This is a genomic window from Candidatus Dedyshia acidiphila, from assembly GCF_051025295.1.
Classification (GTDB): Bacteria; Acidobacteriota; Terriglobia; order Terriglobales; family Acidobacteriaceae; genus KBS-83.
Genome location: NZ_JBMGJV010000009.1, coordinates 1 through 110,385 on the forward strand (window position 1 = coordinate 1; position 110,385 = coordinate 110,385).

89 protein-coding genes, 1 tRNA gene, 1 other RNA gene and 1 pseudogene are annotated in these 110,385 nt (G+C 64.8%); 69 read left to right on the plus strand and 23 right to left on the minus strand.

Going from position 1 to position 110,385, the window contains the following annotated elements:
• Both AC5IJH_RS05595 and AC5IJH_RS05600 read right to left on the minus strand, forming a co-directional pair.
• Positions 1-581: WecB/TagA/CpsF family glycosyltransferase (locus tag AC5IJH_RS05595; protein ID WP_491901822.1), on the minus strand; the 581-nt coding region annotated here is incomplete at its 3' end.
• Between the two features lie 617 nt (positions 582-1,198).
• The gene (locus tag AC5IJH_RS05600; RefSeq protein WP_491901823.1) at positions 1,199-1,399 is read right to left on the minus strand and encodes a hypothetical protein; all 201 of its coding nucleotides are present in this window, start codon (positions 1,397-1,399) and stop codon (positions 1,199-1,201) included.
• A 320-nt stretch (positions 1,400-1,719) separates the two neighbouring features.
• Here AC5IJH_RS05600 and AC5IJH_RS05605 point away from each other — a divergent pair, with 320 nt between their 5' ends.
• The 7 genes from AC5IJH_RS05605 to ligD all read left to right on the plus strand — a co-directional run bounded on the left by AC5IJH_RS05605 (position 1,720) and on the right by ligD (position 11,259).
• A complete protein-coding gene (locus AC5IJH_RS05605) occupies positions 1,720-2,868 on the plus strand; it encodes a glycosyltransferase family 4 protein (RefSeq protein WP_491901824.1) in 1,149 nt (382 codons plus the stop codon).
• A complete protein-coding gene (locus AC5IJH_RS05610; protein ID WP_491901825.1) occupies positions 2,865-4,115 on the plus strand; it encodes a glycosyltransferase in 1,251 nt (416 codons plus the stop codon). The genes AC5IJH_RS05605 and AC5IJH_RS05610 overlap by 4 nt, the downstream gene beginning before the upstream one ends.
• An 81-nt stretch (positions 4,116-4,196) precedes the next feature.
• Complete coding sequence (locus tag AC5IJH_RS05615; RefSeq protein ID WP_491901826.1) at positions 4,197-5,093, plus strand: glycosyltransferase family 2 protein; 897 nt, start codon at positions 4,197-4,199, stop codon at positions 5,091-5,093.
• 39 nt (positions 5,094-5,132) lie between these two features.
• Positions 5,133-6,233 carry a glycosyltransferase gene (locus AC5IJH_RS05620; protein WP_491901827.1) on the plus strand — a complete coding sequence of 367 codons (1,101 nt, stop codon included), beginning with the start codon at positions 5,133-5,135 and terminating at the stop codon, positions 6,231-6,233.
• Positions 6,234-6,256: 23 nt separating this feature from the next.
• Positions 6,257-7,600: a flippase gene (locus AC5IJH_RS05625; protein ID WP_491901828.1), complete on the plus strand. Its 1,344-nt coding sequence runs from the start codon at positions 6,257-6,259 to the stop codon at positions 7,598-7,600.
• Between the two features lie 57 nt (positions 7,601-7,657).
• Positions 7,658-8,512: a non-homologous end joining protein Ku gene (gene ku / locus AC5IJH_RS05630; RefSeq protein WP_491901829.1), complete on the plus strand. Its 855-nt coding sequence runs from the start codon at positions 7,658-7,660 to the stop codon at positions 8,510-8,512.
• A 2-nt stretch (positions 8,513-8,514) separates the two neighbouring features.
• On the plus strand, positions 8,515-11,259 hold the full coding sequence (ligD, locus tag AC5IJH_RS05635; protein WP_491901830.1) for a DNA ligase D: 2,745 nt from the start codon (positions 8,515-8,517) through the stop codon (positions 11,257-11,259).
• Between the two features lie 5 nt (positions 11,260-11,264).
• Here the strand turns inward: ligD and AC5IJH_RS05640 are convergent, their stop codons facing one another.
• The 3 genes from AC5IJH_RS05640 to AC5IJH_RS05650 are packed head-to-tail and all read right to left on the minus strand — an operon-like array spanning position 11,265 to position 13,404.
• Positions 11,265-12,611 carry a nucleotide sugar dehydrogenase gene (locus tag AC5IJH_RS05640; RefSeq protein ID WP_491901831.1) on the minus strand — a complete coding sequence of 449 codons (1,347 nt, stop codon included), beginning with the start codon at positions 12,609-12,611 and terminating at the stop codon, positions 11,265-11,267.
• 14 nt (positions 12,612-12,625) lie between these two features.
• The gene (locus AC5IJH_RS05645; RefSeq protein WP_491901832.1) at positions 12,626-13,144 is read right to left on the minus strand and encodes a dUTP diphosphatase; all 519 of its coding nucleotides are present in this window, start codon (positions 13,142-13,144) and stop codon (positions 12,626-12,628) included.
• Positions 13,145-13,170: 26 nt separating this feature from the next.
• Complete coding sequence (locus AC5IJH_RS05650; RefSeq protein ID WP_491901833.1) at positions 13,171-13,404, minus strand: hypothetical protein; 234 nt, start codon at positions 13,402-13,404, stop codon at positions 13,171-13,173.
• Positions 13,405-13,530: 126 nt separating this feature from the next.
• Between AC5IJH_RS05650 and otsB the strand changes: the two genes are divergently transcribed.
• Both otsB and AC5IJH_RS05660 read left to right on the plus strand, forming a co-directional pair.
• On the plus strand, positions 13,531-14,358 hold the full coding sequence (otsB, locus tag AC5IJH_RS05655; RefSeq protein ID WP_491901834.1) for a trehalose-phosphatase: 828 nt from the start codon (positions 13,531-13,533) through the stop codon (positions 14,356-14,358).
• The gene (locus tag AC5IJH_RS05660) at positions 14,355-15,842 is read left to right on the plus strand and encodes an alpha,alpha-trehalose-phosphate synthase (UDP-forming) (protein WP_491901835.1); all 1,488 of its coding nucleotides are present in this window, start codon (positions 14,355-14,357) and stop codon (positions 15,840-15,842) included. Before otsB ends, AC5IJH_RS05660 begins: the two co-directional genes overlap by 4 nt.
• Before the next feature lie 19 nt (positions 15,843-15,861).
• Here AC5IJH_RS05660 and AC5IJH_RS05665 read toward each other — a convergent pair whose 3' ends face one another.
• Together AC5IJH_RS05665 and treZ are read right to left on the minus strand one after the other, a co-directional pair.
• Positions 15,862-17,823, minus strand: a complete 1,962-nt coding sequence (locus AC5IJH_RS05665; protein WP_491901836.1) for a PAS domain-containing protein — start codon at positions 17,821-17,823, stop codon at positions 15,862-15,864.
• 236 nt (positions 17,824-18,059) lie between these two features.
• Positions 18,060-19,781: a malto-oligosyltrehalose trehalohydrolase gene (gene treZ, locus AC5IJH_RS05670; RefSeq protein WP_491901837.1), complete on the minus strand. Its 1,722-nt coding sequence runs from the start codon at positions 19,779-19,781 to the stop codon at positions 18,060-18,062.
• 114 nt (positions 19,782-19,895) lie between these two features.
• On the opposite strand from treZ, the gene AC5IJH_RS05675 reads away from it, so the two are divergent.
• The 3 genes from AC5IJH_RS05675 (at position 19,896) to AC5IJH_RS05685 (ending at position 23,535) form a co-directional block, all read left to right on the plus strand.
• Positions 19,896-20,888, plus strand: a complete 993-nt coding sequence (locus AC5IJH_RS05675) for a DUF72 domain-containing protein (RefSeq protein WP_491901838.1) — start codon at positions 19,896-19,898, stop codon at positions 20,886-20,888.
• Positions 20,889-21,142: 254 nt separating this feature from the next.
• Positions 21,143-22,303 (plus strand): heme-binding protein, encoded by a 1,161-nt coding sequence (locus AC5IJH_RS05680; RefSeq protein ID WP_491901839.1) that lies wholly within the window; start codon positions 21,143-21,145, stop codon positions 22,301-22,303.
• Positions 22,304-22,452: 149 nt separating this feature from the next.
• Positions 22,453-23,535 (plus strand): permease, encoded by a 1,083-nt coding sequence (locus AC5IJH_RS05685; RefSeq protein WP_491901840.1) that lies wholly within the window; start codon positions 22,453-22,455, stop codon positions 23,533-23,535.
• Positions 23,536-23,549: 14 nt separating this feature from the next.
• On the opposite strand, the gene AC5IJH_RS05690 is transcribed toward AC5IJH_RS05685, so the two are convergent.
• Positions 23,550-23,927, minus strand: a complete 378-nt coding sequence (locus tag AC5IJH_RS05690) for a YciI family protein (protein ID WP_491901841.1) — start codon at positions 23,925-23,927, stop codon at positions 23,550-23,552.
• A gap of 92 nt (positions 23,928-24,019) precedes the next feature.
• On the opposite strand from AC5IJH_RS05690, the gene AC5IJH_RS05695 reads away from it, so the two are divergent.
• The 5 genes from AC5IJH_RS05695 (at position 24,020) to AC5IJH_RS05715 (ending at position 28,448) form a co-directional block, all read left to right on the plus strand.
• Positions 24,020-25,261 (plus strand): cytochrome c3 family protein, encoded by a 1,242-nt coding sequence (locus AC5IJH_RS05695; RefSeq protein ID WP_491901842.1) that lies wholly within the window; start codon positions 24,020-24,022, stop codon positions 25,259-25,261.
• 256 nt (positions 25,262-25,517) lie between these two features.
• Entirely contained in the window at positions 25,518-26,258 is a 741-nt protein-coding gene (locus tag AC5IJH_RS05700) for an alpha/beta fold hydrolase (RefSeq protein ID WP_491901843.1), read from the plus strand.
• Complete coding sequence (locus AC5IJH_RS05705; protein ID WP_491901844.1) at positions 26,259-26,855, plus strand: TetR-like C-terminal domain-containing protein; 597 nt, start codon at positions 26,259-26,261, stop codon at positions 26,853-26,855.
• Positions 26,856-26,949: 94 nt separating this feature from the next.
• Positions 26,950-28,305, plus strand: a complete 1,356-nt coding sequence (locus AC5IJH_RS05710; protein WP_491901845.1) for an alanyl-tRNA editing protein — start codon at positions 26,950-26,952, stop codon at positions 28,303-28,305.
• A gap of 67 nt (positions 28,306-28,372) precedes the next feature.
• Positions 28,373-28,448, plus strand: a tRNA-Ala gene (locus AC5IJH_RS05715).
• Between the two features lie 285 nt (positions 28,449-28,733).
• Here AC5IJH_RS05715 and AC5IJH_RS05720 read toward each other — a convergent pair.
• From AC5IJH_RS05720 to dprA, 5 genes are all read right to left on the minus strand, one after another.
• Positions 28,734-29,018, minus strand: a complete 285-nt coding sequence (locus AC5IJH_RS05720; RefSeq protein ID WP_491901846.1) for a DUF427 domain-containing protein — start codon at positions 29,016-29,018, stop codon at positions 28,734-28,736.
• Positions 29,019-29,191: 173 nt separating this feature from the next.
• Positions 29,192-29,551: a hypothetical protein gene (locus AC5IJH_RS05725; RefSeq protein WP_491901847.1), complete on the minus strand. Its 360-nt coding sequence runs from the start codon at positions 29,549-29,551 to the stop codon at positions 29,192-29,194.
• A gap of 115 nt (positions 29,552-29,666) precedes the next feature.
• A complete protein-coding gene (locus AC5IJH_RS05730; protein WP_491901848.1) occupies positions 29,667-30,110 on the minus strand; it encodes a DUF4760 domain-containing protein in 444 nt (147 codons plus the stop codon).
• A 213-nt stretch (positions 30,111-30,323) separates the two neighbouring features.
• Complete coding sequence (gene topA, locus AC5IJH_RS05735; protein WP_491901849.1) at positions 30,324-32,948, minus strand: type I DNA topoisomerase; 2,625 nt, start codon at positions 32,946-32,948, stop codon at positions 30,324-30,326.
• 405 nt (positions 32,949-33,353) lie between these two features.
• On the minus strand, positions 33,354-34,598 hold the full coding sequence (gene dprA, locus AC5IJH_RS05740) for a DNA-processing protein DprA (RefSeq protein ID WP_491901850.1): 1,245 nt from the start codon (positions 34,596-34,598) through the stop codon (positions 33,354-33,356).
• A gap of 66 nt (positions 34,599-34,664) precedes the next feature.
• Here dprA and AC5IJH_RS05745 point away from each other — a divergent pair, with 66 nt between their 5' ends.
• Together AC5IJH_RS05745 and AC5IJH_RS05750 are read left to right on the plus strand one after the other, a co-directional pair.
• On the plus strand, positions 34,665-35,525 hold the full coding sequence (locus AC5IJH_RS05745) for a menaquinone biosynthetic enzyme MqnA/MqnD family protein (protein WP_491901851.1): 861 nt from the start codon (positions 34,665-34,667) through the stop codon (positions 35,523-35,525).
• A 31-nt stretch (positions 35,526-35,556) separates the two neighbouring features.
• A complete protein-coding gene (locus AC5IJH_RS05750; RefSeq protein ID WP_491901852.1) occupies positions 35,557-36,354 on the plus strand; it encodes a VTT domain-containing protein in 798 nt (265 codons plus the stop codon).
• A 9-nt stretch (positions 36,355-36,363) separates the two neighbouring features.
• Here the strand turns inward: AC5IJH_RS05750 and AC5IJH_RS05755 are convergent, their stop codons facing one another.
• A complete protein-coding gene (locus AC5IJH_RS05755) occupies positions 36,364-38,019 on the minus strand; it encodes a beta-ketoacyl synthase N-terminal-like domain-containing protein (RefSeq protein ID WP_491901853.1) in 1,656 nt (551 codons plus the stop codon).
• Positions 38,020-38,125: 106 nt separating this feature from the next.
• An RNA gene (gene ffs, locus AC5IJH_RS05760) (signal recognition particle sRNA small type) lies at positions 38,126-38,223 on the minus strand.
• A gap of 97 nt (positions 38,224-38,320) precedes the next feature.
• Between ffs and rimO the strand changes: the two genes are divergently transcribed.
• From rimO to AC5IJH_RS05910, 30 genes are all read left to right on the plus strand, one after another.
• Positions 38,321-39,838, plus strand: coding sequence for a 30S ribosomal protein S12 methylthiotransferase RimO (gene rimO, locus AC5IJH_RS05765; RefSeq protein WP_491901908.1), 1,518 nt, complete (start codon positions 38,321-38,323; stop codon positions 39,836-39,838).
• Between the two features lie 62 nt (positions 39,839-39,900).
• Entirely contained in the window at positions 39,901-40,125 is a 225-nt protein-coding gene (locus AC5IJH_RS05770; RefSeq protein ID WP_491901854.1) for a DNA gyrase inhibitor YacG, read from the plus strand.
• Positions 40,115-40,663, plus strand: a complete 549-nt coding sequence (locus AC5IJH_RS05775; RefSeq protein WP_491901855.1) for a phosphatidylglycerophosphatase A family protein — start codon at positions 40,115-40,117, stop codon at positions 40,661-40,663. The genes AC5IJH_RS05770 and AC5IJH_RS05775 overlap by 11 nt, the downstream gene beginning before the upstream one ends.
• Before the next feature lie 86 nt (positions 40,664-40,749).
• Complete coding sequence (locus AC5IJH_RS05780) at positions 40,750-42,561, plus strand: CHASE3 domain-containing protein (RefSeq protein WP_491901856.1); 1,812 nt, start codon at positions 40,750-40,752, stop codon at positions 42,559-42,561.
• Positions 42,562-42,637: 76 nt separating this feature from the next.
• A complete protein-coding gene (locus AC5IJH_RS05785; RefSeq protein ID WP_491901909.1) occupies positions 42,638-43,696 on the plus strand; it encodes a Vgb family protein in 1,059 nt (352 codons plus the stop codon).
• An 81-nt stretch (positions 43,697-43,777) separates the two neighbouring features.
• On the plus strand, positions 43,778-45,049 hold the full coding sequence (locus AC5IJH_RS05790) for a competence/damage-inducible protein A (RefSeq protein WP_491901857.1): 1,272 nt from the start codon (positions 43,778-43,780) through the stop codon (positions 45,047-45,049).
• 74 nt (positions 45,050-45,123) lie between these two features.
• Positions 45,124-45,759: a glycerol-3-phosphate 1-O-acyltransferase PlsY gene (plsY, locus tag AC5IJH_RS05795; RefSeq protein ID WP_491901858.1), complete on the plus strand. Its 636-nt coding sequence runs from the start codon at positions 45,124-45,126 to the stop codon at positions 45,757-45,759.
• Positions 45,756-46,769 (plus strand): NAD(P)H-dependent glycerol-3-phosphate dehydrogenase, encoded by a 1,014-nt coding sequence (locus AC5IJH_RS05800; protein WP_491901859.1) that lies wholly within the window; start codon positions 45,756-45,758, stop codon positions 46,767-46,769. Before plsY ends, AC5IJH_RS05800 begins: the two co-directional genes overlap by 4 nt.
• A gap of 50 nt (positions 46,770-46,819) precedes the next feature.
• Positions 46,820-47,785, plus strand: coding sequence for a signal recognition particle-docking protein FtsY (ftsY, locus tag AC5IJH_RS05805; protein ID WP_491901860.1), 966 nt, complete (start codon positions 46,820-46,822; stop codon positions 47,783-47,785).
• A 5-nt stretch (positions 47,786-47,790) separates the two neighbouring features.
• On the plus strand, positions 47,791-48,939 hold the full coding sequence (gene ribD, locus AC5IJH_RS05810) for a bifunctional diaminohydroxyphosphoribosylaminopyrimidine deaminase/5-amino-6-(5-phosphoribosylamino)uracil reductase RibD (protein ID WP_491901861.1): 1,149 nt from the start codon (positions 47,791-47,793) through the stop codon (positions 48,937-48,939).
• A 33-nt stretch (positions 48,940-48,972) separates the two neighbouring features.
• A complete protein-coding gene (locus AC5IJH_RS05815; protein ID WP_491901862.1) occupies positions 48,973-49,638 on the plus strand; it encodes a riboflavin synthase in 666 nt (221 codons plus the stop codon).
• Positions 49,639-49,662: 24 nt separating this feature from the next.
• Positions 49,663-49,914, plus strand: coding sequence for a hypothetical protein (locus AC5IJH_RS05820; protein ID WP_491901863.1), 252 nt, complete (start codon positions 49,663-49,665; stop codon positions 49,912-49,914).
• A 134-nt stretch (positions 49,915-50,048) separates the two neighbouring features.
• Positions 50,049-52,553, plus strand: a complete 2,505-nt coding sequence (locus tag AC5IJH_RS05825) for an ABC transporter permease (protein WP_491901864.1) — start codon at positions 50,049-50,051, stop codon at positions 52,551-52,553.
• 201 nt (positions 52,554-52,754) lie between these two features.
• Positions 52,755-54,683: an AI-2E family transporter gene (locus AC5IJH_RS05830; RefSeq protein WP_491901865.1), complete on the plus strand. Its 1,929-nt coding sequence runs from the start codon at positions 52,755-52,757 to the stop codon at positions 54,681-54,683.
• A 186-nt stretch (positions 54,684-54,869) separates the two neighbouring features.
• A complete protein-coding gene (locus tag AC5IJH_RS05835) occupies positions 54,870-55,808 on the plus strand; it encodes an HAD-IIB family hydrolase (RefSeq protein WP_491901866.1) in 939 nt (312 codons plus the stop codon).
• A gap of 39 nt (positions 55,809-55,847) precedes the next feature.
• Positions 55,848-56,588 carry a lytic transglycosylase domain-containing protein gene (locus AC5IJH_RS05840; RefSeq protein ID WP_491901867.1) on the plus strand — a complete coding sequence of 247 codons (741 nt, stop codon included), beginning with the start codon at positions 55,848-55,850 and terminating at the stop codon, positions 56,586-56,588.
• Positions 56,589-56,664: 76 nt separating this feature from the next.
• Complete coding sequence (locus AC5IJH_RS05845) at positions 56,665-57,708, plus strand: lysylphosphatidylglycerol synthase transmembrane domain-containing protein (protein ID WP_491901868.1); 1,044 nt, start codon at positions 56,665-56,667, stop codon at positions 57,706-57,708.
• A gap of 32 nt (positions 57,709-57,740) precedes the next feature.
• Positions 57,741-58,259, plus strand: a complete 519-nt coding sequence (nrdR, locus tag AC5IJH_RS05850) for a transcriptional regulator NrdR (RefSeq protein WP_491901869.1) — start codon at positions 57,741-57,743, stop codon at positions 58,257-58,259.
• Between the two features lie 42 nt (positions 58,260-58,301).
• Complete coding sequence (locus AC5IJH_RS05855) at positions 58,302-59,318, plus strand: isocitrate/isopropylmalate dehydrogenase family protein (RefSeq protein WP_491901870.1); 1,017 nt, start codon at positions 58,302-58,304, stop codon at positions 59,316-59,318.
• Between the two features lie 44 nt (positions 59,319-59,362).
• Entirely contained in the window at positions 59,363-60,157 is a 795-nt protein-coding gene (locus AC5IJH_RS05860; protein ID WP_491901871.1) for a carboxypeptidase regulatory-like domain-containing protein, read from the plus strand.
• Positions 60,158-60,244: 87 nt separating this feature from the next.
• Entirely contained in the window at positions 60,245-61,348 is a 1,104-nt protein-coding gene (asd, locus tag AC5IJH_RS05865; RefSeq protein WP_491901872.1) for an aspartate-semialdehyde dehydrogenase, read from the plus strand.
• 11 nt (positions 61,349-61,359) lie between these two features.
• The gene (gene lysC / locus AC5IJH_RS05870; RefSeq protein ID WP_491901910.1) at positions 61,360-62,784 is read left to right on the plus strand and encodes a lysine-sensitive aspartokinase 3; all 1,425 of its coding nucleotides are present in this window, start codon (positions 61,360-61,362) and stop codon (positions 62,782-62,784) included.
• On the plus strand, positions 62,781-63,461 hold the full coding sequence (locus tag AC5IJH_RS05875) for a 4-hydroxy-tetrahydrodipicolinate reductase (protein WP_491901873.1): 681 nt from the start codon (positions 62,781-62,783) through the stop codon (positions 63,459-63,461). The genes lysC and AC5IJH_RS05875 overlap by 4 nt, the downstream gene beginning before the upstream one ends.
• A gap of 57 nt (positions 63,462-63,518) precedes the next feature.
• Positions 63,519-64,421: a 4-hydroxy-tetrahydrodipicolinate synthase gene (dapA, locus tag AC5IJH_RS05880; protein WP_491901874.1), complete on the plus strand. Its 903-nt coding sequence runs from the start codon at positions 63,519-63,521 to the stop codon at positions 64,419-64,421.
• A 19-nt stretch (positions 64,422-64,440) separates the two neighbouring features.
• On the plus strand, positions 64,441-65,292 hold the full coding sequence (locus AC5IJH_RS05885) for a 2,3,4,5-tetrahydropyridine-2,6-dicarboxylate N-succinyltransferase (RefSeq protein ID WP_491901875.1): 852 nt from the start codon (positions 64,441-64,443) through the stop codon (positions 65,290-65,292).
• A gap of 83 nt (positions 65,293-65,375) precedes the next feature.
• A complete protein-coding gene (locus AC5IJH_RS05890) occupies positions 65,376-67,037 on the plus strand; it encodes a ribonuclease J (RefSeq protein WP_491901876.1) in 1,662 nt (553 codons plus the stop codon).
• 15 nt (positions 67,038-67,052) lie between these two features.
• Entirely contained in the window at positions 67,053-68,054 is a 1,002-nt protein-coding gene (locus AC5IJH_RS05895; RefSeq protein WP_491901877.1) for a threonine ammonia-lyase, read from the plus strand.
• Between the two features lie 86 nt (positions 68,055-68,140).
• Positions 68,141-69,526: an MFS transporter gene (locus AC5IJH_RS05900; RefSeq protein WP_491901878.1), complete on the plus strand. Its 1,386-nt coding sequence runs from the start codon at positions 68,141-68,143 to the stop codon at positions 69,524-69,526.
• 38 nt (positions 69,527-69,564) lie between these two features.
• On the plus strand, positions 69,565-70,554 hold the full coding sequence (locus tag AC5IJH_RS05905; protein ID WP_491901879.1) for a tetratricopeptide repeat protein: 990 nt from the start codon (positions 69,565-69,567) through the stop codon (positions 70,552-70,554).
• Positions 70,555-70,624: 70 nt separating this feature from the next.
• Positions 70,625-71,503 (plus strand): undecaprenyl-diphosphate phosphatase, encoded by an 879-nt coding sequence (locus AC5IJH_RS05910; RefSeq protein WP_491901880.1) that lies wholly within the window; start codon positions 70,625-70,627, stop codon positions 71,501-71,503.
• Between the two features lie 34 nt (positions 71,504-71,537).
• On the opposite strand, the gene AC5IJH_RS05915 is transcribed toward AC5IJH_RS05910, so the two are convergent.
• Together AC5IJH_RS05915 and AC5IJH_RS05920 are read right to left on the minus strand one after the other, a co-directional pair.
• Positions 71,538-73,094, minus strand: a complete 1,557-nt coding sequence (locus AC5IJH_RS05915; RefSeq protein ID WP_491901881.1) for a B12-binding domain-containing radical SAM protein — start codon at positions 73,092-73,094, stop codon at positions 71,538-71,540.
• Between the two features lie 309 nt (positions 73,095-73,403).
• Positions 73,404-73,904, minus strand: coding sequence for a nuclear transport factor 2 family protein (locus AC5IJH_RS05920; protein WP_491901882.1), 501 nt, complete (start codon positions 73,902-73,904; stop codon positions 73,404-73,406).
• A gap of 148 nt (positions 73,905-74,052) precedes the next feature.
• Between AC5IJH_RS05920 and AC5IJH_RS05925 the strand changes: the two genes are divergently transcribed.
• Positions 74,053-76,641, plus strand: a complete 2,589-nt coding sequence (locus AC5IJH_RS05925; protein ID WP_491901883.1) for a DNA translocase FtsK — start codon at positions 74,053-74,055, stop codon at positions 76,639-76,641.
• A gap of 90 nt (positions 76,642-76,731) precedes the next feature.
• On the plus strand, positions 76,732-76,908 hold the full coding sequence (locus AC5IJH_RS05930; RefSeq protein ID WP_491901884.1) for a hypothetical protein: 177 nt from the start codon (positions 76,732-76,734) through the stop codon (positions 76,906-76,908).
• On the opposite strand, the pseudogene galE reads toward AC5IJH_RS05930, so the two are convergent.
• Positions 76,905-77,887, minus strand: a pseudogene (gene galE, locus AC5IJH_RS05935) (UDP-glucose 4-epimerase GalE). The gene AC5IJH_RS05930 and the pseudogene galE overlap by 4 nt on opposite strands.
• Before the next feature lie 501 nt (positions 77,888-78,388).
• Here galE and AC5IJH_RS05940 point away from each other — a divergent pair.
• The 3 genes from AC5IJH_RS05940 (at position 78,389) to AC5IJH_RS05950 (ending at position 81,994) form a co-directional block, all read left to right on the plus strand.
• Entirely contained in the window at positions 78,389-79,471 is a 1,083-nt protein-coding gene (locus AC5IJH_RS05940; RefSeq protein ID WP_491901885.1) for an energy transducer TonB, read from the plus strand.
• Positions 79,472-79,556: 85 nt separating this feature from the next.
• On the plus strand, positions 79,557-81,299 hold the full coding sequence (locus AC5IJH_RS05945; RefSeq protein ID WP_491901886.1) for a hypothetical protein: 1,743 nt from the start codon (positions 79,557-79,559) through the stop codon (positions 81,297-81,299).
• Positions 81,300-81,430: 131 nt separating this feature from the next.
• Positions 81,431-81,994 carry an outer membrane beta-barrel protein gene (locus AC5IJH_RS05950; protein ID WP_491901887.1) on the plus strand — a complete coding sequence of 188 codons (564 nt, stop codon included), beginning with the start codon at positions 81,431-81,433 and terminating at the stop codon, positions 81,992-81,994.
• A gap of 176 nt (positions 81,995-82,170) precedes the next feature.
• Here AC5IJH_RS05950 and AC5IJH_RS05955 read toward each other — a convergent pair whose 3' ends face one another.
• Positions 82,171-82,824 carry an outer membrane protein gene (locus tag AC5IJH_RS05955; RefSeq protein ID WP_491901888.1) on the minus strand — a complete coding sequence of 218 codons (654 nt, stop codon included), beginning with the start codon at positions 82,822-82,824 and terminating at the stop codon, positions 82,171-82,173.
• Positions 82,825-82,965: 141 nt separating this feature from the next.
• On the minus strand, positions 82,966-83,886 hold the full coding sequence (locus AC5IJH_RS05960; RefSeq protein WP_491901889.1) for a LysR family transcriptional regulator: 921 nt from the start codon (positions 83,884-83,886) through the stop codon (positions 82,966-82,968).
• 122 nt (positions 83,887-84,008) lie between these two features.
• Between AC5IJH_RS05960 and AC5IJH_RS05965 the strand changes: the two genes are divergently transcribed.
• The 11 genes from AC5IJH_RS05965 (at position 84,009) to AC5IJH_RS06015 (ending at position 97,310) form a co-directional block, all read left to right on the plus strand.
• Entirely contained in the window at positions 84,009-85,238 is a 1,230-nt protein-coding gene (locus tag AC5IJH_RS05965) for a 2-isopropylmalate synthase (RefSeq protein WP_491901890.1), read from the plus strand.
• Complete coding sequence (leuB, locus tag AC5IJH_RS05970; protein ID WP_491901891.1) at positions 85,235-86,344, plus strand: 3-isopropylmalate dehydrogenase; 1,110 nt, start codon at positions 85,235-85,237, stop codon at positions 86,342-86,344. The genes AC5IJH_RS05965 and leuB overlap by 4 nt, the downstream gene beginning before the upstream one ends.
• 33 nt (positions 86,345-86,377) lie before the next feature.
• Entirely contained in the window at positions 86,378-87,844 is a 1,467-nt protein-coding gene (gene leuC / locus AC5IJH_RS05975) for a 3-isopropylmalate dehydratase large subunit (RefSeq protein ID WP_491901892.1), read from the plus strand.
• Between the two features lies 1 nt (position 87,845).
• Positions 87,846-88,481, plus strand: a complete 636-nt coding sequence (gene leuD, locus AC5IJH_RS05980) for a 3-isopropylmalate dehydratase small subunit (protein ID WP_491901893.1) — start codon at positions 87,846-87,848, stop codon at positions 88,479-88,481.
• Positions 88,478-90,181: a dihydroxy-acid dehydratase gene (ilvD, locus tag AC5IJH_RS05985; RefSeq protein WP_491901894.1), complete on the plus strand. Its 1,704-nt coding sequence runs from the start codon at positions 88,478-88,480 to the stop codon at positions 90,179-90,181. Before leuD ends, ilvD begins: the two co-directional genes overlap by 4 nt.
• 22 nt (positions 90,182-90,203) lie before the next feature.
• Positions 90,204-91,985, plus strand: coding sequence for a biosynthetic-type acetolactate synthase large subunit (ilvB, locus tag AC5IJH_RS05990; RefSeq protein WP_491901895.1), 1,782 nt, complete (start codon positions 90,204-90,206; stop codon positions 91,983-91,985).
• Positions 91,986-92,621, plus strand: coding sequence for an acetolactate synthase small subunit (gene ilvN / locus AC5IJH_RS05995; protein WP_491901896.1), 636 nt, complete (start codon positions 91,986-91,988; stop codon positions 92,619-92,621).
• Between the two features lie 114 nt (positions 92,622-92,735).
• Complete coding sequence (ilvC, locus tag AC5IJH_RS06000; protein ID WP_491901897.1) at positions 92,736-93,782, plus strand: ketol-acid reductoisomerase; 1,047 nt, start codon at positions 92,736-92,738, stop codon at positions 93,780-93,782.
• A 99-nt stretch (positions 93,783-93,881) separates the two neighbouring features.
• Entirely contained in the window at positions 93,882-94,358 is a 477-nt protein-coding gene (locus AC5IJH_RS06005; protein WP_491901898.1) for a DUF4174 domain-containing protein, read from the plus strand.
• 90 nt (positions 94,359-94,448) lie between these two features.
• Entirely contained in the window at positions 94,449-95,894 is a 1,446-nt protein-coding gene (locus AC5IJH_RS06010; RefSeq protein WP_491901899.1) for a sensor histidine kinase, read from the plus strand.
• Between the two features lie 249 nt (positions 95,895-96,143).
• Entirely contained in the window at positions 96,144-97,310 is a 1,167-nt protein-coding gene (locus AC5IJH_RS06015; RefSeq protein WP_491901900.1) for a cystathionine beta-lyase, read from the plus strand.
• Here the strand turns inward: AC5IJH_RS06015 and AC5IJH_RS06020 are convergent.
• Positions 97,307-97,960 carry a TetR family transcriptional regulator gene (locus AC5IJH_RS06020; protein WP_491901901.1) on the minus strand — a complete coding sequence of 218 codons (654 nt, stop codon included), beginning with the start codon at positions 97,958-97,960 and terminating at the stop codon, positions 97,307-97,309. The two genes, AC5IJH_RS06015 and AC5IJH_RS06020, sit on opposite strands and share 4 nt — an antisense overlap.
• 160 nt (positions 97,961-98,120) lie before the next feature.
• On the opposite strand from AC5IJH_RS06020, the gene AC5IJH_RS06025 reads away from it, so the two are divergent.
• The 4 genes from AC5IJH_RS06025 (at position 98,121) to AC5IJH_RS06040 (ending at position 108,418) form a co-directional block, all read left to right on the plus strand.
• Positions 98,121-99,374, plus strand: a complete 1,254-nt coding sequence (locus tag AC5IJH_RS06025) for an efflux RND transporter periplasmic adaptor subunit (RefSeq protein ID WP_491901902.1) — start codon at positions 98,121-98,123, stop codon at positions 99,372-99,374.
• Between the two features lie 3 nt (positions 99,375-99,377).
• A complete protein-coding gene (locus AC5IJH_RS06030) occupies positions 99,378-102,557 on the plus strand; it encodes an efflux RND transporter permease subunit (RefSeq protein WP_491901903.1) in 3,180 nt (1,059 codons plus the stop codon).
• Entirely contained in the window at positions 102,554-104,029 is a 1,476-nt protein-coding gene (locus AC5IJH_RS06035; RefSeq protein ID WP_491901904.1) for an efflux transporter outer membrane subunit, read from the plus strand. Before AC5IJH_RS06030 ends, AC5IJH_RS06035 begins: the two co-directional genes overlap by 4 nt.
• 294 nt (positions 104,030-104,323) lie before the next feature.
• Complete coding sequence (locus tag AC5IJH_RS06040) at positions 104,324-108,418, plus strand: protease pro-enzyme activation domain-containing protein (protein WP_491901905.1); 4,095 nt, start codon at positions 104,324-104,326, stop codon at positions 108,416-108,418.
• Positions 108,419-108,513: 95 nt separating this feature from the next.
• Here the strand turns inward: AC5IJH_RS06040 and AC5IJH_RS06045 are convergent, their stop codons facing one another.
• Together AC5IJH_RS06045 and AC5IJH_RS06050 are read right to left on the minus strand one after the other, a co-directional pair.
• Positions 108,514-109,110, minus strand: a complete 597-nt coding sequence (locus AC5IJH_RS06045; RefSeq protein WP_491901906.1) for a hypothetical protein — start codon at positions 109,108-109,110, stop codon at positions 108,514-108,516.
• 21 nt (positions 109,111-109,131) lie between these two features.
• On the minus strand, positions 109,132-110,385 hold a 1,254-nt coding region (locus AC5IJH_RS06050; protein WP_491901907.1), incomplete at its 5' end, for a tetratricopeptide repeat protein.

Genomic DNA, 110,385 nt, shown 5'->3' on the forward strand with positions numbered 1-110,385 from the left:
GGCGCGCCCAGTGCCACAAACAGAATCGCCGGGTGGCTCCTCTCGACCGATGCGAGCACCTCGCGGCGCTCCTCCACATCGTCGAGAAATCCACGCGGTGGGCAACTCGTGCCCGCGACGTTCAACCCCGGGAACAGGGCCATAAGCCGTGCCGCGGCGCGCTCGGCCGAGCCCGGGTTCCCTCCCAGGAAAAACACCCGCAATCCGAGACTGGCTGCACTCTCGCATAGGTCGTAGATCAGATCCACGCCGGGAATGCGCGTCACCTTCGCCCGGCCCAGCCACTTGCACGCCATCACGATCGACACACCGTCGGCGCACACGTAATCGGCTGTATTGATACAACCACGGAAGGCGGCGTTCTCTTCCGCGAGCACGTAAAACTGTGCGTTGGCGGTCACTACGTGCTGGGTTACCGACCCAAAAGTGTGCCCGATCAACCGCTGCGTCAGCTGCGGCGCGGAGAGCAGCGAGATGCGCATCGGGCCGATCGGCACCCGGCCCACTCCCGTGCCCGCACCCTGGGCATTGCCGAGGGCGACTGTCTCACTCTCAAGCTCAACAACAGCTTTGGCTTTCATCTTGGCCCCAACGAACGACCGTGCATCACATGAAACAGAGCAAAAGCAGCGAGGACCTCTGCTGCTCAGGATCCGGCATGGCCGGAAGAGGTGCGATGCTCCGGGGCGCATCGCAGGCGATTCGATGCCTCGTGGCATCTGTCATGTCCAGCGTGTCTAGTGAAGTGGAGAGCGGACGGGCGTCAGTGCCGCACCCTTCCACTCTGGCCTTGAACCCTGCCCACCTCGATTGCAGTGTGGCGCCGTGTCTCCAGTCACCTGGGGAGACACCTGATCGGCTACCCGGAGTAGCAAACTAGACAACTTCTTGTCATTCCGATCGCCGCTAATACAAGCCACGCGGCAGGTTTGTCGAAACGCCCTCCAGCCTCGCCGGATACGTCAGCAACACTTGGGCTGACAATCCGCATCCAGCTCTGGCTTACCTTCTGAAGGCAATCGATTTCTCACCTGCAAAGTCGATCGGAATCCCGCTGTGGGGATGTGCAAAGCTTGCCAGAGGAGGGACGCAAGGTCAAGGATTCACGCGAGCTTTTGGCGCGGATGTGACAAAGCGTGGTTACTTGTTAACTAGTTTGCAAGTACCGTGCTCGCCGCCGGGAGGCAGCGAAACCAATCTAGCTGCCAGAAATCTCTGCCAGCTTCGCCTGCTCTTCAAATCGCAGCTGCCGCCGCTTCCATACGAGCGCCGCCGCATGATCCTGCTCGCCCAGAGAGTAGCGCGACACCCGCCGCGCAGCACGCGCCGCTGCTTCGAACATACGAACACGCCAGGTGCGGGTGAACAGCTGATGCCAGGAGATCTCTGCGGTATGCACTGTTGCCCCTCCACTGCGGAGTGAATCTTTCTACGTGAGACTGACCCGGGGAAACCCTGCCTCCCGGTAACCCGGGGGATGATCCCTCTCTCGAGAATTCACCTTACGTTCACTACGTAGGATGCGAGAATCACACCTTCAGGCCACAGCGCCCAATCGCTACTGCGCCTGTTCCAAACCCGGAATATCAATCCCGATCTGGCACGTTGCGATTGCGTGGTCCGTTTCGAAGACCCCTCTGCACCGCGCTTATCATTTAACACACGTCACGGGAGGACGTCGCCCCCATCGCGCACACCCAACCATCCGGTCCGGCCAAGGTGCTGCTCCCAGCCAGGGTCCTGCTGATTGATCTAGGCGCCCACTTCGGCGGCGTGGAGAACTACCTGGTCCATCTCGCCGCGCTGCTCCGGGATGAGGTCGAGCTCTCCGCCCTCTGTGTGCTGCCTGAACTGGCAGACCGGTTGCGCGCGGAAGGAGTGCGCGTCACCACCCTGCCGCTCTGCCCCGGGCCGCTGAAGCCGTTCCGCTTCCTGCTTGCCGCCTTCGCCATGGCGGCCCTGCTGCTCCGCCGCCGCGCCGACACGGCGCAGGTGAACACTGTGCAACTGAATGGCCTGCTCGAGGGCGCTCTCATCCTGCCTGCGCGGCTGCTCGGCGCACGCACCGTCTACACCCGCCATGGTCCGTTCGAGCTTGAGTACTACAGCACGCTGCGCCAGCCACACAAAGTGCTGCCCCGCAAGATCGCTCAGCTCAGCGCCCGGCTCGCCAGCCACATCGTCTGTGTCTCCCAGGCCGTCGCAGAGAGCGTGCGCACGCTCCTGCCGCCCGAGCGCATCACCGTCATTCCCAACTGGGTCGCCCTGCCGGATCCGCCAGCCACGCTCAGGGACGAGCTCACGCCACCCATCCGCATTCTCTGTGTGGCGCGTCTCGAACACTACAAGGGCATCCACCTGCTGCTTGCGGCCACCCGCGCCCTCCCCGGTATTGAGCTCACCATCGTTGGCGACGGCAGTTATCGCGCTGCTCTCGAACAACTCGCCGCCGGCCGCGGCGACGTCCGCTTCACCGGCTTCTCCCGCGAGATGGCCCGCCACTACCGTGAGGCGGACCTCTTCGTCATGCCCTCGAACGGCCCCGAAGGCCTGCCCATGACCAGCCTCGAAGCCATGAGCTACGGCCTGCCCTGCCTCTTCAGCGATCTGCCAGTCCATCGCGAGATCACCGACGAAGGCGATGCCGCACTGCTGTTCCCTGCCGGCAATGTTGCGGAGCTGACGCACGCTCTCCAGGGACTGCTCAGCGACAGCACGCTCCGTCGCAGCCTCGGCGAACGCGCGGCCGCCATGGTCGTGGCGCGCTACTCGGCCGCCAGCGCGCGCGAACCCTATCTCCGCGTCTTCGCCCGTCCCTCGCCGGACGAGATGCCACGCAGCGCCCGCGAGGGAGAGCAGCCCGCATGAAGAAGGTGCTGGTCTTCGCCGAGCGCATGCTGCCGTCCACGCAGACTTTTCTGCCGCTGCAGGTCAACGAACTGCGCGAGTACCAGGCGCAGTACATCGGCCTCATCCCGGCCGAGCGCAATCACGGGCTGCCACACCTGCCCATTCTGCTGACGCATGACCGCAGCCCGCTCTCGCGCGTGCGCCGCGAGCTCTACCGCTGGACCGGCATCGCCCCACGCGTCCATGCCCAAGCGCGTGCCGCTCAGCCCACCCTGCTGCATGCCCACTTCGCCGAAGGCGCATCCGCGGCCATCGCGCTCAGCCGCCAGCTTCGCCTTCCGCTCATCCTCCACCTGCGCGGCGGGGCCGAGCTGTTCTCCGACCGCGACCTGCGCCGGCAACTCTTTGAGTGGCCTTACCTCGCCTCGCGCCGCAAGCTCTGGGCCCGCGCCTCACTCTTTCTCTGCGTGTCCGACTACATTCGCCGGAAGGCGCTCGCTGCCGGCTTCCCTGCAGAAAAGCTGCGCGTGCACTACACCGGCATGGACCTGGCGAAGTTCTCGCTCAGCGATCCAGCCCCACAGCGTGACCGGCACCTCATCCTCTTCGTCGGTCGGCTGATCCCCTACAAGGGCTGCGCGTATCTGCTGGAAGCCATGCAGCAGGTGCAGCAGATCGTCCCCGCGGCGCACCTCGTGATCATCGGCGATGGCAGCTCGCGCGCCACTCTCGAACAGCAGGCGCGCCAGCTTGGCATCCGCGCGCAGTTCTTGGGCGAACAGCCGCAGGCACACATCCGCCACTGGCTCGAGCGAGCGCGGCTCTTCTGCGGTCCCAGTGTCACCCTGGCCGACGGCATGAGCGAAGCCTTTGGCAATGTCTTCTCGGAGGCGCAGGGCATGGGCGTCCCGGTCGTCAGCTTCCGCCACGGCGGCATCCCGGAGACCATGCAGGAGGGCGTCACCGGACTGCTCGCACCAGAGCGCGACACCGCCACCCTCGCCCGCCACCTTGTGCGATTCCTCACCGACGAGGCATTCTGGGTACACGCCAGTGAACAGAGTGTTGCATTCGTCCGGCAACACTTCGACGTCCGCCGACAGACAGCCCGGCTCGAACGGCTCTATGACGCAGCCGTTGAGAGCTTCCGCCCCGGTCAGTTCACCCAGACTGTGCCCGCTCTCCTCGACGCAGCGCCCGCCTCCGTGCCGGACGCAACTCCACCGCTCGACGAACACACGACCCTGTCCTCCGCCTCTATGTGAGGCGCCGTTCCCCGCAAATCGTCCAGGCATGCAAGCCCGGACGGAGTCTGTCACGCGCCTGCAAAAGAGAGGACATCCCCCATGGCACCGCTCGTCAGCATCATTCTGAACAACTACAACTACGGCCACTTTCTCGCCGCTTCAATCGACAGCGCGCTGGCGCAGACTTATGCCCCGATCGAGGTGATCGTGGTCGACGACGGCTCCACCGACAACTCACGCCATATCCTCGCCGGCTACGGGGATCGCATCCGCCTCGTGCTCAAGGCCAACGGCGGCCAGTCCTCGGCATTCAATGCCGGCTTCGCCGTCAGTAACGGCGACTACATCGCCTTTCTCGATTCGGATGATCTGTTTACGCCCAACAAGGTGGCCCGCATGATGGAGATCGCGTCCGCAAACGACGTGGGCTGGCTGTTCCATCACCTGCAGTGGACAGATGCCGAGCTGAACCCGCTCGAAACACCCGGCAACGGGTACTCCACCGGCGTCTATGACTTCCGCCAAGCCTTTGTGGGCGGACGCTGCAACTTCGCCGGACCGGCTACCTCCGGGCTGATCTTCACGCGCAGCCTGATGGAGCGCATGCTGCCGGCGCCCGAGGCTCTGCAGATCAGCACTGACAATTACCTGAAGTACTCCGCCCTCGCCCTCGCGCCCGGCTACTACACGACGGAGCAGCTTGCGCTGCAGCGCATTCATAGTTCAAATGCGTACACCGGCGTGCGCAATGCGACGCTCCGTGCTGATGTCCAACTCGCGACGGCATACGGACTGCGCGCGAAGCAGCCGCAGCTCCGCCCCGTCTGCAACCGCATGTATGCCGACGGGATCGCACGAAAGCTCGTTGCCGGGCACTCGCCTGCAAAGCTCATCCGCGAATCGGGGCACTACTTCGGCGGACTGCCCGCATCGGAAAAAGCCGTCCTAGCCGCGCGCATCATGGTGAAGACGGTGCGCATGAGGACGGCGCGGTGACAGTCGATCCACGTCGCCCGACAGAGGAGCATCCACTCCATGCCTGACGTCCTCGTCTTCAAGGAAACTCTCCTTCCGCCGTCGGAGACCTTCATCCTCGCGCAGATGGGCGCACTGCGCCGCTACACCGGCACTCTGGTCGGGCTTGAGCGCTTCGTGCCCAGCCTGCCCCTGCCGCCGAACCCGATCCTGCTGAGCGATGCGAGCGGCACGCTCGCCCGCTACCGTGCCAAGCTCTATCGCCGTCTCCCGATCGCACCGCGCTTCCATGCCCGTGCCCGCCGGAGACGCCCCGCGCTCGTCCACGCACACTTCGGCAGCGGCGGCGTCTCGGCAATCCCACTGGCCCGCGCCCTGCGCGTGCCGCTTGTCGTCACGCTGCACGGCGCTGACGTCACCGTCCGCGACAGTCGCGCCGATCGCTACGCGCGGCTCGCCCGCGAAGCCACCCTGTTCCTCTGCGTCTCCAGCTTCATCCGCGACCAGGCACTCGCCTGCGGGCTGCCTGCAGAGAAGCTCCGCGTCCACCCCATCGGCCTCGACCGCACACAATTCCCTCTCGTCGCGACGCCCACTACCGACGAGCGCATCGTCTTCGTCGGCCGCCTGGTCGAGAAGAAGGGCTGTGCCGACCTGCTGCGCGCCATGCACTCCGTCCAGCGCGCGCGTCCCGCCGCGGAGCTCGTCGTGCTCGGCGATGGCCCACTGCGCGCGAGCCTTGAAGCACTCGCCCGCGAGCTGGAGCTCAACTGCCGCTTTCTCGGCACCCGCCCCTCCGCCGTCGTCCGGGAGACCCTCGAGCAGGCGCGCATCTTCTGCGGCCCCAGCGTGCAGGCGCCGGACGGCGACAGCGAGGGCCTGGGCATCGTCTTCGCCGAGGCCGCGGCCATGGGCATCCCCGTCGTGAGCACCCGGCATGGGGGCATCCCCGAGATCGTTGCCGACGGCCGCACTGGTCTGCTCGTGCCCGAGCACGATCCAGCCGCTCTGGCCGACGCTCTGACTCGCCTGCTGAGTGACACAGCGCTCTGGGAGCGCTGCCATCAGGCCGGTCCCGCCCACATCGCCACGCACTTCGATCTCGCGAAGCAGACAGAGGAACTCGAAGAGATCTATGCCAGCCTCCCGCCGATCAGGTAGCGTGACACCTTAGCCCCGAACTGATGCCGATGCAGGAAGCCCAGCCCCAGCCCGCCGACCCTACACCCTCTGCTCCTTCAACGCCGGCCACCCGCATCGCCAGCTTCGTGGCACGCGCCTCGCGTAGCACGCTGGTGCGCAACTCCGGCTGGCTGTTCGCCGGCCAGGGGCTCTCCTTTGTCATCCAGGGTGTGTACTTTGTCGTGCTTGCGCGGCTGCTCGGCACGCGGCAATATGGCCTGCTCGCGGGCGCCATCGCGCTGGTCGCCGTCGTCAGCCAATACAGCACCCTCGGCTCCGGCCTGCTGTTCATGCGCTATGTCACGCCGGACCACTCGCGCTTCCGCCTCTACTGGGGCAACGTCATCCTCTCCATCTCGGTCATGGGGACTGTGCTGGTCGTCGGGCTGCGCCTCCTCGGCACCTCCCTCATCGGGCGCGAGAGCGTCGCCATCCTCACCCCGCTCGCCATCAGCGACTGCCTCTTCCAGCAGTTCAACAGCTGCACCAGCCAGGTCTTCGGCGCGTTCGAGCGCATGCGCGTCAGCGCGTCGCTCAACCTGCTCAGCAATCTGCTGCGGCTGATCCTCGCCCTGGTGCTCATGGCGGTGCTCGGCCACGCCAGCGCCTGGCAGTGGGCCCTGGGCTCTCTCTCGGTCTCGTTCATCGCCGCAGCCATCGCCTTTGCCACCGTCACGCGCGCCTTCGGCTGGCCCTCATTCTCGTTCCCGCTGCTCCTTCGCCGGGCCAGCGAGGGCTTCGTCTTCGCCATCTCCGGATCCACTACCGCCGTCTACAACGACATCGACAAGGTCATGCTCTCGCGCGCCGGCATGATCCAGGCCAACGGCGTCTACTCCATGGCCTACCGCGTCGTGAACATCGGCGCGATGCCGGTCTGGTCGGTCGTCAGCGCCGCCTTTCCGCGCTTCTTCCGCGAGGGCGCCAAGGGCATCGCGGCCACTGTCCCCATGGCTCGGGAGTTGCTGCGCAACATCGTCGGCCTGGGCGTGCTCATCTCGATCGGCCTCTTCGTCACCGCGCCCATCATTCCGCACCTGGTGGGGCACTCCTACGATCAGTCCGTCAGCGCCCTGCGCTGGCTCTGCCTGATTCCGCTCTTCCGCTGCTTCCACCTCAGTGCCGGCGACGCCATCGCGGGTGCCGGACATCAACGCTTCCGGCTGCTCTCGCAATCCATCGCCGCCCTCGGCAACTTCGGACTCAACCTCTATCTCATCCCGCACTTCGGCTGGCTCGGCGCCGCCTGGGCCTCGCTCGCGACGGACGGCGGACTCGGCGTTATGAACTGGGTCGCGCTGCTCTACCTCGCCCGTCGAGGACCCGCCGTGCCGTTAGCCGCCTGAACTCCCCGCTCTGTACAAGGGGGCAGCCAAACCACGCTGCCCCGAATCCCACCGCGCATGGCAGCACGACCGGTGTGGCAAGGACAGGTACAGATCTCTCTCGTCTCTTTCAGCGTTAGCATTGTGCCCGCGAGCAGCTCCTCGCGGCCCATCGCCTTCCACGAAGTCGACCGCAACACGGGCGAGCGCCTGCACCACCGCAAGGTGGCCGCGGGTGACGCACCGGTCGAGACCGTCGACGTCGCGAAAGGGTATGAGTACGAGAAAGGCAAGTACCTGGTGATCGAACCCGACGACCTCAAGAAGCTGCGGCTCCCCGGGCAAAAAACACTCAGCCTCGAGCACTTCGTGCCCCGCGATTCGATCGACCCCGCGTACTTCGAAAAGCCCTACTTCGTCATCCCCAAGGACGCGACGCAGGCGCGCACGCTGGCCACCATCAGCGCCGCGCTGCGCGAGAGCGGCCGCGTCGGACTGACGGAAATCTCCTTCAGTGGCCGTGAGCACTTCGTCGCCCTCGCGCCACCGGTCGATGACTCGCCCTGGCTCAACCTCTACCTGCTCCGCTACCAGCAGGAGCTGCGCCCCGCCGCCGACTACTACGGCGACCTCGAAACACCCAGCGTGGACAAGCGCCAGCTCGGCCTCGCCCAGCAACTGATCGAGTCCTACAGCGAAGACTTCCAGCCGACAGAGTTCAAGGATGATTACGAAAACGCGCTGCGCGAGTTCGTCGAAGCCAAGCTCCACAATCGCCCCCTGCCCAAGGCGCCCGCCGAGCCCCGCCCCGGCAAGGTCATCGACCTCATGGACGCGCTGAAGAAGAGCCTCGAACAGAAGAAGAACGCGCCCCCGGCAGCGCATGATGACCATCCGTCGCACCCGCGCACCCGCCGCCACAAGGCCGCCTGACCATGGCGAAGCGCGCAGCAAAGACGCTTACGCCAGCCGCCGCGGTCGGCGAGCAACTGGCGCGCTATCGCGAGATGCGCGACTTCTCCGTCACCGCCGAGCCGCGCGGCGCGAGCAAGCCGAACAGCGCCACCGAGCTCCCCTTCGTCATTCAGAAGCACGCAGCCACACGCCTGCACTACGACTTCCGCCTTGGCTGGCACGGCGTTCTGAAGAGCTGGGCCGTCGCCAAGGGACCAAGCTACGTCGTCGCCGACAAGCGCCTTGCCGTCCAGGTCGAAGACCACCCGATGGAATACGGCGGCTTCGAGGGCACCATTCCGAAAGGCCAGTACGGCGGCGGCACCGTCATGCTGTGGGACACCGGCACGTGGGAGCCGGTCGGCGATGCAGAGGAAGGCCTGCGCACCGGCCGCCTCAAGTTCATCCTGCACGGCCACAAGCTGCAAGGCCATTGGACACTGATTCGCATGGGCGGCAAGGCTGCGCAGGAGTCCAAACCCAACTGGCTGCTCATCAAGGAGCACGACGAATACGAGCGCTCCGCCGACGCGCCCTGCATCACCGACGAGGCCCCACACAGCGTCGTGACGGGCCGCGACCTTCCCGCCATCGCCGAAGCCTCCGACCACGTCTGGGACTCGCGCACCGGCCTCGCCGCAGATGAGCGCGCCAAAGAAGCCGCGAAGACACAGCCCGCGAAGACGTCCGCAAAGAAAGCCACCAAGGCTGCGACAAAGCAAAGCACACCCGCAAAGCCTGCACCAGCAGCCGACCTGAAGCTGCCACGCGAGGCAAAGTCCGAGCCGCTGCCCGAGTTCATTCAGCCGGAGCTCGCGACCCTCGCGGACACGCCGCCCTCCGGCGCAGGCTGGCTGCATGAACTGAAGCTCGACGGCTACCGCATGCAGGCGCGTCTCGATCGCGGCAAGGTGCAACTGCTCACGCGCAGCGGACTGGACTGGACACATCGCATGCGCCCGCTCGCCGATGCGCTCTCTTCCCTGCCAGCGAAAACCGCGCTGCTCGATGGCGAAGTGATCGTGCTCGACGAGCGCGGTATCAGCGACTTCGCCGCGCTACAGGCCTCGTTCCAGCAGGGCGCGCGCCACCCGCTCCACTACTACGTCTTCGACCTGCTCCACCTGAACGGGCACTCACTGCGCAGCCTGCCGCTCACCGAGCGCAAGCGTCTGCTCGCTTTGCTGCTCGCGGCTGCCGACCCATCCGTCAAGTGCAGCGACCACATCAGCAGCGACGGAGCGTCGGTCTATCAGGAGGCCTGCCGTCACGGCGCGGAGGGCATCGTCTCAAAGCGTGCCGACAGCCCCTATATCTCCGGCCGCAACGCGAGCTGGCTCAAGCTGAAGTGCGGCCAGCGCCAGGAGTTCGTTATCGGTGGGTTCACCCTGCCCACCAAGGGCGGCGACGGTCTCGGTTCCCTGCTGCTCGGCTACCACGAAGGCGGCAAGCTTATCTACGCTGGCCGTGCCGGCACCGGCTTCACGCAAAAGTCACAGGGAGAGATACGAAAACGCCTCGAAGCGATCCGCGCCCCGAAGAGTTCCTTCGCCGCCGTCGGACCGGCCGAGCGCCGCGAAGGCCAGTGGGTGCGCCCTGAACTGGTTGCCGAAGTCGCCTTCAGCACTTGGACCGCTGACAACCTCGTGCGTCAGGCCTCCTTCAAAGGCCTGCGTGAGGACAAGTCGCCCGACGACGTCGTTCGCGAGCAGCCGCGTGAAGGACAACTCGCGCAGACCGCGCATCGCGCCCCAGCGCGAAAGAAGGCTCCTGCGAAAACCACCGTCGCGAACGACGCTCCTCCCTCGCATGCGAGCGAACACCTGCCCGCGCTCCCCCGACTCACGCATCCCGATAAGGTCCTCGACGCCGCCAGTGGTCTCACGAAGTTGCAGCTCGCGACCTACTACACCGAGATCGCCGAACACATCCTGCCATACATCGCCGAGCGGCCACTCACCATCGTGCGCTGCCCTGAGGGCACAGCCGCGCGCGGCATCTATCAGAAGCATGTCAAGGTCGGGCTGCCCAAGGGCATCACCGCCGTCGACATCGTCGATCGAGGCAGCGGCAAGGCCGAGCCCTACATCGTGCTGCACGATGCGCAGACCTTCGTCGACTTCGCGCAGCTGAACGTGCTTGAATTCCACCCCTGGGGCGCGCTCGCCTCCGACTACGAGCACCCCGACCGACTCGTCTTCGATCTCGACCCGGACGAAAAGCTCGACTGGCCCACACTCGCCGGCGCAGCCGACGAGGTCCGCAAACGGCTGAAGAAGCTCGGCCTCGAAAGCTTCCTCAAGAGCACCGGCGGCAAGGGCCTGCACGTCGTCGCGCCCATCGAGCCCGAACGCGACTGGCCCGCCATCAAGGAGTTCGCGCATCGCTTCGTGCTTGCGATGGAAGCGTCGAATCCGCAGCTCTATCTCACCAAGATGACCAAGGCCGCGCGCACCGGCCGAATCTATCTCGACTATCTACGTAATGACCGCGGCTCGACCGCCGTCGCGGCCTACTCACCACGCAACCGCCCCGGCGTGAACGTCTCGATGCCATTGGCCTGGAGCGAACTGAAGGCCGAAGCTCTGCCCCGCTGCGGTGTCGCTGGGTTCGACGCGTGGAAGAGCCGCCTCAAGCACGACCCCTGGGCCAAGCTCCCCACCACAAAGCAGCGGCTCACCGACCAAGCCGTCGCGGCAATCACCGACGCCAAAGCGCGCCGCTAGGCTCGTCAGCAGCGAACAATATTCTCGCCGGTCAAGCCCCGCGTCGCATTGCGCGTATCTACAACAAGCTGCGCCTCGCGCACGATCGCTCCGTAGTCGTAGCTCGAGTGATCCGTCACGATTAGGACGCAGTCATAGTCACCAATGCGATCGAGCGGCACACTCGTCATGTGCAGGTCGTAGTGACGGCCTCGGCCCACCGTAGGAAAGAACGGATCGTTGTAGTCGACCAGCGCGCCGCGCTGCTGCAGCAGCTCGATGATGGTCAGCGATGGCGACTCGCGCAGATCGTCGATGTCCCGCTTGTACGCCATGCCCAGCACCAGCACGCGTGAGCCGTTCAGCGGCTTGCGCCGTTGATTCAGGGCAGCCGCTGTCTCATCCACCACGTAGTAGGGCATGCGCCCGTTGATCTCGCCCGCCAGCTCGATAAAGCGCGTGCGAAAGTCGAACTGCTTCGCCTTCCACGACAGATAGAACGGATCAATGGGAATGCAGTGCCCGCCAAGCCCGGGTCCGGGATAGAACGGCTGAAACCCGAATGGCTTCGTCTTTGCCGCCTCGATCACTTCGAAGATGTCGATGTCCATGCGCGCGCACAGCTGCTTCAGCTCGTTCACCAGCGCAATGTTGACGGCGCGGTAGATATTTTCGAGCAGCTTCGTCATCTCCGCTGCTGCCGGCTTGCTGACGCGCACCGTGCGATTGAAGATGCTGCCGTAGAGTGCCGCCGCCAGCTCCGTCGCACCCGCATCCACGCCGCCCACCACCTTCGGAATATCGCGCCGCGCTACGGTATCGTTGCCCGGATCCTCGCGCTCCGGCGAGAACGCCACGTACACACCGCCGGTCTCGCCGTCCCGCACCACGCGCAGCCCGTCGCTGTTCCCGGCTTCGAGCAGCGGCACCATCACCTCTTCGGTGGTGCCCGGATAGGTCGTGCTCTCAAGCACGATCAACTGCCCCGCTTGCAGCCGCGGCGCCAGCGCGCGCACGGTGTCCGTGATGTAGCTCAGGTCAGGCTCGTGATACTCATTCAGCGGCGTCGGCACGCAGATCAGCACCACATCCATCTCGCGCAGGTGGTCGTAGTCGCTCGTGGCGGAGAAGCCCGCCGCACGCGCACGCGCAATTTCAGTCGGCGGAATGCGCACGATGTACGACCCGCTCCTGTTCAGCGTCTCCACCTTCGCCATGTCAATGTCGAAGCCGGTCACCGGAAATCGCTCTTCACAAAAGAGCAGCGCCAGTGGAAGTCCCACGTAGCCCAGCCCCACGATGCCGACACGCGCCGTGCGCTGCTCGATGCGCTGCCGCAGAACTGCTACGGCATCCGTTCCTGCCACTTCCATCTTGTTGGTTCCTCTCAGCGGCCGCTCGATCCGAAGCCGCGCTCGCCACGCCCGCTCTCCGCCAGATCGTCAACCACATCGACCCGCCAGTGCGTCGCCGTCCGCAGCGGCGTCATCTGCACGATCTTATCCCCCTTGCGCAGATGCACTGCAGCCTCGCCGCGCTCGAGCGCAACCGCGCGCAACACGCCAGCGGCGTCGCGCTCTTCGCGCAGCGTGTAGACCGGCTGGTTTACGTTGATGAGGCAGACCAGGATCTCGCCGCGATAGCCCGCATCGATGCGGCCACCCGCATAGGTCACCCCACGCGCCGCCATCGACGAGCGGTCACCCAGCACGAACCCATAGCCCTCTGGCGCCTCGACCGCAATGCCCGTGCGCACCCGTGACACCACGCCCGGCTCGAGCACCGTGTCTTCAAGCGCGTACAGGTCGTATCCCAGGTCGCTGCCCGGGTGCGCAACCGTGGGCGCCTTCGCATCCGGGTGCAGCAGCTTTACGTGTAGAACTGCATCTTGCTCGTTCGCTCGCACAGACTCCGATTCTACGGAGTCTGCCGCTACCTGGCCTTCGCGCCCTGCTCTTTCTTCTGCTTGGCCCAACGGCGGCGCTGTGCTTCTACAATCCGGCGGCGACCCTCAGGGCTGATCCGGCGCTTGCTGCCAGCCGTCGCGCCACGTCTTGGCAGGTCCAGGGCTGCCGTTACATCACGAGACTGGCGCAACAGGCTCCGGGCCGTTTCAAGTCGCTGGATCTCCTGATCGAGCGCAGCGATCATCTCAGTTCTGGTCATTGCCCCTCGTTGAATCGGTATTCGTAACAGCGGAGAGCCGCAAGCTCTCCCTCTCGGCAGTATCTTAGCAATAAAATGTGCAACAAATGTTGCGCATACTATTTCTCAAAATGAAAGTGACTTGACATGCCGGAGTGTCCGCAGCACTGGATAACAAACGATACACCTCAACTGGACCGAGTCGCCTCCGGCCCCTCGCTGCTGCTTTTGGATTACGACGGAACACTCGCTCCGTTCCACGATGACCGTATGCAGGCCGTTCCCTCGCACGCAATCGTCGAACGGCTGGAGCAATTGCTCGCACTCCCGTCCGTTCATCTCGCGCTCGTCACCGGACGCTCCGCGCGCGAACTGCGCTCACTGTTGCCGCACCACCTCGCTATCGAGATATGGGGCTCCCACGGACGCGAACATCTCGACGCAAATGGCGCGTATCGCACAACCGAACTCTCGCTGCCCCAACAGGCATCGCTCGATGAACTGGAGCTCGCACTCAGAAACGCCGGACTCGCGGCATCGATCGAGCGCAAGCCGGCATCGCTGGCCGCGCACTCGCGGCTGCTGCCCCCCGCAGCGCGCGCCACCCTCGAGCAGATCGCCCGCCGTATCTTTTCCGAACACGGCCAACCCGCAGGCCTCGAGCTCCTCGTCTTCGATGGCGGCATCGAATTACGCTCCGGTGACATCCATAAGGGACACGCCGTTCTTCACATGCTCACGCAATATCCCAACGCGATAGCCGCCTATCTCGGCGACGATGTCACTGACGAAGACGCCTTCGCTGCGCTCGATGCACGCGGGCTCACGGTCCTGGTCAGAGACGAGCCGCGCCCCACGCGCGCCGCGTTCTGGCTGCGCCCGCCGGATGAGCTGCTCGCCTTTCTCGATGCCTGGATCTCGGCTGCACGTCGCGCCTCTGCGCCCCATCTCACGTCTCCCGCGGCGGGTGCATGAAGCATTCCCACAGCCGTAAACATGAATCCGGGGAGCAGCATCGCCTGCTCGTGCTGTCGAACCGCCTGCCCGTCTCGGTCCGCGACGAAGGCGGCAAGCTCTCCGCGGTCCCCTCCAGCGGTGGCCTGGTCAGCGCACTTGTGCCCATCCTGGTTGCCTATGGCGGCACCTGGATCGGCAGCACCGGCCTGCCCACCACCGGCGAAGAGCACGAGGCCAAGGTGAAGAAGGTGCTCGCCGACAGCGCGCGCGCCACCTCTGTTCACTACCTGCCCGTCTTCCTCTCCGCAGAGGAGCAGACCAATTTCTATGAAGGCTTCTCGAACGAGATCCTCTGGCCGCTGTTCCATGACCTGCAATCGCGCTGCAACTTCGCGCCTCGCTACTGGGACTATTACCAGCGCGTCAATCGCCGCTTTGCCGCTGCCACGCTGCAGGCCTCACACCCTGGCGACGTACTGTGGATCCACGACTACCAGCTCATGCATGTCGCTGGTTACATCCGCGAGAAGCGTCAGGACGGCAAGCTTGCCTTTTTCATGCACATCCCGTTTCCTGCGCCTGACATCTTCGAGAAGCTGCCCTGGCGCGTCCCCATCCTCGAGGCCCTGCTCGCGCACAACCTGATCGGCCTGCAAACCCTCCGCGACCAGCGCAACCTGATCGCCTGCATCCGCACTTTTCTCCCGGATGCCATCCTCGAGCGCGACCAGGAGCACCGCCGGGTCAGCTATCGCGGTCGCAGCACCCGCATCCAGAGCTTCCCCATCAGCATCGATTTCGAGCGGTTTGCGCACGACGCAGCCGACGCCGAGGTGACCCGGCGCGCCGACCAGATTCGCAACCAGCTCCAGCCCGTGCAGATCGCCATCGGCGTCGATCGGCTCGACTACACCAAGGGCATTCCGGAGCGGCTGCGCGCCTTCGCCCGCATGCTTCGCGAATACCCGGACACGCGCTGCCGCGTCTCGCTCTACCAGGTTGTCGTGCCCAGCCGCGAGAACATCCCCGGGTACCGCCGCCTCATGCACGAGGTCGAGCAGCTCATCACACACATCAACGGCGAGTACACGCAGACCGGCTGGGTGCCCATTCACTACGTGCATCGCTCGCTGCCACGCGCCGAGTTGCTGGCACTCTACCGAGCCGCTAATGTCGCGCTCATCACGCCGCTCAAGGACGGCATGAACCTCGTCGCCAAGGAATTCTGCGCCGCGCGCGTGGAGAACGATGGCGTCCTCGTGCTAAGCGAGTTCGCCGGCAGTGCGCCGGAGCTGCACCGTGGTGCGCTGCTGGTCAATCCGTATGACGAGGTCGGCGTGGCCGCCGCAATTCATCGCGCGCTTAGCATGCCGGCCGCCGAGCAGCGCCGCCGCATGGTGCGCATGCGGGCGTGGATCCGCCGGCACGACATCCTCCACTGGCGGGATCACTTCTTTACCGCCCTCGAAGAGACGCCTACCCTGCGCACGACAGCAGGCTGAGTGCGATCGGCTTCCGCCGCTACGCCGACTTGCGCAGTTCGGTTCGCCGAGGCAGGGTCAGGAAGAACGCCGTGCCGTGATCCTCTTCGCCCTGCCTGCTCGAGACTTCAAGCCGGCCTTTGTGCTTCTCCACGATGCCCTTCGAGACCCACAGCCCAAGCCCGGTACCCGCATCCTTCTTCGTCGTGAAGAACGGCTCGAAGATACGCTCAAGCAGCGGCGGCTCGATCCCGTGCCCCGTATCTGACAGCGTGATCACCGCGTGCTGCGGATCGCCGCGCACCTCGATGCCCAGCAGGCCCTTCGCTTCCATCGCGTCCAGCGCATTCGACAGAAGATTCGCCAGCACCTGCCGCAGCTCGCCCGCAATCCCTTCGATCACCACGTTCTCTTCAATCTTGCGATTCACTTGGATCTGTCTGCCGTCAAGCTTGCGCTGATAGAGCGCCAGCACATCGCACACCAGCGTGCCCAGGTTGATCGGCTGCGGCTGGCTGGACTCACGATAGAAGCCCAGCGTCTGGCTCACGATGTGGCCCACCCGCCGCAGCTCCTCGCTCGCCATCTGCAGGTAGCGCGCCGCCGACGGCGGCAGCCCCTGGTCATGCATCGCCAGATACATCAGGTTCCCGACCGCTTCGAGCGGGTTATTGATCTCGTGCGCCACCGTCGCCGCCAGGCGGCCGGCCGCGGCCAGCTTCTCCGTGCGTCGCAGCAGGTCCTCGGCCACGTGCCGCTCATGCACATCTGTCGACGTGCCAAACCAGTGGGAGACCCCGCCCTTCGGATCCATCAACGCCTTGGCACGCGCCAGCACCCAGCGATAGCTGCCGTCCACGCACTCCATGCGGTGTTCGATCTCAAACGGCTGACGAGTCCGCATCGATAGCGCGAACAGCTCCGCCGTGTGCTGCTGGTCTTCCGGATGCACCAGCGCCAGCCAGTCGGCCACGTTGTTCCCCTTGCCCTTGCCGGTGAACTTCAGCCACTGCCCATTCACGTACTCCGGCTCACCGTTTGGCCCGGTGATCCACACCATCTGCGGGATCGCCTCCATCAGCTGCAACTGTTCGTCGCGCAGCTCCTGGAGCGCCAGTTCTTTGCCTTCCAGTGCACCGGTCAGGTGCTGCGCCTCTTCGAGCGCCCGCCGCTCGCGGCTCAGCAGCGCGTCGCGTTCGCTCACGTCGCGCAGCGTCACCACAGTCCCGCGCAGTTCGCCGTCCACCACCACCGTGTCCGCGCTATGCTCTACGTGGATTTGCGATCCATCGTGCCGCCACAGCGTCTCGACGCAGTTCCGCAGCGGATGCGTCTGGCTCTCGGGATCTCGCCAGAAGCGCACGATCGGGCACTCCTCGGCCGGGTACGGCTGCCCATCCTCCCGCTTCCCGTGCAGCAACTGGTGCAGATTGCGCCCAACCAGCTCCGCGGGGTCATAGCCCAGCATCTCCGCCGCGGCGCGATTCACAAACGTGCAGCGACCATCGCGATCAATGCCGTAGATGCCCTCCGCCGCCGAGTCGAGTAGCGCCGCACGCTCGCCATACAGCTCCCGGCGGGTCACGTCGAGCACGTGTTGACACGTAATGTCTTCAGTGACGCCGATCAGCGCCTGCGCCTCGCCCGTCGGACGCCGCAGCAATGACAAACTGATCGACACCCAGACCAGGGCGCCGCCGCGACTCGGCATGCGAGCCTCTTGCCGCGCGATCTCCTTCTCGCCGGCGGCCAGCCGCTCCAGATCCTGTCGCAGCGCATCGCGGTCTTCGCTATCAGTCAGCTCGACCAGCGTTCGATTCGTCAGCTCGGCCGACGCGTGCCCCAGCATCTCGCCGAAGGCGGCATTGGCATAGCGCACCCTTCCCGCGAGGTCGAGCAGCACGACTCCCGCCGTCACTGTCTCGATCGTCTCGTGAACCAAGGTCTCCGGCGATACCTGGGAGACAACGTCACTCAGGGCATCCGTAGGCGAGTCGTGCAAACAGGCACCCTCATTTTCAAGAAATCCGCGCAGTATCCATGGACCAGGTTCACCTGGCGCGCGCGCTGCCACGCCCACCTACCGACCTGGGGTTGCCCGGCGTGTCGCGCTCTTTTTCACTTCATGAAGGAGACAGCGGCGCAAAGCCCGGCAGTCGATAGGAGTGCACATTCGGGCCATGAGATGGCTGTCCGGCTTCACTTCGCCTGTAATAGTCGCGAGAGGGCTCTCCGGAGTCACTCAGGCCGGGAGCGGAGCACGGCGACGCTCCCTGGAGGTAGTTCGATACTACCACTGTTACATGCAACGCCCGCTTCACTGCCGGCGATCAGGCTCTGGCACCCGGCCAGCGGAAGCCGCACCGCCTTGTCACCAGCATTGAACGCGACCTCGATCGACCCGCGATCCATCCGCAGCCACTTATCCGCCTCGTTGTACTGCACCTTGACGTCGTCCAGCCGCGGACAGGTCAGTGCCGCCTCCGCATGGCGCAGCGCGATCAGTTGGCGATACCACGCAAGCATCTCGGCATGCTCGCCCTCGCCGGCCTCCTCCCACCGCAGCTTTGAGCGACGGAAGGTCGCCTCATCCTGCGGGTCCGGCACCTCCTCCGGCGACCAGCCAAAGGCCACAAACTCCCGCCGCCGCCCCTCGGACACCAGCCGGCCCAGCTCCTGGTCCTGGAAGTCCGTGAAGTACTGAAACGGAGCAGACGCAGCGAACTCCTCGCCCGCGAACAGCATCGGCACGAACGGACCCAGCAGCACCAGCGCCGCTCCGATCTTCGCGCGCCCCAATCCACTCAGGTGGTGCAGCCGATCCCCCTGCGCCCGGTTGCCGATCTGGTCGTGGTTTTGGATGTAGCCCAGGAACCGATCCGCCGGCATCCCCCGCGCCGGATGCCCATGCCGCCGCCGCCGATACGTCGAGTACTGCCCCTGGTACACGAACACCTCACGCAGCGAGGACGCCAGCGCCTCCATGCTGCCGAAGTCCGCGTAGTAGCCGTCGCGCTCCCCTGTCAGCACCGACCACAGCGCATGGTGGAAGTCATCGCTCCACTGCGCGTCCAGTCCGTATCCGCCCGCCTCGCGCGCGCGCACCAGTCGCGGATCGTTCAGGTCGCTTTCCGCGATCACCAGCGAATGCCGCCCCGTGTGGTTCGACAGCTCGCGAACCGAGTCCTCCAGCTCCTCAAGGAAGTGCTTCGCCGAGCGGTCCACAAACGCATGCACCGCATCCACCCGCAGCCCGTCGAAGTGGTAATCGCGCAGCCACATTATCGCGTTCTCGATGAAGAACGCGCGCACCTCGGCCGAGCCGGCATCCTCGAAGTTCACCGCGCCACCCCACGGCGTCTCATGCTTCTCCGTAATGTATGGACCGAACTTGCCGGTGTAGTTCCCGCTCGGGCCGAAGTGGTTGTAAACCACGTCGATCAGCACCGCGAGCCCCGTCGCATGCGCCCGGTCCACAAACCGCTTCACCGCCTCCGGTCCGCCATACGCCGGCAGCGGCGCCGACAGCGCTACGCCGTCGTACCCCCACCCGCGCGATCCCTCCGCCGCAGCCAGTGGCATCAGCTCCACATACGTCACACCCAGATCGCGCAGGTACTCCAGCTTCTCCGCCGCCGCGTCGAGCGTGCCCTCCGGAGTAAACGTGCCCACGTGCAGTTCATAAATCACCGCCGAGCCCAGCACCGGTGGCCGCCACGACCCATCGGTCCACGCGAAGGCCTGATGATCCACCACCTCCGAAAGCCCGTGCACCCCATCCGGCTGCGACGCCGAGCGAGGATCCGGCACCGGCTGCTCCTCCCCGTTCAACAGGAAGCCGTAGCGCGACCCCGGTCCCGCACTCTCCACCTGAACCGACCACCAGCCGCGCTCGCCACGCTGCATCTCGTGACGTTCGCCGTTCACCAGCACGGCCATCTGTTCTGCGCGGGGCCCCACACACGAAACCTGTACATAAGCTGTTCTCTCGCTCCACTTTCAGTCACGAATGCTTTTGTCCGTAAGATGCGCCAGCTACTCGCAACTGTTCAGGACTGCGGGTGTCCCCCAGCTATGGCATCCAAACAGACGGTGCGCACGCGACTGATTTCTCGTTCCTCCGCACTGCCCGCGCCCGAACCTCGCGGCTCGGCCGACAGCCTCGCCGTGCCCAGCCCTCAGCGTGTCGGAACCGTCCGCATCGGTATCTCCGGCTGGAACTACACACCGTGGCGTGGCGTCTTCTATCCGCCCGGACTTAAGCAGCGCGAAGAGCTCACCTTCGCCGCCAGCCGATTCTCCACCATCGAGATCAACGGCACGTTCTATTCCCTGCAGCGCCCCTCCAGCTTCGCACGCTGGGCTGCGGAGACACCGCCCGGCTTCGTCTTCAGCATCAAGGGCCCGCGCTTCATCACGCACATGAAAAAGCTCCGCGACGTGGAGCAGCCGCTCGCGAACTTCTTTGCCTCCGGCCTGCTTGCGCTCGGATCGAAGCTCGGCCCCATCCTCTGGCAGTTCCCGCCGCAGTTCCCCTTTCACCCCGAACGGCTGGAGGCTTTCTTCCAGCTCCTGCCAACTACAACGGAAGACGCCGCCGTGCTCAGCCGCCGCCATGGTGAGCGACTGATCGGCCGCGCGCTGACCGAAACCGACCAGACCCGCCCGCTCCGTTACGCCATCGAGATACGTCACAACACCTGTGTCGTTCCCGAGTTCGTCGCTCTGCTGCGCCGCTACGGCATCGCTCTGGTCTGCGCCGACACCGTCGAGTGGCCCCGGCTGGTCGATGCCACCACCGACTTCGTCTATCTGCGCCTGCATGGCTCCCGCGAGCTCTACGCCAGCGGCTACGGACGAACCGCCATTGCCACCTGGGCCGATCGCATCCGCGCCTGGACAACAGGCGAGCCACCCTCCGGTCCACGCGTTGCCCCGTTCGCGCCAAGCGAGGCCATTCCCCACGACGTCTACTGCTACTTCGACAACGACATCAAGGTCCGCGCCCCGTTCGACGCCGAAGCCCTCGAACGCCGCGTGCGCCGCCTCGCTCTCGCCTCCCGCTGAACCCGTAGGCTCGAGCATTCTCGCGCCATTCACAGGCAGGAATCGACCTCCGCACACATAGTCGCTTTCCCCGCCGCTCGCGCGAAACGTGCGCCCCACCCGCGGCACCATCCGGCTAAGAAGAACCGATCTGTGCCCTCCAGCGGCACAAATTCACACCCGGCCGGCGCAGCGCGGGCACACGCCCGACCTCTCGTGCCGTCCCGTTCACCCGGGCACGCCCACGTGCGTCTGCCCACACACGGAGGACCTCTATGTCATCACCCGATCGCCCAAACATCAGCCTGCCCAGTGGCTTCCATTTCAATCAGGTGCCGCCACGGCTTCACATCGGCGCGCTTGAAGGCCTCATCCTGCCGCCATCGCTCGGTCCGCTCGCCGACTTCACCGGCAACTGGGCGGGCCACGGCTTCAACACCATCTTCCGCCCCGATAACAGCGTCACTCCCACCCAGCTCCCCAACCCCTCCACGCAGGGCGACAACGTGCTCGAGATCAACCTCACCTCCGAGGATCTCGCCTTCTCACCCAGCCTCGGCTCTGTCCCCAACCGCGGCACCACACCGCAGGGCGATCTCTTCCTCAACGGCGTGCCCTACCTCCAGACCATCCAGGACGTCACCAATCCAGCCATGCCCGTCGGCATTCACGTCGAGCCCGGCCTCTGGATGAACGTGCCCGGCAGCAACAGTCCGTCCGAGCCCGCGAACGTCGTCCGCATGGCCTCCATCCCGCACGGCACCACCATCCAGGCGCAGGGCACCGGCATCTTCCGCGCCGGTCCGCCGACCATCCCGCCCGTCGACATCACGCCCTTCCCCATCGGGCAGCCCGGGAACAAGATCCGCTTCCCCAGCCAGACCGCCAGCAATGCCGGTACGCGGCGCATTCCGCAGGACCTCTCGTCCTTCATCGCGGCGGGCACCATCACGCAGGCCATGCTGGACGACCCGAACTCGTTCCTCCGCAATCACATCGCGCACCAGACGATCATCAACAACACCGTGATCCAGGTCTCGACCCTGGCCCCGCCGTCTTCGATCGCCACCGGCGGCGGCACAGACAACATCGCCTTCCTCCAGGGGCCGCCACAGAACGCCAACGCCTTCCGCATGGATGCCACCTTCTGGATCGAAACCGTCGAGGTCTTCATCCCCATCCCGGTCCACAAACCAGGGCAGCCGCCCATCGTCATCCCCGGGCAGGCGAGCGGCGTTCGCGCTCCCATTCCCAGCTTCATCGTCCAGCCGCCCACCGAGATCCTCGTCCCGCGCACGCTGCACTTCACCTTCCTGCAGATCCAGTACAGCCAGACCGTCTTCCTCAACTTCGCAGGCCTCACGTGGCCACACGTCTCCGTCGCCACCCTGCTCCCCGTCAACAACATCCCCATCCCACCCAGCGCCTGGGCATAGACAACACACGCAGGCCGCCCCAGCCAGTCAGCGGCGCTGGGGCGGCCTGAGTCTTCTCTTCATGTCAGTTCACAGCAGGCTGACCTCCATCTCCACCGAATGGCCGATGTCGCCCGCAGTCGCTGGCCACGTATGATCCGGCCACTCGCATGAACGCCACTGCCACTGCACCCGCGCCGAACCCCGTCCGCCGACGCACGCTCGAGATCACCCTCAGCATCGTCGCCGCGCTCGCCATCGTGCTCATCTTCTGGAGCCAGCAGCGCTACCCCTCGCTGCTCAAAAAACTCCACACCGGCCAGTCGGTACAGATCAAGGGCGGCCTCTCCTTCGACGCGCTGCTCCCCGTGCAGCCGCAGATGCCCGCCGGCACCCGCATCCTGCGCACGAGCGTGAACTGGCTCTGGACCAACCGCTTCGGCATGTACTTCGCGATCCCCTTCGGCGCGGCCGCCATGACGCTGCTCAGCCAGACAGACCGCAGCCGCCGCTTCGCCTCGCCGGCCGGCAACGTCCTCTGCGGTGCCGTCGCCGGCATGCCGCTCGGTGTCTGCGCCAACTGCGCCACGCCCATCGGTCAGGGCCTGCTCGACACCGGCGCCAGCACCCGCATGGCCGTCGCCACCATGGTCAGCTCGCCCATGTTCAACCCCGTCGTCATCGCGATGTCCTTCGTGCTCTTCCCCGCATCGCTCGCCGGCGCGCGCCTCGCGGTCGCCGCCGCCGTCATGGCACTGCTGCCCTGGATCGTCCCCGAGCAGGCGCCCCGCATCCGCACCCTCTCGCTCGGCCCCGTGCCGGAGGCGCTCTCCGCACGCGTCCTCGCCTTCGCGCGCACCTACCTGCGCAATCTGTTCCGCCTGCTGTTACAAACGCTGCCCTGGATGCTGCTTGCCGCCGTGCTCGGCGCGCTCCTGGTCGAAGCCGTGCCCGCCTACGGCACCCACCTGCACGTCTCGGTCTTCGGCGTCATCGCCGTCGCCATCCTCGGCACCGTGCTGCCCGTCCCCATGGCGTTCGATGTCGCACTCGCCTTCGTGCTCTCGCGCTCCGGCGTCCCCACGCCCTACGTCGCCGCGCTGCTCTGCACTCTCGGCCCCGTCTCCATCTACTCGCTCAGCGCACTCGGTCAGCAGCTAGGCCGCCGCGTCCCCCTGCGCCTCGCCGGCACGGTCGCCGCGCTCGGCTGCGTCGTCGGCTGGCTCACCCTCTGGGTCCACCCCGGCCGCTAAGTCCCAGCTCAGAACTAAGCTCCCGCATACACCGGCGCCACTCCATCGAGCGCCGGCAAGAGCACCGGCAGCACCTCCACCCGCAGCCGCCCCGCCTGCACCGCGGGATCGCCCTGCACCAGTGCCTGCGCGTTCGCCACCGACGAAGCGCGGATCAGCAGCACCCCCGCAAACTCGCTCTCTTCGAGCAGCACCGGGCCCGCCCCCAGGTAGCGCCCCGCCTCCGCCTGCTCGCGCAGATACGCCAGGTGCCGCGGCAGCAGCTCTGCCGCCTCCGGCCCCTCGATCTCGTTCCATCGCGGACCGCGCCGCAGCAGCCCCACGAAGTAAGGCTTCAGGTTCTTCGGCACGTCACGCATGCCCGTCTCGTTCGGCTGTCGCTCTTCCGTCATCGTGCCTTCATCATGGCATCTCGGACACGGTCCTGTGTGCATGCGGAGGACGCCGTCGCGCTGCTATCCTTCCCGCACTTCTCAGGAGTGCCATGCGCCGCGCCCTGCTTGCTCTGCTGCTCGTGCTGTCCTGCTGCGCCGCTCTTGCGCAGACGCACGAGGCCGCGCACTACACCGGCTCCGCCGCCTGCCGCGGGTGCCACCAGGCCGACTACGACGGCTGGCGGCAAACCCGCATGGCCAACGTCGTGCGCAACCCGCACGAGCACCCCGACGCCGTGCTCGGCGACTTCACCCATCCCGACCCGGCCCGCACCTTCTCGCTCGACGAGGTCGCCTTCGTCTACGGCAGCCGCTACAAGCAGCGTTACTTCGCGAAGCAGGGAAACACCTTCTACCCCTTGCCCGCGCAGTGGGACATCGTGCACAAGCGCTGGCTGCCCTACCACGTCGCCGATGGCACCGACTGGTGGACACCCCACTACGGCAAGACCAACGCCGAGCGACCGACCGGCCCCACCTGCGATGGTTGTCACTCCGTCGGTTACAATCTGGCCACCCGGCAGCTTGTCGAGTGGAACGTCGGCTGCGAAGCTTGCCACGGCCCCGGCAGCGAACACGTCGCCCACCCCACGAAGAAGAACATCGTCAACCCGGAGACGCTCGACTCGGTCCGCGGCAATGACGTCTGCCTGCAGTGCCATTCCCAGGGCCGCCCCGCCGTGCTGCCCGTCTCCGTCCGCCAGCCCGACGGCACCACTCACCCCGAGTACCCCGACTATCCCGTCGGCTACCATCCCGGCGACCGGCTCGCCGATGTCTGGCGCCTCGAGATCGCCACCCCCGGCACCGAGGACTTCTACTACTACCGCGACGGCTCCGCCCACAAGAACCGCATGCAGGGCAATGACTGGGTGCAGAGCAACATGTATCACCGCGAGTTACGTTGCTTCGACTGTCACCAGGTTCACTCCAACCAGAACCCGTCCAACCTCATCGCCACCGGCAACGCGCTCTGCCTGCGCTGCCACACGGCAGAGAACCCCGCCGGCCTCAAGGGCACAGTCCCTGAGCACACGCACCACGCCGCCAACAGCGCCGGTTCACAGTGCATCGCCTGCCACATGCCGCACATCGCGCAGACGCTCAATAACAAGCAGGACGGCAGCCTTTTCGTCGCCAGCCACACCTTCCGCTTTCTCAGCCCCACCCTCACCGACACCTCCGGCGTCCCCAACCCCTGCACCACCTGCCACAAAGACAAATCCACCGCCTGGGCCACCGAGCAGTTGCGCTCCTGGAAGACCACCAGCCCCTGGCGCGTCGCAAACTAACAGGAACCACCCGAGCCGGACTGCTGCTGCGATAGAAGCCCACCATCGTTGACGCCAGCCCCTCAGTCGCCGTAAACTAAAATCATTAGCTTATTCACTACTTGCAATAGCTAAGAGGTGAGACGACTTGACACAACCATCCACTGCTTCGAAACCCCACAGCCGCGACCTCCCGGCCGTCTCTGACAACCCAGCCCAGAGGCTGCCCATTGGCCAGCGCTTCCTCGCCTTCGATGACACGGGAGGACCGGGCCCTTTGGTCATCGCACTCCCTGGTATGGGCGATCTTCGCGGGGAATATCGCTACCTCACGCCCTATCTCACCGGCGCCGGGTACCGCGTCGTCACCGTCGATGTACGCGGACACGGCGGCAGCAGCCCACAGTGGGACGACTATTCCGCTCGCGCCATCGGGCAGGATGTCCTCGCTCTCATGGCACACCTCGGCCACGGCAAGGCCATCCTGATCGGCAATTCGTTCTCCGCCGGATCGGCCTTGTGGGCTGCTCATGAGGCGCCACACAAGGTAACTGCAACAGTGCTCATCGGGCCCGTGCTGCGCGATGCAAAGCACATCCCCTGGTATCTGCAGGCACTGCTCGCCGTCGGTCTGGGCGGACCGTGGCGCGTCTCTTTCTGGATCACCTACTGGACAAGCCTCTTCCCCATGCGCAAGCCCTCGGACTTCAAACGCTATCGCGACACCTTGCGCAACAGCTTGAGGGAACCTGGACGCATGAACGCCCTGAAGCGCATGATCGCTCTCTCGAAGTCGGACACTGAAGCCATGCTCACGAACACAGGTATGCCCGGGCTGGTCATCATGGGGACGAAGGATCCCGACTTCCCCGACGCCACTGCCGAGGCCGAGTGGGCTGCGGGTCGGCTCGGCGCCAAGCTTCTCCTCATCCAGGGCGCCGGGCACTATCCGCAAGCAGAAGTGCCGGAAGAAGTGGGGCCTGCAATCGTTCGCTTTCTCGCGGGTGATCGTTCCTGAATGGCGCGCGCCGGCCTCGACGTCACCATCGTGCTCAACGCGGCCATCGCGATCGCCGACTCTTCCGGGTTGGCATCGCTCACGATCGCAGAACTGGCAGCTTCGCTCGGTGTCAAGCCGCCCTCGCTCTACAACCACATCGAGAGTCTCGACAAGCTCAAGGACAATCTCACCACTCACGGTCTGCTGCTCCTCCTCGACCGTTCGCGCGATGCGATGGCTGGTGTGGCAGGACGAGACGCCCTCCATGCGCTGGGACATTCGCAGCGGCAGTTTGCCAGGGAACATCCCGGCCTCTGGGCAGCCACGCAGTTGCCGATCGCCGGATGGAGTGACGCGTCGCAGAAAGCAGCGGACGCTTACCTGGCACTCGTCCTGGCCGTTCTGCGCGGATACGGCACAACCGGTGACGCGGCCATCCACGCCACCCGCGTCATCCGCGCCTCCTTGCGAGGCTTCATCGACCTCGAACTAGGCGGCGGCTTCGGCTTGCCCCAAAAGTTGGACGTGAGCTTCCAAACATTGCTGACCATGATGGACGCCGCCCTGCAAAACAACACCGCCCATCGTCCCCAGCCCAGGAAGAAGCGACCCTAGCCTCTCCGCCACACAAGACATCCGCCCCTGCTTCCTCTCAGGCATCTGCTTCTTGATCCCTGTTCCCTCTTCCCTATCCTTTTACAATTCCTCCATGCCCGCCGAGCGTCTCTACTACGCCGACTCCACGCTCACCCGCTTCACCGCCAACGTCACCGACATCCGCGAGCGCTCCCGCACCGCCGGCGCATCGCTCTGGCAGATCGCGCTCAACCGCACTGCCTTTTACCCCACCAGCGGCGGCCAGCCCTTTGACGCCGGCACCCTGCGTGCCACCGCGCCCAGCGGCGCAGCGCTCGATGTCCCCATCGTCGATGTCGAGGAGGATGACTCCGGCGAAGTCTGGCACCTCACCTCGAAGCCATTGCTCGCCGGCACCGCCGTCGAGGGCGCCATCGACACCGCGCGCCGTCGCGATCACATGCAGCAACACTCCGGTCAGCACCTGCTCTCCGCGCTCTTTCACCAGGAGCTCGGCGCCGCCACCGTCTCCTTCCACCTCGGCGATACCGTTTCAACCATCGATCTCGAGAAAACGAACCCCGACAACCCCGATCTAAGCACCGCCAACCTCGCACGTATCGAGCAGCTCGCCAACAGCGTCGTCGCCGAAGCCCGGCCCATGACCGTCCGCACCGTCGCTGCCGAAGAGGCAGAGCGCCTCCTCGCCGCCGGCCGCATGCGCAAGCTGCCGCCACGCCAGGGCGACCTCCGCCTCGTCGTCATCCCCGGCGTGGACGCCGAAAGCACAGAGCTCGACCTCAATGCCTGCGGCGGCACGCACGTCGCCAGCACCAGCCAGATCGGTACGGTCCTGCTGCGCGGCACCGAGCGCGTGCGCAAAACGCTGCGCGTCAGCTTCGTCTGCGGCGACCGCGCCCTCCGCGCCGCCCGTGAAGACGATGCCCTGCTCACCCAGCTCAGCCGCGAGCTCTCCGCCGGCCGCACCGACCTCCCCGCCACCCTGCAGCGCCTCCGCGCCGAGCAGAAGTCCGCCGCAAAGGAACGCCAGGCGCTCCGGGAAGAACTCGCCAACTACCACGCTGCCCGCCTGCTGGTCGAAGACCCGCCCGTGCACGACCTGCGCGTCATCCGCCGCAACTTCCCGGATCGCGACCTCGACTACGTCAAGCTGCTCGCATCCCGCGTCACCAGCGCCGCCGCGCACACCGTCGCGCTCCTCGCCACCCCAGCGCCTGCCCAGGAGAGCGAGCCCATGGTCACGCTCGTTGTCGCCTGCAGCCCCGACCTGAACAGCCCGTCGGCCAACGCGAAGCGCGCCGGGAGCGATCCCGACGCCGCACCATCGCTCGGCATCGACGCCGGCCAGCTGCTCAAGTCCGCCACTAACGGTCGCGGCGGCGGCTCCTCCACCCTCGCTCAAGGCGTGCTGCCCGCAGCCCGCCTTGACGCCGCGCTCAGCGCCCTCGCCGCGACGCTGCGCGGCTGATGCCATCCGCAGCGGGACACACCCGGCCGACCCTGCTATATTCAGGCAAGGCCACTCCCGCCGATGTGGGGCTATAGCTCAGCTGGGAGAGCGCACCGTTCGCAACGGTGAGGTCGTCGGTTCGATCCCGACTAGCTCCACCAATCCTGTAGACGACAATTCCGCGTCGAGCCGGTCCGGCTCAACAAAAACGCGTGCCCCGGGGCACGCGTTTTCTGCTTTCGATGCGGTCCGCCATTCGCTCGTCCCTTCACAAGACCCGCGAAGCGTCCCCTTACGCACACACGTATGCGCGCGCCGTCACAGCCAGCAGGCATATCGATCGACTCAGTTGTGTCAGAGGAGACCCGCGCAGCCCAACCAGCGGGCGACACCGGAGCCCGCCCCCCACAGCACGCACGCGAGTGCGCCCGCCCGGACGGCCAGTCCTATTTTTCGATCTCGACACCGCGCCAGAAGGCGACGTGATTCTTCACCTGCTTGGCCGCAGGCTTCGGGTCGGGGTAGTACCAGGCAGCATCCTGATTCTCCTGCCCGTCCACGATGATCGTGTAGTAGCGGGCCTGCCCCTTCCAGGGACAGGTCGAGGTCGTCGAGCTTGGCCGCAGGAACTCGCGGTTCACCGAGCTGTCCGGGAAGTACAGGTTCCCCTCCACCGTCTCCACAGTCTCGCTCTCCGCAATTACTTTGCCGTTCCAGGTCGCCTTCGCCATAGGTCTCGGTCGCCTCTCTTCAAAGTCCACGCAGTACAGTAACAGATTCCGCCTGCCGCCGCTTTGCCCTGCGGCCACGCAGAAAAGGACGCAGCCAGGCGGCCTCTTCGAGGTCCTTCGCCTGACCACGTCCCTCTACTGAACGGGAGGCCTCCCAGGGGGAGGCCAGCGCTCTAGTGATCCATCATGCCGCTGGAGCCCTTCATTTCCTTCGCGGATGTGACCTTGTCGATATGAATGCTCTTGGCCGACTCATCGGCCTTCGCCATCACGGTCACGGACTTGCCGTAGTCGTCGGTCACCGCATCCGGATTGTCGATCGTCCACACGTTCTTCTTCGCGTCCACGAACACCGGCTTCTCGCCGCCGCTGATGCACTTCTTCACGCAGCTCGCATCGGGCGCGCTCGCGTTGTGCGTGGCTCCGCACTTCGAATCGCTGATGTAGCCCATCAGCTTGGTCGACTTGCCCATATCGGCGGCCATCGCCACACTGCTACAGGCCAACAGCGCCAGAATCATTTTCTTGTTCATACAGTCCTCCGGGGGCAGGGGTGCTCCCACGCCCACCCTTGTAGTCCTTCGAGGCCTCCGGGTGCAAGTTGCAACATTCACCGCACGCACGAAAGTCAGGCGAACAGCTCTCGCATTACCCCCGGGAGAGCGCTGCCGCCCGTCGCTTCTCCACGCCGGCCACCATCAACTCCAGCCGCTGCCGCGCCAACTGGCTTCGATCCGTCAGCCGCTGCATCTGGATCAGGAATTGCGGTGCGGTGGTGCGGATCTCGTCCAGCATCGGCCAGAACTTGGCCGCCACCAGGAACGGCTCGGCATTCGTGTCCAGAAACAACTCCGGGTTCAGCACACCGTGGTTCACCAGCGCCGTCGCCATCTCCCAGTACGTGGTCACCTGCCGGAACCAGCAGTTCTTCTCCCCGCCGAAGTCCGCAAGAATCGTCCGCACCTCATCGGCCGACGTCGGCCAGAACTCTGCCGTCATCCACGTCCGCGCCCGCCGCAGCACCGGCTCCTGCCGCAGCTCATACAGCTTCAGAATCGTGACCGCATCCTCGCGCCCCGCCAATGTCTCCACGTGCTCTCCTTGCCGTCGGGACTAGTCTACGGTGCTACCCCGGAAGTTGGCAGCAAGGCCCGCCAAGGCCATTGATCCTGCTTGCATCGCATAGCCAACTCACGTCACAGTCCATTGTTGCTACGCGGCAGCAGATGCCCAAGCGATGCACAAAACGAAAGCGGCCAGCACCCTCGCTGACCGCTCCTAAGCCGACCGCCTTACTCGCCGACCTCAAGCCACCGGCTGCACCTCAGCCGGCGCCTTCCGCCGCGGCGCTGCCGGGGCTTCTTCTTCCTTCGGCGCATCGCGCAGCTTCTTCGAATAGCTGCACGTCACCGTCGCTGCTTCCTCGTCGTCGCCCTTCTTCTTCCGCTTGGACACCTTCTCGTCCGCGGCCGCGGGCTTTTTGTTGTTCGGGCAGGTGAGATACACACCCGACTTCAGCGTCTTCTCAATCAGGTACGGTGAGCCGCACTCCGGGCACTTCTTCGGCACCGGCTTGCCATTTGCCGTGAAGTCGCACTTCGGGTACCGCGTGCAGCCATAGAACGTCGTCCCGAAGCGCGTCTTCCGCTCGGCAATGTCGCCCTGTTCGCACGTCGGGCACTTCATGCCCTCCACCAGGTTCTGCTTGATGTACTTGCACTCCGGGTAGCCCGAGCACGACACGAACTCACCGAAACGGCCCGTCCGCCGCACCAGGTCCTTGCCGCAGCTTGGGCAGGGCTCGCCGATCGGCACTGGCGGCTTCTGTTGCTCGCGGCTCGTCAACCGGCGCACCGTCTTGCACGGCGGGTCTTCGTTGTACCCCGGGCATGCCATGAACGGCCCAAACGGCCCGTTGCGCAGCAACATCACGCGCCCGCACGCCTCGCAGTACTCGTCTTCCTTCTCGTCCGCATTCTCCAGCTGCGGCTTCGTCGCGAAGTTCTCCTTCGTGAACGAGCAGGAATCCTTCTTCTTCTTGTCGTACGTGCTGCACGCGTAAAACGTGCCGAACTTGCCCCACTTCATCACCAGCGGCGAGCCGCACCGATCGCACGTCTCATCGGTGGCCTTCTCCATCCGCTTCACGTTTTCCATGTGCTCGCCCGCGTGCTCGAGCTCCTTGCGGAAGTGGCTGTAGAAGCCCTTCAGCAGGTCGGTCCAGCGCTCCTTGCCGTCCTCAATGTCGTCCAGCTCCTCTTCGAGCTTTGCAGTGTACTCCACATTGAAGATGTACGGGAAGTTCGCCACCAGCAGGTCCGTCACCACCAGGCCGATCTCGGTCGGCAGGAACTTCGCGCCGCGCCCCTGGCCCACCTTCTGCACGTACTCGCGCTCCTGGATCGTCGATAGAATCGTCGCGTACGTCGATGGGCGGCCAATGCCCCGCTCCTCGAGCGTCTTCACCAGCGACGCCTCGTTGTAGCGCGGCGGCGGCTCCGTGAACTTCTGCTCGTGCTTCAGCTCTTCGAGCGACAGCGCCTGCCCCGCGTTCAGATCGGGCAGCTTGTTCTTGAGCGCGTCGTCGTCCTCATCCTTCGCGTCCTTGGCTTCCTCATACACCTTCAGATAGCCATCGAACTTCAGGATCGAACCGGTGACGCGGAAATCGTAACGGCGCTGGTTTCCAGTTGCGCGTGCTTCGATCTCGACGATCGTCTGATCGAACACCGCCGGCACCATCTGCGAAGCCACATAGCGTCGCCAGATCAGCTGGTACATCCGGAACTGCTCGTCGCTCAGGTAGCGCTTCAGCGAGTCCGGCGTGCGCGACACATCCGTCGGCCGGATCGCCTCGTGCGCGTCCTGCGCATCCTTCTTGCTCTTGAAGCTGTTCGGCGTCTCCGGCAGGTACTTCGGGCCAACCTCGCCCGCAATGTACTTCCGCACATCCGCGACCGCATCGGGCGACACGCGCGTCGAATCGGTACGCATGTACGTGATCAGGCCGACTGCGCCCTCGCTGCCGATCTCGATGCCCTCATACAGCCGCTGCGCCACACCCATCGTGCGCTTGACCGAGAAGCCCAGCTGCCGCGACGCATCCTGCTGCAAACGGCTCGTCGTGAACGGAGCCGCGGGATTCTTCCGCCGCTCCTTACGCTCCACCTCGCGCACCGACCAGCGCGCGCCTTCGAGCGCCGCCAGCGTCTCCTTCGTGATCGCCTCGTTCGGCAGCGCGTTGCCGCTCACCGTCTCGACCTTCGCCGGCTGGCCATCGATCCCGACAAACCGCGCCGTGAACGCTGCATCGTCCTTCGCGCTGGCCTTCAGGTCGGCATCGATTGTCCAGTACTCGACTGGATTGAATGCCTTGATCTCCCGCTCACGCTCGACGATCAGCCGCAGCGCCACCGTCTGCACGCGGCCCGCGGATAGTCCGCGGCGCACCTTGTCCCACAAGAGCGGCGAAATCTGGTAGCCCACAATGCGATCGAGCACGCGCCGCGTCGTCTGCGCATCGACCAGGTTGCGATCCACCTCGCGCGGGTGCTCAAACGCCGCCCGCACTGCCTTCGGCGTGATCTCGTTGAATGTGACGCGCTGGATCGTGCGCGTTCCGGAGATCGTGCGCAGCTCATCTTCCAGGTGCGCGGCAATCGCCTCACCCTCGCGGTCCGGGTCAGGCGCCAGGTACACAGACGGCACCTTCATGGCCAGCTTCTTCAGCCGGTCCATCACCTTCACCTTGTCCGGCATCACGATCAGGTCCGGCTCGAAGCTCTCGTTCTCGAGCTCCACCCCGATCTTGTTTTTCGGCAGGTCCTTCACGTGGCCAATCGAGGCCTCGACGACGAAATCCTTGCCCAGGTACTTCCCAATAGATTTCGCCTTCGCAGGCGACTCGACAATCACTAATGCTTTACTCACTGCTTCCCCTTCACTTCCGCCTGCTCTCCGTTCCGGCCGCGGATCTGCCGGTCCACCCCGTGCTGGCGATGGTCAGGTTGTGCGGAGACGCCGACCTTCCGGCTCCTCCGGTTGAATTCCCGGTACGCTACCACGCCTCTGCCACCGGGGCCAAACCCCGGCTGTTCTCAGGACGCTCTCCGACTTCCATCCCAGACGCTTTCGAAGACACCGTCCAGACGTGCCCAATCGAACCCGGAGGCGCTGTTTTGTGACAGTAAAGGCCCGTTTGCGACACGTGCTGCTTCAGACGCGTGTCCGGCCATTCCGTCGCATCCCGGTGCCGCTATCCTTTGGGACTCCCAATCTTTTTGGGACTACAGACATCTGTAACAACCCCATCCTGTGCCGGATGAACCTCCCGGACTAGAGCCGCCGAACGTAGTTCTTGCCCGGCAACTGGCGGATATAGTTGTTCAGCTCAAGCTCGAAGAGAGCGGTAAAGATCTCAGCCGACGTGACTTGCCCGTCCAGCCGTTCCAGCAGCTCTTCGATGTGCAGGGCTTCATCCAGCCTGAGGTGACCATACACCGCCGCCTCGGGAGGCGTCAGTGGTGGGCCCGGCGGGAGAGCCGTATTCGCAGCCTGGAGTACTGATGCAGTCACCCCCCTCTGCGATGCGGAACCGTCTTCCGCCCCGGCAAACAGGGCCGTCTGCACACCCGATTCCGAGCGGTCTTCGAGTTCCAACCGCACCTGGCTGGGCAGGTCTTCCCAGATGTCTTCCCACGTCGCTGTGAGCTTGGCGCCCTGCTTTATCAATGTGTTAGGGCCCCAGGCATTGCGTGTCGTCACATTGCCGGGCACAGCGTACACATCGCGATTCTGCTCGAGCGCACAACGCGCCGTGACACGCGTGCCGCTCTGCTCCCCCGCCTCGACCACCAGCACGCCAACGCTTAAACCACTGATAACACGGTTCCTTAGGGGAAAGTTCTGCGGCGCAGGAAAGGTCCCGAGCGGCTGCTCTGACACGATCACGCCGCCAGCCTGCACAATATCTTCTGCAAGTCGCTTGTTTTCTTTGGGATAGATCACGTCTACGCCCGTGCCCCAGACCGCGATCGTCCCCCCGCCCACGAGCAGTGCGCCCTTGTGCGCCGCCGTGTCCACACCCCGCGCCATCCCGCTGATAATGAGCAGCTTACGAGCAGCCAGGTCGCGCGACAAGAGCTCCGCCATGCCCAATCCATACGGCGTCGGCTGCCGCGTTCCGACCACTGCAATTCCCGGTCGCGCCAGCACCGACGCCGGCCCACGCACCCACAAAACCGGCGGCGGATCATAGATCTCGCGCAGTCGATCCGGATAATCTAAGTCGCTGAAGGTAAGCAGCTTGCAGCCGCTCGACTCGGCCTTCCGCCACTCCTCTTCCGCGACGCGGCATGCTTTTCCTTCTGCAACAAAACGAGCCGAAGCCGCCGGCATTTGCAGCGCTTCCAGCCCCGTCAGTGGCAAACGAAACAGATCTGCCGGATTCGCAAGCTGCCGCATCGCTCGCTGAATGCGCCGCGGACCCAGCCCCGGCGTGAGCGCGAGCGACAGCCAGGCCAGCGTGTTTTCTTCGGTAACGATGCGAGCGGAAGAGGAGAGCGTCGAGGGGCCGGACATGCGTACGGTCGAGCCTAGGGTCACGCCCGGCGGGCTCGCAATCCGACCAACGGGGTACTCTATCGAGTGAGCCGCCTGCGCGTCGCTGCCATCCGCTTCCTGAACCCCGCGCCACTGATGTGGGACTTCGACCACCCACCCCAGTCCACCCTGCTGGCGGAGCGCTATCACATTGAATCCATGATGCCGGCGCAGTGTGCTGCCCAACTCGCCTCCGGTGCCGCCGACCTCGGCCTGGTCCCGATCGCCGCCTTCCCGGAGACGCCCTCGCTGCGCATGGTCCCCGGCTGCGCCATCGCGTCGAAAGGCCCGATCCGCTCACTCCTGCTGGTCTATCGCGAGGCGGCCGGGCTGGACGCGATCCGCACCATCGCCACCGACACCTCCTCGCGCGCCACGCTCGCCTATGTGCAGGTTCTCGCCCGGCGGTATTGGCGTTTGGCTGCCACGTTTCTGCCGCATTCACCTCAACTGGACGCCATGCTGGCTACGGCCGACGCCGCGGTGCTGATTGGCGATCCCGCCCTGCTGGCCCTTGAAGATCAGAAGGCCCGTAGAGCGCGCACAGGGGAGCGGCTGGTCTACCTCGACCTGGGCGCGGAGTGGCGACGGCTCACCGGATTGCCGTGGATCTCGGCCGTATGGGGAGTGCGAACAGACGCCGTTTTATCCGGGGCTGCTGGCCGTGCGCTCGTGGAGGATTTGGTCGCCTCGCGCGATGCGGGACTGGCGCACCTCGACGAACTTGCGGACGAGTGGGCGCAGCGGATCGCCGTCCCCCGGGCCACCATTCACGCCTATCTCAGCAGCAACATCTTCTATACGCTCGACGCCGAATGCCTCGACGGGATGCGGCAGTTCTTCGCACTCGCAGCAGAATGCGGTGTGCTTCCGCCGTGTCCGGAGCTCCCCCTGCTGCTGCTGTAACAGATGGGGTACGTTGGGCGCACCAGAGTGAATGCGCAGCGATCGCGAGTACGGCCGCGTCTCCGGGCCCAATCCCGGCGTCCAAACAGTGGTGAGCTTCTCTGCCGGCAGCCCTGGTCTTTCTGGTCAACCCGCGTCATTGCGCGCCGCGCTCAGTTTTCTGGCCGCCGGACACCCGCCATCGAAGCACGCGACCCTGGGCTGGCTGATCAGCCTCGGCTGGCTCGGCCTCTGCGTGGTGGCGCTACTGGATGCATCGCCCATCCCGCTGCCTATTCCAGGCACCGCGGACCTGATTCTGCTGGTGCTGATTGCGCACCGCGCCAGCCCCTGGGTGCTGGTTCCGCTGGCCGTGACATCGTCTGTGATCGGTGCCTACCTGACGTGGAAGACCGGCAAGAAGGGCGGCGAGGTTGCCCTGCAGAGGTACGTGCCGGCGCGCTACTACGACCGCATCACCGGCTGGACAAAGAGCCATGGCGCCATGGCGGTTGCACTGGCCGCGGTGCTGCCACCGCCGGTGCCGCTGCTGCCCTTTGTGCTGGCGGCCGGCGCACTGGAGGTGCCCAGGCGGCGCTTCCTGGTGTCCTTCACGGCAGCGCGGACCGTACGCTACGGCCTGGTGGCCTGGCTGGCCGTGATCTATGGCCACCAGATGGTGCACTGGTGGAACCAATATCTGGCGCGCTATTCGACCGCGATCAGCTGGACCATCTTTGGCCTGTTTGCCGGGGCGATTGCCTGGGGCGTGTGGAAGTGGAAGAAGGGCAGCCGCGAATTAGACAAACCGGCAGCCGGGACAGCCCGCAAGTCCCCAAGCGCTGCCTGACAGATCTGCTTATTCGCGATCGAGTGGGCGAGAGATCACGCAGGCATTGATGCCGCCGATGCCACTCGACAGTTTGCCCGCGAGCCCCTCGGCGTCGACCGAGCTTCCCGCGAAGACGAACCGTCCGTGCAGATCCGCAATCGCCGGGTTCAGCGACTTCTCGGTCAGCAGCGTCGGAAACAGGTGTCCCGCCGCATAGCCCAGGTACTGCGCGGTGAGCTCCCAGCCACCGCCTGCGCTCATACCGTGACCGAACGTGCCTTTCCGTGCCGTGACGAGTACGGATTCCGGCAGCACCGTCCGCAGCGTGGTCATCTCGGCGTAGTCGCCCGGTGTCGCGGTGGCGTGCAAATCCCAGGTACGGATCTGGTCCGGCGTGGTGTGAGCCTCAGCCAGCGCCTGCCGGATGGCCGACTGCGGACCGGCCTGCGACGGCGTAATGATGTGGTGCGCGTCCGAGCTGACGCCGGCCGCAACCGGCTCCATGCCGAGCGGCTGCATGCCGCGGGCCTTCAGGTACTCCATGTCGCCAACGATCCAGACCACGGACCCGCCCGCAATGTGTGTGCCCTGCAGTTGCGTGAGCGGCGCAGAGACCTGGCGGCTGGCGGAGAGGACGCGCGCACCGTAGAACGAGCCGACGATCAGCGCATGGGGCGGCGGATCGGTCGCGCCGACGACAACCACCTTCGCCTCGCCACGATCGATCGCCTGCATGGCCAGCCGCAGCGCTACCCCAAAGGTGGAACAGGCCGCCACGGGCGCAAACGCCAGGCCCGTGATGTGACCGAGGATCGACACCTGTGACGCGGGTGTGTTGTGAATGTTCCAGATGAGGTTCGCGCTCACCTTCCACGGCGGATCGGGCGCGGCCCACTTCTCCTGCAAGCGGACATGACGCTTGCCGCGCTCGCGGAGCACGTGCAGCTTGCCCTGCTCCACATCGCCTTCCACGTTCAGCGAGTCGATGGCGGCGGCTTCGTCGAGGTACTCGCGCAGTTCGGGCGAGCGTTGCATCCAGTAGCTCTCCCACTCGAGCGAGCGCTCCAGCAGATCGCCATCTGCATCGGACGGGTTGAGCGGCACATCGTCCAGCCCCTTCAACTCGCCCGCCAGATAAGCGCTCAGCGCGCTATTGTTCTCGCGACTGCCCCAGAAACGATTCCAGCGCTGCTGCGCCTGGTACAGGCCGACGCTGGATTGGTAGATCGAGTCGATGGAGCCGAGCCCAGTGCCAATGTAGACATGCGCCTGGTCGCCGAGTTCGCGGAGCAGCGGCTCCAGCCCGGGGTTCTGGCCGAGTGCCTGGATGAACGCGCCGATCGCATAGAGCGAGGGCGTGTCCATCTTCTCTTTCAGGTTTTGAAAGTGGCGCGGGGCGAAGCGGCTGTCGATCCACTGCTTGTAGTCGGCGAAATCGAACTCGGGCTGGCCGACCAAAAAGTTGCTGGGCCCGAAGCCCTCAAACGGCGTCAGCCAGCTATCGGAGCGTTCGAGATTGCGCGCGAATGCCTCGACATTGGGCGATTGCGGCGCGACGATGCCCCAACCGAAGACGCCGACACGGGCGCGGCGTGTGTCTGCGGTAGAGACGAAAGCTCCTTGCCCATCTGTGGCAGGTTCGGCGACAGAAGCACGGCTGGAAGACGGCGGAGGAGCACTCATGATGGCTTTTTGATTCTCGCTGAGCCGATTGGTCGCTGTCCACGCACAGAAGTCCGGCGCAGAGTGACGCAGCAGTTCGGCTGGGCTGAGATGAAGAGGAGATTCAGTGCACCGGGTGGCCTACTGCGCCCGGAGGGACCCGTTACCGTTGCTTCCTTCCGGACCTGGCGGGGTTGGCGGGATTCCGTCGCGTAGGACCCGGCACAACGACAGAATACCACCGCAGAACGCCTCGTCCACTCCTGTGCGGCGTACGCTCCGGTAAAATACACAGGTGACGCCCCCCTCCATCTCTGACGACATCTCTGTGGCCTCGACGCCTGCGAGCGCGGCCCCAGCGACGCGCCCGCGTGTGGGCTTTGTCTCGCTCGGCTGCCCGAAGAATCTTGTGGACAGCGAGGTCATGATGGGGCTGCTCGATCGCGCCGGGGCCGAGCTGACCGCCGATCCCGAGGCGGCCGAGATCCTCGTCGTCAATACCTGCTCGTTCATCGACTCCGCCAAGCAGGAGTCGGTCGACACCATCCTCGAGATGGCCGCGCACAAGACGGGCGGACGCGCAAAGCGGCTGATCGTCGCTGGCTGCCTGGTCGAACGCTACCGCGACGAGATTCGCAAGAACATTCCCGAAGTCGACGCCGTGGTCGGGACCGGCGAACTCGAAGCGATCCTTGAAGCCGCAGGACTTGCCGCCCCGGCGGCTGCCCCGGCATCGCTCATCCAGATCCAGTCCGCGCCGGCGATTCTGCGCGCAGCGCCGGCGGATGCCGCAGCCTCGCGTGCGGAAGGCGATCTCCGCGAGCAGCAGGGCCGCTTCGCGCGCGACACCTGGGATGGAGCGTCGCCTGCGCTGCCTACCTATCTCTACGACGAGCTGACGCCGCGCCTGCTGGCGACCGGCAAGACCTCTGCCTATCTGAAAATTGCCGAGGGCTGCGATCATCCGTGCTCGTTCTGCGTCATCCCGAATCTGCGCGGCAAGTTTCGCTCGCGCCGCTTCGAATCGGTGGTCGCCGAGGCGGAGCAGCTCGTGGCTCGCGGCGTGCGCGAGATCACGCTGATCGGGCAGGACACCACCTGCTACGGCGAAGACTTCGGCATGAAGGACGGTTTGGCGGCGCTGCTCGACCGGCTCGCCGTGATTGACGGCCTGACCTGGCTGCGCTTCCTGTATGCGTATCCGAACAAGGTGACGGGACGGTTGCTTGAGACCATCGCGAAGCATGACCGCATCGTGAAGTATCTGGACGTACCGCTGCAGCACGCCTCCGGCGCGGTCTTGAAGCGCATGCGCCGTGGCGCGAACGCAGACATCTTCCTGAAGACCCTTGAGAAGGTGCGCGCGGCGGTGCCGGGCATCGCGCTGCGTACCAGCTTTATCGTCGGCTTCCCCGGCGAGACGGCGGAAGATCACGCAGAGCTGATGGACTTCGTGCGCGCGGCGAAGTTCGATTGGATGGGCGCGTTCTCCTACTCGGATGAAGAGGGCGCGCATGCCTACGGCTTCGACAAGTCACTGAAGGTGCCGAAGCGCACCATTGAGGCACGCCGACGCGCGCTGATGAAGCTGCAGCAGTCAATCAGCCGCGAGCGCAAGGAGCAATGGGTGGGCCGCACGCTGCCGGTGCTGGTCGAAGGCGAAAGCGCGGAGACGCCACTGCTGTGGGAGGGCCGCTCCGCCTTCCACGCGCCAGAGATTGATGGCAAGGTCTACATCAACGACTTCGGTCCGCACGAGACGCTGGTGCCCGGCACCTTCTACCGTGCCGAGATCACCGAGGCGCACGACTACGATGTGGTCGCGCGCGTCATCGAATAACTGAATAACTGCGGAACAACACCGCGGATCAACACTGCGAAAGAATGCTGTGGAGTCTGGCCATGGCCACCAATCAGAAGACACTGCCCTGCCCTATCTGCAAGAAGCAAGTTGCGTTCGATACTCCTGACGTTCCCTTCTGCAGCGATCGCTGCCGGCTGATCGATCTTGGCAAGTGGGCGAGCGGCGAGTACCGCATCTCCTCACCCGTCATGGATCCGGAGCTGCTGGAAGAGCTCGACAACGCGGAGATGCGCCGCGCTCAGAAGCGCGACGATGACTTCTAGCGCTGCGCCCGAGCAGAACGCTGCGCCTGCGCAGCACAAGACGCTGTGGGCATGGGCTGTCGGAACGTTCTTCGGCGCCGGCCTGCTGAAGCCCGGACCGGGCACGTGGGGCTCGGTCGCGGCGCTGCTGCTGTGGCTGGCCGCCGGCTACGAGCTGCGCTCCCATCACGCTGTGCCCCTTCTTGAGTTCGAGGGCTTCGGCCTGTTCTATGGCGTGCTGACGCTGGCGGCGGCTTTGCTCGCAACCGCCATCGGCATTCCCGCAGCGACGATCGTCGCGAGAGAGAGCGGCCGCGAGGACCCCGGCCACGTCGTCATCGATGAGGTCGCCGGTCAGTGGCTGACGCTCGCCGTGTCGAAGCCCGACTGGCCGCATGCGCTGCTCGCCTTCGCGCTGTTTCGCCTCTTTGACATCACGAAGCCGTGGCCGATCCGCAAACTCGAAGCGCTCCCCGAAGGCTGGGGCATCATGCTGGACGACCTCGCCGCAGGCCTGCTCGGCGCGGTCGTAATGTTGGTCGTGGAGCGCTGGTGGTGAGGTTTCGTCCGGCGAACGGTCGCGGTGACTGATTTTGGCTCTTCGGGTTATAACGGTGCTACTCGGAATTGCACTGACATGACCTTATGAATGAGCGGCTGTTCACCTCCCTGCTGAAACGGGCCTTTGCGGTTCCGATCCTCACGCTTCTGGTGCTGGCGCTCACGATGTTCATCGGGCTGCGCCAACTCGAGCGCTCCGCGCAATGGGTGGACCACACCGATCAAGTCATTTCGCATGCCAATCGCCTGACGCGGCTCATGATCGACCAGGAGACCGGGCTGCGTGGCTTTCTTGCGTTTGGCAGCCGTGACTTTCTGGAGCCTTACGAGCGCGCGCAACCGCAGATCGAGAGAGAGTTCTCGACCATCTTCAACCTGATTCATGACAACCCTGAACAGGCTGAGCAACTCACCCAGATTCGTTCGCAATACGACCGCTGGCTCCTCGCCGTCCAGCCGGAACTGACAGCGCCGCGCCCGGACACGGCAACTTCGCTTCAACGCAAGCGAATGATGGATCAGGCACGCGCCGAACTCGATAAGTTTATTGCTCGTGAAGAACAACTGCGTGTGAGCCGCGCCACCCTGTCCCAACGACTGGACCTGCTTCTTGGCGCGGGCTCGTTTGTCATCGCGGCCGTCGTGGGTCTGCTGATTGCGCTGTACGTCGCTCGTATCCTGCGTGACCTGGTCACCGCGTACACGGCGCAGCTGAGCAGCGTCGAGGAGCAGCGTGCAGTAGCGATTGCAAGCGAAGGCTGGCTGCGCACCACTCTGCACAGCATCGGGGACGCCGTTATCGCCAGCGACCGCGAAGGCCATGTGGTGTTGATGAATCGCGTGGCGGAGGTGCTCACCGGCTGGACGAATGCGGAAGCCCAAGGCCGCCCACTCTACGAGGTGTTCCGCATCATCAATGAAACGTCACGCGCGCCTGTCGAATCGCCAGTGGACAAGGTCCGCCGGCTTGGCGTGGTGGTCGGGCTGGCCAATCACACGCTGCTGATCCGCCGGGACGGAGTCGAGACGCACATTGACGACAGCGGCGCGCCCATCCTCGATCAGCAGGGAGCAATCACCGGTATCGTGCTGATCTTCCGTGACATCAACGACCGCCGAAAGGCCGAGCGGGCGCTGGTGAAGGCGGAGAAGCTTGCCTCCGCCGGCCGGCTCAGTGCTGCGATCGCTCACGAGGTGAATAACCCGCTCGAGGCGCTGACTAACTTGCTTTACCTCGCGAGCCGGGAGGCCGCGCAGCCTGAAGTGCGTCAGAAGATCGAGCAGGCGGAGATCGAGGTTTCCAGGATCGCGCACATCACGCGCCAGTCGCTCGGCTTCTACAAGGAAGATGCTGCCGCGTCGATCTTCAGCGTTGCCAACCTCGTCAATCAGGCTGTCTCGTTCTACTCGTCACGCGCCACGGTGAAAGGGGTGCTGCTGCGCACCGCCATTGTCAGCGATGTCGAGATATTCGGCTCCACTGGCGAGCTGCGCCAGATTCTCTCCAACCTGATCTCAAACGCGCTCGATGCGTTGGATGCGGGTGGCACGATGGTTCTTCTAGTCCGCCGGGATCGCGACGAGCAAACGGGCAAACCGGGGGCCCGCATTGTGGTTGCAGACTCCGGCTGCGGTATTGAGCGCAGCAAGCTCGCTGCCATCTTCGAGCCGTTCTACACGACCAAGGGCAGCACCGGCACCGGGCTTGGCTTGTGGGTGACACGCCAGCTGCTCGAGAAGCATCACGGCAGGGTGCGCGTCCGCTCAGCGACCGCGGGCAGCCGCCGCGGGACCACGTTCCGTTTGTTCCTGCCAGCCGTTCCTGGCGAGCTTGAGGCTGCATCCCGCACTCTTGCGGAGGGCCTGATGGCCGAGCTGGGCGATCCGGTGCACTAACGGGCCGCGCCCTGCCACGCCGCCATCCCCGCGTTGGCATCTACACTAGGCGAAGTCATACACTGGCTTCTTGAGCATGATTCGCATCGCCAAATCCGAATACCCCGGAGCCGGTGGACCGCGCATCGAGACCGTCTCCCCTGAAGCCGCGCTTCCCGGTGCAGAGATCGAGGTGCTGGGTACCTCGCTCGGCCCGGTCGCCGATCGCCGGCCACTCGCCGTGTTGGACGGCTCCCTCGCGCCGGTGCTGCTCTGCCGCCCGGACCGCCTCAGTATTCGCATCCCCGACTCTGCCGAAGCAGGGCGCCTCGAAATTCGCCAGAACGGTAGCACCAGCAATCCAGTCACGATCAAGATCGGTCGCCTGCTGGCGGAGAACGTGAACCCGGTCGCCAGCCCCGTGGTGGACGCCGAGGGCAACGTCTACACGACGCTCTCCGGACCGCGCGGCGAACGCATGCCCGTGTCGATCTATCGCATCTCGCCTGAAGGCGATATGGATGCCTTCGCGACAGACATTCTGAACCCGACCGGGCTGGCGCTCGATACGGACGGCATGCTCTACGTCACCTCACGTCATGAGGGCACGATCCACCGCATCACGCCCGAGGGGGCGAGCTCCATCTTTGTCGAAAGCATGGGCGTTGCCACCGGGCTGGCATTCGACCCCGAAGGCAATCTCTACTGCGGCGACCGCAGCGGCACGATCTTCAAGATCGCGCGCGACCGGCAGATCTTCGTCTTCGCGACGCTCGAGCCGAGCGTCGCGGCCTACCATCTCGCCTTCGGACTCGACGGCACGCTGTTCGTCTCCGGCCCGACGACGTCAAGCAATGACGTGGTCCATGCCATCGATACCGCCGGCAACGCGCGTGTGTACTACCGCGGGCTGGGCCGGCCGCAGGGCATGGCGGTAGACGTCGCCGGCTCGCTCTATGTCGCGGCCTCGCATCGCGGACGCCGCGGTGTGCTGCGTCTGCCAGTCGATCGCGCACCTGAGGAGCATCCGGAGCTGGTCATCAGCGGACACGGCGTGGTCGGAGTCGCATTCAGTCCGTCAGGCAGCGCCATCGTCGCCACCCACACCGCCATTTATGATGTCGGGTTGGGAGTCGAGGGGCTGCGCTACCTCTAGCGCTCGACACGCCGGGTTCGTCTCACCACATTTCATGCCGCAGCCGCCGGCAGCACTCCATCGGAAGGTACCTACACCCGCATGCTCGCAGAGACCATTGCCGTCGGCTCGGAGATGCTGACGCCCTATCGTCAGGACACCAACTCGCTGTACGTGACCGAGCGGCTCAACGAGCTCGGGGTCAACGTCGCTTTCAAGACCACGGTGGGCGACCGCATGGAGCACCTGGTCGCGGCAATCCGCACGGCTGCGCAGCGCGTGGACATCGTCGTCATCATGGGCGGGCTCGGCCCCACGCAGGATGACCTGACCCGCCAGGCCGTCGCCGAAGCCATGGGCATCCACATCCGTCGCAATGCCGATATCGTGGCCGAGCTCTACAAGCGCTTCGCCGCGCGACGTATGAGCATGACCGAAAACAACGCACAGCAGGCCGATGTGCTCGAAGGCGCACACGTCGTCCCGAACGCGAATGGCACCGCACCAGCGCAGTGGCTGGATACGGTCTATGGCGGTCACCGCAAGATCCTGATGCTGCTGCCCGGGCCGCCCAAGGAGCTCAAGCCGATCTTCGACACCGAATGCGTGCCGCGCCTGCGTGAGGTGCTGCCCGCCCATTACATCGCGAAGCGCACGATGAAGGCCGCGATGATCGGCGAGTCCGCATGCGACGCGCGCATCGCGCCCATCTACAAGCACTACCCCGATGTCGAGACGACCATCCTTGCGCACGGCGGTGACATTCAGCTGAACCTGATCTGCGAGAAACCCACGCTCGAATTCGCGCAGGCGCGCGTCGACGAACTGGCCGGCAAGATCGAAGAAGAGCTGGATGAGCTGATCTACTCGACGCAGGGTGAATCGCTAGAGGAGATCGTGCTGCTCTACCTGGGCATGAAGCAGGCCACACTGGCTGTGGCTGAGAGCTGCACGGGGGGCTTAGTCGCGCAGCGGCTGACCAGCATTCCTGGCGCCTCGCGCACGTTTTTCGGCGGAGCGATCGTCTATTCGAACGAACTGAAGACGAAGTTCGCTGGTGTGGATCCGAAGCTGATCGAGCAGCATGGCGCCGTCAGCCCCGAGGTTGCCAAGGCGATGGCGGACGGCATCCGCAAGCAGACCGGCGCAACGACTGGACTTGGCGTGACCGGCATCGCCGGGCCGGGCGGCGGCACGGAAGAAAAGCCCGTGGGGCTTGTCTACATCGCCGTGGCGCACGGCAAGGAGATCGAGGTCGTCGAGCGTAACTTTGGCGGGCTGACGGCGGATGGCATACGCGAGCGCGTCCGGACATGGAGCGCACAGGCAGCACTCGACCTGGTGCGCCGGCAGTTGATGGGCAGCAACTCCTAGCCGGGAGGAACCTGAGGAGTCGCTCTCAACGGCGCTCGATGGAGCCTGGCTCGCGCTACACTCGATCCGACCTCATGCTCCTCCTTCTCACCTGCGTGCTGGCTTACCTGCTAGGCTCGATTCCATTCGGCCTCGTGCTGGTGCGCGTCTTCCGCAATGAAGACATACGCGAGAAGGGCAGCGGCAACATCGGTGCCACGAACGTGATCCGGTCCGGCAACAAGGGGCTGGGCGCGTTGACCTTCCTGCTCGATGCGGCGAAGGGATTCGTAGCAGTGATTGCAGGCTGGCAGATTGCGCTGCACGCCCATCTATCGCAGCCGCAGGCACAGACGTTCGCGGCAGCCGCGGCAATTTGCGCGGTGCTCGGCCACATCTACACCGTGTGGCTGCGCTTCAAGGGCGGCAAGGGCGTGGCGACCGGCTTCGGTGTCTTCCTCGGCATCGCACCACTCGCGGCGGGCATCGCACTGCTCACGTTCATCGTGGTCTTCGCGCTCAGCAGGTATGTCTCACTCGCGTCCATCCTCGCAGCACTCGTCTTCCCGATTGCAATGCTGTTGCTGACCCGGCATGCGCTCGCCCCTGCGATGATCGCGGCCATGGTCGCGCTGCCTCTGCTCGTCATTGGGAAGCACCACGCGAACATCCGCCGGCTGCTCGCAGGGACGGAGTATCGCTTCGGTCGATCCAAGGCCGCCGCCGCTTGAGCCGGATCGCGATCATCGGCAGCGGCGCCTGGGGCACTGCGCTGGCCATCTCACTTGCCCGGCGTGGTGATCACGCGATCACGTTGTGGTCGCACACGTCGTCCGTTGCTGAGAGCATCGGCAGCCATCGCGAGAACCGGCAGTATCTGCCCGGCCATCCTGTCCCGCATGCCGTGCGCGCGACGGCCAACCTCGGCGATGCCCTGGCCGGTGCCGAGATCGTGCTTGGCGTGATGCCGTCCACGCATGTGGCTGCGCTTTATCGGGCGATGCAGCCGCACTTTGCGGAGAACGCAGTCCTCGTGAGCGCGACCAAGGGCGTCGTCAGCGCGGGCGATCAACATCTACGCATCAGCCAGGTAATCGCGCAGGCGCTCGGGCCTGCTGCGCCATCGTGCGGTGTGCTCAGCGGTCCATCATTCGCGCAGGAGGTGGCTGCCGGCCAACCCACGGCGATGACGATCGCCTGCGCTGACAACGCGACCGCAACACGGCTCCAGGACGCGCTCTCCGGCCCCGCGCTGCGGCTTTACACGAGTGACGATGTCATCGGCGTCGAGCTCGGCGGTGCGCTCAAGAACGTGATCGCCATCGCCACGGGTATGGTCGAGGGGCTTGGCCTGGGGCACAACAGCGCAGCCGCGCTGATCACGCGTGGTGTGGCGGAGATCACCCGCCTCGCCGTAGCCTGCGGCGGCCGCCGCGAGACCATGGCCGGACTCGCAGGGCTGGGCGACCTGGTTCTGACCGCAACCGGAGGTCTCTCCCGGAACCGGCAGGTCGGGGTGGAGCTAGGTAAAGGTCGCAGTCTCAGCGACATATTGGCCAGCATGGGCGGCAAGGTCGCCGAAGGCGTCGAGACGACGCGTGCCGCGCTCGGCCTGGCCGCTGAGCATGGAATTGAAATGCCCATCACCGAGCAGGTCGATGCCATCCTGCACCAGGGCCGCAGCCCGCGCGAAGCCGTTCCCGAGCTGATGCGCCGTCCGGGGCGCGAAGAGAGCGCCTGATTCAGGTGCATCTCAGCCGCTGATCTACACTGGGAACTGAGATACGCCTCATGATCCAGACCCTGTTCGGCAGCCTGAAAGAAGCAGAAGAGCCCAAAAAGCGCGGCTTTTTCGACCGCATGCGCGAGGCAGTCACACGCACGCGCGAGAATCTGTCGCAGCAGCTGGAAGAGATCGTCTCGCTCACGGTCGAGATTGACGACAAGGCGCTCGACGATCTCGAGATGAGCCTGATCGCGGCCGACCTCGGCGTGACCACGGCGCAGGAGATCCTGACCGCGCTCCGCGAACGCGCGCTGAAGCACCAGATCCGCGATGGCGCCGAACTGAAGCAACTGCTCCGCGCAGAGATCAAGGCCATCCTCGACGCATACACACAGCCGCCACGCGTAGTCGAAACGCCTCCGGAGGTGATCCTTCTCGTCGGCGTCAACGGCACCGGCAAGACGACGACCAGCGGAAAGTTAGCAGCGTGGTATCGCCGCATGGGCAAGACCGTCCTGCTGTGCGCGGCGGACACGTTCCGCGCTGCGGCCATCGAGCAGCTTGAGATCTGGGGACAGCGTACCGGCGTCGAGATCATCAAGACGAAGCAGGGCGGCGATCCGTCGGCGGTCCTCTTCGATGCGCTGAATGCAGCGAAGTCGCGCAAGACGGATGTGCTGCTGGTCGATACGGCCGGCCGTCTGCATACCAAGAACGACTTGATGAAAGAACTCGACAAGATGCGGCGCACCACGCAGCGCTTCATTCCCGACGCGCCGCACGAGGTGCTGCTGGTGATGGACGCGACCACCGGGCAGAACGGGATGCAGCAGGCAAAGCTGTTTATCGAGGCCGCAGGCGTGACCGGGATCGTGCTCACCAAACTAGACGGCACCGCGAAGGGCGGCGTCGCGGTCGCGATCGCACGTGAGCTGCAGTTGCCCGTCCGCTTTGTCGGTGTCGGCGAGAAGCTTGAAGACCTGCTGCCGTTTGACAGCGCCGCGTTCACCGATTCCCTGCTTGGCGCCTGAACGGCATGACTGAGCCCGACGCAGGTTCTGCCCCGAAGAACCTCGCTCCACAGAGCATGGAAGACCAGCAATGGATGGAGCGCGCGCTCGAGTTGGCGCGCCTTGGGGTGGGTCTCACGTCACCGAACCCGACCGTCGGTTGCGTGCTGGTACGCGACGGCGCTGCTGTAGGCGAGGGCTATCACCAGTACGCGACGCGCGATCATGCGGAGATCGTCGCGCTGAAACAGGCCGGCGAAGCCGCGCGCGGCTCTACGGCGTATGTCACGCTCGAGCCCTGCAGTCACTACGGCCGCACCGGCCCATGCGCACGAGCATTGCTCGAAGCCGGTGTAACGCGCGTAGTGGCGGCGACCCGCGATCCCAACCCAGCGGTTTCGGGCCGCGGCTTCGCGATGCTTGAGGCCGGCGGCGTGAGCACGGAAGCGGGCGTGCTCGCAGCGCACGCCCGCACGCTGAACGATGCCTTCGCTCACTTCATTCGCACGCACCAGCCGTTCGTGTCACTGAAGATCGCAGCCACTCTGGACGGCCGCATCGCTCCAGCAGAGCAGCCGGAGCGTACCTCGGTCGCGATCACCGGCGAAGCCGCGCATGCGCGCGTGCAGGAGCTCCGTCATGCGCACGATGCGCTGCTCACGGGCATCGGCACGGTGCTGGCCGACGATCCACGGCTGACCGATCGCAGCGAACGCCCGAGGCGGCGACCACTGCTGCGCATCGTGCTCGATTCGCAGTTGCGCCTCCCGCCCGACGCGAAGCTGCTCCAGAACGCCGACGACGACCTGCTCGTGGTCACACGCAGCGAAGATGCAGAGCGGCGAGCGGCCCTCGAAGCGCGGGGCGCGCGAGTGCTGCTCCTCGAAGCACAGCAGGAGGGCGGCATCTCGCTCCGCGCGCTGCTCGACCAGCTGGGCCAGCGGGATATCACGAGCCTGTTGATCGAAGGCGGAGCGCGGCTGAACCGTGCCGCGCTGGACTCGGGCCTCGTCAGCAAGCTGTATTTGTTTGAGGCGCCTCGCTATCTCGGCTCGCGTGCGGTGCCGATGTTGGAAGGCGAACCGCCCAGCCTGCCGGCCCTGCAACGCCGGACGACCGAGCAGCTCGGTGACGATCTGCTGCTCACCGGCTACTATCGCGATCCTTGGATTTAGCAATGCATCTGCAGGCGAGATAGGCTAGGAGCTATGTTCACCGGCCTGATCCAGGAGACCGGCTCCATCCTCAGCCTGGAGCCGCGCAACGGCACCACCCGTATCGCCATCGCTGCCCCGGAACTCGCGGCGCGGCTGCACACGGGCGACAGCATTGCCGTGAGCGGCGTGTGCCTGACCGCGCTTGCCATCGACGCCGGAGCCAACGGCGCACTCGGCCGTTTCGAAGCCGATCTTGCGGAAGAGACTGTGCGCCGCACCTCACTCAGCCAGCTTGCGCCGGGCACCGCCGTCAATCTCGAGCTGCCCACGCCCGCTGGTACGCCGCTGGGCGGCCACGTCGTCCAAGGGCACGTCGATGGAGTCGGGCGGCTGGTGGAGTTGCGCGCCATCACGCCGGGCAGTGAGACGACCGACTGGTGGCTCGAGATCGAAGTGCCGCCCGCAGTCGCGCCCTATGTGGTCGAGAAGGGTTCGATCGCGATCGAGGGCATCAGCCTCACTGTCGCGCGCTGGGACGGGGCGCGGCTCGGCGTCGCGATCATCCCGCACACTTACCAGTCCACGAACTTGCGTAATCACACGGTGGGTGACCTGCTGAACCTCGAGGCAGATGTGCTGCTGCGTCACGCAGCGCAGCACCACAAGCGTTCCACAGACTCGCTGACACTTGGCTGGCTCATCGCCAACGGTTATTGACAAATCAACATCACAGCTTCAGCGATGGATACTGTCAGCTACAACGGAAGGCGCGACGGGATCGACAAACGCAAGGTGACTTGCTTCCTCGGCCTCGTGCTGGTCGGGTTTGTCTGCATCCTGCTGATGATCTACATGCTGTTCTATGCGCGGCCGCACGCGAACAGTGAGATCCGCCAGGGACGCCAGAGCGAGCTGCGCCTGCTGCTCCCCGAAGTGGGTCCCGACATGTCTCCGGCTCTGACTCCACACGCCCACCTCGTTGTCCGGTCCTGAACACTCGACCCTGATTCCGGACACGAGTGCGCGGCTGCCCTTGGCCGCAAGCTGCTGATTCACCTCACACTAATCGACCATGCCGGGCTGGCCCTGTGCATGCTTTTAAATGGAGCAGGAGATCTGACCTGCTCATGTTCCGACTCTTTGCCGATCTTCGCTTCGCGCTTCGCCAGTTCCGCAAGACGCCTGTGTTCACCGTGACGGTGCTCGCCGTTCTGGCGCTCGGCGTCGGCGCCACCACCTCGATCTTCACGCTCTTCGATCAGGTGCTACTGCGGTCTCTGCCGGTCTCCCATCCGGAGGAGTTGGTGCGCGTGCGTGAGCAGGGTGGCAGCTTTCGAGGCCGGATCAGCGCCCACGGCAGCGACATCGATGACTACCTCAGCTACCCGGCGTACACGTATCTGCGCGACAACACCAGCCGCATCTTTACCGGGCTGATCGCCTCCTGGCCCGAGAACACGGTCGGCGTGGTCTGGCACGACCGCAGTGACTTGGCCACGGCGGAGCTGGTCAGCGGCAACTACTTCCAGGTGCTCGGCGTGCCCGCGGTCGCGGGACGCACGCTCGCGCCCTCGGACGATCGCAGCAAACTCGGTTCGCCGGTCGCGATGCTGAGCTATGGCTATTGGCAACGCCAGTTCGGCGGCAATGCAGACGTGATCGGCCGCGGCATTCAGATCAACGGTCATCCGTTCACCATTGTGGGCGTGGCGCCCCAGCGCTTTCACAGCGTGAGTGCCGGCGAAACCACGGATCTGTTCGTTCCCATGATGATGAAGCCGGCGATCACGCCGGACTGGGATGATCTCGACAACTACAACTCGCGCTGGGTAAACATCGTGGCGCGTCTGGCACCAGGCGTGACGATGCAGCAGGCATCCGCTGCGCTCCAGCCGACATGGCATGCCGAGCGCGTTCGCGACTTCACATATCAGCAGGACCAGTCTGCGAGCAGCCGCGCAGGGTTCATCGACCGCGCGCATATGGAGCTGCAAGCTGGCGCCACGGGCTTCTCGCCACTGCGCGAGCAGCTCAGTACACCGATCAAGGTACTGATGGGCATGGCGGTGCTCGTACTCCTGATGGCCTGCGCAAACGTCGGCAGCCTGCTGCTGGTGCGGGCGGCAGCGCGTACGCGCGAGATGTCTGTTCGTTATGCGCTCGGCGCGAAGCGTGAGGGCATCCTGCAGCAATTGCTCGTCGAGGGGCTGCTCCTCGGCCTGATCGGCGGGGGCCTCGGGCTGCTGCTGGCGCATCCGGTAACCGCGCTACTCATCCGCCGCATCCAGGGCATCTCGCCCGGCGATGCACCGTACTCCGCTGCAGTCGACACGCGCATCCTGCTGATCACCATCGCGATCACGCTGGCCACCAGCTTGCTCTTCAGCCTCGCTCCGGCTCTGCAGTTCTGGCGGCCAAACCTGCTGCCCGCGCTCAAGCAGCAGAACACGACCGTGTCCGGCAAGGCGCTGCTGGTGCGTCGCGCGTCGGTCGGCCTGCAGATCGCGATCAGCGTGCTCCTGCTGGCCGGGGCTGGTCTCTTCCTGCGCACGGTGACCAACATGCGGGCGGAGGATCTGGGTTTCCGCGCTGACCATCTCGTGTCCTTCTCCGTGGACCCGCGGCTCGCCGGCTACCAGACCGATCAGGTCTACAGTCTCGACCAACGCATCGCGCAGACGCTCGCGGCGCTTTCCGGGGTCCAGTCAGTCAGCGCGACGGATGACCCGGAGTTGGCGAACAACAACGAACGCGCTGGCATCAAGGTTGACGGTTACAAGCCCGCCGCCAAGACCGACAACCAGGTCGAATATTCGACCGCTATGGGTGGCTACTTAAACACCATTGGCGCTCGGCTACTCGCCGGACGGGACCTGAACGACTCGGATCGCCAGAAGACCACACCCGTCGGGCTGATGAGCCGAAGCGCCGCCGTTCGCTATTACGGCAGCGTGCAGAACGCAATTGGACGCAGTTTTACGATCGACGACGAACCCCGTACGGTCGTGGGCGTGTTCGACGACATCCGCCACGTCGACCTGCGTCGGTCGATCGACGGACGCGTCATAGTTCCCTACCTGCAGCAGAGTCCGCGCGGCCTGACCTTCATTCTGCGTACCTCTGCCAACCCTGACGCGATGATGAACACGGTGCGGCAGACCATGCAGCAGCTCGACTCTCGGCTGGCTCTTGCGTCACTGCAAACCATGGACGTGCAGATCGATACGGTGCTCGTCGAGGAGCGCACGCTGGCCCTGCTGGCGACCAGCTTCGGCCTGCTTGCCGCGCTTATGTCGGCAGTGGGTCTCTACGGTGTGCTCGCCTATGACACGGTGCAGCGCACGCGGGAGATTGGCGTGCGGATGGCCCTGGGCGCCAGCCGCCCGGCGGTAGCGCGGCTCCTGATGCTGGAGACACTGAAGCTCGTCGGCATCAGTATTGTCCTGGCGCTGCCAATCGCCTGGGCGCTCGCCCGACTTGCAGGAACAGTGCTGTTCGGAGTGCAGGCGGCTGACCCGCTCACCTACGGAGCCGTCACCCTGCTGGTCGCGACGGTGGCGCTGGTCGCCTCCGCAGTCCCCACGTGGCGGGCGGCCTCGGTCGAGCCGATGCGTGCGCTGCGCTACGAATGATGCCGCCCCTGACCACTCCGTAACTCACGCATCGCGAAATGCCCGCCCGTACCGCCGTCGTGCTGCATATGATGAAGAGCGGTGCGGCGGCGCATCGGCTGGCGACTCCGCACAGCCGAATCCCGGGCTCCGTCATCTCATCCGCAGTTTCGGCGGTCCACGGTTCCCGGCGCAGCAGCATGACGCGCCCCAGGGGTAGGCATGCAGCTTCGATCCGCAGTTCCCAATCGGCAGCGCGGTGGCTTTCTGGCCAGCGAGCCGTTGCTGCTGGTCGGGCTGGTCATCCTCACGCTCTACTTTGCGCGTGAGCTGCTGGTCCCACTCGCCTTCGCGCTGGTGCTCAACTTCCTGCTCTCGCCCGCCGTCACCCGCCTGGAGAAGCTGCGGCTGGGCCGTGCGCCGGCCGTCGTGCTCGTCATCCTCATCTTTTTCAGCGGACTCGCCGTGACCGGCTGGGTGGTGACGCGGCAGGTGCTGCACGTCGCGGAGATGCTGCCCGACTACCGCGAGAACATCCAGTCCAAACTGAACCGCCTGCACTCACCCATTGGCGGGGCGGCCGGACGCACGCTGCGCTCGCTCGAAACCATGGCGCAGCAGCTCTCAAATCGCGAGACGGTCCTGAACCCGGCGCCGGCTGAGCCAACGCTGCCCGGCGTGCGGCACCGTCGCATGCGCACGACCACCGGCTCCGTCGCCGCGCCCCCTACCACACCGCAGCAGCCCACGCAGGTGGAGATCATCGAGCCGCCGCCGCCGGTCACGCGCGAGCTGCAGGACTTCTTCTCGCCTATCCTCGGACCACTCGCCGTTGGCGGGATCGTGCTGATCTTCACGATCTACATGCTGATGAACCGCGAAGACCTGCGCAATCGCATGCTGCTGCTGGCCGGCATGGGGCGCCTCAGCCTGATGACGCAGGCGCTGCGTGATGCCGCCGATCGCATCAGCACCTACCTGGTCTGGCAGTTCCTAGTCAACGTCAGCTTCGGCCTGTTGTTCGGACTGGGCCTGCGCTTCATCGGTGTGCCCGATGCGACCCTGTGGGGAACGCTCGCCGCCATCATGCGGTACATCCCCTATGTGGGAACCGCCGTCGGCGGCCTGCTGCCAGTGCTGTTTGCCATCGCCATCTTTCCGGACTGGCGGCCGGCATTTGAAATTCTCGCGCTCTATGCGCCACTCGAAATCCTTACCGCCAACTTCGTCGAGCCGATCCTCTACGGCTCGCGCATTGGCGTGTCTGCGCTGGCGCTGCTGGCGTCCGCGATCTTCTGGAGCCTGTTATGGGGGCTGCCCGGCCTGGTGCTGGCCACCCCGCTCACGGTCTGCCTGATTGTGATGGGCCGACACGTGCCGCAACTCCGGTTTCTGCATGTGCTGCTTGGGGATGAGGCGCAGCTCTCACCCGAGGCGAAATTTTACGAACGCCTGCTGGCGATGGATCTGAACGAGGCGCGTGCCATTGCCGATCGTTTCCTTGAGCAGCAGTCGCTGACAGAGTTCTACGACGTCGTGCTGTTGCCAGCGCTGGCTTTAATCGAGCAGGATCGCCATCGCGGCTCGCTCGACGAGGCGCGCAGCAACTATCTGCTGTTGAGCGCTACCGAACTTGTCGCCGAGCTGAGCGACTACAAGCCTGCCCCCAAGCCAGGCACAGCCGTCGTGAAACATGGCGAGGAGCTGCAGGCCAAAGGCTGCGCAGTGATCTGCGTCCCGGTGGGCGACCAGGCCGACGAACTCACCGCGGTCGCACTCGCCCAGTTGCTCGAGCGCGATCAGTACCACACCCTGCTGCTGTCCAACGATTCGCTCACGCCAGAGGTTATGGAGCGGCTGGCGCAGGATCCAGCCACGATTCTTTGCGTATCGGCGCTGCCGCCGTTTGTCTTCGCGCAGACCCGCGCGCTGTGTCAGCGCATCCGCGAGCACCTGCCGCACAACCGCATCCTGATCGGCCTCTGGCAGTCAAACCAGAACGGACAGCTGATGCAGGAGCGCTTCGGCAGCGCGCATCCGGACCGCGTGGTCACGAACCTGGAGAGCGCGATGCTGCAGATCGCCGAGTGGGAGAGCTGCAGCACCGACGAGGAAGAAGCGCTCGCACTGCAGCGCGTCACTGCGGAGTGATGATGCCGCCCACGCGCTGACGCAGAGGCAGCGGAATGCCCCGGCGATCACGCTCTGGCTCAGGCGCCGGATGAACTTCAGGGGCAGAGGGCAAAGCCTCCCCGTCCGCCTGCACTGCTTGCTGTCTGTCCGTTTCACTTTTCATGGCATGACCTGTTCGCCGAAGCCGCGGGCTACACTTAAGGTATGCCCTCGCGCGTTCGGCTGGTGGCCATCGACATCGATGGAACACTCCTCCCCTCCTCAGGCACCAAGATCAGCGAACGTAACCGGCACGCACTGCAGAGGGCGCAGGCCGCCGGACTGCACATCGTGATCGCCACCGGCCGTCGCCACCAGTACGCCGAGCCGGTGCTCGAGCAGATCGGGCTTTCGCCCTGCTCCGTCATGATCTCCTCCAACGGCTCCGTGGTGCGCTCCTTCAATGGCGACCTGATTCGCCGCACCCTGCTCCCAGTCGAAAGCGCACGCGCGCTGTGCATTGCGCTGCGGCCGTTCGGCCAGACCATGGTCTTCACCTTCGATCGCGTCCAGCGGGCCTCGCTTGTGGTCGAAAACGTCCGTTCGCTGCACCAGCGCATCACCGCCTGGGTGCAGGCCAACCAGGACGACATCGAAGAGATCGCCCCACTGGAGCGCGCCTTCGACGACGGTGAGGAGCCGATCCAGGGCATGCTCTGCGGCGATCTGCCGAGTGTCCACGCCGCGCAGCAGATGCTCGCCGGTGATCCAGTCTCCCGGCACATCACCATGCATCGCACCGAATACGAGGAGCGCGATCTCGCGATCCTGGACCTGCTGCCGCCCGGCTGCTCCAAGGCCCATGCGCTCGCGGACTACGCTGGTTCGCTCGGCATCGCAGCGCACGAGATCATGGCCATTGGCGACAACTTCAACGACCAGAGCATGCTCGAGTACGCCGGACATGCCGTGCTGATGGGCAACGCTGGCAATGCCATGCAGAACATCGCGCGGCAGAATGGCTGGACCGTGACGCATACCAATGACCAGGATGGCGTTGCTTCGATCATCGAGCCGCTGATTGAAGCCCTGATCGAGCCGCTGACCGGGGACGCGATCAAAGACTTGCCTCAGCCAGAAAAGGCCGTCGCAACCCGTAGTTAGCCCGGGCGGCGGTCCGGGCCTGCATGGTAGCCTAACGGGGTGCCGGGATACCTCCAGGTCGCGCGCCGTATTGTGCTTGGGGCCAGTGTTTTGGGGGCTGCGGCAGTGCCATTGCTGGGCGCCGAGCATATCCTTCTGCGCGACGGCTTCGACCTGATCTGCGATCACCGCGAGGTCGTTGGCGATCGCGTCCGGCTCTACCTGACGGCCGCCGACGTGAGCTTTGTCGAGGTCAGCCCGCAGGACATCGTTAGCAGCGAGCCGATGGAACTGCCTGCTCCCCAACCAGCAGCTCAGCCCGTCTCGCTGACGCCGGTCGCCGACCCCACTCCCGCAGAAATCCGTGAGATGACGGCCAAGGCAGGCCGTGCGCATGATTTGGATGTGGACCTGCTCGCGAGCGTGATCCGCGCCGAGAGCAACGGCAACGTGCATGCGGTAAGCCGCGCCGGTGCGCGTGGGCTGATGCAGTTGATGCCCTCCACCGCCGGCGACCTGGGCGTGCAGGACAGCTTCCGCGCCGAAGATAACATCAACGGCGGCACGCAGTATCTCAACGATCTGCTCGTTCGCTACCACGACAACCTCGCGCTCGCGCTGGCCGCGTACAACGCCGGGCCGGCAGCGGTCGACAAGTACCACGGCATTCCGCCGTTCCGCGAGACGCGGGCCTATGTCGCGCGCATCATCCGCGACTTCAACCAGCGTAAGGCGACGCAGGGTCGCAGCAACGCAGGGTTGATCGCCGCAGCCGCGACTGTCACTGCCGCAGGCAAGTGATCTGCCGGACTCGCGGCTTCTCCATTTCCGCAACCCGCAACCGCATCGCCTTCGAGCCACATTGGGAGCCCGCGTCGTGAAGTCCAGGCAGATTCTTCTGACGGCGGCCGCCGTCCTCGTCACACTCGCCCTGCTGGTGTACGCCAGCCATCGCACGCACTTCCGCTGGGGCGTACTGGCAGAACAGGTGCATCACGTCCGCTGGACGAATATCGTGCTCGGCGTCGCGCTGATCTATCTGGCGTATGTCGTGCGCGCCGTGCGTTGGACCGTGTTTCTGCGCCCCACGCGGCGCTTTCCTCCCCTCTATCTGCTGGGCACGCAGGTGATCGGCTTTACCGCGGTCGCGCTGCTCGGCCGCGTGGCGGACCTGACAAGGCCCTACCTGGTCGCGCGGCGCACACAGTTGCCGATTGCGCTGCAGGTGGCCATCTACACGGTCGAGCGTATGTTCGACGCGAGCTCGATGGCGATCATCTTTTCGCTCGCGCTGCTGCTCGCCCCGGATCGCGCGACGCTGCCGCATAAGCAGATCGCCATCAACGTCGCACGCGGCGCGCTGCTCGCATCACTCGTGCTGATCGTGTTTGCGGTCGCTATCCGGCTCTCCGGCGAAAGCATGGCCCGTTTTGCCGAGACACGCTTCCCGCACAAGCTCGGCGCTGCGTTCGCGAACAAGGTACGGGGCTTCAAGGAAGGCTTGAACGCGGTCTCGTCTCCCGCAGCACTGCTGCAGGGCGCCGGTCTGTCCCTGCTGATGTGGGTGATGATCTCGGGCGCATACCTCGCTACCGTGCGCGCCTTCATCGGCTCGCCCGTGCTGAGCTCCATGACGCTGGCCCGCTCTGTAGTCCTGATGGCGGCGAGCATGGCCGGATCCGTCGTCCCGATTCCGATCGTGAGCTGGTTTGCGCAGATCCTGGTGCTGCAGCAGGCGATGCAGCAGATCTTTGGCGTGCATGCAGAGCCGGCGCTGGCGTGCGGGACCGGGCTCACCTTCGTGACCTTTCTGTGCATCATTCCGGTCGGCCTGATCTGGTCGCGCTTCGAACACGTCTCGCTGCGCCAGGTCTCGGAGGAATCGGAGCAGGAAGCAGAGGAGCTCGGCGCAGAGGCATAGCCGCAGCCACGGCTGGTATCGTGGAACTAGCTATGAAGTGCCCCTACTGCGGCTTCGCGCAGGACCGAGTTGTCGATTCGCGCGAGAGCAAGGACGCAGATGCCATCCGAAGACGCCGCGAGTGTGAGCGCTGTGAGAAGCGCTTCACCACCTACGAGCGCATCGACGAAATCCCGTACATGGTGGTCAAGAAGGATGGACGGCGCGAGCGGTTCGAGCGCCACAAGGTGCTGAGCGGACTGCTGCTCGCCTGCCGCAAGCGTCCCTTCACGCCCGACCAGCTCGAGAAGATCGTCGATGAGGCGGAGACATTTCTCGTCGACTCGCCGGAGCGCGAGCGCAAGACGCACGAGATCGGCGAGCTGATCATGAACCGGCTGAAGGCCATCGACACCGTTGCGTACATTCGGTTCGCCAGCGTGTATCGCGACTTCACCGACGTGCGCGAATTCAAGGAAGAGCTCGAGCAGTTGCTGAACGCAAAGGACCAGAACGCGAAACGGCGTACGCCGGAGCCGGCTCCGCGCAGACCGCAGCGCCCGCTCGCCTGATCCGCACAACGCAAACAGAGAGACCGATTCACAAGGAAGAACATGCCCAAACAGCACACCATCACGCTCATTCCGGGGGACGGCATCGGTCCCGAGGTTACGAACGCAGTCGTTCGCATTCTTGAAGCGGCTGGCAAAGCCACCGGCGCGTCGTTTCAGTGGGAGAGCTTCGCGGTTGGCGCAGAGGCATTCGAGCGCACCAAGGAGTACATCCCGCAGGAGCTCTATGCGTCGATCGAGCGGAATCGCGTCGCGTTGAAGGGGCCGGTGACGACGCCCATCGGCGGGGGCTTCTCGTCCATCAATGTCACGCTGCGCCAGAAGTTCGAGCTCTACGCCAACTTTCGGCCCATCCGCAATCTGCCTGGTCTCGAGAGCCGCTACCCTGGTGTGGACCTGGTGATCGTGCGCGAGAACACAGAGGATCTCTACGTCGGCCTCGAGCACGAAGTCGTGCCGGGTGTTGTCGAATCGCTGAAGATCGTGACCGAGAAGGCGTCCACACGCATCGCGAAGTTCACCTTCGAATATGCGCGCAAGCACGGCCGCAAGAAGGTGCACGCCATCCACAAGGCCAACATCATGAAGATGTCCGACGGCCTGTTTCTGCGCTGCGCGCGCAACATCGCGAAGGATTTTCCAGAGGTCACGTACGCCGAGCACATCGTCGACAACACGTGCATGCAGCTGGTGATGAATCCGTACCAGTACGACATGCTGCTGCTGCCGAATCTGTACGGTGACATCGTGAGCGATCTGTGCGCCGCATTCGTCGGCGGCCTGGGGCTGGTGCCGAGCGCTAACCTAGGCGAGAGCTGCGCCCTGTTCGAGGCAGTGCATGGTTCAGCGCCGGACATCGCCGGACAGGACAAGGCAAACCCGACCGCGCTGCTGCAATCCGCGATCCTGATGCTGCACCACATTGACGAAACCGCGGCTGCGGAACGCGTGCAGGCTGCGCTTGACAAGGTGTACTCGGAGAAGACGTCGCTCACCCGAGACGTGGGCGGCACCGCAGGGACACAGGAATTCGCCAACGCTGTGCTCGCTGCGCTCTGAACCCGAACCAGACCACATCCGCATTGAACTGCCGAGGAATGACCGTGACCCACTCCTACTCCAACATTTCGCGCGCCTTCTCGCTCGCGCTCTGCTGCACACTGCTCGCCAGCGCCGGTTGCAAGAAACAGGTCTCCGGCGGAGCTGCGCCGTCTTCCGACACGCACGCCGTGAATGCGCATATCGACCCGGCGAACGCGGGCACCATCAACGGGACCGTCCACGTGACCGGTAAAGTGCCGGAGCGGATCGAAATCGACATGGCGCAGGACCCCGCATGCGCGATGAGCCCCGAAGGAAAGAACCTGACCGAGCAGATCGTCGCGGACAAGGGCAAGCTCGCCAACGTATACGTGTATGTCGAGGACGGTCTGGGCAACAGGATCTACCCTGCGCCGACCGAGCCGGCCGTGCTCGATCAGAAAGGCTGCCGCTACGTGCCGCATGTACTGGCCGCCATGGTGGGCCAGCCGATCGAGTTCCGCAACTCCGACCCGACAATGCACAACGTGCACATGCAGCCGACCATCGGCGGCAATCAGGCCTTCGATGTGTCGCAGCCGCCGAACGCGGGCACGATCCAGCATGCGTTCAGCAAGCCGGAGATGCTAATTCCGGTGCGCTGCAACAATCACCCGTGGATGGAGGCGTTTCTCAACATCGCACCCAATCCATTCTTCGCGGTCAGCGGTCCGGATGGCCACTTCACGATCCAGGGTCTACCGCCCGGCAAGTACACGCTGGTCGCGGTGCAGGAGAAGCTCGGGACGCAGCACGCGACCGTCACCGTCGGCCCGCACGCGGCTGCGACCACTGACTTCACCTTCGCCGTGAAGTAGCCAGCAGTATCGTTCGCGGCTCTCTTCTGCTGACTGCGGCGCAGTGTTCGCTAGAATATCCGGACACGCAGCACAGCGAAGAGGCCCATGGCAGAACGACTGAAGGTAGGCATCCTCGGCGCAACCGGCACCGTCGGGCAGCGATTCATTCAGCTGCTGGACGGGCACCCCTTCTTCGAGGTCACGTGGCTTGCGGCGAGCGATCGCTCCACCGGCCGCCGCTATGAAGACGCTGTCCGCTGGAAGCTGGACACGTCCATTCCGGAAGCAGTGCGCGATCTGCCGCTCTTGCCGGCAACGCCGGACGGCGCGCCTGCGGTGATCTTCGCCGCACTCGATACGGACATCGCACGCGAACTCGAGCCGCTGTTCGCGCAGGCGAGTTGCGCTGTGATTTCGAACTCGAGCGCATTCCGCATGCATCCCGATGTGCCGCTCGTCATCCCCGAGGTCAACCCCGGCCACCTCGCATTGATCGAGCAGCAGAGCTGGCGTCGCGAGTCCGGCGGCTACATCGTCACCAATCCGAACTGCTCTGCTATCGGGCTGGTGCTCGCGCTGAAGCCGATCGCCGATCGCTTCGGCATCGAGAGCATCTTCGTCACCACCATGCAGGCGGTCAGCGGCGCGGGCTATCCGGGCGTGCCGTCGCTCGACATCCTCGGCAACGTGGTTCCCTTCATCCGCAGCGAAGAAGAAAAGATGGCCGAGGAGACGATGAAGCTGCTCGGCTCACTGCGCGGGTCCGCCCCGATCCACCACGTCGAGCACTATCCGGCCAAGTTGAGCGCGCACTGCAACCGCGTCGCCGTCGAGGATGGCCACACCGAGAGCGTCTCGCTCAAGCTGCGGAGCCCGGCCACACGCGAGGCGCTGATTGCGGCCTGGCAGGAGTTTCAGCCGCTGCGCCCTCATGCGCTGCCGTCAGCACCCGCACAGCCGGTCGAGTTCCTCACCGCGGACGATCGCCCGCAACCACGGCTCGATCGCATGCGCGGCCGCGGCATGGCCTCAAGCGTGGGCCGGCTGCGTCCCTGCGCACTCTTCGACTGGAAGTTCACCGTGCTCTCGCATAACACGATTCGCGGCGCTGCCGGAGCTGCCCTGCTCAATGCAGAGCTGCTGCGATCGCTCGGCAAGCTGCGCGCCAGCCGCGAGCAGAGCGCGAACACGACGGCTGTGCCGGCATGAGGCTCGTCGTGATGAAGTTTGGTGGCACCTCCGTAGAGGATGCCGTCGCGATCCGCCGCACGGGAGAGATCGTGCGTGGGCGCCTCTCCCGTGGCCTGCAGCCCGTGGTGGTCGTGAGTGCGATGGCAAAGGTGACCGACCAACTGCTGCAGGCAGCCAGCGCCGCAGGCCGCGGAGACAAGGCCGCCGCACTGGCCACCAGCGCCGCCCTGCGCGTGCGCCATCATCAGACGGCAGCAGAGTTGATCCCCACGGGAGCGCTTCCGCCGATTACCGCACTGATCGACGATCACTTCGACTCGCTTGAGGAACTGCTGCGCGGGCTGGCTGCCGTCGGCGAGGTCACACTGCGCTCGACCGATCTCGTTGCCTCCTACGGCGAGCGGCTGTCCAGCCAGATCGTCGCGGCGGCGTTTGCGGCGGGCGGACTGGCCGCGACGCACGTTGACGCACGCACCTCGATCATCACCGATGCGCAGCACACCAAGGCCGTGCCCCAGCCCGCGCTGATCGCGCAGCGGCTGCAGCAACATGTCGCGCCGCATGCGCAGGCAGGCCGGGTGGTGGTGCTCGGCGGTTTTATCGGCGCCACGCCAGAAGGCGTCACGACGACGCTTGGTCGCGGCGGCTCGGACTACAGCGCCGCGCTGATCGGCAGCGGGCTGCACGTCGAAGCGATCGAGATCTGGACCGATGTGAACGGCATCATGACGACCGACCCGCGCATCTGCCCCGATGCATTGCGCGTGCGCACCATCAGCTTCGAGGAGGCGGCAGAGCTCGCCTATTTCGGCGCAAAGGTGCTGCATCCGGCCACCATCCTGCCGGCGGTCGAAAAAAATATTCCGGTGCTGGTGCTCAACTCACGCGATCCCGAGAACGAGGGCACGCGCATCACCGCACTGGCGCCGCACTGCCGCAGTCCCTTCAAATCCATCGCAGCCAAGCGCCGCCTCACCATCATCGACGTCGTCGCCAACCGGATGCTGATGGCGCACGGCTATCTGAAAGCAGTGTTCGATGTCTTCGACCGGCACAAGTGCCCGGTCGATATGGTGTCCACGTCCGAGGTCAGCGTCTCGCTCACGGTCGATTCGAACGAGCGGTTACCCGAAATCGCCGCCGACCTGCGCCAATTTGCCGACGTGAAGTACGAAGGCCGAAAGGCCCTGATCTGCATGGTCGGCGAAGATATTCGCGGGCACAACGGCATTGCAGCGCAGGTGTTTGGTGCACTGCGGCACATCAACCTGCGGATGATCTCGCAGGGTGCGTCGGAGATCAACATGAGCTTCATGATCGAAGAGGACGATGTCGAGGAAGCGATTCGCTCGCTGCATTCGGTCTTCTTCGCAGACCCGGACCCGGTGATCTTCGACCTCGAAGCACGGGCTGCAGCAGTGGCGCAGACCACAGCCAACGGAGGCGCGGCATGATCTTTCTGATACTCGGCAGGGGTAAGACCGGATCGATCGTCGCCGACGTGGCGCACGAGCGCGGCCATGGTGTGCGCGTCATCGGCGAAGAAGAGAATCGCAATGCGTCCGCGATCACACCGCCGCTGCTCGCTCATGTCGATGCGGTCATCGACTTCACCACCGCCGAAGCCGTGATCCCGAATATGCGGGCGTGCCTGTCGAACGGCGCGAAGATCGTGGTCGGCACCACCGGCTGGTACGACCACCTGCAGGACATGCGCAAGCTCTGCGACCGGCGCAATGGCGGCCTGCTGTACGGAACCAACTTCTCCGTCGGTGTGCAGGTCATGCTGCGGCTGGTGCATGAGCTCGCCGTTGGCACCCGCGGCTATGAGCTCTCGATTCATGAGACGCATCACGTCGGCAAGAAGGACGCGCCCTCGGGCACCGCGCTCTCGTTGCGGCAGGCGATCCGCGAAGCCGGCCCGGAGCTCGATGCGCCGATCACCTCCGATCGCGAGGGCGATGTCCCCGGCATCCACGAGCTGCAGGCGCGCTCGGCCAACGACCTCATCACCATCAGGCACGAGGCGTTCTCACGTCGCGGCTTCGCCGAAGGGGCGATTCGCGCGGCGGAATGGATCAGTACGCGCAACGGCTGTTACGAGTTCAGCGAGATCTTCGCCCAGCTATAAGGCACTGACCCGCGTCGGCAGACGCCGCTCGCATCCGAATGGTATGCTCGCTCGGTTATGGAGCTACGCGGCTGCGGCACTGCCCTGGTCACCCCTTTCCAGCCGGATCTGACGATCGACACGGACGCGCTCGCTGAGCTTGTCGAGTGGCAGATCGCAAGCGGCATCGACTTCCTCGTGGCCTGCGGCTCCACGGCCGAAACCGCCACACTGAATGACCGCGAAGCGCTCGACGTGATCCGGCTGGTCGCGAGCGTCGCCAATGGCCGCGTGCCGGTCGTCGCCGGCTGCACACACAACGCAACACGCGAGGCCGTGGAGCGCGCCCAGGCTGCCGCAGCCATCCCCGGCGTCCATGCCCTGCTCGCCGCAAGCCCGTATTACAACAAGCCGACGCAGGAGGGGCAGTTCCAGCACTTCCGTGCAATCGCCGAAGCGGTCGAGCTGCCGCTTGTTGTCTACAACGTACCCGGCCGCACAGCCGTGAACCTCGAGCCCGCGACCATCGCCTGCCTGGTTAGCACCTGCCCGAATATCGCCGCTATCAAGGAATCGAGCGGCGACCTGCAGCAGATCACAGAGCTGATTCACACGGTCGACGGCACAGCCACGCGCGTCTTTGCCGGGGATGACTACCTTGCCGTGGCAGCGGTCGCCATCGGCGCTGCCGGCCTGATCTCGGTCGCGTCGAACGAGATCCCGTCCGAGATGCACGCCATGGTCGGCGCGGCGCTCGACAACGACTTCAAGACGGCGCGCCAGCTCCAGCAGCACTGGTACCCACTCATGCTCGCCAACTTCTGGGAGACCAACCCCGCGCCCGTCAAGCATGTACTCGCGCGCATGGGGCGGCTGGCGCCAGTGTGGCGGCTGCCGATGGTGCCGCCCTCGGCCACCGTCGCGGCCCGGCTGGATGCGCTCATCGCGACATTCGATCTCAAGGTCGCCGTCGCGCACTGACCCCGTACACTCAGAGAGCATGCACGCACCGCACCCGCTCCAGGCAGAGATCGAGCGCCACTTCGCCGCCAGCGCTGACGCCATCAGCGACATGGCCGCGCACCAATCCTTCCACGAACTGCGTGATGCCCTGAACAACGGAACTATCCGCGCTGCGGAGCCCGACGCCGGCTCGGCCCTGGGCTGGACCGTGAACGCCTGGGTGAAGCGCGGCATCCTGCTCGGCTTTCGCCTTGGCCAGCTCGCCAGCTTCGGCAATCACGACCTCTCGTTCGTGGACAAGGGCACCTTCCCCGCGCGCACCTTTACGCCGGAGCAGGGCATCCGCGTCGTCGTTGGGGGCTCATCCGTGCGGGAAGGCGCCTATCTGGCCCGCGGCGTCATCTGCATGCCACCCATGTACGTCAACGTGGGAGCCTACGTGGACGAGGGCACGCTGGTCGATTCGCACGCCTTGGTGGGCAGTTGCGCCCAGATCGGCAAGCGCGTGCACCTGAGCGCGGCAGCACAGATCGGCGGCGTGCTCGAGCCAGTCAACGCTAACCCGGTCATCATCGAAGACGATGTCCTCGTGGGGGGCAACTGCGGGGTGTACGAGGGCACGGTCGTGAAACGGCGGGCCGTGCTGGCGCCCGGGACCATCCTGACCAGGGGCACGCCGGTGTATGACATCGTGAACGGCACCATGCACAAGGCAGAACAGGGCGCCCCGCTGGTGATCCCTGAGGCTGCCGTGGTCGTGCCCGGCTCGCGTGCGATCACGCGCGGACGGGCCCAGGAATGGGGTCTCAGCCTCTATGCGCCGGTCATCGTGAAGTACCGCGATGAGAAGACCGACCTGAGCGCGACCCTCGAAGACCTGCTGCGCTGATCTGCATCCAACGAAGGCGACTCGCGGCCTTCCGCACCAAGTTCCTTTGTCTGCGGTGCCGTACCTGCTAGCATTTTCTATTCATGTCTAAAGGCAAGCTGCAAATTATCCCTATCGGCGGACTCGGCGAGTTCGGTATGAACTGCATGGCCATCCGCTACGACGAAGACATCTTCGTCATCGATGCCGGCCTAATGTTTCCGGAGAGCGATCTGCTCGGCGTCGACATCGTGGTGCCCGATATCACCTACCTGGTCGAGAACCGCGCCCGCGTCCGCGGCATCGTGCTGACGCATGGGCACGAGGATCACATCGGCGGACTGCCCTGGCTGCTGCGCGAACTGCGCGTCCCGGTCTACGCCACCGAGTTCACGCTCGCTTACGTCGAGGGCAAGCTCGAAGAGCACAAGCTGCTCGACGATGCGGAGTTGATCGAGATCGAGCCGCGGCGCAAGTTCCAGCTCGGGCCCTTCACGATCGAGCCGCTGCGCGTCACTCACAGCCTTGTCGATTGCGTGGCTCTTGCGATCGAGACGCCGGTTGGCGTCATCGTCCACACCGGCGACTTCAAAGTGGATCTCTCGCCGCCGGATGGTGAAGCGTTCGACCTGGCCAGCTTTGCCGAGTACGGCAAGCGCGGCGTGCTGGCGTTGCTGCAGGACTCGACCAACGTCGATCGTGCCGGCTACACGCCCAGCGAGTGGGCCGTCCGGCCCCGGCTCGAAGAGATCTTCTCGCGCACGCAGCGGCGGTTGTTCTTCTCCTGCTTCTCGTCGTCCATCTACCGCATGCGCATCGCGCTTGAGCTGGCGCAGAAGCATGGGCGCAAGGTCGCGATCGTGGGCCGCTCGATGCTCGAGTCGTCCGAGATCGCGCAGGACCTCGGCTATATCGACATTCCGCAGAGCCTGATCATCCACCCGGGCCAGATCAAGGACCTCGCGCCTGAAGAGGTTTGCGTCCTGATCAGCGGTACGCAGGGCGAGCCGATGTCGGCGCTCTCACGCGCAGCCGTGGACAGTCACAAGCACGCCAAGATCGAGCGCGGAGACACGGTCCTGCTCAGCTCGCGCGTCATTCCCGGCAACGAGAAGAGCATCTACCGCGTCATCGATCACCTCTGCCGCCGCGAGGCCAACGTGATCTATGACGATGGCCAGTCCGGCCTGATCCACGTCAGCGGCCACGGCAGTCAGGAAGAGCTGCGGCTGATGATCAATCTCATCCGGCCCAAGTTCTTTATCCCGGTGCACGGCGACTTCCGACACTTGCAGCGGCATGCGCGGCTCGCGATGGATCTCGGTATCTCCGACAACGCCTACCTGCTCGAAGACGGTGACGTGCTCGAACTGGACCGCAACACCGCCGTGAAGAACGGGAAGGTGCACGCGGGCCGCGTGCTGCTAGACTCCGGCGCCTCCGGCAATGTGGTCGAGGACATCGTCATCCGCGATCGCCGGCACCTTAGCGAGGACGGCCTGGTGATCGCGATCATCACGATCAACAAGCTGACTGGCCGTGTCGAGGGTGTCCCCGAGTTCGTGACGCGCGGCTTCGTCGCCGGGCGCGTGGAACTGGGCGAGCAGGCCAAGGCCATAGTCGGCAAGACACTCGAGGAATCGAGCGCCGAAGAGCGTGCCGATCAGGTGCTGATCAAGGAGAAGATCCGGGTCGACCTGAAGCGATACATCCAGAAGCAGAGCTCGGGCCGGCCGTTCATCATGCCGGTCGTTCTCGAGATCTGATCGGAAAAGCACGGTATGCCGGACACGAGCGCCCTCGCTGCTGAGTTCGTCAGCCCGGCAGAGTTTCGCCAGGCGCGCGAGCGCCTGGGCGGGGCCGTGCTGCACACCCCGCTGGTCCGTCTCGCAAGTGTCACCGATACTGTGGCCTATCTGAAGGCCGAAAGCCTGCAGCCGATCGGCAGCTTCAAGCTGCGCGGCGCGATGAACGCCGTCGCATCCCTCTCGGAAGCAGATCGAAGCCGCGGTGTCATCACCTACTCGAGCGGCAACCACGCCCAGGGCGTCGCCTATGCGGCGCGCGCATTCGGTATCCCAGCCGTCATCGTGATGCCGTCGAATGCGCCGGAGATCAAGCGTCGGGCCACTGCTGCTCTGGGCGCGGAGATCGTCACGGTCGGCCCGGCCAGCAGCGAACGCCGGCTGCGCGCAGAGGCGCTGGCCGCCCAGCATGGCTACACCATCATCCCGCCCTATGACGACCCGGCCATCATCGCCGGCCAGGGCACGTGCGGGCTTGAGATCCTCGAAGATTGCCCAGACGTTGACCTGGTGCTCGCGCCCGTTGGCGGCGGCGGCCTGCTGAGCGGCGTAGCCGCAGCCATTCGTCAGCAACGGCCGGAGTGCCGCGTCATCGGCGTCGAGCCCGAACTGGCTAGCGATGCGGCCGAGAGCCTGCAGCGTGGCCAGATCGTGCAGTTCACCGCCGAGCAGACCAGCCGCACACTCGCGGACGGACTGCGCACGCAGAGCGTCGGCGAACGCAACTATCGTCACCTCCGCGAGTACGTGGACGCGATCGTTACGGTCACGGAGCGGGAAATCGAAGCTGCGATGCGCCGCATCGCCTTCGATGCGCGCCTGATTGCCGAGCCAAGCGGCGCTGTCGCACCAGCCGCGCTCTTCTATCGTCGAGACCGCCTGCCCGCACATCGGACCGCGGTCGCCATCGTCAGCGGTGGCAATGCAGAACCGGCGACGCTCCTGCGCGTGCTCTGCGCAAGTCGTGCCAACGACTGACCCCGAGCGGCGCTCTATTCACCGTCTTCTTACGATGTGCCGCTGCGGGCTAGGCATCTCCCTAACTGAAGCAGGAGGGGATTCGCATGGGGATGGCTACACACGACTTCACCGAGCTGGACAACGCTAAGGTCTCGAAGCAGCACTGGAAGATCATGTTCATCTCCGGCATGGGCTTCTTCACCGACGCCTATGACCTGTTCATCATCGGCGTCGTCATGTCGCTGCTGAAGCCGATGTGGCATGTCGGCAAACTCGAGGAGAGTCTGGTCGAGTCCACCGCGCTGCTGGCCTCGGCGATCGGTGCACTGCTGTTCGGCCGTGTCGCGGACATGCTCGGCCGCAAACGCATCTACGGCGTCGAGGTGCTGGTGCTCGCCGCCGGAGCGATTGGCTGCGCCTTCTCGCCGAACATATGGTGGCTGATCGGCCTTCGCTTCATTCTCGGCATCGGGATCGGTGGCGACTACCCTGTATCCGCCACCATCATGAGCGAGTACGCGGGCAAGTCCTCGCGCGGCATGCTGGTCACCCTCGTCTTCGCGATGCAGGCGGCGGGCCTCATCCTGGGACCGCTCTTCGCATCGGCCCTGCTGCTGACGCCGCTCTCGCATGACCTGATCTGGCGCATCCTGGTCGCCTTCGGCGCGGTCCCCGCGCTGGCCGTCTACTGGCAGCGACGGCACCTGAAGGAGACGCCCCGCTTCCTCGCTGCGGCAGCGATGGAAGAGGACGAGCAGGGCCGGCTCTCGAACGCGAAGCATTACGACAGCGCGCAGCACTCGGTCTCCTTCTGGGATGGATTCCACCGCCTTGCGGAAGACGATCGCCTCGTGCGCCGCCTGATTGGCGCAAGCGCGGCCTGGTTTCTGATGGACGCCGCGTACTACGGCAACACCGTCTCGAGCCCGCTCGTGCTGTCGGCGCTCAACAGCGATCACACACTGTTGCAGAAGACACTCACACAACTCGTCATCTTCACGGTATTCGCAGCGCCCGGGTATGCCCTGTCCGCCTTGTTCATGGACCGGCTGGGGCGCAAGAAGATCCAGGTGCTCGGATTCGTCATGATGGCCGTGGCGTTCGCCGTGCTCGCACTGGTGCCCAACCTGGAGAAGATGGCGACTCCGTTCCTGATCATCTACGGCTTCAGCTATTTCTTCACCGAGTTCGGTCCCAACGCGACTACCTTCGTTTATCCATCGGAGATCTTTCCCGTGCGCGTGCGGACCACCGGCCACGGCATCGCAGCGGCCATGGGCAAGCTGGGCGGCTTCCTCGGGGTGTTCGTGTTCCCCTACCTGCTGCACTGGAAGGGGCTGCTGGGGGCAGAGTCGGCTGCGGCCATCGCCAGCATCCTCGGCGCCCTGGTCACCATCGCGTTGCTGCCGGAGACGAAGGGCAAGAGCCTGGAGGCGATTGAGGCGGAGCCGCGTGAGGTGCGCAAGCGGGAGCATCGGCGCGCTGCCTGACCCGGCACACTACCCGGCACCGGCGGTATCCTGAAGGCGTGAAGCCGCACACTGCTCTCTGCCTGCTCCTGCTCGCTCCCGGCGCGCTCCCGCTCCGCGCTGCGGATCAGAAGCCCACCGGCCCCGTCGCAACCGTTCTGCGCAGTACGCCGGTGTTTGTCGAGGCCGACACCAAATCGCAGCGTCTCGACTACCTGATGCCCGGGCGCGAGATGGTGATCGTCGGCCGCAGCGGCCCCTGGCTGCGCGTCTTCGCCAATACGGACGTGATGCAAAACCGGAATGAAGACGCGCCCGTGTTTGGCGATCAGGCAGCGACCCCGCCCCTCTCCGGCTGGATCGAGGGCAAGGGCGTGGTCTCGACCGATACGCCGAATGCCGAAGCAGTCCTGTTCGGCGCAGCGGCGGCTGAGGAAGCCAAGGCGACCGATGCGCGCAACAGCCGGGACGCTGCGCAGGCAGCGCGTCTGCTTTACGCGCGGGATGCGCAACTGTTCCCGCAGGGTCCGCATGCGGGCGAAGCCGCGTGGCGTGCAGCCGACATCCGCTGGCAGCTCGAAAAGGCCGACGTCTACTCCCGCCCGTCGGCGCACGAGAAGGAAGCCTACCTGCGGCAGCAGATCGACGACGGCGAGATGAAGAAGCTGATCAAGCGCTTCCCCGGCTCGAAGTGGGCGGACCTTGCCGCGTACGAGATGCTGGACAACAAGGTATGTGGCGATTGGCAGGGCTCGACCAGGTGTCCTGAGAAAGAAGCAGAGCTCTACCAGAAGTACGCCGACGAGCACGCGAACTCGCCCAAGGCGCCGCTCGCGCTCTATGAGACCGTGTACCGCCTCGCGGCGGCCGGCGATATCTACGCAGCCGACGGCAACGACAAAAAGGCCAGCGAATCACGCGATCACGCGAAGTCAGTCGCCGCACACATGGCACAGAAGTACCCGGAAAGCGACTACACAGCCCGTACAGCTACTCTGGTATACCTGATGGAGCAGTCCATTTCCATCTATGGTGCGGAACGCACATAAGCCACATGCGCTGTGACAGATAGCGCTCGGTGACACCCGCGGACCCGCACTCAGACCGCAAGGAAACCTGGTGAACGACTACATCGTTTCGGTCCTGCTCGGGATCGTCGAGGGGCTGACAGAGTTTCTGCCGGTCAGCTCAACCGCCCACCTGCGCATCGCCGAGGCTCTGCTGCACATCAACCTCGCCGATCCGTACTGGAAGATGTACACCATCGTGATCCAGCTGGGCGCCATTCTCGCGCTGATCTTCCTCTTCATCGGCCGCATCCTGGAATTTCTGCGGACCTTCCCGCGCGGGCAGTCGGGCGATCGAACGGCGCTGAATCATCCGCTCACGCTGACTGCCGTTGCCTTCCTCTGCACGGCCATCCCGGCCTTCCTGCTCACCAAGCTAATCGGCAAGCACCTCGAGAGCCTGCACCTGATGGCGACCTCTCTGCTGGTCGGCGGCATCATCATGTGGGTGGTGGACGCGTGGAGCGTACGGCGGCAGCCGACCACGACAGAGGTCGAGCACATGACCCTCGGCCAGTCGATCTGGATCGGTCTCTGCCAGGTGACATCCGCCGTGTTCCCCGGCACATCGCGTTCGATGTCGACGATCGCCTCGGGCCAGCTCGCCGGCATGACTCGCTCGGCAGCCCTCGAGTTCAGCTTCCTGATCTCGATCCCGACCATGGTTGCCGCCACGGCCTACGACCTCTTGCGCACACTCCACCCCAAGCACACAGACGTGAGCGAGGCCATCGCTCCGCTGGTGATGACCGGCCACGGCTGGATCGTGCTCGCCATCGGCTTCGTGGTCTCGTTCGTGATCGCACTGCTAGTTGTGGAGTGGTTCCTCACCTGGGTGCGCCGCCACGGCTTCGTGCTCTTCGCCGTCTACCGCATCGTGCTCGCGCTCTTACTGTTCACCCTCGGCAAACGAGTGATGGCCGGGGCCTAGAGGCATACATCTGCCGGGCCCCAGCCGTCCTCGCCTAGCGCAGAATCTGCAACGGACCGCTGGGTAGAGCGTCTCCGCGCGGCGCCCACCGTGGCGACGAGAGCTCAGGCATCGGCTTCGCGTGGAACAGCTTGCGCATGTGCCGCGCCGTGAACCGTGCCCACGTCTTTGCCCGCTTGCGGCGCGCACTGTCCGTCGAGATGCCCGTGCCCGCATACATCTGCCGGTACAGCCGCGACAGCAGCATGAAGGCTACCCGCGCCTTGAGGGTCGGTGTGCAGGCAGAGCGTTGCCACACCGCCGGCCACGCATAGAACCGATCCCACACCTTCTGCGTGCGCACGCTGATCTCTTCCGCGCTCATCGTGGGGTGCGGCGTGAACATCTTTGGTCGCACAGCAGACGGGATCAGCCAGTAGCGTGTGAGCGGAACGCCATCCACATGCGCCGGATTGTCCACCTGCGTCTTTTCCCAGCGGCCGAAGTCGACCGTTCCCGGGAAGGGTGTCATCATCACGAACTGCGCAAAGGTAATGCCTGCCTTGAGCGCCATCTCGGCAGTGGCGTCGAACGTGTCCGGCCGGTCGGTGGGCAGCCCGAAGATGAACGAGCCGAGCACATGCACGCCGTGCTCGCGGAAGGTGCGCAACTGCGCAGCCAGCCCCTCGCCGGAGTAGTTCCAATCCTTGAAGACGGCCTTCAGCCCCTCGGGCGTAACCGCCTCGACACCCACCAGCGCGCCCTTGATGTTGGCCTTGCGCATGGCGTCCAGGTACTCGCCATCCTCGCCCGCCTCCATCGTGATCTGGGTGAAGAAGACCAGGTCCTTGGGCAGCTTTGCGAGCTCTTCCATGAGCTGGAAGCGCTCTTCGCGAATGCGCGTCAGTTCTTCGACCTTCGCCAGATTGTTCTGCTCCCGCGCCAGCCGCAGGTCGGTCAGGGTCACCGGGTAGAAATTGTCATCGGCAAGCGCGATAAAGCGGAAGCCGCGCCGGCGCAGGTCCACGATCTCGTCGATCACGCTTTCAAAGCGTCGCTGCCGTGGCTTCTGGCCATCCGTCCGCCATACGCTGCAAAACGAGCAGTGTTTTGGGCAACCGCGGATCGTCTGGACCGAGGCCCACATGTATTTATCGCGATCGATCAGGTCCCAGCGCGCCGCCAGGAAGTCCTCACCACCGATGCGGCCTCCCTCGTACAGCCGCTCCGGCGCACCAGCCATGCAGTCGACGACTGCCCGGCCCCAGGCAATGTCGCCATCGCCGGTGACTACGCTGTGTGCCTCGCCCTTCTCGAACACCTCTTCGGGAAAGAGCGTGGCGTGAATTCCGCCGTACACCACCCATGCCCCGCGTTCGCGGGCGATGCGACCGACCGCGTAGCCGCGCAGCGCGTTGCCAGTGTGCACGCTGATGCCGACAATGTCCCCCGGCGCGATCGTCTCCGGGTCGAGTGGTTCAAGCGATTCGTCCACCAGCACCGGATCGCCGGCAACAGCCGGGGTCGCTGCTGCCAGGACGAAGAGCCAACGCGGCGTAATCACTGCTGTACCGAAAGAGTTGTCGCTGGGGTTTACGAGGTGAACGCGCATGTCTGCGGGATTGTCTCCATGCCGTCCTGATGCCGGAGAGACCACAAGTCGTTGCTCCGGGCCCACATATGGGAGGAGCATACGGCCACATGAGGTCTCACTCGTGCGCAGCGGAACCGGGGGCGCGAACGCGTTCGCGCCCCCCGGTTCCTACCAGGTTGATGGCGACCCAGCATCTCACGGCAGCTCTCTCAGTGCCTGAGGTACTCCCGATTCTGGCCGCGGAGGCGAACCCCCGTGTGCACCTCGCCAAAAGTCTTCGCTGTTTGTTGAAGCGACATCGGCAGTCCAGCCGCCACTCCATCCGGCTTAGTGCGTGCCGCCGAGGAGTGCCGCTGCGCTCTGTCCCTGCGTCACCACGGCATTCTGGCTCTGGCGCAGCAACCAGGTCTTGCCACGGCGCTCCCACAGCATCGCGATGCGCAGGGGCATCGCTGGCCGGTCGCCCAGCCAGAATGGTGCGTTGAAGTAGATGGACCCGAGGCGGCCCTCCTGCACAACGGAGACGTCCGTCATCTCGCCCAGGCTTGCGCCGCCACGCCAAAGCTGTTCATCCTCCTGCATCATCGTGGTTACCCCAGATTTGCCGCGGAAGATCTCGGCCGCATCGCTGCCGTAGAGCACCGTGCGGTCATCCACCGCCTGCAATACCGTCGCCCGATCGCCGCGCATGTAGGCGTCCAGAAAGTGCCGCGTCGTGGCCCGCACATCGGCCTGCTGCGCCTGCGCTGCGGCGGTCTCAGCGTGACTGCCGCGCAGTACTATGCCGCCCTGGCCCCGGTGCTCCCGGCACCCGGCCACTGACCTCACCGCTGACTCCGGGCTTAATGGCGACCCGGATTCCCACACCTTCGTGCGCTCGTGCCCGCCCGCCCCGGTTTGCGAGAATGAAGAGGCTCTGGCGTGTCGGCTGCTGGTTCATCCCCCGGATGGACGACAGCCGCTTTGCGTCCCTACCATGAAGCCCATCAGGATCGCGCTCACGCCCACTGGCAACCGACGGCTCAACGAGCTGGTCGGAGTCGCGCTGCTTGCGCTCGCCGGCCTCCTGCTCCTCTCCCTTCTCTCCTATCGCCCGGCCGATCCCTCGTGGAACACGGTGACACACGATGCGGCACAGAACTGGGCCGGCATCTTCGGCGCGACTGTTAGCGATCTGCTGCTGCAGTTCGAGGGCTTCGCTGCGTTCAGCCTGCCGATCATCCTTGCCCTGCTCGGACTGAGCTGGATCCGCTCGCGCGCCGTCGGGGCGCCGCTGTCGAAGGTCGGTGGCAGCGTGCTGCTGCTGTTCACGCTGCCCGCGATCCTGGGCCTGCTGCCCGGACACATGCACTGGCTGGGCGCGATTCCGGTTGAAGGCGTCGTGGGCCGGCTATTCGTGGATACCGCCGTCGCCGTGCTGAACTACCCCGGAACATGCGTGCTGGTCGCGACCTTGCTGATGATCTCGATCCTGCTGACGACCGCGTTCTCCTTCAGCAACCTGCGGCAGTGGATCGCGGTCCGCTTCGCCTTCTTGTACGCCTGGCGCGACCGCTGGCAGAACTGGAAGGTGCGCCGCGCGAAGCAGAAGGCCGCACGCGCCGCCGAGAAGGCCATGGCACGCCGCCAGCCACGGACAGCGACGGCTCGCAGCGCACAACCTGCTCCGGCAGCAGCCCCGGCTGAACCGAAGCTGAGCTGGTTGCGGATCCTGCATCGCCCCAGCGAGGTCGAGGAGGATGAGCGCCCCTCAGCACGCCGCGCCTCGTTCGCGGAGACGGCCGCTCCCTCCAGCCCGGAAGAGGCGGCCTACCTCGAAGACCCCGAGCCACCCTCGTCACTGTGGACCCAGATTCCGCGCGCCACAGTGCGCGATCCGGAGCCCGAACCCGAACCAGAGCCCCTGCCCGAGCCGATCCGCATGCCCGCGCCTGCCTCGCCGCGCGGCAGTGCGATCGAGCGGCACCGCTGGGAGGAGACGGCCAGCGCAGAGGCACCGTCAGAAGACGGGGCCGCCGAGTCCTTCGACTCGATCTCGATCGGCGAGCGCGCCGATGCCGATGCGCAACCCGTCACCTTGACGCCCCGCGCAGTCTCCGGCTACCGGCTGCCCCCATCGACGCTGCTCCATCGCTCGGAAGACCAGCAGATCATCCGGGAAGACGAGCTGCGTGAAGAGGCGAAGGTGCTGGTCGAAAAGTGCGCCGAGTTTGATGTACACGGCTCCGTGACGCAGATCAATCCCGGCCCGGTGGTGACGACGTTCGAGTTCCGCCCCGAGGCGGGCGTGAAGTACTCGCGCGTGACTGGACTTGCGGACGACCTCTGCCTCGCCATGGCAGCGGAAAGCATCCTGATCGAGCGCATGGCCGGCAAGAGCACGGTCGGCATCCAGGTGCCGAACTCCACACGCGAGACCATCTGGCTGCGCGACGTGGTCGAGGACCCCACCTTCTCGCAGACCAAGATGAAGCTGCCGCTTGCCATGGGCAAGGACATCAACGGCCGCATCGTGACGGCCGACCTGGCCACCATGCCGCACGTGCTGATCGCCGGCTCGACCGGCAGCGGCAAGTCGGTCGCGATCAACGCAATGATCATGTCGGTGCTCTTCAAGACGACACCAGAACAGGTGCGCATGATCCTGGTCGATCCGAAGCGGGTCGAACTCGGCATGTACGAGGGCATCCCGCACCTGTTCACGCCGATCATTACCGAGCCCAAACTCGCCGCCAATGCGCTGCGCAACGCCGTGCGCGAGATGGAGCGCCGGCTCAAGCTGCTGGCCTCGCGCTCGGTCCGCAATATTGACCAGTACAACAAGCTGTTCGAGAACGGCACGCCCAGCATGTTCGAGGATGCGCAGGAGCAGCAGCCGCTGCCCTACATCATCATCATCATCGACGAGCTCGCCGATCTCATGATGCTCGACCGGGCCAACGTCGAAGAGGCGATCACCCGCCTGGCGCAGATGGCGCGCGCCGTCGGCATTCACCTCGTGCTGGCGACGCAGCGTCCGTCTGTCGACGTCATCACCGGCCTGATCAAGGCCAACGTGCCGACGCGCATCTCCTTCCGGCTCGCCACGAAGGTCGATTCGCGCACAATTCTCGACAACAACGGTGCCGAATCACTGCTTGGCCGCGGCGACATGCTCTTCCTGCCGCCAGGCACATCGCGGCTGCAGCGCGTCCATGCGCCCTTCGTGACCGAAGCAGAGATCTCCGCCGTGACCGATTTCTGGAAGGCCCAGGGCGGCGCCAACTATGTCGAAGAGTTCCTCGAATCGCCGAAGGACGAGAAGGGCCGCGACCTGCATGCCGAAGACGGCAACGAGGACGACAACGACCCGTTGTTCAACGATGCAGTCCGGCTGGTCTTCGAGTTCGGCAAGGCATCGACCTCGCTCATCCAGCGCCGGCTGCGCGTCGGCTATGGTCGCGCCGCGCACCTGATCGACATGATGGAGCGCGATGGCCTCGTGGGACCGGCCGATGGGTCGAAGCCGCGCGAGATCCTGAAGAGCCCGGACTGGCTGAGCGAGATCGAATCGACCATGCGCTAGGGTGGCCATGCGCCTGCCGGGTGAAGGCGCATTCGCCCGTATCGGCAACCCGCCCCCTGCCCGGAAGCCTCGTACGGTGCAGGGGGACCTATGGGAGCCATTCTTGGTATCGTTCTGCTGGTTGTTGCGGCCGTGGTGGGGCTTGCGTTCTACGGAGCCAACCGCTGGACGAGCCGCAGCCATGACCGCGCAGCGAGCACAGATCGCCGCATCAATCGGGAGCGCACAACCCCCAACGCGGACAGCCGCGGAACCGGCATCAATTAAGCGCTAGCTGTCGGGGCGAAGCGCTTCTGGTGCCACGCCCAGGCCGAGCGCACGATGTCGTCCAGCGAGGCATGCTTCGGCGCCCAGCCCAGTTCGTCCATGATCCGGCGTGAACTGGCCACCAGCACGGCCGGATCCCCCGCGCGCCGCGGCTCCTCAACCACCGGAATGGCATGGCCCGTGACGCGGCGCACGGACTCGACGACCTCGCGCACGCTGAAACCCTGCCCATTGCCGATGTTGTAGATCAGCCGGTCCCGCGTCTCGAGGGCCCCGAGCGCCAGGATGTGCGCCTCCGCCAGGTCGCCGACATGCACGTAGTCGCGAATGCAGGTGCCGTCCGGGGTGGGGTAGTCGGTGCCGAAGATCTTGATGCCTGATCGCCGGCCCATCGCCACATCCAGAATGAGCGGGATGAGGTGCGACTCCGGCTCATGCGCCTCGCCCCGGCCTTCGATCGCCCCGGCCACATTGAAATAGCGCAGGCTGGCGTAGTGCAGGCCGTGGATCCGGTTCAGCCAGGTCAACATGTGCTCCACCAGCAACTTGCTCTCTCCGTAGGCGTTTGTCGGCTTCAGGGCGGCCGTCTCTTCTATAGGAGAGCTGACCGGCTCGCCGTACACGGCGGCGGTCGAGGAGAAGACCAGCCGCATGACGCCAACCGCCTGCATCGCCTCGAGCAGGGTGAGGGTTGCGGCAGTGTTGTTGCGGAAGAAGCGCTCGGGGAACCGCATGCTCTCGCCCGCTTCGATCAGCGCAGCGAAGTGCATGACGGCGTCAATCTTCTGGTCGCGGAGCACGCGCTCGAGCAGCGCCCGGTCGGCGAGATCGCCCTCCACCAGTTCCGTACCCGGGGGACCAGGTCAGGATGCCCATGGCTGAAGTTGTCGTAAACGACGACCGTGTGACCAGCCTTTAGCAATTGGAGGGCCACTGTGCCCCCGATATAGCCTGCTCCACCCGTGACGAGAATGCGCACTCTGCCTAACCTCCCAAAACGGCATTTCAGATCGACTGCCCGGCCGAAAGTAACCCTGTTCCTCCGCGGTCAACGGGCGCATGCCTATGTTGACATATTGTCAAAGGGCAACCACGGGTAGGCCCGGCTCGTCTCACCCCGGTATTATGAGGGCAGCCGACCGTGGGTTGACCGGCACGTGGACCCTCCTCGCCACGCGCCTTCCAGACCTTCCCGGACGCGTCGCGATCGTATCTCGGCGGTGTGCAATAGCGCCCCACCTCTGTTGCGGATGGGCACCACTTTCGGGGTACTGCAATACCTTGGGAATCCAAGGTATCTTTCAAGCACTCGGAGGTACTTTCGTACCAGAGTGAAGATGGATTCCTGGCAAGTCTTTCGTACTGGGACCGACATACAGCCGCACAAAAAGCGGCGAACAGTCGAACAGATAAACCAGGGGGTGCTCTGGGCAACCAGTGCACAACAGCTTTCACGACCCATTAGCCGAGTAGGGAACATATGCCGACCGATCGTATTGCCGTAACTCAGAACTTTGGTCTCTTGGACGACGGGCAGAAACGCTGGGGCTCCTTCGGCGTCAGCATGATCACGAATATCGCTATTCTGATCCTGCTGGTGTTGATTGGCGCCGTACACCACCAGGTGGTGGTGAAGAAGATGCAGGCCGATGCCCTGCTCTTCCCGGTGGAACCGCCCAAGCCGCCGAAGCCGGTGATCCCCAAGGTAAAGGTGATCGCACCGCCGAAGGTCGAGCTGGCGAAGATCGATCCGCCAAAGATCATCACGCCCCCGAAGCCTGAGATCCGTCCGCCGGACCCGGTAAAGCTGGATGTGCCGAAGCCGGTGCCCTTCATTCCGCCGGCGCCGCCCAAGGCCGTGGCTCCGCCCCCCGCTCCGAAGGTTGGTGGCTTTGACAGCCCGAAGCCGACGCTGGTGGCCAACAATCAGACCAAGCCGGCCCCGACCACGGGTGGCTTTGGTGATCCTCACGGTGTTGCACCGAACCCGAATGCCAACCGCGCGGCGAACATTGCAGCGGTCGGCAGCCTGAATGCGGCTCCCGGTGTTGGCAGCGGCGCAGGTGCGGCTCGCAAGGGCACGGTCCAGGGTGTTGCGTTCGGTGCCGGCGTCACCAACGGCGTTCCAGGCGGCACCAGTCATGGCGCAGTCGCCTCGGCTGGCTTCGCGAACGGTGTTATCGGTGGCACGCCTGGTGGTACGGGCAAGGGTCTGGGTCAGGCCGGTTCTGCCGGCTTTGGCGGCGGTGCTGTCGGCGGCCATGGTGTGCAGGTGGCGCAGGCTGCAGAGCCCGCGTTCACGCCCCCGGTCGTTATCTCCGAGCCGAAGGCACGCTACACGTCCGAGGCCGAGCAGGCGAAGGTGCAGGGTGAGGTCACGCTGCAGGTTCGCTTCCTGGCAAATGGTTCAGTTGAAGTTATCCGGGTGGTCAACGGTCTGGGTCACGGGCTCGATGAAGAGGCGCGGCATGTCGCCGAGTCCATCCGTTTCAAGCCGGCTATGAAGAATGGACAGCCGGTCGATCACACGACACTTATTCACGTGACATTCCAGTTGGCATAATGGGCTGTCTCTCCCACAGCATTGCAACAATGAAGTTCATCGAAGTGGATCTAGGAGCCGGGAAATGAATCTGCGGAATTTTTGGATGACAACTCTGCTCTTGACGCTTGGCGTCACGAGTGCTCAGGCAAAGAAGGAAAAATTCCCTTCCGCTCCCGCCCTGACTCCCGAGCAGAACGCCTTGGTCAAGAAAGCCATCGCTGCGGAGAAGATCACGATCAAGGGCATTCAACAGAAGTCGCCCCTGGTTCAGACCTATATCCAGAACATGAAGGGCGATGCCAAGCTGTACGCTGTGCCGGTCTCCGACCAGTACATCCTGCAGCGCGTCGACTTCGGTAAAACCTTCTACGGCAAGTCGTACTCCGACGGCGAGGCCAGCGGCGCGAACAAGGGCATGTTTAAAGGCTCCCTCGCTGCCATGGGTCTGCTCTCGAAGAGCCTGCTGCCGGGTAACGTCCGCTACATGCCGGACGGCTTCCTGGAGATGATGTTCATCGATCCGAGCGGCTTCGATCAGCAGCACTATGACTTCGTCGCCGTGCGCAAGGCTTTCTTGGGCACCGTGCGCTGTGACGTATTCGACGTGCACCCCAAGCAGGGCCTCGGCAATGGTCGCTTCACCGGCCGCATCTGGATCGATAACGATTCGGGCAATGTAGTGCGCTTCAACGGCACCTACACCGGCGGCGAGATGCAGGACAAGGCCGACGATAACGACTACTTCCACTTCGACAGCTGGCGTCAGAACCTGCAGCCTGGTGTGTGGCTCCCGGTCGGCGTCTATGTCGAGGAGACCTCGAAGAAGGACAAGGAGCACCCGGTCGCGTTCAAGGCACACACGCAGATCTGGGGCTACTCGCTCAAGGTGCCCACGCACCAGTCGGACAACGAGTCGGTCAAGATCGACGACGTGACGGATCAGAGCGCGAACTCGGACGACGTTAGCCCGCTCCAGGCGCAGCGTGAGTGGATCTCACAGGCCGAAGAGAACGTGCTCGACCGTCTGACGCAGGCCGGCCTGCTGGCCGCACCCAGCGACTTCGATAAGATTCTCGAGCAGGTCACCAACAACATCATCATCGGCAACAACATCGAGCTCGCTGCTCCGGTGCACTGCCGCATCATGCTGACGACCCCGCTCGAATCGATCGCGGTCGGCAACACGATCATCCTGAGCAAGGGCCTGGTCGATACACTGCCGACGGAAGAGGCGCTCGCTTCGGTGCTCTCCTTCCAGCTGGCGCACATCGTGCTCGGTCACCACATCGACACCAAGTACGCCTTTAACGATCGGCTGCTCTTCCCCGACGAGTCGACCTTTGAGCGCATCCAGATGCACCACACCGATCAAGATGATGTGGATGCCGCGAAAAAGGCGATCGCGCTGCTCGATAAATCAATCTACAAGGACAAGCTGCCGAACGCTGGTCTCTACTTCGTACAGTTACAGCAGCGTGAAAAGGAGCTCGCGGCTCTGAACACACCGCGGCTTGGCGACTCACTGCTGAACAGCGCTGGCGAGCCATGGATGCAGGCGGTCGCGAAGCGCGCACCGAAGCTCGATCAGGACAAGCTGGACCAGATCGCAGCACTGCCGCTTGGCAGCCGACTGCGCACCGATGCATGGGACGATAAGGTCTATATGCTGAAGGCGAATCCGGTTCCGCTTCTCAACGCACGCGACAAGATGCCATTCGAAGTCACACCGGTGTATTACAAGCTGTCGCGTTACGACCAGAACCAGGGTGCAGAGGCTTCGGCGCAACCGCAGCCAGCGCAGCCGGACCAGGCCAGCGCGAAGCCCTCTACTCAACCTCAGCAGTAACTGACTGAATCCATGAGCGCGAGAACGAAAACATCGTTCTCGCGTTTCGTGCTTTTCCGGTACTCTGTCAGAGGCGGGCCTCAAAAACCCGCCTTGTGTTTATTTGCAACCCTGCAGTCTCGAGAGACCCCGTGACCAAAAAGCTTCTGTGCATCGCCGCTCTCCTCCTTCTCCCGACGTTGAGTCGAGCCCAGGTCGTAGCAGCCGGCCGGGGTGGCAACCAACAGCTTTATGTGGGTGGCACGTTCTCGGACTTCGATCCGGACTATGGATATCAGCGGCTCTACGGCATTGGAGCTTTCGTCGATTACGATCTCAGCCCACGACTCGGTGCCGAGGCTGAAGTCCGCTTCCATCGCTTCCATCAGCTCGCGAACATCCACGAAGACAACTACGTCGTCGGCCCGAAGATCAATTTTCATCACAAGCGCTACACGTTCTACGGCAAGGGTCTATTCGGCGTTGGCTACTTCAACTTTCCCGCGAATCAGGCGCACGGCACCTATCTGGATATCGCGCTCGGTGGCGGCCTCGACTATCGCCTGACGCGCCGCATCTATCTGCGCGCCGAGTACGAATACCAGATCTGGCCCGGCTTCATCGGACCGCCGGATCCGCAGCTCTCCCCGAAGAACCGGCCCAACGGACTCACCCCGAATGGCTTCGCGGTGGGCGCCTCTTACCGGATCTTCTAAGCGGCACGTCTCACAGAAAAAGCCCCGGCGCATGCCGGGGCTTTTCTACGCTCGCAGCAGTTCCCGTTTCGCGTGGTCCGCTCACGGTGTTCCCCGCTCACCCTCAATCTGACCACGAGCAGAAACAGCAAGAGGCCCGCCGTATGGCCGGGCCTCTTGCTGAGTTGTGCCGCTGCTTAGAAGTGGTACGCGATGCCGACCGCGGGCGCTGAGATGTTGTAGTAGCGCTTGGTGTCGAAGTCGCTGAAGCCGAAGTTCGGAGCCTTGACGATGATGCCGCGATACTCCGCGCGAATGTCGAAGCTGGGGCTGAGCTCGTAGGCGATGCCGCCGCCGTAGAGCGCGCCGATGTTGGTCGTGCGCTTCGGCCCGAAGCGCGTGGTCCCGGAGCTATCCAGCCCGCTGAACATAAAGCCACCAACGCCGGCTTCGGCGAACGGATTCAGGTTCCGAAAGTGGAAGTTCAGGACGTACGCGGCAGAGATCTCCTGCATGCGCGTGTGCACGTCATTGTTGAGCGTGCTGGTCTTGAAGTTGGTGTAGTACTGCGCCCACTGATAGTTCACTTCGAGGGCGCTACGCGGCGTCACCATGTAGCGGTAGCTCGCCAGTACACCAGGACCGTAGCAGTTGCCGCCCTTCGACTTCGGTGCACTCGAAGAGATGGCGATCGTGGGCGCGTAGCATCCCGACTGGTAGACCGCTTGTCCGGTCACATACGGCGGAACCACCAACGTGCCGCTGACGCTTGCATCCTGGCGGCTCTCCTGCCCCCAGCTCGCTGTCGCCAAGACTGGCAACAGCAGTAACAGCAACGAAATCTTCTTCATTCAGTCCTGAACCTCTACGCGTGGAGCACGGCACCGCATCGCGCCGGCGCTTCCCGGACGGCCAAAGTCACAACAGGTTTGATCCTGGCGTTCTGACCAATTGTACCTGCCGTTTCTCTTCCCTGCGGCGCGCTCTGCCGCTCACGCCGGGTCAACCGTGAACAGGAACGGTCGTCCATGCTCCTGCGAATAGGCTCGCACCGCCTGCAGGAACGCTACCGCCGAGTGGGACAGCATCGCATCGCGGCGGTGGACCAGGCGAAGCTGACGCTCCAGCCGGACCTCAGGGATCGGTACCTTGACCAGCTCGCCGGCTTCGATCTCCTGCGCCGCGGCCAGCTCCGGCAGAAACGCGACGCCGTTGCCCATCGCGACAAAGCGCTTCACCGCCTCGAGGCTCGGCAGCTCTACCCCAATGTTGAGCGGCGTCTTGTGCTGCTCAAAGGTCGCGATGATCTGCCGCCGCAGTGGCGACGCGACGTTGTGCGCAACAAAGTTCTGCGCGCCCAGCTCGCGCAGCGGCACGCGTTTCCTGCCGGCCAGCGGGTGCTTTGCATGGACCACGAACGCCACGCCATCCAGATAAACGAGCGTCGAGCGAAACTGCTCCGGGTCCGGACGGAACGAGAGCACGCCCAGTTCCGCGCGACGGGTCAGCAAATCCTCCGGCACGCGGCTCGCAAGCGTGCGCTGCACAGAGAGCGACACATGCGGCGCGACGCGCCGGAAGCGATCGAGCAGCGGCAGCAGGTAGAGCGTGGTGTACTCGTTGGCCGCGAGGCTCAGGTGGCCGCGTTCGAGGCGCTTCAGCTCGCGGACGGCGCTCTCCGCCTCGACACGCAGCCCCACCATGCGGCTGGCATAGTCGCGCAGCACATCGCCTGCCGCCGTGAGCGAGCCGTCACGCTGCGCGCGGTCGAACAGCGGCTCACCTAACTCGACTTCGAGTTTGCGGATGACCTGGCTGACCGCTGGCTGCGTGCGGGACAGCCGCTGCGCCGCGCGGGAGAAGCTGCGCTCTTCGACAACGGCGAGAAAAGTTTCCAGTTGCTGCAGGTCCATAAGAGAAGCTCGCGGCCCCGCTTTCGCAGAGGGGCCACATAAGAGAAACTAATCATAACTCCAATAACAATAAATTTGCATTATGCAACATGATCCCCCAAGATGGTGTTCGAGGACTCTCCATGGCGAACCAAGACGGAATGGCAGGGGCCGGCCCGCAGGCAGGTCCCTGCGACCGCATCATCTTCTTTGACACCACGTTGCGCGACGGCGAGCAGTCACCCGGCTGCAGCATGACGACTGCCGAAAAGATCGAGATGGCGCATGCTCTTGAAGATCTCGGCGTCGATATTCTCGAGGCCGGCTTCGCGATCTCCTCCGATGGCGACTTCAATGCGATCCGCGCGATCAGCAAAGCAGTCAGCCGTCCGATTGTCGCCTCACTCGCGCGCGCCCGCTCGCTCGATGTCGAACGCGCAGCGCGTTCACTCGACCTCGCGAAGCGCGCCCGCATTCATACATTCCTCGCCAGCTCCGACCTGCACCTTGAAGTGAAGCTGAAGATCACGCGACAGCAGGCGCTCGACCAGGCAGTCGCCGCGGTGCGCCAGGCGCGCAGCTACGTCGATGACGTGGAGTTCTCTGCGGAGGACGCGACGCGCAGCGACATCGATTATCTTGCTGAACTCGTCGCCGCCACGATCGATGCAGGTGCCACCACCATCAACCTGCCCGACACAGTCGGCTATTCAACCCCAGATGACTACGCCCTGATGTTCACGGAGATTCTGCGCCGCGTTCCTGCAGCCGCGGGCATAACGCTGTCGGCGCATTGCCATGACGATCTCGGCATGGCCGTCGCCAACAGCCTAGCCTCGCTGGGCGCCGGGGTGCGGCAGATCGAATGCACCATCAATGGCATCGGCGAGCGCGCCGGCAACGCCGCACTTGAAGAGATCGCTGCGGCCTTGATGGTGCGGCGCGACAAGTACCCTTATCGGCACTCGCTCGACAATGCACTGCTCTACTCGACCAGCCAGATGCTGGGCGAGCGCATCAGCTTCCGGCCTGCGCCGAACAAAGCAGTGGTGGGCGCAAATGCGTTCGCGCATGAGGCTGGCATTCATCAGCACGGCATGCTCGCGAACCCACTCACCTACGAGATCATGACGCCGGCCTCTGTCGGTGTGCCGTCGAACAGCATGGTGCTGGGCAAGCACTCCGGCCGGCACGCGCTCTCGCACCGCCTCAGTGAACTCGGGCATACGCTCACCGCCGAGCAGCTCGATGCGTTCTATCACCGCTTCGTCGAACTGGCGGATCGCAAGAAGGCAGTCTATGACCAGGACCTGATCGCGCTGGCAGCACAGGTCAGCACACCCGCACTTGTGGCGGTCGAGGCAGCGCAATGAAGCTGAAAGTTTTGGTAGTCGCCGGCGACGGCATCGGTCCTGAGGTCACGCGCGAAGCCGTGCGCGTGCTGCGCAGTGTGGCCGATGCGGGTGGTCATGAGTTCACGTTTACCGACGCGCTGATCGGCGGAGCCGCGATTCGCGCCGAGGGCACCCCGCTCCCGGCGAAGACGCTCGAGCAGGCGAAGGCGAGCGATGCTGTGCTGCTTGGCGCTGTCGGCGGTAACGAGTTCAACTCGCTGCCGCCCGATCGCCGGCCCGAGGCGGGCCTGTTGCAACTCCGCCAGGCGCTCGGCGGCTTTGCCAATCTGCGGCCCGCGTTTGCCCATCCTGCGCTCGCTGCCAATTCCCCACTCCGGCCGGAGGTTATCGAAGGGGCAGACATCCTGTTCGTGCGTGAGCTGCTCGGCGGCCTCTACTTTGGCCAGCCGCGCGGCTGGCAGCGCGAAACCAACTCCGCCTGGAACACGATGCGCTACACGCGCGATGAGGTCGCCCGCGTCGCTCGCATCGCCTTCGAGCTGGCCATGCAGCGACGGCGCAAGCTCACCTCGGTCGATAAGGCGAACGTGCTCGAGACTTCGCAGCTCTGGCGCGCCACAGTCACCGAGATCGCACAGCAATACCCGCAGGTCACGCTCGAGCACCAGTACGTCGACGCCTGTGCCATGCACCTGATGAATACGCCTCGCAATTTCGACGTCGTTCTCACAGAGAACCTCTTTGGTGACATTCTTTCGGACGAGTCGGGCGTTATCACGGGTTCGCTCGGCATGCTGCCGTCTGCCACGATCGGTGGTGCTGTCAACCTGTACGAGCCGGTGCACGGCTCAGCGCCGGACATTGCGGGGAAGGGCATTGCGAATCCGCTTGGCGCCATCCTGACCGCGGCCATGCTGCTGCGTCACTCGGCACATTTGGAAGCAGAAGCGCAGGCCGTCGAAGCAGCCGTGCGCAGCGCGCTCGAGAGCGGGCATCGCACCGCCGACCTGCTTCGCGCCGGCGACCCGCGCCAGGCTGCCAGTTCCACGCAGGAGATGGCGGCGCTGGTAAACAGTATCCTGAATGACACGCTCGAGCGGCACCAGTCGCTGCACGCTGTCTAGCTCTCCACTTTCGCAACGAGGAATCGAAGCTTCATGTCACAGCCGCAAACACTTTTCGAGAAGGTCTGGCAGAAGCATGTCGTCGCCGAGCCCGCGGGCGAGCCGACGCTGCTCTACATCGACCTGCACCTCGTGCACGAGGTAACCTCGCCCCAGGCCTTCGAAGGCCTGCGTCTCACCAACCGTCTCCTGCGCCGTCCGGATCGTCATATCGCAACGGTGGATCACAGTGTGCCCACCACCAGCGTGCAGGATCGGCTGGTGATCGCTGACCAGATTGCCGCGCGCCAGGTGGAAGCGCTGCGCCGCAACTGCGCCGAGTTCGGCGTCGAATTCTTCGACGTGCAGGATGCAAGCCAGGGCATCGTGCACATGATCGGGCCAGAGCTGGGCGCCACCAAGCCCGGCATGACCATCGTCTGCGGCGATTCGCACACCTCCACGCACGGCGCGTTTGGGGCACTCGCCTTCGGCATCGGCACCTCGGAGGTCGAACATGTAATGGCGACCCAGACGCTGCCGCAGTCGAAGCCACGCACATTCCTCATCCGCGTGGAAGGTGACCTGCCCGCCGGCGTCACCGCGAAGGACATCATCCTCGACATCATTGGCCGCATCGGCACCGACGGCGCGACCGGCTATGTCGTCGAGTACGCGGGTTCAGCCATTCGCGCGCTCTCCATGGAAGAGCGCATGACGGTGTGCAACATGAGCATCGAAGCGGGCGCGCGCGCCGGCATGATTGCCGCCGACGAAACGACGTTCGCCTACCTCAAGGGCCGGCGCTTCTCTCCGCACGGAGAGGCATGGGACGACGCCGTTGCGGAGTGGCGTACGTTGCGCTCCGATGAGGGCGCGCCGTTCGACCGCGAGCTTGTCATCGATGCCGCCGACCTGGCGCCGAGCGTCACCTGGGGCACATCGCCCGGCATGGTCACACGGATCGACAGCACCGTTCCCGCACTCGAAAGTACGGCCAGTGAAGCCGACCGTAAGAGCTATCAGCGCGCGCTCGAGTACATGGACCTGAAGCCCGGTCTGCCGATGGAAGCAATCGCGGTCGACCGCGTCTTTATCGGCTCCTGCACGAATGCGCGCATCAATGATCTGCGCGCTGCTGCCGGGGTCGTGCGTGGACATCACGTCGCCACCACGGTGCGCGCAATGGTCGTCCCCGGATCGCAGGATGTGAAGCAGCAGGCGGAGAAGGAAGGGCTTGATCGCATCTTCCTCGACGCAGGATTCGAGTGGCGCGAGCCGGGCTGCTCCATGTGTCTGGGCATGAACCCGGACATCCTTGCACCCGGCGAGCGCTGCGCGTCCACCAGCAATCGCAATTTTGAGGGTCGCCAGGGCCGCGGCGGACGGACGCATCTGCTCTCACCCGTGATGGCCGCGGCAGCCGCGATCACCGGGCACCTCACTGATATCCGGAAGTGGCCTGCAGCGGCATCGCCCGCGGCTGCGGAGCCCGCTTTCGCGAAAGAAGGAGCCCGCTGATATGGAGCCGATTCGCACGTTCACCAGCACCGCTGCGCCGCTGCCCTTCCCCAACATCGACACCGATCAGATCATTCCCAAGCAGTTTTTGAAACGCATCGAGCGCACCGGCTACGGTGATTTCCTGTTCTACGATTGGCGTCGCATCCAGGATGGAACGCATGCCGGCGAGCCCAACCCGGAGTTCGTGCTGAACAAACCAGAGCATCGCAGCGCGCAGATCCTGCTGGCAGAGAAAAACTTCGGCTGCGGCTCCTCACGCGAGCACGCTGCGTGGGCGATCCAGCAGTACGGCTTTCGCGCAGTGATCGCGCCCAGCTTCGCCGACATCTTCTATTCGAACGCCGGCAAGAACGGCATCGTGCTCGTGCGCCTCACCGAAGCCGAAGTGCACACGCTGCTCGACCGCGTCACACAGAATGCGCAGCACGCGATCACCATCGACCTCGAACAGCAGACTGTGACCGATGCCGCTGGCTTTCATGCGCACTTCGAAATGGATCCCTTCCGTAAGGAATGTTTGCTGCATGGCCTCGATGACATCGGGCTGACACTGCGTCACGCTGCCGCGCTCGATGCGTACGAGCAGCAGCATGATCGGGAACCCTGGTTTGCGCCAAAGGCAGGTATCGCATGAGCAGCACAACGCACACGAACGGAGCCAAGCGACGCTCCGCCGCACTGACCGAGGGGCCGAGCCGGGCCGCTGCCCGCTCCTATCTGCGCGGCGTCGGGTTCAGCAAAGACGATCTGCACAAGCCCATCATCGGCATTGCCAACACATGGACCGAGATCGGCACCTGCAACGTGCATCTGCGCGACATCGCCGAGGCCGTGAAGCAGGGCATTCGCGAAGCCGGCGGCACTCCGATGGAGTTCAACACGATCACTATCTCGGACGGAATCACGATGGGCACGCCGGGCATGAAGGCATCGCTCATCTCGCGTGAGGTGATCGCCGACTCGGTCGAGCTGGTGGCGCGCGGGAATCTATTTGACGGCATAGTCTGTATCGCTGGTTGTGACAAGAACATGCCGGGCACCATCATGGCCATGTGCCGCCTCGACATCCCTGGGCTGATGCTCTACGGCGGCTCGATCGCGCCCGGCAAGCTGAAGCAGCCGGATGGCAGCCTGGTCGACATCACCATTCAAAATGTCTTCGAAGCGATCGGCTCGCACGCGGCCGGCCGCATCACGGACGAGCAGCTCGAAGCGGTCGAAGCCGCAGCCTGCCCTGGCCCGGGCGCCTGCGGCGGCCAGTTCACGGCCAACACCATGGCGATGGCCGGCGAGTTCCTCGGCATCTCACCCATTCAAATCTCGGGCGTGCCAGCCACACACCCGGAGAAGTTCTCATCCAGCCGCGAAGCTGGCCGGCTGGTGATGGAGCTGGTGCGTCGTGACCTCCGGCCATCGCAGATCATCACGCGGCAGGCGCTCGAGAACGCCATCGCCGCGGTCTGCGCGTCCGGCGGCTCCACCAATGCCGTGCTGCACCTCATCGCCATCGCGCGCGAGATGGGCCTCGAGCTCACGATGGAAGACTTCGACCGCATCAGCGAGCAGACGCCACTCATCTGCGATCTGACCCCCGGCGGCAAGTACGTCGCTAAGGACTACCAGGAGGCCGGCGGCTCACGCGTACTGGCGAAGCGCCTGCTCGATCGCGGGCAGCTTCAGGACACCATGACGGTGACATGCCGCTCGCTCCACGAGGAGGCGAACGCAGCAGAGGAGACACCCGGCCAGGTCGTGATCCGCGCATGGGATCAGCCTCTCAAAGCAGTCGGCGGCCTTGTGATTCTGCGCGGCAATCTTGCGGCCGACGGATGCGTAGTCAAGGTCGCAGGGCACGAGCGCCTCTTTCATCGCGGGCCGGCGCGCGTCTTCGACAGCGAAGACGATTGCTTCGCTGCGGTCGAATCCGGACAGATTCGCCCGAACGACGTGCTGGTGATCCGCTACGAAGGTCCGCGCGGCGGCCCAGGCATGCGCGAGATGCTTGCCGTCACGGCTGCGATCAAGGGCATCCCGGAGCTCTCTGACACGGTCGCATTGCTCACGGACGGCCGCTTCTCCGGTGCGACGCGCGGCCTGATGGCAGGCCACGTTGCCCCCGAGGCGCAGCTTGGCGGCACCATCGCTGCCGTACGCGAAGGGGATTCGATCGTCTTTGATATTCCCAACCGCAAGCTCACGCTCGAGGTGCCGGACGCTGCGATTGCAGCCCGACTGAAGGCATGGCATGCGCCGGAGCCGCGCTACAAATCCGGGGTGTTCCGCAAATACGCGAATACAGTCAGCTCCGCCTCGCTTGGTGCAGTGACGCAGTAGACAGACAGGAAAGGTGCGCACGATGAGCACAGATCCGAAGCACACATTGCCGGCGACCACCGCGGACGGACACACTCTGCTCACCGGGGCGGAGATCACGTGGGCCACGCTTGAAGGCGAGGGCGTGCGCGAGGTCTTCGGCTACCCGGGGGGCGCCATCCTGCCGATCTACGACGCGCTCCGCAAATTTCCCATCCGTCACATCCTGGTGCGGCACGAGCAGGGGGCCGCGCACATGGCCGATGGCTACGCGCGCGCATCCGGACGTGTCGGCGTGTGCATGGCGACCAGCGGTCCCGGTGCGACCAATCTGGTGACCGGCATCGCCACCGCTATGCTTGACTCGATCCCGCTGGTCGCGATCACGGGTCAGGTCTCATCGAAGGTGCTCGGCTCCGATGCGTTCCAGGAGATCGACATCACGGGCATCACGCTGCCGATCACCAAGCACAATATCCTCGTCACGCGCGCGGAGGAGATCGCGCCGGCGCTGCGACTTGCTTTCCAGATCGCGCAAGCCGGCCGACCCGGCCCGGTGCTGGTCGACATCACGAAAGACGCGCAGCAGGGCACAGCCTCATTCTCGTTCGCCGCAGCAGCCCCGCCTGCCGCACGCCCCCACCCGATGCTGCGCGCAGAGTCCGCGTCGATTCGCCAGGCAATCGCACTCATCCAGCAGGCGAAGCGACCGATCCTCCTCGCAGGCCACGGCATCACGCAATCCGGCGCGGAGCAGCAGGTGATCACCTTCGCGGAATCACAGCAGATCCCCGTCGCCTCCACGCTGCTCGGTCTCGGCAGCTTTCCCGCGGCGCATCCGCTGCACCTCGGCATGATGGGCATGCACGGCGAGTCGTGGGTCAACCAGGCTATCCAGGAGGCGGACCTGCTGCTCGCCTTCGGTATGCGCTTCGACGACCGCGTCACCGGCAACCTCGCGCACTATGCTCCACAGGCAAAAAAGATCCACATCGAGATAGATCCCGCGGAGATCAACAAGAACGTCAAGGTGGATGTCGCGCTGATAGGCGACCTCCGGGGCGTCTTAGGGACGCTGCTGCCGCTCCTGCCCCGGCGGCAGGACAGCGGGTGGCTGCGCCAGATCAACAGTTCTAAGGGAACCGCGGCGGTCCGCGACATCATCAACCTGCCCGATAATGGCCACCTCTATGCCGCGCACGTAATCCATGACATCTGGCGCGAGGCGCAGCGCGCCGGTCGCGAACAGGACACCATCATCGTTACAGATGTGGGCCAGCACCAAATGTGGGAGGCGCAATACTTCAAGCATGAGGCAGCGCGCTCGCTGGTGACCTCAGGTGGCCTTGGCACGATGGGCTTCGCGCTACCCGCAGCGATCGGCGCGAAGATAGCCTGCCCGCACAAGGATGTGTGGGTGATCGCCGGTGATGGTGGCTTCCAGATGACCGCAGCCGAGCTCACGACCATCGTGCAGGAGCAACTCTCGATCAACATCGCGATCATCAATAACGGTTTTCTTGGCATGGTGCGGCAGTGGCAGGAGGCGTTCTACGAGAAGAACTATGCGGCGTCGCCCATCCTGTCGCCTGACTTCGTCAAGCTCGCCGAGGCCCATGGCATCGCCGGTGCGCGCGTCACCAGCCGCCGGGAGGTGGTGCCTGCCATCACCGCGGCCCGTACATCGCAGCAGCCCTTCCTGATCGAGTTCCAGGTGGAGAAGGAAGACGCGGTGTACCCGATGATCGCCCCCGGCGCCGCCCTGCACGAGATGGTACGGCGGCCGCAGCGCGACCCGCTGCTTGAAACCGCGGAGGACGAGTAGATGCTCCACACCTTCGTCGCCCTGGTCGAAGACAAGCCGGGCGTGCTGACGCGCGTCGCTTCCCTCTTCCGCCGGCTCAATATCAACATTGTCTCGCTCACCGTGGGCGAATCGGAGCGGCCGGACACCTCGCGCATGACCATCGTCTGCGATGCGCACGAGCATGCCGCGCATCGCATCCGCGCATCGCTCTACAAACTGGAGACGACGGTGCACGTGGACGAAGTGGATCGCGCCGGCGCCGTCGTTCGCGAGCTCTGCCTGATGAAGGTTGCCGTCGGTCCGTCCATGCCGCACGGACCGGGCTCGCGCTCGCAAATCTTCGAACTGGCCAACGTCTTCCGCGCGCGTGTGGTCGATCTTGCGCCGGAGTCCATCATGCTCGAAATGACCGGCAGCTCTTCAAAAATCGAGGGCCTCATCCAGGTCATCACCGAGTCCGGCTACACCATTCTCGAGGTCTCGCGTACCGGCCGCATGGCCATGCGGCGCGGGCATCACACCAGCCGCGTTCTCTCCGCCCTCGGCACGCGGCCGAACGGCCACGCCCCCGACCTCCCGGACTTCAACGACAAGCCCGAGGCGGCAGAGTTCCTCCCCAACGAGTTCGAAAACGTGCACGAGGAAGAGATTTAATCTTGTCCGTGCCTTTCGTGTTGCACTTCACGTCCATGAACCATCCGCGCATCGCAGCCGCGCGCTGATCCGCATTTCACGTCCACAGCAGGACGTCATAAGAGAAGGAGCATCATGCCCAAGGTATTTCACGATCAGGACGCAGACCTCTCGCTGATCCAGTCGAAGAAGGTCGCCGTCATCGGGTACGGTTCGCAGGGCCACGCCCACTCGCTCAACCTGAAGGATTCGGGCGTCGATGTCTGCGTCGGGCTCGCGGCCAACAGCAAATCCCGCAGCAAGGCAGAAAAGGCTGGCCTGCGCGTGCACACAGTTGCAGACGCGGCCGCGTGGGCCGACGTGATCATGATCCTGGTGCCGGATCAGACGCAGGCCGCCGTCTACAGCGAGCACATCGCTCCGCACCTCAAGCGCGGCAAGACGCTGCTCTTTGCACATGGCTTCAACATCCACTTCGGCTTTATCCAGCCGCCGGCGGAGATCGACGTCGCTCTGGTCGCGCCCAAGGCGCCCGGCCATCGCGTGCGCGAGCTCTTCACCGAGGGCGGCGGCGTCCCCGGCCTGATCGCGGTCCACCAGGACGCGAGCGGCCACGCCCAGGCGCTGGCGCTGTCCTACGCGCGCGGCATCGGCTGCACCCGCGCCGGCGTGTACGAAACATCGTTCCGCGAAGAGACGGAGACTGATTTGTTCGGCGAGCAGGCCGTGCTCTGCGGTGGAACGGCGGCGCTGGTCAAGGCTGGGTTCGACACGCTGGTCGAGGCTGGCTACGCGCCCGAGATGGCCTACTTTGAGTGCCTGCACGAACTGAAACTGATCGTGGACCTGATGTATCGCGGCGGCCTCAGCTACATGCGCTACTCCATCTCCGACACGGCCGAGTTTGGTGACTACACGGCAGGCCCGCGCATCGTCACCGATGCCACGCGCGCAGAGATGAAGAAGATCCTCGCGGAGATCCAGAGCGGCGCCTTCGCGCGTCGCTTCATGGAAGAGAACCGCACCGGCAGGCACCAGTTTGAGAAGTACCGCTCTGCTGAACGTGGTCACAAGATCGAGCAGGTCGGCGCAACTCTGCGCGCCGCCATGCCGTTCCTCGATCCGGTCACGGCACCGTCGCAGTCGCCCTCGGCCGAACCCGAACCGGTCGTCAATGCCTAGGAAACAAGAAGGGGCGCCATCGAGCGCCCTTTGATTGCTCGACATCGCACCGCGGCAAGGTTTGCATCCCCACCTGTCCCGTTCCGCTCTATTACGGATATGGGCCGCTTCGTCCGCACGTTCGTCGCGACCCTCTTCCTCGCTGGAGGGCTTGCGGTGCCCCAGACACAGGCGCAATGCGCGGATCACCCAACCACCCTCGCCGCCATGCACGGCTGCTACCGTGTCCTGCTCGTCGCCGGGTCCGGGGCGGAGGACAGCGCGCTTCGCGAACAGATGCAGCAGCTCAGCGCAGACCCGGACGGCCTGCGCGAGCGCAACCTGCTGATCGTGCCAGTCGGCGGTGCCGTGCAGGCAGCGCCGTCGGCCTCGGGCTTGCCTATCGCCGCACTCGAGGAAGCGGAGTCCCGCAACGTGCACGAGCGATTCCGTATTCACGAGACATTCACAGTCATTCTGATCGGCAAGGACGGCACTGAGAAGTTGCGCAGCCAGCGCCCCCTGACGCTCGATCGGCTCTTCGGCACCATCGACAGCATGCCGATGCGGCGACACGAAATGCGGGAACGCCAATGAGTCCCGCTCCGTACCTTTGTCATCCTGCCGCAAGGACCCGGCTCGCTTCACAGCCGGGTGGTCTACCATAGTTCCCTGAGGAGCCGCATCGTGAGCGAGAGCCTGATCGATCAGCCGCCGGTCACCACCACCGACCGCGTTGCCGTGCTCACGGACGCGCTCCGAAAGCTGGCGCCACTGCAGGGCATGACGGACGACGAGTACCACTGGCTGGCCACGCACGGCCAGGAGCGCTGCGTTCGCGCCAACGGGATCCTGTTCCAGCAGGGCGACCCCGCCACCCATATGTCAATCCTGCTCACCGGCGAGATTCAAGTGAAGCGCGATCGCAGCAACGGCGCACCGCTGCTGTTCAATGGACGCGCGGGACAGCTCACTGGCCTGCTTCCCTTCTCCCGCATGCAAACTCAGGGCGGGCAGGGCATCGCGACCACCGACGTGTGGGCGCTCGAATATGAGAAGTCGATGTTTCCGGAGATGCTCGCCGCTGTGCCGTCAATGGCACAGCGCGTCGTCAGTATTCTGCTCGATCGCTCGCGCGAGGTCACCCGCATCGAGCAGCAGTCGGAGAAGCTCACCGCGCTCGGCAAGCTTGCGGGCAATCTCGCCCACGAGCTGAACAATCCCGCATCGGCGGCGCAGCGCGCGGCCTCCGGCATGCGCAAGGAGCTCGAGATCTTCGGCCGGGGCCGCTTCAGTCTCGGCTCGCTCTGCTTCACGCAGGATCAGGTCGATCTGCTCTGCGAATGGGATCGCAGCATCCTCCACTCCTCGGGCCGTCGGCCGGAGCTCACCCCGGCTGACGTCGCGCTGCGGGAGGAGGCCATCCATCACTGGCTCGAGGAGCGGCATGTGCCGAATGCCTCGCGCATCGCGCCCGAGTTTGCCGAGGCGGGCATCAGTCCTGAACAGCTCGACGCCCTGCCCCCGTTCCTCACGCCGGAGAACACAGCGATCCTCCTGGGCCAGCATGCCTCCACGCTGCGCGCGGAGCGCATGGCCGAGGCGATGCTCGACTCGACCGCGCGTATCTTCGACCTGATCAGGGCGATCAAGGACTACTCGTACATGGACCAGGCGCCCATTCAGGACGTGTACGTGCCGCAGAGCATCGAGAACACGCTCGCCATGCTCCAGTCCCGCCTGCAGCACGTGAAGATCGTGCGCGAGTACGAGGCGAACCTGCCGACCATCTCCGCCTATGGCAGCGAGTTGAACCAGGTCTGGACGTTGCTGCTTGAGAACGCACTGGACGCCATCAACGATCGCGGCACCATTGTGCTGCGCGGCCGGCACAATTCCGACATGCTGACCATCGAGATCGAGGACGACGGCCCCGGCATTCCGAAGGAGCTGCAGGCGCGTGTCTTCGAGCCCTTCTTCACCACGAAGGCGCCCGGCCACGGTCTTGGCCTCGGACTCGATACAGCACAACGCATCGTGCGCCTCCACCGCGGCTTCCTCACCCTGCAGAGCACACCGGGGGTCACCTGCTTCCAGGTCTCGCTACCCCTGCAGCAAACGGGCGCGTACTAAGCGCGATACCTCGTCTTGACGCATGTGCCGCTTTCCCCTAGCCTCAAGGCCATGACCTACCCCTGCGGCGGACGAATGCCTATGGCCATGCCCACCCTAGCCGGTGTGCAGTCTGCGCCTGGGCTTTAACGCTCCGCTCGATCGCAGACCAGCCGGCTAGGGACCCGCGACGCTCCTGACTCCTTCCCTGCGCAAGGGATGGTTCCCTTCCATGAGCCTGGCTCTCCTCACCTTGCCGGAGGTGATCTGTTGAAGTTTGAAACCCTGCTGCTGAGCTTCGATCCTGCCCCGGGCGACCGTTTTCGCCCCGCCAATACGCCCATCTACCAGACCGCGACCTTTCGCCAGGATTCCGCGACCGGCTTTGGCGACTATGACTACACGCGCAGCGGCAACCCGACGCGCGCCGTGCTCGAGACGCAGCTCGCGCTGCTCGAATCGGGATCACGCGCCTTCTGCTTCGGCACCGGCCTCGCCGCCATCACGGCCGTCACGCGGCTGCTCCAGCCGGGCGATGAGATCCTCGCCTGCGACGATCTTTACGGCGGCACCTATCGCCTGTTCTCGCGCATCCTCGCCAAGCGCGACATCACAGTGCGCTACGCCGACTTCAGCGACGAAGCCGCCCTTCTCGCCGCGCTTACCCCGAAGGTGAAGCTGCTCTACCTCGAGACGCCCACCAATCCGCTGCTCCAGATCCTCGATCTCGAGAAGATTGCCGCCCTCGCCCATCGCCACGGCGCGCAGGTTGCAGTCGACAACAGCACCATGTCGCCCTACCTGCAGCGCCCGCTCGAGCTGGGCTGCGATATCGTGATCCACTCGGCGACGAAATTTCTCGCTGGTCACAGCGACGTCATGGCTGGCGCCGTCATCGTGAAAGATACCGCGCTCGCCGAAGAGCTCTATCTGATCCAGAATGGCGAAGGCGGCGGTCTTGCACCGTTCGACAGCTTCCTCGTGCTGCGCGGCATCAAGACACTGGCGCTGCGACAGAACGCGCAGCAGGCCAACGCCACCGCGCTCGCCCACTACCTTCAGCAGCACGCTGCCATCACCGATGTCTACTTCCCCGGGTTGGCCACGGGCGAGGCCGCAGCGATCCACAAGCGCCAGGCCAGCGGCCCGGGGTCGGTGCTCAGCTTCCGTACCGGCGATGCAGAGCTCTCACGGCGCCTGGTCGAAGGCTGCCGCCTGCTCACGATTACCGTCAGCTTCGGCGGCGTGAACTCGACCATCAGTCTGCCCAACTACATGTCGCATGCCAGCATCCCCGAGCATCTGCGGCAGCAGAAGCAGATTCCGCGCGATTTGGTGCGGGTCTCGGTGGGTATCGAGGCTATCGAAGATCTCGTCGCCGATCTCGAACAGAGCCTGGCCGCAGCGCAGGCCATGCAGAGCGACCAAAAACCCTAAAGGGCTTTCGCAGCCGCGTCCGCGGTCCGTACCTGGCGAAAGCTTCGCTTCAATTGCGAAACCAGGTCGAGGCCGGACTCGCGATACCAGCGCATATGCGCATGGTCGAACGCGGCACAGTAGAGCGTGGCCGCCAATTCGCAACGGCCACGGTCGCCGCGATACGCTTTGCGACGCACCAGCTCCGCGCTCAACGCGGGTGCCCATCCGTGAACACAGTAGAGAAACTGCCCGCGCAGACACGGCTGCTCGAACATCAGCTTGATCATCTCCTTGGGCTTGCGCAGATGCTCGGGATCTTCACGGATGAGCGCGAGGAATGCTTCTTCGAGCGCGAGCAGCGGTGGCGTCGTTCGCGGCGCGGCGGCAAACCGCTCAGCCACGCGCTCGCCGAACCGGTCCACGCTGAAAGCCAGCAGTTGCTCCTTGGTTGGGAAGTAGCGGAAGAAAGTCCGCCGCGACACGCCGGCACGTCGGCTGATCTCTTCGATCGTCGCGCGCTCGAAGCCCAGTTCGCCGAACAGCTCCCAGGCGGCGTGCTCGATCTCCTCGAGCACGAAGGCGTGCTTGCGGTCGCGCAGTGAGCCCGCGTCCTGACCCTTGCGGCCGGTCAGCTTTTGTTCCGTCGCGGTCTCTTTATAAACTTGCACGTTATGCAGAGTATGGCACAATGTGCCAGATGTTCGGAGTGAGCAGATTCCGTGAGTCCACCCGCGTGGTGGCCTCATCTACTCCGCAGAGCAACTACCCTGCCGCGCTCCCGTTGCGCTGGCTCCCTCTTTGACTGCAACACTTTCCGGGATGGCTCCAATGACGTCTAGATACCTCCACGCCCCGTCGCGCTCCGAGTCCGGCACAAGCCCGCTGGCCGGCTGCCCCTCCGCGGCCTTTCTCCTGCTTCTCGCGGGCATCGCGCTGATTGCCGGCTGCAGCAAGCCAGCGCAGGGCGGCGGACCGCCTCACTTCCCGCCACCGGACGTAGTCACTGCGCCGGTCGCGCAGCGCGATGTGCCGATCTTCGGCGAATGGGTCGCCAACCTGGACGGCTTCACCAACGCGCAGATCCAGCCGCAGGTCTCCGGCTACCTCGTCCGTCAGGATTACAAGGAGGGCTCGGAGGTCCATAAGGGCCAGGTCCTCTATGAGATCGATCCCCGTCCCTTCCAGGCGACGGTCGACCAGGCCCGCGGCCAGCTCGCTCAGGCGCAGGCGCAATTGCAACTTGCGCAGATCAATGTGAAGCGCGACACGCCTCTTGCCGAAGCGCGTGCCATCGCCCGGTCGCAGCTCGATAACGATCTCCAGACCCAGGCCGCGTATGAAGCAACGGTGAAAGCGCAGGAAGCTGGTGTCGAAACAGCCCAGCTCAACCTCGGCTTCACCAAGGTGCGCTCGCTGCTCGACGGCATCGCCGGGATCGCAACCACGCAGGTCGGCAGCCTGGTCAACCAGCAGACCGTGCTCACGACTGTCAGCCAGGTGCAGCCCATCAAGGTCTACTTCTCGATCAGCGAGCAGGAGTACCTCGCGCTATCGAAGAAGGTGCGCGCCAGCGGCGGCAGCGATCTGTTGCACAGCCAGAACCGCGTCCCGATCGAGCTGACCCTGTCGAACGGCACCGTCTACGGCAGCTCCGGCCGCATCATCTTCGTGGATCGCCAGGTCAACACGAATACCGGCACTATCCGGGTCGCGGCGGCCTTCCCCAATCCGCAAAACCTGCTCCGTCCCGGCCAGTTCGGCCGTGTGCGCGCGCAGACGGACCTGCTGAAAAGCGCACTCGTGGTCCCGCAGCGCGCCGTCTCGCAACTGCAGGGGTCGTATCAGATCGCGGTGGTCAGCAGCGATGACAAGGTTCACGTCCACCCCGTCGTGGTCGGCCCGCAGGTCGGTCAGGAGTGGGTCATCACCAGCGGTCTCAACCCCGGCGATCAGGTTGTGGTCGAGGGCAACGGCAAGCTGGCGGACGGCATGCCCGTGCACCCGAAGCCGGTGAGCGCAGAGCAGGCAGAAGAAGCACCCGGGGCCAACGGCAACCAGGGCGCAGCGACCGGGAGCAAATAAGTCATGTCGAAGTTCTTTATCAACCGGCCCATCGTGGCCATGGTGATCTCGATCATCATGGTCATCGTCGGCGTGGTCGCCATGCTCAGCCTGCCGACGTCGCAGTTCCCGGACATCGTGCCGCCCGAGGTGGTGATCCAGGCGAACTACCCCGGCGCGGATGCGCACACGCTCGAGCAGTCGGTCGCTACCCCGATCGAACAGCAGGTCACCGGCGTGGATCGCATGAATTACATGTACTCCACCAATGCCAACAACGGGCAGACCTCCATCACCGTTGACTTCGGCATCGGCACCAACCCCGACATCGACCAGGTGCTCACGCAGCTCCGCGTCAGCCAGGCCACGCCGCAGTTGCCGTCCCAGGTGAACACCGCCGGCGTGCAGGTGCTCAAGTCCCTGCAGTCGCCGCTCATGCTGGTTGCGCTCTCGTCCCCGAACGGCACCTATGACAGCACGTTCCTGAACAACTACGCGTACATCAACCTGGCCGACGAGCTGACGCGCGTGCCCGGCGTGGCGCGTGCCCAGATCTTTGGCGGACAGTACGCGATGCGCATCTGGGTCAAGCCCGACCAGCTCGCCAAGCTCAGCGTCACCGTGCCGCAGATCATCAGTGCCATGCAGGTGCAGAACAATGTGAACCCTGCCGGCCAGATCGGCGGCGACCCGGTGCCGCAGGGCCAGGAGTTCACTTACACGGTGCGCTCCCAGGGACGCCTGGTCACACCCGAAGAGTTCGGCGACATCATCATTCGCGCGAACCCTGACGGCTCCGTGCTGCGGCTGAAGGAAGTTGCACGGATCGAGCTCGGCGCGCAGTCGTATTCGCTGATCGGCAACTTCAACGGCAAGCCCGCGTCGATCATGGCGCTCTATCAGCTGCCCGGGTCGAACGCCGTCGCAGCTGCGGCCGCTGTCCACAAGCGCCTCGCCGAGCTGCAGACCACCTTCCCGCAGGACATGATCGTGTCCATCCCGCTCGACACGACCAAGGCGGTCACCGCCGGCCTGAGTGACATCATCCGCACGCTCGTCATCGCGCTCGTGCTGGTCATCCTCGTCGTCTACATCTTCCTGCAGGGCTGGCGCGCGACGCTGATTCCGCTGCTCGCCGTGCCTGTCTCGCTCATCGGCACTTTCGTCGTCTTCCCCGCACTCGGCTTTTCGATCAACACGCTGTCGCTGCTCGGGCTGGTGCTCGCCATCGGACTGGTTGTCGACGACGCCATCGTCGTCGTCGAGGCAGTCGAGACGCACATCGAGGAGGGCATGTCGCCCAAGGAAGCCTCGATCGCCGCGATGGAGCAGGTAGCGAGCCCTGTCATCGCGATCGCGCTCATCCTCGCAGCCGTCTTCATTCCGACCGCCGCGGTCCCCGGCATCACGGGCCGCCTCTACCAGCAGTTCGCCGTCACCATCGCGATATCGGTCATCTTCTCCGCATTCAATGCGCTCACGCTCAGCCCTGCGCTGTGCGCCCTGCTGCTCAGGCCGAAGAAAGAAAAGCGCGGGCCATTGGGCGGCTTCTTCCGCTGGTTCAACCGCAGCTTCGAGCGCGTCACCCAGGGCTACGTGCGCACCTCGGGCTTCCTGATCCGGAAGTCTGTCTTCGCGCTGGTCTTCCTCGTCATCGTCTCGATCGGCGTGTACTTCGTCGGGCGCGATATCCCCGGAGCCTTCCTGCCGCAGGAGGATCAGGGCTATCTCTTCGTCGCCATGGTGCTGCCCAACTCCGCGTCCCTGCAGCGCACGATGGAAGCCTCAAAGAGCGTCGAGAAGGTCATCCTCGGCACGCCCGGGGTCCAGTCCATTATCTCGGCGAACGGCTTCAGCCTGCTCAGCGGCACGCAGTCCACCTACAACGCCTTCTACTTCGTCACCCTTAAGCCCTGGGACCAGCGCAAGGCGAAGAATGAGCAGTTCACGGCCATTCAGCAGAACGTCGCTCGGGGTCTCGGCGGCATCAAGCAGGGCCTCGCCTTCTCCTTCCCACCCCCCTCGATCCCGGGCGTCGGCTCCTCGGGCGGCGTGACAGCCATCGTCGAAGACCGCTCCGGCGGTGACCCGCAGTCGCTCACCGACAACCTGAACAAGTACATGGCGGAGCTACGCAAGCGACCGGAGATCGCGGTCGCGATCACCACCTATGCGCCCAACGTGCCGCAGATCTTCGTCGATGTGGATCGCGCCAAGGCGCTGCAGGAAGGTGTCAACCTCGGTGACGTATACCAGACACTGCAGACCTTCATGGGCGGCTACCTGGTGAACTACTTCAACCGCTTCGGGCGGCAATGGCAGACCTATGTCGAAGCCGATGGACCGTCGCGCACCAGCATCAACAACATCGGGCAGTTCTACGTGCAGAACGCATCCGGTCAGTCGATCCCGCTGAGCGCGCTGACCAGCATCCGCCGCATCACCGGACCCGAGTTCACGCTGCGCTACAACGAATACCCCGCAGCGCAACTCAACATCTCTCCCGCGCCCGGGTACAGTTCGGGTCAGGTCAACGCCGCTGTCGAGCAGGTGTTCAAGAACACCATGCCGAGCTACATGGCGCTCGACTATCAGGGCCTGTCCTTCCAGGAGCAGAAAGCCGCGCAGGGCGTCGCGCCAAGCACGGTCTTCGCCATCTCGCTGCTGTTCGTCTTCCTCATCCTCGCAGCGCAGTATGAGAGCTGGGCGCTGCCCTTCGGCGTCCTGCTCGTCACGCCCATCGCGGTGCTCGGCGCCTACCTGGCGCTCTCCATGCGTGGGCTCGAGAATGACGTCTTCGCGCAGATCGGGCTCGTCATGCTGATCGGTCTCTCTGCCAAGAACGCCATCCTCATCGTCGAGTTCGCGCGCTCGGAATATCGCAGCGGCAAGAGCATCTACGACGCCGCCCTGGCTGGTGCCCGGTTGCGTCTCCGCCCCATCCTGATGACCGCTCTCGCCTTCATCCTCGGCTGCATCCCGCTCTGGACCGCGGGCGGCGCAGGCGGTGTCTCACGCCAGATCATCGGCACGGTCGTGATCGGCGGCATGCTCGCAGCCTCCTTCATCGCCATCTTCATCATCCCGGTCACCTTCGCCGTCGTCGAGCAGATCGCGCACCGCTTCAGCCGCGAGCATCGCGACCAGGCCCGGGAGCGCAGCCGCGAGCGTCGCGAGACCGTCACCTCCGGAGGTGGCCTGTGAAGACATTCGCACACATCGCCGCCAGCGCCACCGCGCTGCTGACGGTTGCACTCACCGGCTGTCTCGCGCCGAAGTATCGGCGACCCACGACCAATCCGCCGGTCGTCTACCGTGGCGCGGACACGAACGGCGCCACGCAGGTCAGCCAGACGCCGCACGACCGCGAAGGCAAAGAGCTTGCCGGGCAGCCCGGCAACACCTCGACCAGCGCGCTCTCGCTCGGCGATGAGAAGTGGTGGGAGGTCTTCGGCGATCCCGCGCTGCAGGATCTGATCCGCACCGCGCTCAAGCAGAACTATGATGTGCAGATCGCGGCCGAGCGCGTGCTCGAATCGCAGGCACAGCTCGGCATCACGCGCTCGCAGCAGTTCCCGCAGCTCGGCGTCGGGGCGGGCTACAGCACGCAGCGCTATCCCTCATCCCAGTTCGGCGGCCTTGGCGCCTTCGTCACCCACCTGGGCGAGCTCACCACCTCCGCCTCCTGGAACCCCGACTTCTGGGGCCAGTACCGCAATGCCACTCGCGCCGCGCGTGCGCAACTGCTCCAGAGCCAGTTCAACAAGAGCTACGTCCTCGATACCGTCATCCTGAACGTCGCCACCGGATACTTCCAGCTGCGCACGCTCGACGCAGAACTCGAAATCGCGAAGCGCACTCTCGCCTCGCGGCAGGAGTCGCTCAAGCTGACTCAGACGCTTGAAACCGGCGGCAGCACCAGCCTGCTCGACGTCCGGCAGGCCGAGGAGTTGGTCAGCACTGCCTCCGCCCAGATCCCCGACCTCGAGCGGCAGATCGCGCAGGAAGAGAACGCGCTGCAAACCCTGCTCGGGCAGAACCCCGGCGACATTCGCCGCGGTCTCCCCATCGATCAGCAGCCGCGCATGCCGGTCGTTCCCGCAGGACTCCCCTCCACCCTGCTTGAACGCCGGCCGGACATCCGCGCTGCGGAAGAGGCGCTCATCGCGGCCAACTTCCAGATCGGCGTGGCCCGCGCTGCGTTCTTCCCGTCCATCTCGCTCACCGGCCAGGTCGGCACCGGCAGCAATGCGCTCAACAACCTCTTCACCGGCCCCGGCTTTCTCTACAATTACGGCGCCTCCGCGACGCAGCCCATCTTCGAAGGAGGCCGCCTCCGCAACAATCTGCGCCTGACCGAAGCACAGCAGCGCGAAGCCGTTCTGACGTACAAGAAGACCGTATCGCAGGCTTTTCAGGACGTATCGAACGCGCTAGTCGCCTACCAGAAATACCGCGAGTTCCGTGAGGAGCAGGAGCGGCTGGTCACCGCCTCACGCGACGCCGTCAACCTCTCGACCATGCGCTACAAGGGCGGCTATTCGAGCTATCTCGACGTGCTCACTAACCAGACGACGCTCTTTTCCGGTGAGCTGACACTGGCCTCGGCACGCGAGAACGAGATGCTTACCCTGGTCCAGCTCTATAACGCGCTCGGCGGTGGCTGGCAGCAGTAACCGAAACTGATGCTGTTCTCGACAACGGTCGCCCTCGGGCGGCCGTTGTCTTTGCGCGCTCCACGCCTTTAGCAAAAAGACACCCCTCCGTTACGTTCTCCTTTCCCACTTCCGAACCGCACCCCCTTTGTCGTTCCAAGCTGGCACTTTCGTGGAACAGAAGAGCTCCCCCAAATGCCGCCATAATGAGCCCACTGCGAGCCGTGCATCTCCGGCTAGCTCGCCGTCACGGCTCCCCACACCCACCAGCGGTGCGATCTCATCGCCGCGGTGCACATGATTCGCAGGATGGCTATGGCTCACAAATCTTCGTTCTTCGCTCAGAGACTTACTGCTGGTGCTGCCCTGCTGCTCGCCGCCAGCGCCGCGATCGCCAATGCACAGGCGCTGCCCCGTCTTGCGGGACAGATCGACAGCTCGGCAGTGGTCTCGTTGCCGAACTCAGTGCATCCCTGGGCACGCGCGGAGTTCGATCGCGGACCAGTGCCCGGCGGCAACACGGGCCGCCTGCTGCTCGTGCTCGGCCGCTCCGATGAGCAGGAGCAGGCTCTGAAGACGTTGATGGCGGCGCAGCAGGATCCGACGTCGCCCAGCTATCACAAGTGGCTCACGCCCGAGGAATACGGCAAACGCTTCGGCGCCGCCGACTCGGATATTCAGGCCATCCGCGGTTACCTTTCCTCGCGCGGCATGAACGTTGGCCGCGTCTCGAGCAATCGCCTCTCCATTGAGGTCACCGCGACCGCCGATCAGATCCGCTCCACCTTCGGCACCGAGATCCACGCTTACGCCATCCAGGGCAAGACCTTCTACGCCAACAATGCGAGCCCCAGGATCCCGGCAGCCCTCGCGTCAGTCGTGCGCGGCTTCTCCTCGCTGAACAACTTCCGCGCCGAGACGGCCGCTCCCGTCCGCCAGGGCACGCTCGATCGTGCGACCCACACCGTCAAGCCGCTTTACACGACGGCCGGTGGCACCGTCTTCGGCGTCACCCCCGGCGACCTCGCCAACATCTACGACGTGCCCTCCGCGTCCACGGGCGTTGGAGCCGGTGGCCGCAATGTCACCATCGGTGTCGTCGGCGACTCGGACATCAACGTCTCCTACATCAACAACTACCGCTCAGTCTTCGGCCTCTCCCCCGCCCCGATCACGGTCGTGGTCGACGGCAATGATCCCGGCATCACCGGCGACGCTTACATCGCCTACAAGCAGTTGGAGCTGCTCAGCGCCGTTGCTCCCAATGCCAGCCTCTACTACTACACATCAGCAACGACGGACTACGACACCGGCCTGAACTTCGCCCTCGGCCGCGCCGTCGAAGACAACCAGATTCAGGTCCTCGTGGTCGGCTACCAGGCTTGCGAGTCAACCGTCGGCAAGCAGACCGGCGAAACACTGCTGATCAATCAGATCTATGAGCAGGCTGCCGCCCAGGGCATCACGGTCGTCGCCGCCGCCGGCAACTCCGGCCCGGCCGGCTGCGAAGTCCCCGGCACCGCCGCCAAAGCCACCACTGGCTTTGCGGTCAACCAGTACGCGAGTTCGCCCTTTGTCACCGCTGTGGGCGGTACCGACTTCTACTACGCTGTCACGCCACTGACCTACTGGGGCGCCGCCAACTCCGGCACCTATACCTCGGCCCTCGGCTACATCCCGGAGCAGGCCTGGAATGACAGCACGAACCAGGCGAACCCCTCCGTCCTGCTTGCGGGCGGCGGCGGTGTGAGCACGATCGGCCTCGACGGCACAGCCACCCCCGAGCCCATCCCCTCCTACCAGAGCAGCAATACGAAGGCCGCGGCCATCAGCAAAACGGCCCGCATCCTCCCGGACGTCGCCTTCTTTGCCGGCAGCGGCGCGAACGACACGCTCGGCTACAACTCGACCGCGTACCTGTTCTGTATGCAATCGACCGACTGCACTGGAAACACGCCGCAGTTCACCTACTCTGGCGGCACCGAAGCCTCGGCTGCGGTCTTCGCCGGCGCCGTTGCACTGACGGTCGCGAATAAAAACGCGGGCACGCGCTACGGTCTGGGCAATGTCAACCCCGCCCTCTACTCGCTGCTGACCGGCACGAACGTGCTGCATCACGACATCACCATCGGCAGCACGGCGGTCGATTGCTCCGGCGGCAACAATTGCGGCAAGGGCGCCGTCATGACCGGCTACACAGCGGGCAGCGGCTACGACGCTGCCACTGGCCTCGGCAGCTTCGATATCACCAGCTTCGTCAACAACTATGCCGCGCCGAACACCACGCCCAGCAATGTCACATTGACTGTGCTCGATCCCGCCACCAACCTGGCCCCGGTCTGCAAGTCGGTGGTCAACGGCGTCACCCAGACCATCAGCAACTGCGCCCCGCACAGTACCTCGCTTGAGTTCATCGTCAAAGCAACCAGCGCATCCGGCGGCAATACGGTTCCGACCGGTGAGGTAGCTATCTTCAACACCAGCCCGCTCGCCTCACAGCAGGCCACTGAGTCCCTTACCTTAAGCAACGGCACGGCCACCGAGAGCAGCTACAACCAGCTACCCGGCGGCACCTACAAGCTCTACGCCCACTATGCCGGTGACACCGTCAAGGGCGGCACCTACGCACCGAGCACCTCGGCTCCCTACCAGATCACCATCCAGCCCGAGCCCTGCTTCATCCAGATCTATAAAAACAACATCGCTGGTGGCGGGACCATCCCCTACGGCTCGCCTGTGATCATCACCGCTGAGGCCTACAGCACCACCAACCCCAACAACGTCGCCCTCGACTCTGGCTCGCTCAGCGTGTTCGACACCTACAACGGTGTGCGGCGTCAGATCACAGCCATTCCGCTGAACTCGCAGGGAGCTGCTACCTTCAGCTCTAACCTGCTCTCGTACGGGGCGCACTCGATCGCGCTCGCCTACAACGGCGATGCAGGCTTTGGCGCCTGCCAGACGGCCGCCTACGGCGTGACTGTCTCGAAGGCCGCCACCACCACCACCATCAATGCAGCAGAGACGGATACCGGCGCAGGCACCGCCAGCATCGGCATCACGGCTGTCGTTCAGTCCGCTACATTGCCCAGCAATGCGACATCGCCCACTGGCACGGTGACCTTCAACACGAAGACCCCGAAGGTCGTCACCCTGGTGCCCGGCTTCGATCCAAGCGGCAACGCAATCGCCACCGCGAGCACCACGGTCGGCCAGGCGGATGTGCCCACGACCGGCACGATCAATGCAACGTACACGCCGGCTTCGACCGAGGTGAACTACACCGCCTCCACCTCCGCCGCTGTACCCTTCTCCTCCACCACCGCCACCACCACGAACTCGCCGACGACCACCACGTTCACCATCACGGATTCGTACGGTCTCAGCGGCAGTTACCCTGCACTCGACTCGTTGACGCTCAAGCTTCACGTCCAGGCGTCGAGCCCGCAGTCCAGCTTCTTCATCGTCTACGCGAACGGCATCCAGCTCACGCCACCTGTCTCGAAGTTCAACGGGTTCAGCAGTGGTGGCCTCGCTATCGACAAGAACGGCGATGCGACCTTCGTGATGCCGCAGCTCAATGGCTACCTGAACCTGCCGTCCGGACAGGTGCAGATCAATGTGGTCTACGACGGCTGGGCCTCCGGGGACTTGTCGCAGGAATCGGACCCCTCGAGCGCCAGCCAGACCATCACCATCATGGATGACCGCACGTCGGCCGACTTCTCTCTCCAGTCGGACCTGACCGTCAACCAGCAGAATCCGCTGATCGCGCCCACCACGCAGGCCGCCTTCAACCTGCGCCTGACCTCGATCTATAACTTCCAAAGCGCGTACTCCACCACGCCCATCAACCTGAGCTGCAGCGTCATCGGTTACACCAGCCCGACCGGCGTCCACTCAACTCCGTCCGGCCTGGCTTGCGGCTTCAACAACGCACTCAGCACAACCACCGCGAGCGTCACCTTCGCGGCCAGCAGCGCGACACCGGGCTTCATTACCCTGCCGCTCTATGTCGGCGCCGCCAGCGGCTACAGCGTGGCTGCCAACACTCCCCCCGCCCTGCCGGGTTCGCCCTGGTGGTTCGCCACCGGCGGCACCACCCTTGCCTGCCTCTTCCTGCTCGGTCTGCCGGGACGCCGTCGCAACTGGCAGTCGATGCTCGGCGCCGTCGCCCTCATGGTGGTTGGCATTGGGATGACCGGATGCGGCGCGACCACCGGCTCCGGCAAGACCTACCCATTCACCACCACGAATGCAGGCGGCACCAGCGGCACCGGGAGCAACGGAACCACCGGCACTGCGGTACCAGCCGGCACTTACACCGTCCTGGTCACTGCGAGCAGCACCACCAACCAGGCCCTCAGCCACACGCTGCCGGTCCAGGTCGTGGTCGGCGCTTACAACTAACCGCTCCTCCGCGCATAACGGAGAAGGCCACGCTCATCGAGCGTGGCCTTCTTCATGTCGCGATGATCTGGATGTCGCGATCAGCCGGTCATCTGCTACTTCGTGCGAGCAAACGTGACGTATCGCCGACCTGCATAGAGGCGGTAAGTCCCCTTCTCCGCCGTGTTGCCCGCCGCCTCCATCACCTGCAGCGGCGTCGGCCGGTGCAGGGCCGCATCCTGCTGGCTCGTCGCACTCAGCACCTCGTGATCGCCAATATCCATCACCACGAAGCGATCATTCTCGACGAAGCCGACTCCATACGCTCCAGGCGGCAGCGTGCGATTGCCCTCGCCACCGATGCGTAGTGGCACCTCGGTCAGCAGGTAAGCCTGATACCGCTGCTGCACGCCCGTCGAGTAGCCCGACGTATCGACCAGCGCCATCATGGTCAGCAGGCCGTCGCTGTATCGGACACCGCCACTGTTGCGCATCTGCACCGAGGCACTCTGGCCGCGATAAAAGACCTGCGGTGGAAACAGGCTGCTCAGGTCGGCGGCCTTCAGGACTCCCGGGCTCGCCTTGCTGACGGCGGATGTTGCATTGGAGCCCGATTGCGCCGGCACCGGTACGCTGCAGACCCCCGAACCCATCGCGCCCGCTAAGAGGACGGAGAGGACTGCCCTTCGTGCAACAGACGGTCTCTTGTTCATGGTGGGTAGCTTACAGTACGGCTACTTCTTCTCTGCCGACGCCGCTGTCTCATCGGCCGTGTGCAGGTGCCAGGGCACGCTCTCGCCAGAGAGCTCCGGGTGCGCCCGCAGGAAGCTCAGCGTCGCGGTGCTGGCCATTGGATCATCCTTCTCATCCGCAAACAGTGCGGCCTGCGCCGCTGCCTTCTGCTTGTCGCCCTCGCGCCGATAAATGATCGCGAGGTTGTAGTGTGCGGACAGGTCGTCCGGCTCGATCCCCTGCACGGTTTCGTACTCAACCCGCGCCAGATCATACTTGTGCTGCTGGTAGTAGCTGAAACCCAGTTCGCGATGCGCATCGGGCGAACGCGGGAACTCAGCAACGACCTGCTTCAGATCAGTCACGGCCGCATCGAGATCGCCCTGGTTGCGATCCACCAGCGCCTGGTAATACAGCGCGCGCGCATCGCCCGGCATGCGGGTCAGCGCCTGCTTCAGGCTCTCCGCAGCGTCGCTGTAGCGCTCCCACTGCAGGTACACGACGCCAAGGTTGGTGTACGCATCGCCGTAGTCGGGCCGCAGCTTCAGCACTTCGTTGAAGGCGTCCCGCGCCTCCGCGTACTGCGCCTGGTCCAGCAGCGCGATGCCGAAGTTGTTCCACCGCATCCACTCCGCGTTGTCCTTCGCCTCTGCCGGCGCGGCGGCGTTCTCGCCCACCTTCAGCACGCGGCTGCGCACGGCCATCTCCACCACCGGATAGGCCGGGTGCTTGTCGCCCAGCGCGAACCGGGTGAACGCCTCGTTGAAGTGGCGATAGTTCACCTTGGCAGTCAGCGTGTACGGACCCTTCCCGTCCTTCGGAATGCGGAAGCCGTAGCGCACCAGCGTCGAGCGGCCCGGTCGCATCGTCGCGTCCGTCGCGGTCGTGCGGCGGTTCCAGATCTCATGCTTCGTCAGCAGCGCGCCGTCCTTGTCCAGCAGGCGCGTCACGAAGCTGTGCGCCTCCGGGTCCAGCGACCCATCCGGCTGAATGCGTCCGCTCGCATGCAGCACCTTCCCATCCGCGTCCTTCAGCTCGAACTCGGCCCACGCCTCGTACATATCGCGCTGCTCGGGGATCAGCGTGTGACCGATGCCCTTGTTCTGGATCACCACCATCGCCTGCAGTTCGTCACCTGGATGCAGCGTGAACGGCTTTGCTCCGAGCGGCGCCATCACATCCGTCCCGTCCGGCTTCGCCAACGCAAACAGGTCCACGTTCAGCGTGTCCGCCTTCAGGTACTCGATCGTTTTTTT

Coding starts and splice junctions, on each gene's coding strand:
- AC5IJH_RS05610 (WP_491901825.1), top strand. CDS start 2,865: ATGAAGAAGGTGCTGGTCTTCGCCGAGCGCATGCTGCCGTCCACGCAG.
- AC5IJH_RS05615 (WP_491901826.1), top strand. CDS start 4,197: ATGGCACCGCTCGTCAGCATCATTCTGAACAACTACAACTACGGCCAC.
- AC5IJH_RS05620 (WP_491901827.1), top strand. CDS start 5,133: ATGCCTGACGTCCTCGTCTTCAAGGAAACTCTCCTTCCGCCGTCGGAG.
- AC5IJH_RS05625 (WP_491901828.1), top strand. CDS start 6,257: ATGCCGATGCAGGAAGCCCAGCCCCAGCCCGCCGACCCTACACCCTCT.
- ku (WP_491901829.1), top strand. CDS start 7,658: ATGGCAGCACGACCGGTGTGGCAAGGACAGGTACAGATCTCTCTCGTC.
- ligD (WP_491901830.1), top strand. CDS start 8,515: ATGGCGAAGCGCGCAGCAAAGACGCTTACGCCAGCCGCCGCGGTCGGC.
- AC5IJH_RS05640 (WP_491901831.1), bottom strand. CDS start 12,611: ATGGAAGTGGCAGGAACGGATGCCGTAGCAGTTCTGCGGCAGCGCATC.
- AC5IJH_RS05650 (WP_491901833.1), bottom strand. CDS start 13,404: ATGACCAGAACTGAGATGATCGCTGCGCTCGATCAGGAGATCCAGCGA.
- otsB (WP_491901834.1), top strand. CDS start 13,531: ATGCCGGAGTGTCCGCAGCACTGGATAACAAACGATACACCTCAACTG.
- AC5IJH_RS05660 (WP_491901835.1), top strand. CDS start 14,355: ATGAAGCATTCCCACAGCCGTAAACATGAATCCGGGGAGCAGCATCGC.
- AC5IJH_RS05675 (WP_491901838.1), top strand. CDS start 19,896: ATGGCATCCAAACAGACGGTGCGCACGCGACTGATTTCTCGTTCCTCC.
- AC5IJH_RS05680 (WP_491901839.1), top strand. CDS start 21,143: ATGTCATCACCCGATCGCCCAAACATCAGCCTGCCCAGTGGCTTCCAT.
- AC5IJH_RS05685 (WP_491901840.1), top strand. CDS start 22,453: ATGAACGCCACTGCCACTGCACCCGCGCCGAACCCCGTCCGCCGACGC.
- AC5IJH_RS05690 (WP_491901841.1), bottom strand. CDS start 23,927: ATGACGGAAGAGCGACAGCCGAACGAGACGGGCATGCGTGACGTGCCG.
- AC5IJH_RS05695 (WP_491901842.1), top strand. CDS start 24,020: ATGCGCCGCGCCCTGCTTGCTCTGCTGCTCGTGCTGTCCTGCTGCGCC.
- AC5IJH_RS05705 (WP_491901844.1), top strand. CDS start 26,259: ATGGCGCGCGCCGGCCTCGACGTCACCATCGTGCTCAACGCGGCCATC.
- AC5IJH_RS05710 (WP_491901845.1), top strand. CDS start 26,950: ATGCCCGCCGAGCGTCTCTACTACGCCGACTCCACGCTCACCCGCTTC.
- AC5IJH_RS05720 (WP_491901846.1), bottom strand. CDS start 29,018: ATGGCGAAGGCGACCTGGAACGGCAAAGTAATTGCGGAGAGCGAGACT.
- AC5IJH_RS05725 (WP_491901847.1), bottom strand. CDS start 29,551: ATGAACAAGAAAATGATTCTGGCGCTGTTGGCCTGTAGCAGTGTGGCG.
- dprA (WP_491901850.1), bottom strand. CDS start 34,598: ATGTCCGGCCCCTCGACGCTCTCCTCTTCCGCTCGCATCGTTACCGAA.
- AC5IJH_RS05750 (WP_491901852.1), top strand. CDS start 35,557: ATGCGCAGCGATCGCGAGTACGGCCGCGTCTCCGGGCCCAATCCCGGC.
- AC5IJH_RS05755 (WP_491901853.1), bottom strand. CDS start 38,019: ATGAGTGCTCCTCCGCCGTCTTCCAGCCGTGCTTCTGTCGCCGAACCT.
- AC5IJH_RS05770 (WP_491901854.1), top strand. CDS start 39,901: ATGGCCACCAATCAGAAGACACTGCCCTGCCCTATCTGCAAGAAGCAA.
- AC5IJH_RS05775 (WP_491901855.1), top strand. CDS start 40,115: ATGACTTCTAGCGCTGCGCCCGAGCAGAACGCTGCGCCTGCGCAGCAC.
- AC5IJH_RS05780 (WP_491901856.1), top strand. CDS start 40,750: ATGAATGAGCGGCTGTTCACCTCCCTGCTGAAACGGGCCTTTGCGGTT.
- AC5IJH_RS05785 (WP_491901909.1), top strand. CDS start 42,638: ATGATTCGCATCGCCAAATCCGAATACCCCGGAGCCGGTGGACCGCGC.
- AC5IJH_RS05790 (WP_491901857.1), top strand. CDS start 43,778: ATGCTCGCAGAGACCATTGCCGTCGGCTCGGAGATGCTGACGCCCTAT.
- plsY (WP_491901858.1), top strand. CDS start 45,124: ATGCTCCTCCTTCTCACCTGCGTGCTGGCTTACCTGCTAGGCTCGATT.
- ftsY (WP_491901860.1), top strand. CDS start 46,820: ATGATCCAGACCCTGTTCGGCAGCCTGAAAGAAGCAGAAGAGCCCAAA.
- ribD (WP_491901861.1), top strand. CDS start 47,791: ATGACTGAGCCCGACGCAGGTTCTGCCCCGAAGAACCTCGCTCCACAG.
- AC5IJH_RS05815 (WP_491901862.1), top strand. CDS start 48,973: ATGTTCACCGGCCTGATCCAGGAGACCGGCTCCATCCTCAGCCTGGAG.
- AC5IJH_RS05820 (WP_491901863.1), top strand. CDS start 49,663: ATGGATACTGTCAGCTACAACGGAAGGCGCGACGGGATCGACAAACGC.
- AC5IJH_RS05825 (WP_491901864.1), top strand. CDS start 50,049: ATGTTCCGACTCTTTGCCGATCTTCGCTTCGCGCTTCGCCAGTTCCGC.
- AC5IJH_RS05830 (WP_491901865.1), top strand. CDS start 52,755: ATGCAGCTTCGATCCGCAGTTCCCAATCGGCAGCGCGGTGGCTTTCTG.
- AC5IJH_RS05835 (WP_491901866.1), top strand. CDS start 54,870: ATGCCCTCGCGCGTTCGGCTGGTGGCCATCGACATCGATGGAACACTC.
- nrdR (WP_491901869.1), top strand. CDS start 57,741: ATGAAGTGCCCCTACTGCGGCTTCGCGCAGGACCGAGTTGTCGATTCG.
- AC5IJH_RS05855 (WP_491901870.1), top strand. CDS start 58,302: ATGCCCAAACAGCACACCATCACGCTCATTCCGGGGGACGGCATCGGT.
- asd (WP_491901872.1), top strand. CDS start 60,245: ATGGCAGAACGACTGAAGGTAGGCATCCTCGGCGCAACCGGCACCGTC.
- lysC (WP_491901910.1), top strand. CDS start 61,360: ATGAAGTTTGGTGGCACCTCCGTAGAGGATGCCGTCGCGATCCGCCGC.
- AC5IJH_RS05875 (WP_491901873.1), top strand. CDS start 62,781: ATGATCTTTCTGATACTCGGCAGGGGTAAGACCGGATCGATCGTCGCC.
- dapA (WP_491901874.1), top strand. CDS start 63,519: ATGGAGCTACGCGGCTGCGGCACTGCCCTGGTCACCCCTTTCCAGCCG.
- AC5IJH_RS05885 (WP_491901875.1), top strand. CDS start 64,441: ATGCACGCACCGCACCCGCTCCAGGCAGAGATCGAGCGCCACTTCGCC.
- AC5IJH_RS05890 (WP_491901876.1), top strand. CDS start 65,376: ATGTCTAAAGGCAAGCTGCAAATTATCCCTATCGGCGGACTCGGCGAG.
- AC5IJH_RS05895 (WP_491901877.1), top strand. CDS start 67,053: ATGCCGGACACGAGCGCCCTCGCTGCTGAGTTCGTCAGCCCGGCAGAG.
- AC5IJH_RS05900 (WP_491901878.1), top strand. CDS start 68,141: ATGGGGATGGCTACACACGACTTCACCGAGCTGGACAACGCTAAGGTC.
- AC5IJH_RS05915 (WP_491901881.1), bottom strand. CDS start 73,094: ATGCGCGTTCACCTCGTAAACCCCAGCGACAACTCTTTCGGTACAGCA.
- AC5IJH_RS05925 (WP_491901883.1), top strand. CDS start 74,053: ATGAAGCCCATCAGGATCGCGCTCACGCCCACTGGCAACCGACGGCTC.
- AC5IJH_RS05930 (WP_491901884.1), top strand. CDS start 76,732: ATGGGAGCCATTCTTGGTATCGTTCTGCTGGTTGTTGCGGCCGTGGTG.
- AC5IJH_RS05940 (WP_491901885.1), top strand. CDS start 78,389: ATGCCGACCGATCGTATTGCCGTAACTCAGAACTTTGGTCTCTTGGAC.
- AC5IJH_RS05945 (WP_491901886.1), top strand. CDS start 79,557: ATGACAACTCTGCTCTTGACGCTTGGCGTCACGAGTGCTCAGGCAAAG.
- AC5IJH_RS05955 (WP_491901888.1), bottom strand. CDS start 82,824: ATGAAGAAGATTTCGTTGCTGTTACTGCTGTTGCCAGTCTTGGCGACA.
- AC5IJH_RS05960 (WP_491901889.1), bottom strand. CDS start 83,886: ATGGACCTGCAGCAACTGGAAACTTTTCTCGCCGTTGTCGAAGAGCGC.
- AC5IJH_RS05965 (WP_491901890.1), top strand. CDS start 84,009: ATGGCGAACCAAGACGGAATGGCAGGGGCCGGCCCGCAGGCAGGTCCC.
- leuB (WP_491901891.1), top strand. CDS start 85,235: ATGAAGCTGAAAGTTTTGGTAGTCGCCGGCGACGGCATCGGTCCTGAG.
- leuC (WP_491901892.1), top strand. CDS start 86,378: ATGTCACAGCCGCAAACACTTTTCGAGAAGGTCTGGCAGAAGCATGTC.
- leuD (WP_491901893.1), top strand. CDS start 87,846: ATGGAGCCGATTCGCACGTTCACCAGCACCGCTGCGCCGCTGCCCTTC.
- ilvD (WP_491901894.1), top strand. CDS start 88,478: ATGAGCAGCACAACGCACACGAACGGAGCCAAGCGACGCTCCGCCGCA.
- ilvB (WP_491901895.1), top strand. CDS start 90,204: ATGAGCACAGATCCGAAGCACACATTGCCGGCGACCACCGCGGACGGA.
- ilvN (WP_491901896.1), top strand. CDS start 91,986: ATGCTCCACACCTTCGTCGCCCTGGTCGAAGACAAGCCGGGCGTGCTG.
- ilvC (WP_491901897.1), top strand. CDS start 92,736: ATGCCCAAGGTATTTCACGATCAGGACGCAGACCTCTCGCTGATCCAG.
- AC5IJH_RS06005 (WP_491901898.1), top strand. CDS start 93,882: ATGGGCCGCTTCGTCCGCACGTTCGTCGCGACCCTCTTCCTCGCTGGA.
- AC5IJH_RS06025 (WP_491901902.1), top strand. CDS start 98,121: ATGACGTCTAGATACCTCCACGCCCCGTCGCGCTCCGAGTCCGGCACA.
- AC5IJH_RS06030 (WP_491901903.1), top strand. CDS start 99,378: ATGTCGAAGTTCTTTATCAACCGGCCCATCGTGGCCATGGTGATCTCG.
- AC5IJH_RS06040 (WP_491901905.1), top strand. CDS start 104,324: ATGGCTCACAAATCTTCGTTCTTCGCTCAGAGACTTACTGCTGGTGCT.
- AC5IJH_RS06045 (WP_491901906.1), bottom strand. CDS start 109,110: ATGAACAAGAGACCGTCTGTTGCACGAAGGGCAGTCCTCTCCGTCCTC.